Source organism: Bradyrhizobium sp. NBAIM14 (genome assembly GCF_020193895.1).
GTDB classification, from domain to species: domain Bacteria; phylum Pseudomonadota; class Alphaproteobacteria; order Rhizobiales; family Xanthobacteraceae; genus Bradyrhizobium; species Bradyrhizobium yuanmingense.
Genome location: NZ_JADYVQ010000005.1, coordinates 335,030 through 446,324, shown reverse-complemented (window position 1 = coordinate 446,324; position 111,295 = coordinate 335,030). Strand labels below are relative to the sequence as shown.

Genomic DNA, 111,295 nt, shown 5'->3' with positions numbered 1-111,295 from the left:
CTGAATCTTCGGATCGAGCGTGGTGCGAACCGACAGGCCACCCTCGTAGAGCTTCTTCTCGCCGTAGCGCTCGAAAATGTCGCGGCGGACTTCCTCGGCGAAATATTCGCCGGCAAAGGTGTGGGCGCCGTTGGAACGGCTGGTGACGGCGAGCGGCTCCTTGCGCGACTTGTCCGCGTCGGCCTGCTTGATCCAGCCGTTTTCCACGAGACGGTCGATCACGTAATTGCGGCGCTCGATGGCGCGGTCGCGGTTGCGGACCGGATGCAGCGTCGCCGGCATCTTCGGCAGCGCCGCCAGATAGGACGCTTCCGCCACCGTCAGCTCGTTCACCGACTTGTCGAAATAGACCAGCGAGGCCGCCGCGATGCCGTAGGCGCCGAGGCCGAGATAGATCTCGTTGAGATACAGTTCGAGGATTTTGTCCTTCGAATAGGTCTTCTCGATGCGCATCGCCAGCAAGGCTTCCTTGATCTTGCGTGAGAAGGAGACCTCGTTGGTGAGCAGGAAGTTCTTGGCGACCTGCTGCGTAATCGTGGACGCACCCTGCGGACGGCGGTTGGAGCCGTAGTTCTGCAGATAGAGCAGGCCTGCGCGAGCCATGCCGGTGTAGTCGATGCCGCCATGCTCGTAGAAATTCTTGTCCTCGGCCGCGAGGAAGGCGTTGATCACGAGCTTCGGCACCGCCTGGATCGGCAGATACAGCCGCCGCTCCTTGGCGTATTCGCCGACCAGCGAACCGTCGACCGCGTGCACACGCGTCATCACCGGCGGCTCGTAATCCTGAAGCTGAGAGTAGTCCGGCAAGTCCTTGGAGAAATGCCAGATCAGGCCTGCCACGGCCCCGACGCCAACAAGGAACACCACTGTTCCCGCGGCGAACAGGAAGCCCATGAACCGCACCAGCAAGCGCATTATCTGTTTATCCGTTCAAACTCTGGATCAGCCCAGTATCAGCCCTTTGGCACACAAAACGGTACCAACCTCACGCCGCGAATTCACCGGCTTACGCAATCACATCGAGGCCGGACTTAAGACGCTTGCCGAACAGGTTCTCGCCGATTCCGGAACCCTCTACCGGTTTCTATAAAGCGTCCGCTGTGGCCAAACTAGGGCCTTCGGGCCGGGAGGAACAAACCGGCTCAGTTCGACGTCCCCGCCGTGGCCATCCGCTTGGTCAAAAATCCGTCGATCGCCTGGGCCATCGAGCCCACGGCGCGGGAGCGCCAGCCCTCGGAGACCAGCTGCTCGAGATCGCCCTTGTTGGAGACGTAGCCGATCTCGACCAGCACCGATGGCACGTCGGGCGCCTTCAGAACCCGGAAGCCGGCGGATTTCAGGGGATGCTTGTGCATCCGCACCGTCTGCTTCATTTCGCTCATCAAATGGCGGGCGAAACGGTTTGAAAAGGTGCGGGTTTCCCGCTGCGTGAGGTCGATCAGGATGTCGGCGACGTCGGTCGGCTCCTCCGCGAGGTTGAAGCCGGCGATCGCATCGGCGCGGTTCTCCGCATCCGCCAGCCGCTGGGCCTCGGCGTCGGACGCCTTGTCGGAGAGCGTATAGATGGTCGCGCCCTGCGCATCCCCTTCCGCCCGCGGCAGCGCATCGGCGTGGATCGAGACGAACAAGGCCGCCTTGAGATTGCGGGCGATCTTGGTGCGGTCATTGAGCGGAACGAAGGAGTCGTCGTCCCGCGTCATGACCACGCGGTACTTGCCGGCTTTTTCCAGCTTGTCGCGGAGCGCCAGGCCAAAGGCCAGCACCAGGTTTTTCTCGCTCTCGCCGCTCGACTGCGTCCCGTTGTCGATGCCGCCGTGGCCGGGATCGATCACCACCACCGGTCGAGTATCGGCCTTCTGCTGCGCGCCATCCGGGGCCGCGGCACTGGGAACCGTGGCAGGCGGCGCTTCAGCGATCGCGGGCCGCAGCTCGGGACGGTTTTCGGGGGCACGTGACGACACGAAGGCGGTGCGCTCGACCTCCTCTAGCTCGAGCACGAGCCGGGCGGGTTGGCCGTTGGCCGCCTCCAGCACGTAGGATTTGGCGATCTTCGCCGGTCCGGTCAGGTCGAACACGATTCGCGAGCCGCCGGGCATGACGAGCCCGTAGCGGAAGGCCTTGACCAGCCCCCGCCCCCCGCTTCCGGTCCCGGCGGGCAGCTGAAAATTGACCTGCGGCACGTCCACCACCACGCGGTAGGGGTCGCCCAGCGTGACGGCGCGGAAGGTGACGGTCTGGTCGAGGTCGAGGATGAAGCGGGTCTGCTTGCCGTCGCCGGCCAGGCGGGCGGCCGAGGCGACCGGAAAATTCGCCGCAACGGCAGCAGGTTGCAGCCGGCTCTCGGCGGCGATCAGGCGCGCGGAATCGGCACAGGGCAATGCCGCAGTGCACAGCAACACGCCCCCCAGCAAAATCCGTCGATTTGTGCGGCTCGCCACCGATTCCGTGCCTCCGAGCAGCTCTCTTAGCGCAATAGAACCACAGGGTTAATCGATCCTTAATGACGGAAACGCGAAACTCGGCGACTGTGACCGCCGTGCGACGCTCCCTTGCACGGATGGCTCATTCCTCGTATGTACGGAATGCTGACGGCCGATATTTCCGGTTGTGTCGCATTCAGCCTCCCGGTGCAGCGCCGGAACTCTCAAGGTTTGAGAATTCCAGCGTTTTCCACTTCCCTCTATGACCAGCGCGGTGCGCGGCAGCGAGGTGGAGCGGGTCAAGCCCCGGCGGCGGACGGTCTCGGGCTACCACTCATGTTGCCGGGACGGTTCTGACAGCGGCGTAACCATTACCCGGTCCCTTGATCCCAAGGGGGCGGTTCGTGATCCCCAAGGCGAGCGCGCTCGCGCCGTGCCTGGCCAGCAGCAACTGATTGAAGGGCGGCCTCGCCGCCCAGTGTTTCATACGGGCCGACGCTTGATGCGCCAGACTGTGCCGACGAAATCTGAAGGAGCATTCGCGACGCTGCGGAGTGACAATCCCGTGCGTCGCAATGGTCCTGAAGCTTCCGGTTCGGCAAGGCGCGAGAGACGGCGTTTCGGCCTTCCCCTCACCCCCGAATCAGGTGGACCGTCGCGTCACCCGCCGGCGCGATACGCGCCCACGGCTTATCGCGTCCGCCGCCGCCAAGAGTTAAGACATGCCCAACAAGATGTTGATCGATGCCACCCACCCGGAGGAGACCCGGGTCGTCGTGGTCCGCGGCAATCGTGTCGAAGAGTTTGATTTCGAGACCGCGCAACGCAAGCAGCTGCGCGGGAATATCTACCTCGCCAAGGTCACAAGGGTCGAACCCTCGCTCCAGGCTGCTTTCGTCGAATATGGCGGCAATCGCCACGGCTTTCTCGCCTTCAGCGAAATCCATCCCGACTATTACCAGATCCCGGTCGCCGACCGGCAGGCGCTGATCGAGGCCGAGGAACAGGCCCATCGCGAGGCCGAGGAAGAAAGCGAGAACCGCTCGCACGGCCGTCGCCGCTCGCGGCACCGCAACGCCCGCCGCCGCGGTCATGGCGAGCGCGTGCGCAGCGACATCGTCGAAGGTCTCGAAGCCGGCGCCGATCCCGCCGCTCAGCCGGTCGAAGGCGCCGCGCTGCCCGAGCATGCCGAGGGCGAGCATCCGCACGCCGATACGGAGCATCATGGCGAGCACGAAGGCCACGATCCCGATCATGGTGACCATGATCATGACGAACATCGTCATGCCCGCGATGACGAGCACGATCACGCTCACGATGATGCCCACGGCCGCGAGGACGAACGCGATCATCACGATCATGATCACGCCGACGAGACGCCCGCGCCTGTCGCGGCGGTCGGCGCCGAGCCCGCGGTCGAAACCGCTGCCGAGCCGCAGCCGGCGTCAACCTTCGACGTTCCCGCTCCAGAAGCTCATGCCGCGGAAGCGCAGGCGGAGCCTCTGGCCGAAGCCGTGACATCGGCCGCCGAGCCGGCCGAGGCCATCTACACCGCCGGCGAAAGCACGGAAGCCCCGCATGCGGACGCCGGGGAAGCAGCCGAGGAGGACGACGAGGACGAGGACGGCGAGGATGCCGAAGAGGAAGTCGTCGAATCCGTCGGCGGCGACGACGTGCTCGAGGAAGTGCCGGAGCGCACCTTCCGCCCGCGCCGCCAGTACAAGATCCAGGAAGTCATCAAGCGCCGCCAGGTGATGCTGGTTCAGGTCGTCAAGGAAGAGCGCGGCAACAAGGGCGCGGCGCTGACGACCTACCTCTCGCTCGCCGGCCGCTACGCCGTCCTGATGCCGAACACCGCACGCGGCGGCGGCATTAGCCGCAAGATCACCAGCGCGCAGGACCGCTCGCGCCTGAAGGAAGTGGTGCAGGACCTCGACGTGCCCGAGGGCATGGGCATCATCCTGCGTACCGCGGGCGCCGCCCGGACCAAGCCCGAGATCAAGCGCGACTTCGAATATCTGATCCGGATGTGGGAGACGGTGCGCGACCTCACGCTGAAATCGCAGGCCCCGACCCTCGTCTACGAGGAAGGCTCGCTGATCAAGCGCTCGCTGCGCGACCTCTACAACAAGGAGATCGACGAGATCCTGGTCGCCGGCGAAGCCGGCCACCGCGAGGCCCGCGACTTCATGAAGATGCTGATGCCCGCCAATGTTGGCGCGGTGAAGCAATATCGCGACGGCCAGCCGCTGTTCTCGCGCATGGGCGTCGAGAGCCAGCTCGATGCGATGTTCTCGCCGACCGTGCAGCTGCGCTCCGGCGGCTACATCGTCATCAACCAGACCGAGGCGCTGGTCTCGATCGACGTCAACTCGGGACGATCGACGCGCGAGCACCATATCGAGGACACCGCGCTCAAGACCAACATGGAAGCGGCTGAAGAGGTCGCCCGCCAGCTCCGCCTACGCGACCTCGCCGGCCTGATCGTCATCGATTTCATCGACATGGACGAGAAGCGCAACAACCGCGCGGTCGAGCGCAAGCTGTCCGATTGCCTCAGGCAGGATCGCGCGCGCATCCAGGTCGGCCGCATCTCGCATTTCGGCCTGCTCGAGATGTCGCGCCAGCGCATCCGCGCCAGCGTGCTGGAATCCTCGACCGATCCGTGCCCGCATTGCGGCGGCACCGGCCACGTCCGCTCGGTGTCCTCGGTGGCGCTGCAGCTCCTGCGCGGCCTCGAAGAGATCCTGATGAAGGGCGCCACCCACAATCTCGTGGTCCGCACCCGCACCGACGTCGCGCTCTATGTGCTGAACCACAAGCGCGGCCATCTGCGCGATCTCGAGAACGGCTTCAAGGTCACGCTGTCGGTGATCGCCGATCCCGGCGTCAGCGGTCCGCAGGCCTATGTGATCGACCGCGGCGAGCAGGTGCATACGCTCGAAGCCGCCAAGGCGCTGCTCGTTGCGCAAGCCGCTGCGAGCCCGCCGCCACCGGCCGAAGAGGCCTATGACGACGAGGACGTCTTCGACCTGGAGACGGAATCCGAGGTCGAAACCGACGAGACCGAAGGCCTTGCCGACGAGCAGGCTGGCGGCGAGGCAGCCTCGGAGCAGGACGGCCAGCGCCGCAAGCGCCGGCGCCGCCGGCGCGGCCGCGGCGGCCAGCGCGAAGGAGAGTTGCGCGAGGATACGGCGCCGACCGTGCCTGAGCCCGCGATGATCGCCGGCGAAAGCGAGGAGGAGACCGAGTCCGAGCAGGACGGTGAGGAGGGCGAGGAACAGGCCGCCCGTGGCGAACAGCAGGGCAGCGGTGATCGCCGGCGTCGGCGTGGCCGCCGCGGCGGTCGCCGCCGTCGCGGTGGCGGCGAGGAAGGTCTTGCCGGCTCCATCAGCGACGAGCTCGGCACCAACCCGCCGCCGGAAGCTGCCGATGCAGTGGCCGATTTCGACGGCCTCGGCAGCCAGGCTTCGCCTTCGATCGCGCAGGCCGAGCCGACCGGCGAGCCGCAAGTTGCGGAGCCTGAGCCGCACGCCGAGATCCGAACCGAGGCGCCGGCCCAGCCGGAGCCCGCTCCCGCCGCGACGACCGCAACGCCGGACGAAGAGTCAGCCGGCGACAGGGCCGCGCGGCGCCGCTCCACCGTGCGCGAAAAGGTGAGCTTCCTGGCGAACAGCCAGGCGGAGCCCGCAACGCCGGCGGCGGAGGCGACCGAGCCGGTTGCTGCACCCGCGCCGGCACCTGAGCCCGCGCCGGAGGCGGCAAGCGAAACCCCGGCCGCCCCACGTCGTGCCGGCTGGTGGTCACGCCGTTTCGGCGGCGGCGAGTAAAGGGACAAATGGAATTGAAACCGCCCGGCCCAACCGGGCGGTTTTGATTTGATGAGGTCAGTTGCGATGCAAAGCGCGATCATTCTCGGCGGCGGCATGGTGGGCGTCGGCGCCGCGCTGCATCTGCAGCGGCGCGGCTGGTGGGTGACGCTGATCGATCGCAGGGAGCCGGGCCGCGAGACCAGCTACGGCAACGCGGGGATGATCCAGGCCGAAGCGGTACGCCCCTATCCGATGCCGCGCGACCTCGCTTCGCTTTTGAAGATCGCGACCGGCCGCACCAACGACGTGCGCTACAGCCTCTCCTCGCTGCATCTCCACATCGAGCCCCTGCTCCGCTATTGGTGGCATTCGGCGCCGAGGCGGCATCGCGAGGCGATCGAGGCCTGGGCACGGCTGATCGCCTACGCAACGGCCGAGCACGACATCCTGATCCGCGAGGCGCATGCCGACAATCTCATCCGCCGCGCCGGCTACCGAGCGCTGTTTCGCGATGCCGCTTCGTTGGATCTCTCGGTCAAGGCTGCCGAGGAAGATCAGCGCGAATTTGGCGTGAACTACCGCGTGCTGTCGGGCAGCGAGCTTGCCAGGGCCGAGCCGATCCTGCGCGACGATCTCCCGGGAGCGATCCACTGGCTCGACACCTGGACCGTGTCCGACCCCGGCGCGCTGGTCACGGCCTATGCCGACTTGTTCGCGCGCCTCGGCGGCAGGATCGTGCTCGGTGATGCGCAGTCGCTGCGACAGACCGCGACCGGCTGGTCGGTGGACACCGACCAGGGCCGCATCGACGCTGCCCACGCCGTCGTGACGCTCGGGCCGTGGTCGCCTGATTTATTGTACAAATTCGGCTATCGCATCCCGCTGGTGCGCAAGCGCGGCTACCACATGCATTACAGCGGCGGCGCTTCGCTCGACCTGCCGCTGGTCGACAAGGCCCGTGGCTACGCCATGGGGCCGATGGCCAAGGGCATCCGCATCACCACCGGCGCGGAATTGACGGGCGCGGACGCGCTCGCAACCCCGGTGCAGCTCGCCAGCGCCGAAGCCTCGGCGCGCGAGCTGATCGACCTCGGCAAACGGGTCGAGCCGGATCCGTGGTTCGGCACGAGGCCCTGCACGCCCGATATGCTCCCGGTGCTCGGCCCAGCCCCGCGCCACCCCGGCCTGTGGATGAATTTCGGCCACGGCCACCAGGGTTTTACGCTGGGACCTGCGACCGGGCGCCTGCTCGCGGAAATGATGAGCGGCGAAACGCCCGCGGTCGATCCCACGCCGTACCGGCCCGAGCGATTTTAGCGAGCGCGTCCTATCCGCGACGCTCGACAATCCGGCGCGCCCCCGGCATCAGGGTCGCGCCGAGCGCATTCTTGACCAGCGAGGCCGCGATGAACGGCACGATGCCGACCTGCCAGGCCTTGGTGGCGCCGAGACCAAGGCCGAATGCCAGCCAGCCGAATCCGGCCGCGAGAATGACGATGTGGCCAACAGCCATCGCCGCAAACAGCAGCACGACGCTGCGATCCCAGCCGCGCTCGGCGAGCCAACCGGTCGCGAACGCAGCCAGCACGAAACCGAACAGATAGCCCGCGGTCGGGCCGACCAGCGGCGCGATCCCGCCCACGGGGCCCGCGAACACCGGCAGCCCGATCGCGCCCTCGGCGAGGTAAGCGATCATGGTCGCGCTGCCGAGGCGCCAGCCATAGGCGGCGCCGATCATCAGCACCACCAACGTCTGCAACGTCATGGGCACGTAAGGCAGCGGCAGATTCACCTTGGCCGACAGCGCCATCAACGCCGTGCCGAGCGCGACCAGCACGACGGCACGCAGCGCGCCGACGGATTCGCCTGGCCGGGTCGGCCACATCAAAGCGGCGAGAGAGGAATGTGGCGCAGCGGCGGACGGGACGGAACGGTCTGACAAGCTGAACTCCGGAAGGCTGAAGAAAACTGGCGCAGTTATTTAAGCCACTCAGCAATCCGGTCAACTGCCTCACGCATCTCCCCTGGCGAGCGCGCATAGGAGAAACGAATGAACGAGCGGCCATGGATGGGATCGAAATCAAGGCCGGGCGTTGCCGCCACGCGCGCCTGCTCCAGCATCTGCTTTGCGAATTCGAAACTGTCGGCGGTGAAGTCCGAGACGTCTGCATAGAGATAGAAGGCGCCGTCGGCCGGCAGGAATTTCGTCAGTCCCGCCTTGGGCAAACCATCGATCAGGACGCGCCGGTTTTCCTGGTAGCCGTGCTTGATCTCCTCCATCTCGGCCGCGCCGTCGAAGGCGGCCTCCGCCGCGATCTGCGACAGCGCCGGCACCGAGATCGAGAGGTTCTGCTGCAGCCGCTCGATCGGCCGCACAAGGATCTCGGGCACCACCATCCAGCCGACGCGCCAACCGGTCATACAAAAATACTTCGAGAACGAATTGATCACGAGCGCGTGCTCGGACAGCGCGGCCGCAGTCACGGCCGGAAACGCGTAATCGAGCCCGTGATAGATCTCATCGGAGATGAAGCGGATGCCGGCGTCTTCCGCGGCCGCGATCAGGCCGGCGAGCGCTTCACGGGACATCATCGTGCCCGTCGGATTGGCGGGGCTGCCGACCAGAACACCCTTCAGCGGCGCCTTGCGATGCGCTGCGAGCAGGGCCTCGCCGGTGAGCGCGTGACGCGTTTCGTTCGTGGTCTCGATCAGCACCGGCTCGCAGCCGAGCGCGGTCAGGATGTGTCGATACGGCGGATAGCCCGGCACCGTCACGGCGACGCGATCGCCAGGTTCGAACATCGACAGGAACGCCAAGATGAAGCCGCCCGATGAGCCCGTCGTCACCACGATCCGCTCGGGGCTGACATCGCAGCCATAGGTGTCGCGATAATGGCGCGCGATGCGCGCGCGCAAGGAAGGGATGCCGAGCGCGGACGTATAGTCGATTCGTCCGGCCTCGAGCGCCGCATGGGCGGCCGCGATCGCGGTCCTGGGCGCGCCGGCCGCGGGCTGGCCGACCTCCATGTGGATCACATGACCGCCGGCGGCCTCGATTCGGGCCGCCGCGGCCATGACGTCCATCACCATGAACGGGGGAACATCGCTGCGGCGGGAGGGCTCGAGCCACTGCCCCAACCGGTTCCTCAATGTCGCGTCGTGCATCGATTTCTGCTATTGGCTGGCGAACCGGTCCGTCCGGTCCGTAAACGGGGCGCTTGTGCCCCAGACTGGCCGCATTGTACGGCTCATAAGGGCACCGCTCACAAGGGCATATCGCGTATCCGGTCCGCCGCCAATCGCCAAAACCAATCACTGAACTGCTTGACCAAGACCACTTGACCGAGCCCCTTTTGACCAAGACCGCTTGATGTCGCTCCAGATCGCATTGCGCAAGAAGGCCTCCGCCCTCACCGCCCTCGTCACGGCCACGGCGATCGCGCTGACGCCGTTCACGGCCGCGCGCGCGCAGGCCAAGGGGCCGCCGGTCCTGCGCGACACCGAGACCGAGCAGCTGCTGCGCGAATACACGCGTCCGATCCTGCGCGTTGCGGGTCTGGAGAAGCACAACATCCAGATGGTGATCATCAACGACGGCTCGTTCAACGCCTTCGTCGCGGATGGCCGCCGCATCTTCGTCAATTGGGGCGCGATCCTGCAATCGGAGACGCCGAACCAGATCATCGGCGTGCTCGCGCACGAGACCGGACACCTGGCGGGCGGCCATCTGTCCAAGCTGCGCGAGCAGCTCGCCGCCGCCCAGACCCAGATGATCATCGCGATGCTGCTCGGCGCCGGCGCGATTGCGGCCGGCAGCACGCAGCGCAGCAGCGTAGGCAACAACGGGCTCGCCAATGCTGGCGCGGCCGCCATCGCCGCTCCGCAGGAGGTGATCCGCCGCACGCTGCTGTCCTACCAGCGCCAGCAGGAGGAGAATGCCGACCGCGCCGGCGTGAAATTCCTGGCTGCGACCCAGCAATCGCCCAAGGGCATGTACGAGACGTTCAAGCGCTTCACCAGCGAGAGCCTGTTCGCCGCGCGCGGCGCCGATCCCTATCTGCAGTCGCATCCGATGCCGGCCGAGCGCGTCGCCGCACTACAGGAGTTCGCAAGCTCCAGCCCCTACTGGAACAAGAAGGACGATCCCGCGCTCCAGCTTCGGCATGACATGGTCCGCGCCAAAATCTCCGCCTTCATGGAGCGGCCGGAGACGGTGTACCGCCGCTATCCCCAGACCAACGACAGCCTGCCGGCGCGCTATGCCCGCGCCATCAGCACCTATCTGCACGGTGATCTGCGCAGCGCGCTCGCTCAGATCGACGCGCTGATCCAGGTGCAGCCGAACAACCCGTATTTCTACGAGGTGCGCGGCCAGGCGCTCCTGGAAAGCGGCAAGGCGGCCGAAGCGATCGCTCCCTTGCGTAAGGCCGTCGCCCTCTCGAACAACGCCCCCCTCATCGAGATGTTACTTGGGCAGGCTCTGGTCGGAACCGATAATAAGGCCTACACCGACGATGCCGTTCGGATTCTCCGCGCCGCGGTGGCCCGGGAGCCCGAGGCGGCGCTCGGTTATACCCAGCTCGCGATGGCCTATGGCCGGAAGGGAGATTATGCGGAGGCAGATCTCGCCTCGGCCCAGGCCGCATATTTGCGCGGCGACAACAAAACCGCCCGCGAGCTTGCCACGCGCGCGAAAACACGTTTCGCCGTCGGCACCCCCGGATGGGTCAAGGCCGACGACATCGTGGCGGCGAAGCCGCCGCGCAACTGACGCAAACTCGAACGACGCCCGACCACGACGTCACGACACCGGGCTTGAATCCGCCGGGACGTTTCTCGAAACCTGCTTTGGATAAGAGGATTTGACTATGCCTTCGCTGCGCCTGTTCGCTCCTGCCTTGTTCGCGCTCGCCATGTTCGGCGCAGCCGTGCCCGCCTCGGCCGACAGTTTCTCCGACAGCCAGCGCACCGAGATCGAGAAGATCATCAAGAACTATCTCGTCAGCCATCCCGAGGTGCTCGAGGAGGCCATGGCCGAGCTCAGCAAGCGCCAGGCCGCGGCCGAAACGCAGAAGCACCAAGCCAGCATCGCGCAGAACGCCGAGGCGATCTTCAACTCGCCACGCCAGGTCGTGCTCGGCAACAGGGACGGCGACGTCACCTTCGTCGAGTTCTTCGACTACAATTGCGGCTATTGCAAGCGCGCGATGGACGACATGCTGACCATCATGAAGGGCGATCCGAAGCTGAAGGTGGTGCTGAAGGAATTTCCGGTGCTGAGCCAGGGCTCGGTGGAAGCGGCGCAGGTCGGGGTCGCCGTGCGCATGCAGGATCCCTCCGGCAAGAAATATCTCGACTTCCATCAGAAACTGCTCAGCGGCCGCGGCGCCGCCGACAAGGCCCGCGCGATGCAAGCCGCCAAGGAAGCCGGTCTCGACACGGCTCGCATCGAGAAGGACATCGCCAGCCCCGAGGTGCGCGCCACCCTCGAGGAGAATTTCAAGCTTGCCGAAGCGATGGGCATGAACGGTACGCCGAGCTACGTGATCGGCAAGCAGATCGTGATCGGTGCCGTCGGTGTTGAAAGCCTGAAGGAGAAGATCGGCATTGCCCGTTGCGGCAAGGCGACCTGCTGATCACAGTTTTACGATAGCGAGAACACAAAAAGGCCGGCAGACATGCCGGCCTTTTTTCTTGCGCTGAACGTTGGCGCCTTCGTGCAAAGTCATTCATCTGGCGTTCAACAAACAAAAGCCGCGGAACAGTCGAAGTTCCGGAACAACTCAAATCCCCTTTCGTTGTCGGCGCGGGCAATGACGCGAATGAACACGTGAGGAGAATTTCGATGTTGAACCGCTTTATGATTTCGGTTGCCGCAGTCGCGCTCGTCGCGGGCACTGGCCTCGCGAACGCGCAAGGCAACATGGGCCGCGATAGCGGCGGCGGCGCCGGTGGCGCGCAGATGCAGCATTCGCAGCCTTCCGGCGGCGCGGCTGAGCGCGGTGGCTCGATGAGCCAGGACAAGGGGACCGTTGGCCAGGCCGGCGGCTCCGGGACGATGAAGTCCGAAGACAAGTCCGGCGCGATGAAGGACGAGCGCTCCTCGGGCGGCGCGATGAACAAGAACGCGGCCGAGGACAAGTCTGGTACCACCAAGGGCCAGCGCACCGATGATCGCGCGCAGGGCCAGATGGACAAGTCCCAGCAGGACAAGTCCAAGAGCATGAGCCAGGACACCAGCAAGTCCGGTGCTAAGGACCAGAAGGACATGAAGGCTGAGGGCAGCAAGAGCGGCACCTCGACCACCGAGACCCGACAGGGCACCGGCACGAGCACCAACCAGAATGCTCAGGGCCAGACCGGCACCAGCACCAACCAGAACGTGCAGGGTCAGACTGGCACCAGCTCGACCCAGAACGCGCAGGGCCAGAGCTCGACCACGGTCGGCCAGGCCGGCGCCGCTGCCAAGCTTTCGACTGAGCAGCGCACGCAGATCACGTCCGTGATCCGCGAGCAGCGCGTCGCCCCGGTGACCAACGTGAACTTCTCGATCTCGGTCGGCACCCGCATCCCGCGGGAGGGCATCACCCTTCACGCCCTGCCGTCGCGGGTCGTGTCGATCTATCCGGAATGGCGGAGCTACAAGTACGTCCTGGTCCGGGAAGAGATCGTCATCATCGATCCGGACACCTACGAGATCGTGGCCGTCCTGAACGTCTAAGGCGGACACGGGCAATCTCAGGGGCGGGCAGCGATGCCCGCCCCTTTGCATGCGCCCGGCAGCCATGCTTCGGACTGGTTAACAAGCAATTTCCGTGGTTTCCGCACAGGTTTTTGCGCACTGGATGAGGCGGTTGAACCCAACCTCAAGGCCCTTCAAGGCTTCCCCTCACGCGCTTTGTTACCTATAACCCCCGCCACGCCGAAACACCTCTTCCGGGATTGGAATGGCCGAACCTGCAACCGACACGATCCTCGTCCTGAACGGGCCGAACCTCAACATGCTGGGGACCCGCGAGCCCGACAAGTATGGCCATGCGACGCTGGCCGACGTTGAGGCGCTGTGCCGGGACACGGCCGCGACGTTCGCCCTGAAGGCGGACTGCCGGCAATCCAACCGCGAAGGCGAGTTGATCGATTTCATCCACGAGGCGCATGCGCGCAAGATGAAGGGCATCATCATCAATGCCGGCGGCTATTCCCACACCTCCATCGCACTGCACGATGCGCTGCTCGCGGTGCAGATTCCGACGGTCGAGGTGCACGTGACCAACATCCACGCCCGTGAGAGTTTTCGTCACCATTCCTACACCGCGCGCGCGGCTTTCGCCTCGCTCTGCGGTTTCGGCATCGAGGGCTACCGCCTCGCCATCCAGGGCCTTGCCGCCAAGCTCGGCATCAAGCCCAACGCCTGACGCTCCCTTCCAACAGAACATTCGGATCAAACAACATGGCGCGCCAGCCAGACGACAAAGCAGCCGCAAAGTTTTCCAGCGAGGATTCCGCGCTCGTCCGCGAGCTGGCACTTCTGCTCGATGAGACCAGCCTCACCGAGATCGAGATCGAGCGAGCGGGTCTGCGACTGCGCGTTGCCCGCAACATCAGCGTTGCCGCGACCATGCCGATGCAGGTGACGGCTCCTCCGGCCGCCCTGCCGGTGGCAGCAAGCCCCGCGGCCCCTGCCGCGGCCGATCTGTCGAAGCATCCCGGCGCCGTGACCTCGCCGATGGTCGGCACCGCCTATTGGGCGCCGGAGCCGGGCGCAAAGCCGTTCATCGACGTCGGCACCAAGGTCTCAGTCGGCCAGACCCTGCTGATCATCGAAGCCATGAAGACGATGAACCAGATCCCCTCGCCGCGCGCCGGCACGGTGACGCAGATCCTGGTCGAGGACGGCCAGCCGGTCGAGTACGGCGAGCCGCTGGTGATCATTGAGTGACGCGAATGGGGAATAGCGAATAGCGAATGGCGTCAGCCTTCCCTACTCGCCATTCGCCACTCGCCATTCGCTGCAGGACAACATGTTCGACAAGATCCTCATAGCCAACCGCGGCGAGATCGCCCTTCGCATCCTCAGGGCCTGCAAGGAGCTCGGGATCGCCACCGTCGCCGTGCACTCCACCGCCGACGCCGATGCCATGCATGTGCGGCTGTCGGACGAGAGCGTCTGCATCGGGCCGCCGGCGTCCAAGGACAGCTATCTCAACGTGCCCGCCCTGCTCGCGGCCTGCGAGATCACGGGCGCCGACGCGGTGCATCCCGGTTACGGCTTCCTCTCCGAGAACGCGCGCTTTGCGGAAATCCTCGCCGAGCACAATCTGCACTTCATCGGTCCGAAGGCCGAGCACATCCGCCTGATGGGCGACAAGATCGAGGCCAAGAAGACCGCCAAGCGCCTCGGCATCCCCGTGGTGCCCGGCTCGGACGGCGCCGTCGGTCCCGACGACGATGCGATGGCGATCGCCAGGAAGATCGGCTTCCCCGTGCTGGTGAAGGCGGCGGCGGGCGGCGGCGGCCGCGGCATGAAGGTCGCGCACAGCGAGGCCGACCTGCAACTGGCGCTGTCGACGGCGGCCAACGAGGCCAAATCCGCCTTTGGCGACGCCTCGGTCTATCTGGAAAAATACCTGCAGAAGCCGCGCCACATCGAGATCCAGATCCTCGGCGATGGCCGCGGCGGCGCGATCCATCTCGGCGAGCGCGACTGCTCGCTGCAGCGGCGCCACCAGAAGGTCTGGGAGGAAGGCCCCTCGCCCGTGCTCGCCGCCGCCGCGCGCGCCAAGATCGGCGAGACCTGCGCGAAAGCGATGCGCGAGATGAAATATCTCGGCGTCGGCACCATCGAATTCCTGTTCGAGGACGGCGAGTTCTACTTCATCGAGATGAATACCCGCATCCAGGTGGAGCATCCCGTCACCGAGAGCATCACCGACATCGACCTCGTGCTGGAACAGATCCGCATCGCCGCCGGCGGCGACCTGCCGGCCAGGCAGGACGAGGTCCAGGTCATCGGCCATGCGATCGAGTGCCGCATCAACGCCGAGAATCCGCAGACCTTCCGCCCCTCCCCCGGCCGGATCCTGCAATATCATCCGCCCGGCGGCCTCGGGGTGCGGATCGATTCCGCCGTCTACCAGGGCTACACGATCCCGCCCTATTACGACTCCCTCGTTGGCAAGTTGATCGTGCATGGCAAGACCCGCGCCGAATGCCTGATGCGGCTGCGCCGCGCCTTGGACGAGATGGTGGTCGAGGGCATCGAGACCACGCTGCCGTTGTTCCGCGCGCTGGTGCGCGAAGCCGACATCATCAACGGCGACTACCACATCCACTGGCTGGAGCAGTACCTGGCCGGCAAGGTGGAACCAGCGCCACGATAATCACGCCCTCTCATGGAACCCCTTGCCTCCAATCGCGTTCTGGAGGGTTGGGGCCAGTTCTAAGGGGGTGTTTTGGACTCCATTGCCTGTAAACAGGTGAACCGTCGTGACGGCTGACGGCCAGCGACGGCGCGCATTCTGGCAGATCCTGCTGTTCGCGGCGGGCCTTTTGGTGCTGACCGTGATCAGCGCCGGTTCCGTCTACCTCGTCAACAAGGCGCGGGAGGACAGCAAATGGGTGGTTCACACCATCGAGGTGGAGAACCAGATCAATGCCCTGCTGCTGGAGATCCGACGTGCAGAGAGCGGCGCTCGTGGCTACCTGTTGACCGGGGAAGACAACTTCAGGACTGACCATGAAAAGGCCGTGGCCGCCATCATCCCGGCCCTCGACAAGCTCACCCGCCAGAGCGTCGACAATCCGGGGCAACGCGAGAATGTCGAGAAGCTGAGCGCGGCGATCGAAACCCGGCTCAACCAGTTCGCGCAGGAAATGACCTTCATTCGGCAAGGCCAGCCGGACAAGGCCACGGCACTGGTGCGTGAGCTAGCAGCCCAGGACGCCACGGCGAGGATCGCCAGCGTCGCCAACACGATGATGCGGGAGGAGGAGCGGCTGTTCCGCCTCCGCACGGCCAACTCCGACCGCAGCCAGACCCTGGCCGCCTCGATGACCGGTATCGGATCCGGCCTGGTTGTGGTGCTGGCGCTGATCTCGATCTGGCTGGTGCGGCGTTCGACACGCGAACGCGATGCGGCCGAAGCGCGCCTGCGCGAGGCCTACGCCAACCTCGAGACCGTCGTCGACGAGCGCACGGCGGATCTGCGCGAAGCCAACGACGAGATCCAGCGCTTTGCCTATATTGTCAGCCACGATCTGCGCTCGCCGCTCGTTAACATCATGGGCTTCACGAGCGAGCTCGATGAGCTCGGCGGCGACATCTTCCGCCGCATCGGCAGCCTCTCGCACGCCCCCGCGGAAGGAGCGCCGCTCGCGCCCGCCGCGCCGGGCGAGATCGCGCTCGAGGGCGGCGACAAGCAGCTCCAGGAGGATTTCTCCGAAGCGCTCGGCTTCATCAAATCGTCGATCGCCAAGATGGACCGGCTGATCTCGGCCATCCTCAACCTCACCCGCGAGGGCCGGCGCGAATTCCAGCCGGTGAAGGTCGACACGCGCGAGCTGATCGAGGCCATCGTGACGACGCTGGCGCACCAGGCCGCCGAGGCGCAGGCCGAGATTCACGTCGAGCCCCTGCCGGACCTCGTGAGCGACCGTCTCGCCCTCGAGCAAATTTTCTCCAACCTGATCGACAATGCCATCAAATATCTCAAGCCCGGCGTGCCCGGCGAGATCAGAATCCGCGGGCGGACCAAGCTCGGCTACGCTATCTTCGAGGTCAGCGACAACGGCCGCGGCATCGATCCCAAGGACCACCAGCGGATATTCGACCTGTTCCGCCGCGCGGGAACCCAGGACAAGCCCGGCCAGGGCATTGGTCTTGCCCATGTGCGTGCACTTGTGCGTCGCCTCGGCGGCACCATGTCGGTATCATCGGAACTCAACACGGGCAGCACCTTCACGATCACGCTGCCGATCGCCTGGAACGTGAGCAACCGGAACAGAGATCGATGACCCAGCCTGTCACCATCATCATGGTCGAGGACGACGAGGGCCATGCCCGTCTGATCGAGCGCAATATCCGCCGCTCGGGCGTCAACAACGAGATCGTCTCCTTCACCACCGGGACCGACGCCATGCGGCACCTGTTCGGCGCCGACGGCTCCGGGCTGGTGCAGAAGGGCAACGCGCTCCTGATCCTGCTCGACCTCAACCTCCCCGACATGACCGGGATCGACATCCTGAAGCAGATCAAGGAGAACAAGTACCTGAAGGCCTCGCCCGTGGTGGTGCTGACCACCACCGACGATTCCCAGGAGATCAAGCGCTGCTACGAGCTCGGCTGCAACGTCTACATCACCAAGCCCGTCAACTACGAGAATTTCGCCAACGCCATCCGGCAGCTCGGTCTGTTCTTCTCGGTCATCCAGGTCCCGCCCGCCGCCACATGAACCAGCGCACGCCGACACTGCTCTACATCGACGACGACGGGGCGCTGGCGCGCCTGGTCGATCGCGGCCTGACGCGGCGCGGCTTCCGGGTCGTCCATGCCGCGAGCGGCGAGGAAGGTCTCGAGCACATCCGCCGCGCCGCCGCCCAGAACAGCACCGTAGGCGGCATCGACGTCGTCGCGCTCGACCAGTACATGCCAGGCCTCGACGGGCTCGAGACGCTCGAGCAGATCATGGCGATCCCGGACGCGCCGCCCGTCGTGTTCGTGACCGCCTCGCAGGATTCCAGCATCGCGGTGACGGCGCTCAAGGCGGGAGCGGCCGACTATCTGGTCAAGGACGTCCAGGGCGACTTCATCCCGCTCCTCCACGTCGCCGCCGAAGGCGCGCTACGCCAGGCCGAGCTGCAACGGGCTCGCGAGGAAGCCGAGGCCGAGATCCACGCCTCGCGCGACCGCTACGCGGCGCTCGCCGCCGAACGCGAGCTCCTGCTGCGCGAGGTCAATCACCGCGTCGGCAACTCGCTCCAGATCATCGCCTCGCTGCTGCATCTGCAGGCAAGCTCCGCCGCGCAGGACGAGGTCAAGGCGGCGCTGACCAACGCGATGGGCCGCGTCGCCGCGGTGGCGCAGGTGCACCGCCGCCTCTACACCTCGCAGGACCTCAAGAGCGTGGTCCTCAATCAGTATCTGGACTCGCTGCTCGAGGATCTCAGGCGGTCGGCCGAAGGCAACCGCATGTCGCGCCTGACGCTGAAGGCTGAGCCGATCGAGATCGATCCGGACCGTGCGGTCGCCGTCGGCATCATCGTCAACGAGCTGGTGATGAACGCGGTGAAATACGCCTATCCCGACGGCGCCGGCCCGATCCATGTCGAGCTGATCTCGCAAGGCGACGACCTCCTGCTCTCGATCACCGACGACGGCGTCGGCGACAACGCCAAGGCCGATCCGCGCTCCACTGGCATGGGCCAGCGCATCGTCGCGGCCATGGCCACCAAGCTCGACGCCACGGTCGAGCGCGATCCCGCGCATTCCGGAACCCGGGTCGTGCTGAAGTTCGGCCGCATGCCCGCAAGCGTCGGCAAGACCAGCACCGCTGCCGCGAGCTGAGCGGTCCGGCCGCACCCATCGCAACTGCATTGCGATCCTGCTATGATGGCAAGCCATGACTTCGCGCGACTCCGCCCCGTCTGAAATCACGCCGGCCGTGCTGCTGCGCGCTTATGCCTGCGGCATCTTTCCGATGGCCGAAAGCGCCGACGATCCGACCCTGTTCTGGGTCGAGCCGGAGCTGCGCGGCGTCATCCCGCTCGACGGCTTCCGCGTCGCCTCGCGCCTCGCGCGCACGGTGCGCTCGGATCAGTTTCGCGTCACCGTCAACACCGCATTCAAGGCGACCATCGCCGGCTGCGCGGCGCCGCAAGTGGGCCGCGAGGACACCTGGATCAACAAGCGTATCCGCGACCTCTATGGCGGGCTGTTCGAGCTCGGCCATTGCCACAGCGTCGAAGCCTGGCAGGGCGACGAGCTGGTCGGCGGTCTCTACGGCGTCAGCCTGGGGCGGGCCTTCTTCGGCGAGAGCATGTTCCACAATGTGCGCGATGCCTCGAAGGTCGCGCTGGTGCATCTGGTCGCGCGGCTCATTCACGGCGGCTTCGAGCTGCTCGACACCCAATATGTCACCGAGCACCTGAAGAGCTTCGGCGCCGTCGAGATCTCGCGGCGACGCTATACCGCGCTGCTCGACAAGGCGCTGGCGGGCGAGCCCGGCGATTTCCTGAAGCTCTCCGCCGGCGAAGCGATCCCGGGCGCACGAGCCCTCGAGATCATCGCTGCGCGGCAATAACGAACAGCTCGGTTAGCGGCCAAATCCGGGAATGCCGAACAGGCCTGGGCGCTGCTCCGGTGGTGGCGGCGGTGGCGGCGCCGGTTGCTGCTGCTGGATCGGCGGCAGCGGCTGCGGCGGGCGCTGCTGCACCTGCTTGGGCGCGGCCTTCTTCTGCGCGGGCGGCGGTGGCGGCGGCTTGGCCGCGGCCGGATCCGGTGCCGCCGTCGCCACAGTCTGCTGCGGCTCTTTGCAGTCGGTCAGCCAGATGTCGTAGATCGGATGCTCGACGCCGTGCAGGCCGGGGCTCGCCGCGTACATCCAGCCCGAGAAGATCCGCTTCACCTCGCCCTGCAAGGTGATCTCGTCGACCTCGACGAAGGCGTCGGTGTTGGCCGCTTCAGTCGCCGGACGCGTGTAGCAGGCGTTGGTCTTGACGCGGAGCGCACCGAACTGGACGGTCTCGCCGATCTCCTCGTCGAAATTGATGATGCGCCCGGTGATCTTGTCGAGGCCGGAGAACGTCGCCTTCTTGTTCACGATCTTCTGGGCCGGCGGCTCCGTCACGACCTCGTCGCCCGGCTGGAGGCTGGCCGGCGTCTGCGGCACGCCGCCCTTCTGCTGGGGCTGCCGCTGACCGGGCGCTCCGGGAGCGCCTTGCGGACCCGGCGGAGTGATCGCGGCCGAGGGCGGCTGGTTCGGCGGCGCGAGGGTCGAGCCCGGCGGCGGTGCTAGGGGCTGGGTCTCGACCGGCCCGGGCATCACGTTGCCCTGCCGGCCCGGAGGCGGCGGCATCGGGCGCGACGGCAGCACCCGGCCCTGCGGCGGCAGCTCCGGCACCTCTTCGTCGTCCTCGGGCATCTGCTGCGGCTGGGGCTGGCCGCGCGGAATGCTGCCGGGCGGCCGCAGCGGCGGCGGATCGGAGAAGATCGTGCCGATCTGCGCACTTGCCGGCGTCGCAGCCGTCAGTGCGGTGGCGGCCAAAAGCGCCGCAAGACCGGTCAGGGAAAAGGTTTTGAACATTTCGCGCGGCTTCAACAGCGAATCGGGCTCGTTGGACATTCTACAGGGGATACCGCCGCTCGCAGGCCTTCCGGTTAACACGCCGAATACGGCGGGGGAAGGGCGGCATCCCTGCCCTTCCCGGCCCGGTCTGGCCAGGCCGGCTCCCGGATGGGATAGTCCTGAGCCCCTCGCCGGGGCACCCCCATGGCCGAAGGCGAGCATGCCCTCCAAAGCGCTACGCAGCCGATAATACCGACAGAAATGCCCTCCCTCCTCCGAGCCGTCCTCGCCCTTCCCCTGCGTGCCCTCGGCTGGCTTGGTGGCCAGGGCACGCGCGCGGTGGCGGCGATTGCCTTCATCGCGGTCGCGGTGCCGCCGCTCGGCGCGCTGCTGCGCCCCTACGTCACCGAGGCGATCTTCCTTCTGCTCTGCATCTCCTTCATGCGCGTCGATCTCGGCGCGCTGTACGGACATCTGCGCCGGCCGGCGCTGGTCGCGGCCGCCACCGCCTGGACCACGATCGGCGTGCCGCTAATCTTCGCCCTCGCTGCCCACGCGACGGGGCTCTCCACGAGCTCTCCAGGCCTTGCTCTCGCGCTGATGCTCCAGGGCATGGCCTCGCCGATGATGGCGGCGCCAGCGCTTGCCGCGCTGATGGGCCTCGATGCCGCGCTGGTGCTGGTCACGCTGGTGACCTCGACCGCGCTCGTGCCATTCACCGCCTCGCTGTACGCGAGCCTGTTTCTCGGCGGCATGCTCAGCATCTCTCCGATGACGCTCGGCTTGAAGCTGCTCGGCATCCTCGCCGCATCACTGGTGACCGCCACGATCATCCGCCGTCTGGTGGGCAGTGATGCAATCCAGCGCCACAAGCGGCCGATCGACGGCCTCAACATCATCATACTCTTGGTGTTCGCCTCCGCAGTGATGGGCGACGTCGCAACCGAGTTTCTCGCCGATCCGCTGTTCACGATCGCCGTCGCGCTGCTCGCTTTTGCGGTCTACTTCACCCTCCTCGCCGCAACCACGCTGATCTTCCGACGTGCCGGCACCGAGCGCGCGTTCGCACTCGGCCTGATGGTGTCACAGCGCAATCTGGGCCTGATGCTGGCGGCCACCGCCGGCGCGCTGCCGGCGACGACCTGGCTCTATTTCGCGCTGACGCAGTTTCCGATTCACTTTGCGCCGTACATGCTGATGCCGATCGCAAGGCGCCTGACGGCACGCACGAATGGGTCCAGCGAGGCAAAAAAGGCCGAAGTTCACTCGTTTGTGTCACAGGAGCGCCGTGAAGGAACAACAATCTAAGGTGGCCGTTCAAGGTCTGTTACCCAAAGGAGGTCGCGATGAGGTTTGCCGTGATTTTGGTTCTCGGCTCGCTCGCGCTGGGCTCGGCCGCGAGAGCCGATCGACCCGGCCCCGACTGGATGCCGATGCAACAAGTGATAGCCAAGATCCTGGAGGCGGGCTATTCCGAGGTCACCAAGCTTGAAGCCGACGATGGCCGGTGGGAGGGCGAAGGCATCAAGAACGGCCAGAAGATGGAATTCCGTGCCGATCCCAAAACCGGCGCCATCGTGAGCGAGAAGCCGGACAAGTGAGCATCGCCGAAGTCCGCTTCTGAGCAACGCCCGACTTCGCCGTTCCGCAGGGCTCGCCAAGGTCAAGAGAAACGTCCTACCCCGCCCGCGCCGCGCGCCGCAGCGCCTGCGGCGGCTGGCCATAGGCGCGGATGAAGGCACGCCGCATGCGCTCGGGGTCGCGGAAGCCGGTCACCTCCGCCACGCGCTCGATCGCCTCGCGCGAGGACTGCACGCGCTCGCGCGCGACTTCGAGCCTGAGCCGCTCGATCGCCTTGGACGGTGTCGTGCCGGTCTCGGCGGCAAAGGCGCGGGCAAAATGCCGCGCGCTCATGCCGGCGCGATCGGCGAGATCCTCCACCGTCAGCGGCGCGTCGAGATTTTCGCGTGCCCAGGACAAGAGCGTGCCGAAGCGTCCGTTTGGCGCCTTCAATTCCAGCAGCGACGAGAACTGCGACTGGCCGCCGCTGCGGCGATGGTACAGAACGAGCTGCCGCGCAGTTGCCTGCGCGATCTCCTCGCCGTGGTCCTCGGTGACCATAGCCAGCGCGAGGTCGATCCCTGCGGTGATACCTGCGGAGGTCCACACATTACCGTCGCGGGTGAAAATCTGGTCCGGCTCGAACTTCACCTTGGGAAACCGCGCGATGAAATCGCGCGTCCGTCCCCAATGTGTGGTGGCGCGGCGGCCGTCGAGAAGCCCCGCCGCGGCGAGCACGAAGGCGCCCGAGCAGACGCTCGCGACCCGCACGCCGCGCCGTGCCAGCCGCTGCACGAAGGCCCGCGTGACCTCGCAGCGCGCGGCCTCCGCGACGCCCATGCCGCCGGCGACGACGAGCGTCGTGATCGCGTTCGCGGTCTTGAAGTCGCGCGCCATCATCTCGACGCCCGACGAGCTGCGCACCAGCCCCGGCTTGGCGGCCAGCACGCGGATGGCTGGCGCCTTGCCGAGGCAGCGCGCTGCGATCTCGAACGCCGAGATCGGACCTGCCGCATCGAGCAGCTGGAAGTCCGGGAAGATCAGGATGCCGATCATGGGCCAAGCCTGGTATGTAGAGTTGGTATGTCCGAAAGCGAGGGAATTATGCCATTTCAGACAGAAGGGCACCATGCCATTCTGCCGGCGTCAAGCGCATTATCGGAGGCTCCCATGTCGTCACCGCTCCAGATCGGAATCCTGGTATTTCCGCGCGTCACCCAGCTCGACTTCACCGGCCCCTTGCAGGTGTTCGCCATGGTCCCGGACGCAAAGCTGCACCTGATCTGGAAGCGGATCGAGCCGGTACCGAGCGATTCCGTGCTGACGCTGACGCCGACCACGACCTTTGCGGATTGCCCCCAGCTCGATGTCATCTGCGCGCCGGGCGGCCAGGGCACGAACGACCTTCTCAACGACGAGGACGTGCTCGCATTCCTGCGCAGGCAAGCGGCAGGCGCCAAGTACGTCACCTCGGTCTGCACGGGATCGCTGGCCCTCGGCGCCGCCGGCCTTCTGAAGGGCTACCGCGCCGCCACCCATTGGAGCGCAATGGAGATGCTCGCACAGTTCGGCGCGACGCCGACCAAGACACGCGTCTGCGTCGATCGCAACCGCATCACCGGCGGCGGCGTCACCGCCGGGATCGATTTCGCGCTGACGCTGGTCTCGATCATGGTCAATCGCACCACCGCCGAAGCGATCCAGCTCCAGATGGAATATAATCCAGCCCCGCCGTTCAATGCCGGATCGCCCGACACCGCGCCAGCCGAAGTGCTGGCGCTGCTGAGGGAGCGCGGCGCGCAGAACCATGCACGGCGGCTCGAGGCGGTGCAGCGCGCGGCCGAGCGGGTGGCGTAAAGGATCGGGTTTGCTCTTGTACCCCGGACGCAGCGCAGCGTTTCACGCTGCAGCGCGTCCGGGACACGCGAGGCGAACAACGACAGAAAAAGGCCGCTCGGTTTCCCAAGCGGCCTTTCCTGTCTCACGGTGGCTGCACATTCACATCGGGCGATGTCGGAGCTTCCAGACCGGGGGCCTATCTCCCGATCGAGTCCTTCCTCGGCGGCCGCTGCATCTCGGGACAGTCGCGAACTGTTGCCCGAACCGAACGCGATGGTCTCCCATCTCCGTAAGATGGGATCATTGAGCCGCATCGCCCGCCTCGCGGCAACACCTGCGCAGGCGGCATCCCCGCTGTTCCCGTTGTCCACAGCGGCGCGGCGCGGATGCATGTGCATCCGCTTTGGACGATGGTGATTCGTGGGTCGGCCGAAAGGGGCTTAGCCGGGCGTCCAGGGCTGATAGTCGCCGGTCGCCTTGGGACGCCTGCCGCTGGCGAGCGTCGAGCCGGAGGGCCGATAGGCCTTCGCTGTGCCGGTGAGGTTCGGCTGGTGCGGCTTCTCCCACTCGCGCGGCTGATAATCGATTTCGGTCGGCGGCTTGTCGACGACGTGGTGAATCCAGCCATGCCAGGACGGTGGAATCCGGCTCGCTTCCGCGTAGCCGTTATAGATCACCCAGCGCCGCTCGAAGCCGAGCGCCGGATCGATCGCCCCGCCCCGCGTGCGGTAGTAACGGTTGCCCTGCTCGTCCTCCCCGACCAGCTCGCCATACCGCTTGGTCCAGAGCTGGGTGCCAAAGGTCTGGCCATTCCACCAGGTGAAGAACTTGAGGAAGAATTGTTTCATGCGGCAAGGGCCCTGCTTCGTGGGGTCCTGATGCCATCCGGGGGCCGAAATGTCCAGTTCGGCAGGCGCGTCGGCGCCCCCGCAAATCCGCCTGCCGCGCACGCCCCTGCCGCAAAGCCGACGCGATTCATTCATGCCCGGTACAGCGGCGGGACCTGAGGCTCCATGCGCGCGCAAACCGGCGTGATCCCAGGAACCCCCGCGCTTTCTCAGGGTTGCTTTCCGGGAAAGGAGTTTACCATGAACAGTCTGAAATTGTTGAGTGCCGCTGCGACGGTGGCGTTGGTTCTTCCCTTGGCGAGCCCGAGCTTTGCGCAGCAGAGTCGTGCCGCCGCGGTCGGAGCGGGCGGTGGTGCGGCGATCGGTGGCGGAGGTGCCGCGGTCGGTGGCGGAGGCGGCGGCTTCGGTGGCGGCGCCCGCATGGGCGGCGGCGGCGCCGCGTTCCAGGGCGGTGGCGGCGGTTTCGGGGGCGGAGCCGCGATGCGCCCGAGCGGTGGCAATTTCGCAGGCGGTGGCGCGGTCCGTCCGGGCGGTGGCAGTTTCGTCGGGGGCGCGGCAGACCGTGCCGCTATCTCGCCGAGCTTCAGTGGGACCCGTAGCGCTGCAGTTGCGGGCAACTGGCAGGGCGGCAGCGGCAATTGGCAGGGCGGCAGCGGCAACTGGAGCGGTCGTCACTGGCACGGTCGCCACCACCATCATCATCGCCACGGCGGCTTCTGGCCGGGCTTTGCGGCTGGCGCCGCGATCGGCGGCCTCGGCTCCTACGCCTATTACGGCAGCGGCTACGGCTATTACGATGATCCCTACTACTACGGCTACTATGACGAGCCGTCGGTTGCCGTAGTGCAGGATGGCGGCGGCGACGCCGCTTATTGCGCGCGGCGCTTCAAATCTTACGACCCGGCCTCGGGCACCTATCTCGGCTACGACGGCCGGCGGCATCCTTGCCCGTAAGCAGATCGCGAAGACTAGAGGCGAAAGGCGCCGCAGCGATGCGGCGCCTTTTTTGCAATCGGCGCCTTCCTCGCTCCTTTCGGCTCCATCACCCTCGCGGATAAATACAAATCGATGCAAATGGACCTTTATGCACCAAACCGTGCATATCCTGCGCGATCCAATCGCAAATTGACCGGACCCACGATTCGCGGATATCACAAACCACAGTGGGGACTTCGATCTTCTGGGAAGTGTCATGCCGCGTATTCTCGTGGTTGATGACGATCCGATGGTCGGCGCGACCATCGAGGTCCTCCTCCAACGTCAGGGCTTCGACGTCACGCTGACCGACGGCGGCGAAACAGGACTGGCTGCGCTGGAATCGCAAGCCTTCGACGTCATGCTGGTCGACATCTTCATGCCGCATATGCGCGGCTTCGAATCCATCCGCATCTTTCACGAGCGCGCCCCTGCCACGCCGCTGATCGCGATGTCAGGCTATGCCTTCGCCTCGTCCGCCTCGCCCTCTCCCGATTTTCTCCGCATGGCGCTTGAGCTCGGCGCAACGCGCTGCCTGCGCAAGCCGTTCACGCCGGAAGCGCTGCTGACCACGATCCGGGAATGCCTTGCCGGCGCGGGCGAGAGCGCGCCGCCGAAGGACCAGAAAGAAGCCCCTTGATTCCAACGCAGCGCGTCATTCTCGGTGTTGGACTTGCCATCCTCCTGATCATCACCGCGGCCTCGATCGCCCTCGACGTCAAGTCGCGGTCCGACGCGGCGTCGGTGAACCACACCGTCCAGGTGCAAAAGAAGATCTCCGATCTGCGCGTGCTGCTGCGCCGGGCCGAGAGCGCCGCGCGCGGCTACGAGCTCTATCGCAGCCAGGGCTTCAGCGACGAGTTCCAGGCGGTGCACGCCAAGCTCGCGCCGGCCCTCGCCGAGCTCAAGCGCGACGTGCGCGACACCCCCGATCAGGTCGCCCTGCTTGAGGGCACCGAGCCGCTGGCGCTGCGCCGGATCGAGATCGCCGCCACCGCGATGCGCCTGCGGGCCGCCAACGACCAGGCCGGCATTGCCGCGCTCAACAGCAAGGCCGAGGGCCGCGGCCTCATGGACACGGTGATGCGCAATCTCGACCGCCTGAGCGCGGAGGAAGAACGCCTGCTCGCCGCCCGCTCCCAGGATTCGCGCCGCACCGGCATCGTGCTGCTCGGCATCGACGTCGCCGGCGCCGTGCTGATCCTGCTCCTGGTCGCATTGGTGATGCGCGAAAGCCGCCGCACGACGGGTGAGCTCCAGAGCTCGCTCGAGCAGACCCAAGCCGCCAAGGCGGCGCTCGAGGCGGCGGTGGCCGAACGCACCGAGCACCTCGTCGCCGCGCATGACGAATTGCGCCTGTCGGTCAACGTGCTCCAGAGCACGTTTCGCAGCATGGCGGAGGCGGTGCTGGTCATCGACGCCGAGGGCACCGTGCTGCTGTCCAATCCGGCCGCCGAGCGCATGCTGCTGCATCGCACCGGCATGAACGTCGGCAATCTGCGCGCGCTGTCCGACGTGTTTCACGGCGACGGCGTCACGCCGCTTCCGGCCGACGAGCTGCCATCGACGCGCGTGCTGCGCGGCGAGCAGTTCGAAGAGCTGGAGATGATCGTCCGCCCGCACAGCGGCAACCCGCCGCGCCATCTCATGGTCAGCGGCCGGCCGATGCGGGACGGGCAAGGCAACATTTCCGGCGCGGTGCTGGTCTATCACGATGCGACGACCTCGCGCGAGACCGAGCGGCAGTTGCACCAGTCGCAGAAGCTGGATGCGATCGGCAAGCTGACCGGCGGCGTCGCGCATGACTTCAACAACATGCTCACGGTCATCTCCGGCAACACCGAGACGCTGGTGGAGCGCCTGAAGGACCAGCCCGAGCTGCAGCGCACGGCCCGGCTGATCGACGATGCCGCCGAACGCTGCGCCGAGCTGATCCAGCACCTCTTGGCATTCGCGCGCCGGCAGCCGCTCGAGCCGCGCAACGTCGACATCAACGCCGCGATCTCGGACATCGCAAAGCTTCTGCGCCCCACCCTCGGCGAGCAGATCCAGATCGAGACCGTCCTGGAACAGGGGCCGATGACGACGCATATCGATCCGTCCAGGCTCACCAACGCCGTGCTCAACATGGCGATCAACGCCCGCGACGCCATGCCGGGCGGCGGCAAGCTGCTGCTGGAGACCCACCGCGTCGTGCTCGACGAAGCCTATGCGCAGGCCAATGCCGACGTGGCAGCGGGCCCCTACATCATGCTCGCGGTCAGCGACACCGGCACCGGCATGCCCCCTGACGTGCAGCAGAAGGCGTTCGAGCCCTTCTTCACCACCAAGGAGGTCGGCAAGGGATCCGGCCTCGGCCTCTCCATGGTCTACGGCTTCGTCAAGCAATCCGGCGGCCACATCAAGATCTACAGCGAGGAAGGCCACGGCACCACGATCAAGCTCTATCTGCCGCCGGGCGAAGGCGCCGCGGACATCGCAACCGGCGTCACGCCGACGGCCCAAGGCGGCGCCGAGACCATTTTCGTGGTCGAGGACGATCCGCTGGTCCGCAACTTCGTCACCGCGCAGCTGCAGAGCCTCGGCTACAAGACGGTCGCCTCCCCCGACGGCAAGGCGGCGCTGGACCTGATCGAGGCCGGCCAGAGCTTCGACCTGCTGTTCACCGACGTCGTCATCCCCGGCGGCATGAGCGGCCGCGAGCTCGCCGACGAGGTGGCGAGGCGCCGGCCGGGCGTGAAGGTGCTCTACACCTCCGGCTACACCGACAACGCCATCGTCCATCACGGCAAGCTCGACGACGGCGTGCTGCTGCTGACCAAGCCCTATCGGCGCAACCAGCTCGCCGAGATGATCCGCAAGGCGCTGAACGGCGGCGGGATGGCGCCGAGCTAGCGCAACGAACTTGATCGCGGCTCAGTCGGTGATGTGCAGTAGAGCATCGACATCAGGCGAACGGACGATAGTGCCGTCGCGTACAAATGCTTCGTGATTGGTCTCAATGCTGTTGTGGTCATAAAGATAGTTGACCATGATCCCGAAGGATTCTTGAATCGCACGCAGAGCGGTATTGCCGAGCCAATTGATGCGCTCGAGCCGTGCGCCGTTGCCGAGGTGAAAACGCGCCACGGGGTCGATGCGTATCGAGGGCTTCCGTGTCAGATAGCTAGCGCAGAGCCGCAGCAAGGGCACGCGCAGCTTCTCGCTCTGCGCCGGGTCATTCCACCAGCTATCGCTCTCCAGTTGCGATAACAGCGCCGCATCGGGATCACTTGCATTTGCAAGCCGATTAGCGAGCCATTGCCGAAATCCCGGTACCGGAGATAGGGTGGAAAAACGCTTCAGCTGCGGAAACTCCGACTGCAGCTCTTCAACGACCTGCTTGATCAGGAAATTGCCGAACGCCACGCCGCGCAGGCCGTCCTGACAATTGGAGATCGAGTAGAAGATCGCGGTGTCGGCGCGCGCGGCGCGTTGCTGCGCGATGGCTTCACCGTCGTCCTGCGACAACAACGGCTGCACGGCCGTGGCCAGTCCTTCCACCAAAGCAACCTCGACGAAAATCAGTGGCTCGCCTGGAAGTGCGGGATGAAAGAAGCCAAAGCAGCGCCGATCGGGTGCAAGGCGCCGGCGCAGGTCGTCCCAGCCCTTGATTTCGTGCACGGCTTCGTAGGCGATCAGCTTTTCCAGCACCGCGGCCGGTGTCTGCCAGTCGATGCGCCGCAACTCGATGAAGCCGCGGTTGAACCATGAGGCGAACAAATGCTTGAGATCCGCGTCGAGCAACTTCAGTTCGGGGTCAGTGCGCATGTATGAAGCAATTTCGCTGCGAATCGCGATCAGCGCGCTGATCCCGCCGGGTGCCATGTTGATTCGCCGCAGCAGTTCCTGGCGCGGCGGCTCGGCAGCACGCGCGAGTGCGGCCGCGGCTTCTGCGGTGCCTTCGGCGAGGTAGCGCTGCGCCGCCGCGCGCAAAGCCGGACCGTGAGGATGGAATTCCGTGGCGAGATAGCGCTGAAAGCAGCGGCGATCGTTGTCGTCGAGTGCACCAAGCATCTCGCGCAATTGCCGCGCGACCAGCGCTCCTGACGCCTGGCTGCGCTCGGAGAGCAGCGATGCTGCGAGCTGCTTCGCGCGATCGAGGAGCGGCATTGTCGTGCTGGATGGATCGTTGAAAGTTTGGCGGATTGCGGACATGACTATTCCTCCTCAAGCTTGGGCGGTGACGGCGCGGCGGAACTTGGCCGGTGGCGCGTAGAGTCCGCTCGAGGCGGCCACGAGGTCATCGATCGTCTTGGCGGCGAGCAGATCGCGCGTCGCCGTGCCGACGTCGATGCCAAGGTCTGCCGGAAACATCACGATGCCGCGACGGCGGAGGCTCTCGGTTGTGTCAGGCGATTGGCGCTTGCCAAATTCGGTGTCGCCGGCGATCGCGCGCAATGCCGCCTCGCGATCTTGCGGTGATCGGCAGCGCAACAGGTTCGCCACCGCCTTCTCGGTGATGACATGGCTCACGTCGTCGCCATAGATCATCACCGGCGGCAATGCGAAGCCGGCGGAGGCGGCCAGATCGAACGCGTCCAGACGCTCGACAAAACTGGGCGTGCCGTTTGGCTGATGGGTCTGCACCATCTGCACCACAAGCTTGCGCCCGCGTAAGGGATCGCCTGCTTCCTGACCGGCGCGAAGCCAGGTGGGGCTGTCGTGGCGACGACCGCGTGCATCCGCGCCCATGTTCGGCGCACCGCCGAAGCCTGCGATCCGGTCTTTTGTGGCCGTCGAACTGTTGCCTCGCGCGTCGATTTGCAGCGTGGCGCCAACAAACATGTCGCAGGCATATTGTCCGGCGACCTGCGCCAGTGCCCGGTTCGACCGCAGGCTGCCGTCGGCGCCGATCGGGAATATATCGGCGTGCTTTGCGACGTAGCGCTCCATACCGAGCTCGGAGCCGAAGCAATAGACGCCGTCGACGAAGCCGGCTTCGATCGCCGGGATCAGGGTCGGGTGCGGGTTGAGCACGAATTGGCTCGCGATCTTGCCCTTCAGGCCACGCCGGGCGGCAAATGTCGGGAGGATCAGCTCGATCGCCGCGGTGGCGTAACCGATGCCGTGGTTGAGCCGCCGGACCTCAAATGGCTCATAGACCGCAGCAATCGCCATCATCGCCATCAGCACGTTCTCGTCCCTTACCTTGGCGGGGTCGCGCGTGAACAGAGGCTCGATCGCGTAAGGCTTTGGGCTCGGTATGACGAAATCGACCCAGTCGCCGGGGACGTCTACTCGCGGCAACCGGTCAACGATCTCGTTGACTTGCGCCACGACAATGCCGCCGCGAAAGGCCGCGGATTCGGCGATGGTCGGCGTGTCTTCGGTGTTGGGACCGGTGTAGAGATTGCCGTTGCGGTCGGCCTTGTCGGCGACGATCAGCGCCACGTGCGGCGTCAGGTCCACCAACATCCGAGCATAGAGCTCGAGATAGGTATGGATTGCGCCGATCTTCACCGTGCCGCTGCCGACCAGTTCGGCGAGCTTGCGGCTCTGCGGACCTGCGAAGGCAAAATCGAGCCGATTGGCGACACCGCGCTCGAACACGGCGAGATGATCGGGCAGCGCCAGCACCGACTGCACCATGTGCAGATCGTGAATCTGCGCCGGATCCACGCTCGTCAGGGCGGCGGCAAGAAAATCGGCCTGCTTCTGATTGTCGCCCTCGATGGCAACGCGGTCGCCCGGCTCGATGATCGCTTCGAGCAACTCGGTCGCGCGCTCGGCAGGGCAGAGCTTTTCAGAGCAGATCGTGGCGGCCCGAGCTAGCCTCGCGGAGCGATCCGCGCCCCGTCGTGATGTGGCGTGCATGATGAACCTCCTTCGCTCGACGCTGTCTTCGATGCAGAAGTTAGGTGACCAGTATTGATTATAGAAACGATATTTTGTAATATGATTGATCATGAATTTGGATCAATCGGCATGCTGGAATTCGAGCTTTTGCGTTCCTTTGTTGCCGTCGCGGATTGCGGCGGCTTCCACCGCGCCGCCGAACGGCTCAATCTGACGCAGTCGACCATCAGCCAGCAGGTCAAGCGATTGGAGCTTGAAACCAAACGTCCGCTGTTCCGGCGCACGACCCGCAGCGTCGCGCTGACCGACGATGGAGAGATGCTGCTGGGTGACGCCCGTCGTCTGTTGCAACTCGAGGAGGCGGCCCGCCATCGCCTGTCAGCGCCGCGCCTGTCAGGAGCCGTGCGTCTTGGAGTGGTCGAGGAAGTCGCCGGCGGCTCGCTGCCATCGGCGCTGGGACGCTTCGCCATGTTGCACGCGAGCGTGAAGCTCGAGGTGCAGATCGGCGTTAGTGCGGAATTGATCGAGCAGTTGAACAAGGGACGACTCGACGTCGTATTCGCTAAGCGTCCGCTCGGTACGTCGCGTGGGCGCCTGGTCTGGCGCGAACCCATGGTCTGGGCCGCCGCCGACGCGTTTGATCTGGTTCCGGGCGCGGTGCTGCCGCTGGCGCTCTATCGCGAGCGGTCAGTATCGCGTGAGGCAGCGCTCGCCGCGCTAAATGACAGCGAACTGACGTGGGAGATCATCTATACCAGCCCCAGCCTGACAGGTGTGCGCGCGGCGGCGCTCGCTGGTCTCGCCATCACGCCGCTTCCCGCGAGCGCGGTCATTGCAGGTTTGCGCATTCTGGGATCGCAAGAGGGGCTGCCGCGCCTTCCTGACCTTGAGTTCGCAATCTATGAGAAAGCCCGGCCCGAAAAGGCCGCGGCGGCGCTGGCCGCAGCGCTTCTGGCACTTGGGCAATCGCCAGCGCGCCCGACGATTTAGCGCCATATGTTCCGTTGCGGGTCCAAACCCCAGGGTACAGATTGGTTCATCTCGCAATGATGAGGATCCGTCAGGCGGTATTGAGCGCATCGGTCTCATGACGGCTCTGGGTCACAAGCAGTGATGCTCTGGCAGATCAGAATATCTCCGCTCGTCCCTCAGGAGCGAACATTGCCTTTATGAGCCCCTAGCCCGTATGAGTACACGCGCTAGCCCGTGAGTTGCCGAAGGCGCTGAAGTCACCCAATCTATGAGGTCGTGGGCACTGGCTCAGGATGTGAGTTCCAACTGTCCTTTTGAGGCGCCATAGCTAGCCCGGATCCGCGCTGGAGGTGTTCAGACACCGCGCGATGCAACGCGCAAGGCCGTTTTGGTCTTAACCGGGCCGGTCTCAAGTAAAAATCAAGCGCATCTCAAGGACAAATCGTCTCGCCAGCCCAGTCTCTGAGCATGCTCACGAGGACAAATGTCGGAGCCGGTGGCGCGACAGTCCGCTTGCGGAGCGCAGCAGTCATCAGACGCACAGCTAGGATCTTGGTCTGCGGCCGGAACTGCAAGGCCCAGCTTCGATAGGTGCTCGCATGAAAAGACGAGAGTTCATCTTTTTGATTGGTGGGGGGTTGGCCTGGCCTGCGATCGCACGGGCGCAGGGCGGAGCCAAGCTGCATCGAATCTTCTGGGTCTCGACTGAGTCCGAACCGGATCCCTTCCTGGACGGCTTTCGCGATGGAATGCGCGCCCTGGGATATGTCGAAGGCAAGACCGTAACCTTCGAGACGCATTATGCCCCTGGAAATCCGCAGGCACTGCGCAAGATCGTCTCCGAGTTGCAGCGAGGGGATGTCGACCTTGTGGTCTCGAGCGGTCCGGCGACACGCGGCATGACTGCAATCACCGACATCCCAGTGCTGTTTGCATTGAGCGGCGACCCCGTCGCTTTGGGTGTGGTGAAGAGCCTTGCTCACCCCGGCACCAATTTCACCGGCAGCACATTCCTGTCGCTCGAGCTGGCAGGAAAGCGCGTTGAGCTGCTCAAGGACATTTATCCAAAGCTGCGAAAGCTGGCGGTCTTCTCGAATACGGATCATCCGGGAGAGCCGCTGGAATGGCGTGCGACGTTGGAGTCGTGCCGAAACCTTGGGATAGAGGCAGCCTACGTTCCGTTCTGCGGCGCGCGCGAAATCGAGAATGGGTTGATGGCTGCCGGCAAGGTGGACGCGGATGCTCTCCTCGTGTTTCCCGATGCTGTGACGCTGGTGCATCGTGCGAAGATTGCGGAGCTTGCAATCGCGCACCGGCTGCCTTCGATGTTTGGCTGGTCTGAATATTGTGACGCTGGAGGTCTCTTGAGTTACGGCGCAAACCAGCGCACGACCTATTTTCGGCTTGCCACTTATGCCGATCGCATCCTGCGCGGTGAATATCCGTCAGATCTTCCGGTGATGCGTCCCGAGAAGTTTGAACTGGCAATCAATATGAAGACAGCCAGGCTTCTGGGTATCAAGCTGGATGTGTCGTCGATCCTGTTTCGCGCCAGCAAGGTGATCTCCTGAGAGTAGCTATGAAGGACGGTGCTGCGCAGCCCTCTTCGTGTACGATGCCTCCGCGTCGCTCGCTGTTCTGCAAGTACTTCGCGACGTTGTTTGTCGCTGCGGTCGTGCCTCTGATACTCGGCGCGGCCGTCGAGGCTTCTTTCGGTTACCGAGACCAGCGTCGCCAGATCAGCGCGGTGCTGCAGGCCGATGCTCGCGCGGCGTCCGACAGGATCGAGGCGTTCACCGATGGCATGCGAGATCAGCTGGGTTGGATGGTGCAGCTTCCCTGGTCTGCCGGAGACGATGCGCAACATAAGATCGATGCCTTGCGTCTCCTCCAGCAGGTGCCTGCAATCGCTTCGGTTTCGCTTCTGGATGAGACCGGCACCGAACGGGTCTTTGTTTCCAGGCTGCTTCTGAACAGGACCGGGCGCGGCATCGATATGTCCGCGGATCCCGCTGTTCTGGGCGCACGCGGCAACAAAGTCTGGTACGGACCGGTTCAGTACCAGCAAGATTCAGAGCCCTATATGAGGATCGCGGTTGCCGGGAGCCTGCCGGCCGCAGGGGTTGCGATCGCCGAGGTCAATCTGAAGCTGATCTGGGATGTCATCGCAGCCATTAGAATCGGCGAGACCGGCTACGCCATTGTCGTCGATGATTCCGGTCATCTGATCGCACATCCCGATATCAGCCGGGTTCTGCGCGGCCGCGCCAGCTCCGGCAGTTTTGGCCGGATCAAGCATCTCGTTGGCGCGGCGAGCGGAGCGGCGGTGATAACCGGGGAGCGAGGCAACCCGGTGGTGGCGCTATCCGTTCAGGCCGCCGATGTGGGATGGACGGTGATCGCGATGCAGCCAACCGCGGAAGCCTTTGCATCAATTCGGGCGGCCTTGTGGCGCTCGTCAATTCTCATTGCCTTTGGTGTTCTTGTCGCACTGGCGCTCGCCTATTGGCGCGCGCACAGAATGTCCGGTCCGATCAAGCAACTGGAAGAGGGCGTGGAGCGGATTAGAACCGGACAATTCGAGCATCGCATCAAAATCTTCAGCGGTGACGAGTTGCAGCAGCTGGCGTTGCGTTTCAATGAAATGGCTTCTGAACTGGCGATCTCGCAGCAGAAATCTGCGCGGATCGAACGGCTGAAGCAGTTCCTGCCATCACAGGTCGCCGAATTGGTCGAACATTCTCACGAACTGCTCGAAGGGCAGCGCCGTGAAGTGGCTGTCATTTTTGGCGACTTGCGCGGCTTCACGGCGTTCTCCACTCGCAATGAACCCGATGTCATCATGGCCGTCATGCGAGAGTACTACGAGGCCGTCGGCGCCGTGACGACTCGTCACGAGGCAACGCTCATCGGCTTTGATGGCGACGGAGTCATGCTGCTGGTCAATGCCCCGATCGCATGCGAACAGCCGGCAACTCAAGCGGTCCGCCTCGCGATCGACCTGCAAATGACGGTTCAGTCCCTTGCCGGCAAATGGTGTGACGCCGGCCACGCGATCGGCTTTGGTGTGGGCGTTGCCATGGGACCGGCAACGGTAGGAACGGTCGGTTACAACGGCCGGCTGGATTACACGGCGATGGGAGCCGTGGTGAATTTGGCGTCGCGGCTCTGTAATCTCGCAAAGGACGCGCAGATCCTGGCTGATCCCACGATCGCTGAAAGGGTAAGGGATAGCGTCCCGATGGCATCGCTCGGACAGCGGACCATCAAAGGCTACGACCAGGCTCTCGAGGTCTTTGCCGTCGCACCTGCTGACCTGCCGTTGAAACCGCCGGGCCCGGCACAACGCCGGCGAGAGAAAGAACCTCAGGACCACTGATACCCCGACCTCCGGACGGCTACCCCCGTGTCGCCAGCACCACCGCGGCCAGCGTAAACACCAGCCCCGCGATCTGCCCTGCCCCGAGCGGCTCGCCAAGCGCGACCGCCGAGGCCACGACGCCGATCACCGGCACCGCCATGGTGCCGATCGCGGCGACCGAGGCCGGCAGGCGCGCCAGTGCTGCGAACCAGCTGACATAGGCGATGCAGAACTGCCCGACGACCGAATAGACCAGCAGCCACCAGCCGAGCGGCGTCACATGCGACAAATGCGTCGTCTCGATCAGGAGGCCGACGATCGAGATCGGCAGGCAGCCGATCCCGATCTGCCAGGCTGCCGCCGCGAGCGGCGGCAGGTGAATCGGGTACTTCTTCGAGAGCACGGTGCCGAGGGCAAAGCCGAACGCGCCGACCAGCACCATGATGATGCCCGGCAGCTTCGAAGCGCTGGCGGCGATTCCGTTGCCGCCCATGATCGAGGCAAGCCCCGCGAACGCCAGCACCAGGGCGAGCGTACGCAAGACCGTCGGCCGCTCCCCGAGGACCGGCCAGGCGATGATCGAGGCCCAGACCGGCATCGTATAGGCGATCAGCGCCGCCTCGCTCGCCGGCAGCCAGAGCAGCGCAAGGCCCATCAGCACCATCCAGCCGGTGACGTTGAGCGCGGCCGCGGTGAGCAGGCGCGGCCAGATCGCGCCCTCCACGTACAGGCTTTGCCGCCGGATCACCGCAAGCAGCGCCAGCAGCAGCGCGCCGAGCACGCCGGTGACCCCGCGCAGTGTCAGAGGCGGCAGCTCGGCAAGTAGGAATTTCGTCACCGGCCAGTTGAAGCCCCAGCCGATCGAGGTGATCGCAAGGAACATCAGGCCGGCCGGGGCGATGCGCGGCCGCACGCCCGGCGTCGTCGAATCAAGCATGTCGGCTAGTCCGGCAAATCTGGCGGCCAGCTTGGCCCGGATTCGCGCGTCCCACCACCGCTTTGGCGGGCATGCCTGCCCTCACCGTCCGTAGGGCTACGTGAGTCCTGCTGACGCAATCCCATTGCTCAAAAATATACCTGCCCTGTGAACAGCGGGATGAAGGCCCCGCGTCATCACGGCATGCAAATTTTTTCAGTTGGGAATCCCTGAGGACTCACTGATACTTGGGTCCACGACAGGCGCGGCGAAGACCCCTGTTATCCCCCGCAATCCACCATATTTAGTATTTGATTCAGGAACTCGCACTAGTTCTTGACGGGCGCAACGGAGAGTCCTAGCTTTCGGTCCGTTCGGCGCGAGTGAGTTTGCGTCCCGCCGGCACTCCCCCAAAGGGTCTCGCAAATTTTAGCTCCGCCAGCCGGCCAAAGGCTGCGGATGAGGGCTTGTCTGCCCTCGGAATGAGAGGCTCTTCGGGGCGCCAGAACGGGCCGGCAACAGGCTCGGATGGCATCGATGACGAAGTGACGTTGTGGGGCGTTGAACGCATGTCGCGCACATCCCCTTGGGGGCGGATGGGCGTGGACATGCCGGCGGGATGATCGATGCGACGCATCGAGCTCGCGCCGGGAAAAAACAGGGCCGGATCCACCGGCTGAACTGCGGTGCTCCAAGGCCGAACGGCCGAAGGCGCCGCGAATGCAATGACGACCCGGCACGCCCTCAACGAGGGGCGGGACCGGTCAAAGAAAAGGACGGGGCAAGACCATGCGGATTGAGCGGCGCCACACCACTTCGGGACAGTCACCTTATGCGGGTATCGAATTCCGCCTGACCACGTCGGAGATTCGCAATCCCGACGGCTCGGTCGTGTTCAAGCTCGACAATGTCGAGGTGCCGACCGAGTGGTCGCAGGTCGCCTCCGACGTGCTGGCCCAGAAATATTTCCGCAAAGCCGGCGTTGCCGCGCGCCTGAAGAAGGTCGAGGAGGAATCGGTCCCCTCCTTCCTGTGGCGCTCCGTGCCCGACACCGACGCCCTCAATGCGCTGCCCGAGAAGGAGCGCTATGTCAGCGAGCTCTCGGCCAAGCAGGTGTTCGACCGCCTCGCCGGCTGCTGGACCTATTGGGGCTGGAAGGGCGGCTATTTCACCAGCGACGACGACGCCCAGGCCTTCTATGACGAGCTCCGCTACATGCTCGCCATGCAGATGGTCGCGCCGAACTCGCCGCAATGGTTCAACACCGGCCTGCACTGGGCCTATGGCATCGACGGCCCCGGCCAGGGCCATTATTACGTCGACCCCTTCACGGGCAAGCTGACCAAGTCCAAGTCGGCGTACGAGCATCCGCAGCCGCATGCCTGCTTCATCCAGGGCGTGGGCGACGACCTCGTCAACGAGGGCGGCATCATGGACCTCTGGGTCCGCGAAGCCCGCCTGTTCAAGTACGGCTCCGGCACCGGCTCCAACTTCTCGCGCCTGCGCGGCGAAGGCGAAAAGCTCTCCGGCGGCGGCCGCTCCTCCGGCCTGATGAGCTTCCTCAAGATCGGCGACCGCGCCGCCGGCGCGATCAAGTCGGGCGGCACCACGCGCCGCGCCGCCAAGATGGTCGTCGTCGACGTCGATCACCCCGACATCGAGACCTATATCGACTGGAAGGTGAAGGAGGAGCAAAAGGTCGCCGCCCTCGTCACGGGCTCGAAGATCAACCAGAAGCACTTGAAGGCCGTGCTGAAGGCCTGCGTCAACTGCGAAGGCTCGGGCGACGATTGCTTCGACCCCGAGAAGAACCCGGCGCTCCGCCGCGAGATCAAGCTCGCGCGCCGCAGCCTCGTGCCCGACAATTACATCAAGCGCGTCATCCAGTTCGCCAAGCAAGGCTACAAGGACATCCAGTTCGACACCTACGACACCGACTGGGATAGCGAAGCCTATCTCACCGTTTCGGGCCAGAACTCCAACAACTCGGTCTCGCTGAAGGACGACTTCCTGCGCGCGGTCGAGACCGACGGCGACTGGAATCTGAACGCCCGCACCTCGAAGAAGGTGACGAAGACGCTGAAGGCGCGCGACCTCTGGGAGAAGATCGGCTACGCCGCCTGGGCCTCGGCCGATCCGGGCCTGCACTTCAACACCACGATGAACGACTGGCACACCTGCAAGGCGTCCGGCGACATCCGCGCGTCCAATCCGTGCTCGGAATACATGTTCCTGGACGACACGGCGTGCAACCTCGCCTCGGCGAACCTGCTGACGTTCTACAACACCGACACCAAGCGCTTCGACGTCGAGGGCTACGAGCATCTCTGCCGGCTCTGGACCATCGTGCTGGAAATCTCCGTCATGATGGCGCAGTTCCCGTCGAAGGCGATCGCCGAGCTCTCCTATGAGTTCCGCACGCTCGGCCTCGGCTACGCCAATATCGGCGGCCTGCTGATGACCATGGGCCTGCCCTATGACAGCAAGGAAGGCCGCGCGCTCTGCGGCGCCCTCACCGCGGTCATGACCGGCATCACCTACAAGACCTCCGCGGAAATCGCTGCTGAACTGGGCACCTTCCCCGGCTACAAGAAGAACGCCGCGCACATGCTGCGCGTGATCCGCAACCACCGCCGCGCGGCGCATGGCCAGTCCAACGGCTATGAGGCGCTCAGCGTCAACCCGGTGCCGCTCGACCTCGTCTCCTGCCCGCAAGCCGACCTCGTCGGCCATGCCCAGGCAGCCTGGGATGCGGCGCTCGAGCTCGGCGAGAAGCACGGCTATCGCAATGCCCAGACCACGGTGATCGCGCCGACCGGCACGATCGGCCTTGTCATGGATTGCGACACTACCGGCATCGAGCCCGACTTCGCGCTGGTCAAGTTCAAGAAGCTCGCCGGCGGCGGCTACTTCAAGATCATCAACCGCGCCGTGCCGGCCGCGCTGCGCGCGCTCGGCTATCGCGAGAGCGAGATCGCCGAGATCGAGGCCTACGCCGTCGGCCACGGCTCGCTGGCGAACGCCCCCGGCATCAACGTCAGCACGCTGAAGGCCAAGGGTTTTACGGATGAAGCCATCGCCAAGGTCGAGAAGGCCCTGCCGACCGCCTTCGACATCAAGTTCGCCTTCAACAAGTGGACCTTTGGCGAGGACTTCATCCGCGACCAGCTCGGCATCGGCGCCGAGGCGATCGCAGCTCCCGGCTTCGACCTGCTCCAGGCCGTCGGCTTCACCAAGCGCGAGATCGAGGCCGCCAACGTCCACATCTGCGGCGCGATGACCGTGGAAGGTGCCCCGCACCTCAAGGCCGAGCACTATCCGGTGTTCGACTGCGCCAACCCCTGCGGCAAGATCGGCAAGCGTTATCTGTCGGTCGAGAGCCACATCCGCATGATGGCGGCGGCGCAGCCCTTCATCTCGGGCGCGATCTCCAAGACCATCAACATGCCGAACGACGCCACGGTGGAGGACTGCAAGTCCGCCTACATGCTGTCGTGGAAGCTCGCCTTGAAGGCCAACGCGCTCTATCGCGACGGCTCCAAGCTCTCCCAGCCGCTCAACTCGCAGCTCATCAGCGACGACGAGGATGAGGACGATGCGGTCGAGTTGCTGCACGAGAAGCCGATGGCGGCGCGTGCCACCCATGTGGCCGAAAAGGTCGTCGAGAAGCTGGTCGAGCGCATCGTCGTGATGCGCGAGCGCGAGAAGATGCCCGATCGCCGCAAGGGGTACACCCAGAAGGCGGTCGTCGGCGGACATAAGGTCTATCTCCGTACCGGCGAGTACGATGACGGCCGTCTCGGCGAGATCTTCATCGACATGCACAAGGAAGGCGCGGCGCTGCGCTCCTTCATCAACAACTTCGCCATCGCGGTGTCGCTCGGCCTGCAATACGGCGTGCCGCTCGACGAATATGTCGACGCCTTCACCTTCACCCGCTTCGAGCCGGCGGGCCCCGTGCAGGGCAACGACAGCATCAAGTACGCGACCTCGATCCTCGACTACGTGTTCCGCGAGCTCGCGGTGAGCTACCTGTCCCGCTTCGACCTCGCCCACGTCGATCCCAACGAGACGGGCTTTGACGCCCTCGGCAAGGGCGTCGAGGAAGGCAAGGAGCCGGACGAGGACGGCGGCCAGCACGCGACCAAGCTGGTCTCGCGCGGCCTCACCCGCTCGCGCACGGACAACCTCGTGGTGATGCGCGGCGGCTCGGCCGCGGTCAGCCAAGGCAACGACAGCGCGCCGTCAGGCGGCAGCCGGGTCACGGCGCTGGCCGCCCACGGCGTTAGCGCCCGCGTCGGCGACGCCATCGAAGGCGCCGTCGCCCTGAAGCAGGAAGCCCAGCACGATCTGTCGCCGACGGAGAAGCTCGAGCAACTGCAATGGAGCAAGGCCGGCACCGCCGCGACCGCAGCGCCTACCAAGGCCGAGCGTCGCGCGGAGGCGAAGGCGAAGGGCTACGAAGGCGAGATGTGCTCGGAGTGCGGCAACTTCACGCTGGTACGGAATGGGACGTGCATGAAGTGCGATACGTGCGGAAGCACGACGGGGTGTTCGTGAGGGGGTAAGAGCTAAATTGCTAGGCGCGGGCTTGCCCGAGCATATGCGAAGGGCGGCCGAAAGGCCGCCCTTTTGCTTTTTTGCCTAATGGCTTTTACACGTTGAAACTGCAGAGATACTATTTCATAAATTACGGTTGTAAGGGAGCTCGGGAGACGCCATGGACTGGGATGCACCAAAGGAAATTGCCACAAGCCTCTCTGCATCGGTCACAACACCATGAAGCTGTTCATAAGCTGGTCTCAGGACATAAGTCGCCAGATTGCTCAGGAGTTTCGAGAGTGGCTGCCACTCGTCAATCAGACGATTGATCCTTTTATGTCTGAGGAAGACACTGACAAGGGAGCACATTGGTCAGCCACAATTCGAAGAGAACTCGAACAGAGCGCATTCGGGATCGTCATTCTCACCCCCGAGAACATCGAATCTACATGGCTTCATTTCGAGGCAGGCGCGATTGCCAAATCAGTTGAAGAAGGCCGATTAGTGCCAATACTTTTCGGCTTGAAGCACTCTGACGTACAACAACCACTTTCAATGTTTCAGGCAGCGCTATACGAAAAAGACGACATCTTTCGAGTTGTAAAATCGATGAACGGGGCCACCGGTTCGAACGCCAGGGAAGAAAAGCACCTTTCCACAGTCTTTGATTCAGTCTGGTTCAAACTAGACAGTGCCATTCAGCCGAAGCTCCAGAAGCTGCGCAGCACTCCACCTCGACACGAGCAAAAACAGCTTGAGCATGATCGCATCCTTGAGGAACTACTTCTCCTTGGGCGCCAACAGAGCCGTCTACTGTCGAACCCCGCGGGATTGGTTGGAGAAGAAATATTGGCTCTACTTCTTCGATTAACACACGAACCCGACGGCACCGCACTGAGGCTTGTGCATAGAGAACGGGACTTGGTGCTAGCGCTATGCGGACGATGGGGGAAACTAGAGTACGAACTACATGGCTATCTGCATGTTCTCGATCCAAAGGAACGGCGCCAGGCGCGTGAAATGATCGAGCGCTTTTCCACCTATGTCAAAGAACTACAAGCCGTTTTGACAGGAACCGCCACGCCACAATCTATCGTACAAGCCTTCGGCTCTGGCGCTTCCAACATCGACAGGCAACCTTAGTGCGCCAGCGATCTCAAAATGTTCATTGCATCGCTAGAAGGCTGGAGTCGGCAAACATAATGGCATCAAATCTTGGATTGGATCAGCTCTATTGGATGACTTCCCACATTTATAGTGATCGTAGCTCGATGCGATCCAGAGAGGCTACGTTTGCGCATTTCGTGGAAGTCTGCGGAATGTTGACGACTTACGATCGGAAAAAGAAGCAGGAAAATTTCGACTTCGTTGATGCACTCTGCAAATCATTGGGTTGGTATTTCCCTCTCCTCGCCAAACTGAGGATACGAAGCGTTGAGGCGCTTGTGTTTCGTAAATTTCCTGGTGTTTGTCCTTATTGTCGCAAAGCGCCTCATGAGGACTTGATCTGCAAGCAAGTCAAAGGGACGGCCGCCACTGTAAATCACGACGATGTAGTCGGGCACTTCGATCGAGCATGGCCCGATAGGCCTAAAGAACTCGACGGGTGGCAATTGATGTTCAACAAGATATATCCACGTCAGGTCGGAGATGGTGGTCGGAGCAGCCTCGGGCTTTTGGAGGAACTCGGAGAGTTAGCCGAAGCGATTCGAGTCTTCGATGTACATCCTCGTTATTTTTTGGGAGAAGCCGCCGATATTTTTTCTTACATCATGGGCCTTGCCAATGAGCACAGTATACGGGAGGCGCAAGAAGGACGATCTTTTTCCTTTGGGAATGAATTTGTAGCACGCTATCCAGGCTTATGTACCCAGTGCGGGTCTCGCGTTTGCACCTGCCCGGCAATTCCTCAGGCTACGGTGGGGCGACTGGCCAAAGAATTGACGATCCGCCAAGAGGAGACGCTCTTTATTACAAACACCGAGCAGTTCACCTCTGACGGAGAAGCTGCCGCACACCTGGCCCTTGAAAGTGTCGGGGGCTACTTAGGACTTAGCAACAAGCTGCCATTTGATCGTGGCGGTGCCAACCATGCTCTGGTCATGATCTGTTTGAAAATTGCGGCGGCGGTCGAACAGGCAAAGCCAGAGGTGGCTGGCAACTTGCGGGCCGAAGCGCTCAGAATTCAAAGTTCCGAAAAGCCTGCTGGAGTACGCGCTTCTCCGCTCGACGTTAAAGGGCTCCTCAACGAGATCCAGTTAATCTGGAAGGAGCTCGATGAGCAATTCCGCAATGACATTAAGTCTTCTTCGGGTATCGCAGGCGATCTGGTTGGCGCACTTAATGCCGATGCTCCCGTACGCGTTCTTTTTGTGAGTTGCGACCCGGAAGGTACTGGCGCTCGCCTTAATCTTGATGCGGAGCAGCGAGCTATCAAGGAAGCACTGAAGCTATCGCCACACGGAGGAAAGATCACACTAGAGTTGCTTCCAAGCGCTACGACTGACGATCTCCGCCGGAGTCTTCTCGAAAACAGCTACGACATTGTTCATTTCTCGGGGCATGCAAACAGGAAGGCGCTCGTTTTCGCAGATAGCGAGAACAAGGCGGTGGAGGTTCCTATTTCGGCCGTCGCAGACCTAATCAAACGACATCCTTCCGTACGATGTGTGATTCTAAACGGGTGTGAGACCGTGAAGGGTATGGTTGCTTCGATCGCTGATTGGACAATAGGGATGGATAAGAAGATTTCCGAACCGGCTGCACTTCAGTTTTCCAAGGGCTTTTACGATGCAGTCGGCGCTGGAAAGTCGATTCGAGATGCCTATGACGAAGGCGTATCAGCTATGACGTTGGCATCTCATCGGGCTGACTATGTACGTATCTTAACGTCGTAGCCTTGAGTCAGAACTTCGATGACAGAGCGCTGAGTTCATTCGCTATCGACGCCCCGCCATATCTCTCTGGCTGCGGCTCCCGTTTGGTAGACGGAGTCAATCTGGTGCACTGTCGGTCTAATCTTGCTGCCATAATCGCAGGTTGGTTCCCGGCTTCTATGCTCATCAACGCTCACCGGCGAATTGCCTTTGCGATCGTCCCCTTCCCTCCTAAACTCCCCCTCACCGGCATGGGTTCCGACGGGCCCGGTAGCAGCGGAGTTAAATTTATGCCCAAACCGGAAAGCTTCCCGATCGAGAAGATCTTCGTTTCCACCAAGCAGAGGAAAGCCGTCAAGCCCGAGACCGTCGCTGAGATCGCGGAGAGTATTCTGGAGATCGGACAACAGGCCCCGATTTCCGTTCAGCGCGACGGAGACCGCCTCGTTCTGGTCGAGGGACTGCATCGGTTAGAGGCCTGCAAGGCGCTCGGCGAGACGACCATTCTCGGAGTCCTTGTTACAGCCGAGCTTGCTCAACACAAGCCGCAGCTCGCCGAACGACCCGAAGTCGAGGCCGAGCGCATCAAGATGGCGCGATTGAAGCAGTTGCGCCTCGAGAAGGAAGCGGCGGAGGCATCGATGGCGGCGTTGAGAAGCGTCAGCGCCACGCACGCACCGCGCAGCAATTCGGCGAAAGGTGTCCGCGACAATCCGAAGGCATCACCGGGCCGGATTGTGAAATCGAAACCGAAATCATTGTCGGACTGGATCACGCAGCAAAAGGGCAGCGGCGGCCGCTATTGATTGCCGACACCGTCATTCCGGGGCGCGCCCGCTTGGGCGCGAGCCCGGAATCCATCGGGCGGCACGACGCGTGGCACAATGGATTCCGGGCTCGCGCTTCGCGCGCCCCGGAATGACGGTGAGTTCTGCTGCGTTCCACCTCTTCGTGGCTTCCACCGCATGACGGCCGCAATCCTTACGATCGCAGCCATCTCTCCTCACCGATCAACCTGTCCGTCTCACGCCGCTTTCGCCTGCTCCGGCGAGGCCGTCTCCATCGCGCGCATGTAGAGGTCGAGCAGGCTTTCGCGTTCGTCGCGTTCGTTCTTGTCTTCCTTGCGCAGCTTGATGATCTCCTTGAGGATCTTCACGTCAAAACCCTCGCCCTTGGCTTCCGCGAAGACTTCCTTCTTCTGTTCGCTCAACTCCTGCATCTCGCTGTCGAGGTTCTCGATCCGCTCGACGAAGGAACGGATCTTGCCGCCGGGAATGGTGATATCGGACATGGTGCCTCTTTGCTGACTGAGGTCGTGAAAATGCCCGCAAAGAAATGACCAATGTGTTAACCGAGTTGCCGCACCCGATGCCGTATGGCGGCCTTCTAAGGCGGCGACACAGGCGGCCACCCCGCGGCTATCTGGATCGGCGACGTCTTGCCGTATGCCTCGACGATGCAGCGGCAAAATCTCACCACATGGCCGCCACGCAAGCGACAGCCCACAATCGCGATTTCAGCGCAAACGCGACGGAGGCTCGCGGCTTCATCGATATTCAGGAGCCATTTGCAATGTTGAGTGCGGTGGACAACAAGCCAAGGGGAAAATCCGGCCGGCGCGGCGGCAAGAAGAAATCAGGACATCGGACCGGGGCCGGCGAGCAACGCGCAAGTGCAGCGCATCAATTGCCGGATGCCTCGGCGCAGAACAGGCAAGAGACCGAGCAAAAGATCGAGCAAGGGACCGAGCAAGAGCCGAGCCGACCGATCAGTGCGGAGATACCTTCGGCTGCGGCCTTGCCGGACGAGGCTTCCGGGATGGAGCTAGCTGCAAGCCCGCCCGTCGCACCGGTCGAACCCTTCCAGGCCAGCACGCAAGCGATTGCCGACGCCTATAGCGACTACATCAGGATCTCGCTTGAGCAAGCCTGGAACTTCCTTGGAAAGCTCGCGACGGCGCGCTCACCCGTCGAGGCCTTTGAGCTTCAGATGGCGTACGCGAAAGAGGCGTGCGACTCGTTTGTCGCCGAATCCCAGAAGATCGCCGAGCTGCAAGAACAATTGACCAGAGAAAGGGTCATGCATCTTGAGGGGTTCGTGGCCAGGCTCACCCAGACCACGCTCGAAATCCGCGCGATACGTCACTAACGACGGTGCACATTGCGGCGCCGCGGGACGCAAGGTGGGTTAGCTGGCGGTTGCGCGAAGCGCGGTCCGCCGGCGTAACCCACCACCTCTCCGCCGCCGAGATCAAAGAGGTGGGTTGTGCTACTCGACCTGCGCTTTGCGCCGTCGCGGAGCTAACTCACCCTACGCGCCTGAGGACCGCCTGGAGTTCAGTACCCTGACTTCGTGCCGGTGGTCGACCCGGTGCCCGCGCCTGTGGTTTGACCTGTGGTTTGCCCTGTAGTTCGTCCTGGAGCGTAGCTCGACGCGCCGGGGCTGGTTCTCTTCGAGGACTTCGCGTGCTGCTTCTTCTTGTGTCCCGGAGCGTAGCTGGAAGCGCCCGGCTCGCCCTTCTTGCCCATTTGCTGCATCTCATGACCTGGCGTCTTGCTCGATACACCCTGAGCAAATACGGCTGGTGCGGTAGCCATGACAACGGCAGCCGAAAGCGCGATGATCATTGCTTTCATGTTGTCCTCCTCGAACAAGCCCCCTCGAAGGAAACGGAATGGACTAGCGCCCGTTCCCCTCAGCGAACGTTCATGGCGCCGCGGGGCTGGACGCCCCTGGGATCGTCATTCGTTGATGAGCTTCGATCCGCTCGGTTACCCTACGAAATGCACTTTGCGCAGTCGCGGCGACAACCCATCCTACGCGCTCACGCCGCCCGCTCCCTCGCCCGTCATAATTTCTCCTTTGCACACGCGTTGTGTCTGATAGCAGCGAGACCTATCCTTGATCGGACTGCCTCCCATTGACGCCCGACCGGATGGAGAGCGCATCGATGCCTGACACGAACGACCCCAAACCCGATACCGACAAGCTTGATGCAGCCAAGCCTGAAACCGCCAAGCCGGACGAGGCGCGCGCCGACGGTGGGCTGGCGCGGGCCTACGACAGGATCAAGAGCGCAGAGGAAGACCTGGCGCGGCTAGACCGCCTTGTTTCCGGAATGGAACGGAGCAGCGAAGCCCCGCGGACCTCGCACGCAAGCGCCGCCGCGACGGCAGCCGCCACCTCCGCAAACAAGGCGCCGACGCCGGATGCCAGGGTTCTAAACACCAAGCCTCGCGATCAGGGCCTGAGGGGAGACAGGGCCATGATGCGCGCTCTGGCCATTCTCGTGATGGCGATCGGCCTTCTCGGTGCCGCCGTCGCATCGCAATACAGCGACGAGGCGACATCGATCGGCAAGTCCATCATGGCGCGATGGGCTCCACCCGCGAGCGCACCCCCGCAAGCGACCGCCGCGGAAAATCCGGAGCAGCCGGCGACGGTGCTGCTGGCGGCCGCGGATGAGCCGACCCCAGTGCCGGCGCCGCCGGGGCCCAAGGACACCGAAAGCGCTCCGAAGCCTGCCGCCACGGCGGCCGAGCCGTCATCGTCCGAGCTCGCGCAATCGCTCAAGGCCATCACGAGCGAGCTTGCGAACATCAACGGCAAGCTCGAGCAGTTGAAGAGCCGCAGCGAGCAGACCCTGCGCGACCAGGCCGCCACCATCGAACAGCTCAAGGCCGCGCAGGAGAAGGACGCGGCGGACAATGCGCGCCTCGCCGCGCAGGTCCAGGCGTTGCAAACGCAACTGAGCGCGTCATCGGCGCCATCCGCCTCTGCACCTGCGAAGCCCGTCGCGCGCAGCGTGGTCAACAACGACACGGCTGCGCGTGCCCGGGCGCACCTACCAGACGCCGCGCCACGGCGGCCGAGGCCGCCGCCGCGAGGCCCCTGGATGCCGCCGCGCTATATGGCCGACCCTTATTATTACGGCGATCCGGATTGGTGAGCCCGTTTCGCGAAGGCGCGCGATTTGAAGAGCCTTAGGGTGGGTTAGCCTGCAACGGCGCGAAGCGCTGTCCGCTGGCGTAACCCGCCACTTTGATTTCAGCGGAGGCAGACGTGGTGGGTTACGCTGCGCGAGCTGCGCCTTGCGCAGTCGCGCAGCTAACCCACCCTACGCTCCCCTCAGCGTATCTCGCTCATCGTCACCTTGGCCGCGATCCCCGTCAGCTCGGGCTCTTGCGGCGCAAGCTCCTCATCGGAAGGGCCGACCGAGACTTCAGCCATTCTGCGTTTGACCTGTTCGCAGGTCTTGCGAACGTCTTCGGTGAACAGCGCGCATTCTTCGATACGTTTGAAGATCTTCCGTCCCTCTTCTCGGTAGCCTGCCGCCGTTTCTCGCATGAAGGCGATCGCATCATGAACCTGGGCCGTCAGCGCCTCGCATTTTTGCGCAGCGTCGATCAACTCGGTGCCCATGGCCTCGATCTCTTTTGCAGCGGACTCATAGTCGCGAATGACCGCTTCTGCACTGAGCGCACCGACCCGGGACACCCCCGCGGTGTGCTCGACGTAATCAGGCAGATTAATTGAAGTAATGGAGTTTCCCGACCGGATCGAAGTGATGTCCGCTTCGAGTTGGACCAAGTTCACTCCGTCCCGTCTGTGCAATTGTTCGACACTTGCCATGACTGTCCTCCCAATACGCGCCCAGAACCCCAAGCAGCATTGGGTTTATTACGGGGATAAATGCCGTTCTACCTCTATGTATTCTTGACAGTCTCCACTTTGCCACTTTTACCCAATCGCCAACTCTGCACGCAGAGACGGCGAGCCATCAAACTTCAATTTTTCCGTGCACCTGTTCGAACGCGCGAACCTGACAACGAGTTCGACCGGCACTGTCGTCAACCTCAACGTCCGGCGAACCGCCTGCGCAGCGGAAATCCGCATCGCGCCCGCCATTGGCGGGCACGATTATGTTCCGGGGGCGCGAAGGTCGTCGCCCTCGAAGGCATTCCCGACGGCGGCTGGCGCAGGCTCGCCCGGCTCTGCATCCGCCGCACGTTGGCGGCCGGCACCGCCCGCCGCGAAAATATCATGCACCAGCCCGAGCTTCCCCAGCCCCAGGATGATCAACCCGTTGATGTCCACCTCGTACCAGGCGTGCGAGATGTAGGCGTCGCGCGGAAAGCGGTGATGGTTGTTGTGCAGCCCTTCGCCAAAGGTGAGCAGCGTGGTCACCAGCTCGTTAGTGGTGCCGTCATGGGTCTCGAAGCGACGGTAGCCCCAGCGGCCGTCGCTGTGGCAGACCGAGTTCACTAGCGAGGTCGCCATGGTCATGAGGTAGCTGCGGAACAGGCCGGCGAACAGGATGCAGCCGATCATCGTGCGCGCGCCGCCGAAGGCATAGCCGATGGCGCCCGGAATGATCAGCGCCGAGAGCGCATACCAGTACCAGCGCGTCCTGGTGAAGAACATCGCGATCGGGTCGGCCAGGATGTCCTTGGCGTAGTAGCTGGCATCGGTGGTCTCGCGGTCCCACACCCAGCCGCCTTGCGCATGCGTCATGCCCTTGGCGAAACTGGTATAGGGATGGCCGCCGCCGTCGTAATAGGGGCTGTGCACGTCGCCGGGCCGGTCGGAGTGCAGATGGTGCCGCCGATGGTTGCTCACCCATTTCAGGATCGAGCCCTGCACCGCCATGGTCGCGAGCGCGGCGAAGATCGTCCGCATCACCGGACCGCAGCGGAAGCTGCGGTGCACGAAGTAGCGATGCATGAAGCCGATGCCGATCGTGGACATGATGAACGTGCCGGCGAACACCGAAACCTCGACCCAGCCGATGCCTTGCCAGAAGGCCCAGACCAGCGCCGCGACCGAGCCGCCGACCATGATGGCGAACGAGATGTAGGAATCGCGAAACTTGGCCTCGACCACCGGACCTTCGGTCAGCACGCCCGGCGGCATCTTCGGCTCCGCAAGCTGCTCGGATGCCACGCTCTCAACCACGCTCATTTCAGCCGATCCATTTACACTACACTTTTCTGCAGTGCAGCGTACAACCACTGGTTATCAGAGGCAAGGACCGGAGCGGCCGTAGGAGCACGGGCGGCGCAGCCCCGCCCCTTTCGCTTCTCTGCCGATAGAGAGTGGTGATCATGACGAGCAGGTGCACGTCGTGCCTCTGCTCAGCTCACCCACCCTCATGCGCCGATCAGTTTGGCGTCCGTCGGCCTTCACCACCAATACGGCCAGCGCCATCCCTCATAGCGCACATAGGACGGCACCAAGGGCGGTCCGTAGGGATCGACCCGGTCGTGCTCGGGGCGGTAACGATAGCGTGGCACGATGTTGTAATCCCAAGGCGTCGGCCTCAGCACCGGCGCCGTGATGACGAGCCGCTCTTGCGGCGCGCGAACGACGACGGCTCTCCGCGTCCGGGCTTCGGCGTCCGAGATTGCAAGGCTACTCAGAACCAGGGCGGTTCCGAGCGCGCAGGCGGCAGTCATCTTGGTCATGCGTTAGTCTCCTTCGCTTAAAGAGTGCAAAAGGATGCCAGCCGAGGCAAGCAAATTTCGCGCGAGGTGCGGACATAAGCGCTGTGCGCTTTGGCGCTCCGACCTCTCCCCGTCATTGCGAGGAGCACTTGCGACGAAGCAATCCAGAGTCCTTCCGCGGAGGGAGCCTGGATTGCTTCGCTCCGCTCGCAATGACGGCGAGTATGACGCAAGAGTGGTCTGGATGAGCAGCAGAAGTCCCGGACGTCGGCACCTGCCGCTCACTCACGCGCGCGGCGCAGGGCCTGATCCAGCTTGTGCCTCTGCTTGTCCCAGCGCTCCTGCTCGGCCTCGGCACGCGCCTCGAGCGCGGCCCGCTCGGCTTCGATCGCCCCGGCCTTCGCTTCGTGCTCGCGTCTTGCCTTGTCGAGTGCGGCTTCCGCCGCGGCAACCGCCTTGTCGCGCCGCGCACGCTCCTTGGCGCGAGCGGCCTCCTCCTTGGCACGCGCTGCCTCGCGCCGCCGCTCCTCCTTCTCGAAAGCTGCAGCGGCCTTGCGCGCGGCCGCAGCATCGATCTCGCGGGATGCATTCCGGGCCGTCCTGGCGGGACGCGTCTTCGACGTCGGCTTGCTCTTGGCCTTGCTCTTGGACTTGCGCTTGGGCTTGGCCTCGTCCTCGCCGAGATCTGTCGGCAGCTCAGCGCTCTCGGTGTACGGGCCGTTCGAACCCACCGGACGCCTCAGCACCACGCCCGGCTTCGCCATGGTTGCAGCGACGACATCAGGGTCGTCGGTCTCCCTGGCGACTCCCTGATGGAACAGATTGGAGCTGGCGCCCCAGGCAGCAAGCGCCGCCTTCATCGAGGGCGCGGCGATCGCCTGATCGTAGAAGCCGAGCGAGGTCTGGTAGGTCTTCAGCTTCTTTGGCATGTCGCTCCGATGTCGGCGCAGCCTTCCGCAGGCGATCGTAGCCCGGATGGAGCAAAGCGCAATCCGGGTGGCTCAGCACGCTCGGCCCGGATTAGGCTACGCACCTTCCAGCAACGCGTCATACCCTTGCGCGCTGAACGCCAACAGACAAAAACCGTGCCCGAACGGATCGGCCAGCATCGCGATCCGCCCATAGGGCGCATCGCTCGCCGGCACTTCCAGGATCGCCCCGGCAGCGAGCGCACGCGCGACGGCGGCGTCGACATCGTCGACGACGACGTCGATATGCATCGGCGTCCAGTGCCGCTCATAGCGGCGGCGGTCGCCGCCGGCGCCGATGGTGCCGGCCTGCTTGGTCAACAGATACACCGGCGCGGGCCAGCCGTTGAGCTCGACGAAGTCGGCGCCGAAGCGGCGGCCGACCGAGAGGCCAAAGGCTTCGGTGTAGAACGTCGTGGCTTTCGCCACGTCGGGAACGTCGATGTTGAGGAGAAAGCTCATGAGGGAACTCGTCGCAAGTTGCGAAGCGAGCGTAGCCCGGATGGAGCGCAAGCGTAATCCGGGATGGTGCCGCACCTGACGCCCCCGACCGCGTCCCACGATGTCATCATGCCATTGTTTTGCCCGACGGGTCAACTCTTGTTCGATTTTGCCGAAGTCAGGAAAACCCCGAGCAATTCCATGGGGATGGCTACTGTGCATGGGGTTGTTTTCGCAACACTTGCTTGAGTCGGCCCTCAATTGCGCTTCAGGCTAAGGATATAGGCCGATAGCACCTCGGCCTGCTCCGGCGAGATCACGAGATTCGGCATGGTCTGGTGACTGGTCCGCCAGAACACCTTGAGCGAGAGCGCGGTGGTGCCGTTGCGGTCGGCGATGGATTGGAAGCTCGGTGCCTCCTCGAAGAAGCCGGCCATGTGCGGCTCGATCGCGTGACACGACTGGCACCACGCCTGCGCCAGGCGATGACCTGCGGCGACCGCGCGCGAGCCGGGCCTCGGCGCCCCGGCAGCAGTGTGGACGAGGCTGAACAGGAACAGCACCGACAGCGCGATCAGGACGGCGATGCCGATGGAGATTCGAACATTGTGCGACATCGCTCGACCTCACGGCATTGAATCGTGGAGCAGCTTAGATGTGCACCACGACGCCAGCTTGATCTGCGTCAAGCCAGCTCGCAGCTCGCGTCCTCAGCACGTGACGAGATCGGTGTGGCCGAATCCCTTGGAATAATCGAGCAGCGAGATCACCGTCGGTGTGAGACGGATCAGCCGCACCTCGGATGGCTTCGGCATGGGGAGGCCGATGGCCTTCTGCTCGGGATAGCGCGCCATCAAAAGCGCGATCGCCTTCTCGGCCTCGGCTGGATCGGTCACGGCCACCGCCCGCGCCGCCATGGACAGGCCGGTGATCTCCATCACTTGCGCCGGATCGTCGTCGATCGCCAGCGACACGCGCTCGTCCCGCGAGATGTTCTGCGCCTTCTGGCTGTCGGGGCCGCAGAGGAAGTAGATGGTGAAACCTTCGTTGGCATAGCCGACAGTCGTCACTTGCGGCCAGCCATCGGCGCGAAGCGTCGCGATCCGCATCGTGCGGTGCTGGTCCAGCAAGGTCTGGATTTTTCGTCTGAGTGTGTCGTCCATCGCTGCCTCCGGCGGTCATTCCTGAAGACACGATACGCCCCCCGCGCGCAGTGCCGTTGATGCAGCTCAAACGCGCGCCGGCGACGTTGAAGTCGCCGGCAGGCACCGGTCCGTTATATCGCACCCGTAGGTCACGCTCGGCCCGCGCCGTGCGCAGCTTTTGCTTGCTTTCCCGGTTCGCGCCTCTACGGTCGCGCCGCGAACGAACGCGCGAGACAAGACCCGTCATGACCGACACGATGAAATGCCCGACCTGCAATTCCGAACACGCCTATCAGGACCGCGATCTCTGGGTCTGCCCGGAATGCGGCCATGAATGGAGCGGCGCGGCGGACGCGGCCGCGGACACGGCGCAGGATACGGGCGTGCGCGATGCCAACGGCAATTTGCTCGCCGACGGCGACAGCGTCATCGTGATCAAGGATCTCAAGATCAAGGGCTCGTCCTCGGTCGTCAAGGGCGGCACCAAGGTGCGCAACATCCGCCTGCAGGACGCCAGCGACGGCCACAACATCGCCTGCAAGATCGACGGCATCGGCGCGATGAATCTGAAGTCGGAGTTCGTGAAGAAGGCGTGAGGTCCGCTAGCTTTGCCGCTGCGCCAGGTAGAACCCGCTCAGCACCGTCACGAGGCCTGCCATCTGCAGCATCGTGGGCGGCTCGCCAAGCAGCAACCAGCCCGTGAGCAGCGTCAGCGCGGGCACGCAGGCCGGAAACACCGCGGCGCGGGCGACGCCGAGACGCTGGACCGAGACGGCGTAGAGATAGAGCGCGGCGGGGCCGGCAAGCACGCCCTGCGCCAGCGCCTGGATCGCGTTCTCGGTCATGCCGATCGACGCAATGTGGGCGAGGCCCACCGTGGCGACGTAGACCGGCACCAGCAGCAGCGACAGCACGTTGATCACGAGCGCAGCCGACACGGCCGAGACGCGCCATCGACGCAGCATCGCGCCGAAGCCGGCGAACATGAATCCGGCGAGCACGAAGATGAGATCGCCCTGAATGCCGTCGGCACCGATGTGGCCGATTGATTCCGCACCGATCACGCCGAGGCCTCCGACGATGACGAGCGCGCCAGTCAGGCGCGAGGCGGAGATCCGCTCCTTCAGCACGACCGCCGCGAGCAGGAGGCCGCCGAGCGTGGCGCAAGAGGGCTGGATCACACTGCCATGGCCGAGCGGGACGAACAGGAAGCCGATGTACGAGATCAGCGACATCACGGGACCACCGAGCACCATCAGCACGAGCCCCCTGCCCCAGCCGATGCCGCAGAGATCGGAGAGTCCGGCGCGCAACACCAGGGGCAGGAATGCGATCCCCGACCAGACATAGCGATGCACCAGCAGATCGACCGGCGTGAAGCCGGCCTTGAGGCCGTGCCGCGTGGCGGCAAAGCCGAGCGCCCAGAACAGCGCTGCGGCAAGGCCGCAGACCACGCCGAGCAGTGCCGGCGCGGTATCCTTCTTCTGAGCGTCGGCGCCGCTCGTCCGCTGATCCATGAATCACTCGATATGTCGGCGCGCTGAGCCGCTCAACCCACGCGGCTGCAGGGCTGTCACGCGAGGGCGATGCCGACTACGCGTGTTACAGCCCCTCATCGAAGACCATCCGCCATCCCTTGCGCGTATCCATGTATTCCCGCACTTGCCTGATCCGGTCGCCCACCACCTCGAACACGAAGCAATACTCGTTCTCGTACGGCTTGCCGCCGGGCAGCGTGGCGCGCATCCGCTCCTCCACGATCACGACATCGCCTTCGACATAGACGCCGCGGAACGTGATATCGATGCTCGAAAACAGCCTGTGCATTTCCTTGGCGATGAAGCGGGCGATCTGGTGCGCTCCCACCATGTGATCGGTATGATCGAGCGCGACGGCGGTGGCATTTCCCTTCGGCGCGATCCATTCGGCGTCTTCGGTGAAGAGTGCCGCGATGCGCTCGGGATCGCGTGACGAAAAGGTCTTCCAGGCGTTCAGTACGACGTCTCTCGGGCTGGTCACGATGGGGTCTCCGGCCGTGTTGCGATGAGAACCGCCTTCTAGGCCGCGGTGCGAGCCGCGGCTCGCCGCAATCGGACTCGGTCATCCGGCAGCCCTTCCGCCGCCGACCTCATGCGCTACCATGCGATCATGCTGAGCTTTGATGTCTGCAACGCCGCGCGCCTGCGCCGCGATCCCCGCTATGACGGCCGCTTCTTCACGGCGGTGAAGACCACGGGCATCTATTGCCGGCCGGTCTGTCCGGCCAAGCAACCGCTGGCGCGCAATGTGGTCTATTATCCGACGGCTGCGGCTGCCGAGGCCGCCGGCTTCCGGCCCTGCCTGCGCTGCCGTCCCGAGACCGCTCCTTTCTGCCCGGCCTGGAACGGCACGCGCTCCACGGTGGCCCGGGCCATGAGGCTCATCGATGACGGCGCGCTGGATGAAGGCTCGGTGGTCGATCTCGCGACGCGGCTCGGCATCTCGTCGCGTCACCTGGCGCGCCTGTTCGAGCGCCATGTCGGCGCTACGCCGCAGCAGCTCGCCAAGACACTGCGCGTCCAGCGCGCCAAGCGCCTGCTCGATGCCGGCGATGACAGCATGACCGCTATCGCATTCCAAGCCGGGTTCGGCAGCCTGCGCAGGTTCAACGCCGCCTTCGCCGAACTCTACGGCCGCTCGCCGTCAAGCCTGCGCGCGCGGCGAGCTTAGCGGCCCGCGCCTGTGATCACGTCCGCGGTCTTCACCTTGCGCGGGCTGAGCACCTTCGCCTGGTGGACCGAGGCGATTGCGCTTGGCACTGCGACCTGCTGCTCGACATGTGCGGCACCGAGCACGCGCACCTGCAGCGGGGAAACCGGGAAACCGTTGGCCTCATAGGTCGGCAGCTCGGCGGCGAAAGCCGCGGTACCGCCCGCGATCGTCAGGAAGGCGGCGATCGACAAGGTCTTCTTGTTCATTGGTGATGCTCCGAGGTTTGAGAGTCGGAGCCTATTTAGGCACATTTTGCTGCAGCGCGACATACACCGCTGCATTGCAACATCGCATGCGGTGCATGACGATATGCCTAATGCGTCCAGGGATTTGGGCGAATCACGCCGGCTGCGACGCGGCGCCTCCAGAGGAGCCGCTCAGCCACCAAGCACGTTGCCCCAGCCGTCGAAGAGATAGGTCTTCCAGGCCACGGTTCCATCCGCGCCGGGCCGGCTGGCGCGGCGGTAGTCCTCGGCCTGGTCGGCGGTCCAGGTGATGATCGTGTCGGAGAGACGATCGTGCAGGATGGCGGGCTCGGTGGGGTCGAAGGCGTCCATGGGACGAAGCGAGGGATGCGTCATGGCGCCTCCAACGCACCAGCCGCAACAAAGTTGCGGCAACGTCAAATGGAACCGGGCGTTGCACCTCGGCCACAGTTGCCCCGAAAAGCCCGCACTCCCCGATTTGCGCCATTGCGCCGCCACACCGTGGCCCGAACAATCGACGTGCTGCGTGCCTTTCCGTGCGACTGTTTCGTCAGACTGTTTGCATCATCACTGTTCGGGCAAGATTGTTCGAGCAGACCGTTTGGAGGCAGGGATCATGAACGATCGGCGGTCTCTTCTGGTGGCGGTGTCGTGTCCCTCGGCCGTTCTCGCCGGCTGGCTGGCATTGTCTCTCTCCGCTTATGCGCCTGCGCTCATCGAAAACAGCGCCGCCATCTCGCGCGCCAAGGATCGTGCCAAGGATCATGCCAAGGATCTCGGCCGCATCGACCTCGCCGACGTGCCGCGCGCTGCGACCCTTGAGGACCGCTTCGCCTTGACCGCCGACATCGCCGCCACCGTCACTGCGCTGCCCGACCCTCCCGCGCCGGCAGAGGCAACGCCGGAAGAGCCCGCCTCCACCATCAAGCTTGCCTCGGCCGACCCGGCGCTGATCCTGCCGGTGGAAGCCGTGCCCGCGCCGCCTATCTTGCCTGAACCGGAGCCCGTCGTCAGCGAGGTTGCCCCCGCCCCTGTGGCGGAGCCCGTCAAGCTCGCATCCACCGATCCCACCGAGATCGTGACGACGGACACATTGTCGGCCGCGGCGATCGCGAGCGACCCCGTTGCGCCTGCGCGCAAGGCGTCACCGCCTGCCGACAACATCGCCGTGCTCGACGAATGCTTCGTCATGGAGGCCTGCATCGACCGCTACCTCTGGGCGCTCTATCAGCGCACCGCCAAGGAAGACACGATGAAGGTGCAGGAGCGGCGCGCAGTCACCATCAAGCGCAAGGGCAAGACCGTCACGGTGATGCGCAGCTTCACCAAGCTGGTCGATCAGGACTTCACCTGGAAGGATCCGCATGCGGCCGAGCGCGCCGGCATGTCGATGATGGACTACGTCATCGGCGGCATGGACAAGAGCTTCAAGCAGAAGCTGTTCCGCATGATGCTCGCGGCCGAAGCCGCCGGCCTGTCGCCGGGCATCACCAGCGCGTTCCGCGACGACTATCGCCAGTCGATCGCGAGCGGCCTGAAGGCCGCCTCCAACCGCTCCTATCACGGCGGCAGCACGCGCGGCGGCTACGGTCACGGCATGGCGGCAGACATCGTCAGCACGCAAGGCAGCAACAGGGCGCAGCGCTGGGTCTCGACCGAAATCCTGTGGAAGTGGGTCGATGCCAACGGCAAGGCGTACGGCATCGGCCGACCCTATCTCGGCCGCGATCCGCCCCATGTCGGCCCGATCGACGGCCAGGAATATATCTCGAAGCGCGGCACCTCCGATCGCAAGGACGTTGCCGGAGCCAAGCCGAAGAAGACACAAGGCCTTGCGAGCGCCAAGCCGCCGAAGGCCGACGTCGCGCGCGAGCAGAAGGGCCCGGCGACCAAGCCGCAGAAGTCGGCGCAATCGGCCGGCAAGCGCGCGACCTGACGGTTTACGGCTTGCGCTCTGCCGTCGGCAGCGGCACCAGCCGCATCTCGGCCGAGCCGGCGTCCTGCGTGCGCACCAGCACGGCAAAGACCGTGTCGACCGCGCGCCGTACCGCCAACTCCATTGCTTCGCCCTTGGCCAGATGCGCCGCGATCAGCCCGGTGAGGAGATCGCCGGTGCCGTAGGGACGGATCGGCAGGCGCGGCGTCGCAAAGCGCGACAATCGCCCATCAGTGCACAGGATCGTCTCCACCTGGCCCGCCGCCGTGTCAGCGAGGGTGCAGCCGGTGGCGACGACGTCGGTGCCTGCCCCAGCCAGCACCGCGCAGGCCGCGCTGAGGCTCTCGGCGTCGGCAATTGCGACCCCAGAGAGCAGCTCGAGCTCGAACTGGTTCGGCGTCGTCAGGTTCGCCGTCGGCAGCAGCCGGTGGCGGAGCACGTCCAGGATGCCGTCCGCGACATAGACGCGGCCGTCGTCACCGATCACGGGATCGCAGAGATAGACGAGCTTCCCATTGCGCGTGCGCGCCCGCTCGACAAAATCGGCGATGACGGCGGCATTGCCGGGCGAGCCGAGATAGCCGGTGACGACCACCGCGGCCTCGTCGACCAGGCCGCGCTCCTCGACTCCCCTCAGGAGATCGGCGACGAGCTCGGTCTCCAGCACCCGTCCGCGCAGGCTCGGATAGCGCGGATGGTTGGACAGCAGCGTCGTCGGCACCGCAGCGACGTTCGCGCCCTCCGCCTGCATGGCATAGGCGGCCGCGCTGTTGCCGACATGGCCGTGGACCACCTGGCTCTGGATGGAGATGACGAGCATGAAAGAGGTCCGTAGAGTCAAACTTCGGGCGACGCAAGCGCTGCGTCCTGTCGCGGACTCGTCATTCCCGCGTGATATTTGCGGTCGCACGTCAGCCATCCGTCGGCCCGGACACAGCCTCCGCATGACCTCCGTCTTCAACGCCTATACGGCTCTCGCCCTCGCCATCGTGTTCGAGGTCACCGCGTCGGCGTTCCTGCAGCAGTCCGCGCAGTTCACCCGTCCCTGGCCGACGCTGGCGATGGTGCTGTTCTACGTCGCCTCGTTCTACGCGCTCTCGGTGGCGATCCGGGTGATCCCGTTGAGCATCGCCTATGCGATCTGGGGCGGGGTCGGCATCATCCTGACCGCCACCGTCTCCTTCGTGCTGTTCCGTCAGATCCTGGACGCCGCAGCCTTCGTCGGCATCGCGCTGATCGTATCAGGGGTGGTGATCATCAACCTGTTCTCGGAGACCACCGTGCGTTGATGCGCGCGGTGCCGACTCTGAGCAAGAGGTCGCGCCCCACCATCACGCTGCGGACAGCTGATCGAGCTCGGACGGCGCGTAGGCCTTGCCATCCTGGTCGGTGACGACCACCCGCCACCCCTCGCTTGCCCACACTTTCGCCTTCGCTACGATGAGCAACCGGCTCTCGCGGGCGAAACTGTACTTCTCGTTGTCGCGTTCTGCGACCATCTTGTTGGCCAATTCGCATCCCCTTGCGTCGCCCTGCACCCGGCCTTGTCGTGGCAGCGGGCTTTGGCGGCAATTCGCCGGGAGCGTGGCAATTTGGTGCCATCCACGAGGCCTGTGGCCGGCCCCGTGCCGTCGCAACAGAGCCGATCTCGTTGCCTCGGATCGGCGCTAGTGCACGCGGATAATATGCGGGCGGCCGAGATTGATCAGGCCCTGCACCGCCGAAAGGCGGTCATTGAGGGCTGCGATGGTGAGCAGCAGATTGTTGCGACGCTCATCGAGTAGTCCCATTTCTGCGCCCGACAGCTTGGTGCCCGCCCGCTCCTTGTGGATCTCCTCGAGGGATTCGCGCAGTCCGGCAATCAGGCCGGCCAGCTGCTTGGCCTCCTTGGTCATCGACCGCTTCGCGACATTTTGCTGACGGCGCGTCTCCGCTTGGTTCTGTCTCATCGTCATCCTCCGGTGCCCCGCTGCCCCGAGTGGATGCTTACAGCTTTGGATAGACATATTACGATCGATGAAATCTGCCCGCGAAGAACTTTCTTAAATTGTACGCGCACGGAACCGGAGGGCGCGCGCAAGCGGTAAGCCCGGCACGAGGGCCGGGCTTTCGTTGCAGCCAGTGCTAGCTCGGCTGCGCCGCATGCGGCATCGCCGGCAGCACGGCGCGCGCGGCGCTTTCGGCGTCACCTCGCCGGCAGCATGAATGCGTCGAAGAACGAGGCGAGCCCGGCAAAATCGTCGATCGGCAGCACGGTCGCGACATACTGGTCGGGCCGCACCACGACCATGCAGCCGGCCGCCCGATCGATGCCGCGCATCGTGAAAACGTCGTGGCCGCTCTTGAGATCCGGGCAGAACATCTTCTCGTAGTCGTACAAGCCGTAACGGCCTTTGCTCGGGAGCAACATCGGCGGCATTGCCTCGATGGCGAGCTCACGATGGTCCTGCTGAAACACCGCGCGCAGATCGATCACGCTGTCGATGTCAGCTCCAACAGGCGTATATCGACGGATAGGTGACTTCCGGGATTCCGCGAGGAAATTGCACAAGGCACGAATGGCCGAGCCCGACGCTGCCGGGTTCTCATCGGGCGAGAACGCGTAGATGCGGAAGCGGCCATCGGCCCGTGCGGCATGGCCGAGATGCACCGGCTTGGCGTCCGCCAGCCGGATCACCGGCGCGGAATGGAAGCGCGTGCCGATAATGAGGCCCTGCGCGAGGTGCTGATGCGTGGCCGCGCCGGTGAGCATCGACGGCTTGTAATGCGTTGCCGTGCCCGCGGTAAAACGTCCGTGCCGGACGAAATAGTCCTGCGTTTTGGCGGCATCGGCGCCGCCGGCCTTGGCGGCGGAGGCGAGGATATCAGCCCATTCGCGATCGAAATCGATCAGCTCCTTCGCGACTGCCCGGCGCTCGGCCGAATAGGAATGCAACAGGCTTGGCGCGCACTGCCTCCGCAGCACGGCGGCGAGCTTCCAGCCGAGATTGAAGGCATCCTGCATCGACACGTTCATGCCCTGCCCGGCCTTCGGACTGTGGGTGTGGCAGGCATCGCCGGCGATGAAGATGCGCGGCTGGCGCGTCTCGATCTCGCCCTCCAGCACGTCGTCGAACTTGTCGGTGAGGCGCTGGCCGATCTCGTAGACCGACCACCAGGCGATCTCCTTCACCTCGAGCCGATGCGGCTTCAGGACCCGCTGCGCTTTCGCAATCACATCATCGGCGGTGATGTTGCGATTGGCAACGCGTTCGCCGACATCGAGCTTGGCGAGCTCGACATAGATGCGGACCATGTAGCCGCCTTCGCGCGGAATGATCAGCAGGCTGCCGTCCTTGGCCGACTGGATCAGCGACTTGAAGCGGATGTCCGGAAAATCGGTCACGGCCAGCACGTCCATCACGCCCCAGGCGTGGTTGGCGGAATCACCGTGCAGCTCGCGCCCGATCGACTTGCGCACCGTGCTGCGGGCGCCGTCGCAGCCGACGGCGTAGCGGGCCTTGATCGCCTCGACCTTGCCCTCGTTCGCGGCATCGACGCGTTCGAGGCGCACGGTCACGGCATGATCGTCGGCACCGGCGGCCGGATCGACATTCACATCAAGCACGCGCCGGCTGTAATACGGCGCGAGCTTCGCCGGCGACTTGCGCATGACGTCGAGAAAGCAATCATGGACGCGCGCCTGGTTCAGGATGAGGTGCGGGAATTCCGACAGCCCGTCCTCGACGTCCTGCACCCGGCCGCTGCGGACGATCTTCTCCGGCGCCGCTTCATCCGGCTTCCAGAACGTGGTCTCGTTGACCCAACAGGCCTCCTTCAGCACACGCTCGCTGAAGCCATAGGCGTGGAACATCTCCATGGTGCGGCAGGCGATGCCGTCGGCCTGGCCGACGAGGAGGCGGTCCGGCTTCTGCTCGACGATGCACGTCCTGATGTCGGCGAATTGCGCGAGCTGGGCGGCGAGCGTCAGGCCGGCCGGCCCGCAGCCGACGATGAGGACATCGACCTCGCCAGGCACGGCGCCCGCCGCTCCCGATGCCTGAACGCGCGCGGCAGGATCGGCGATTTCAGGGTCGCCCGGCTGAAATCCATTGAGATGGAACTGCATGAGCACCTCTCCCGCCAAATTCTGTTTCTTATTGATCAGTATGCTGACTATCAGTATACTTGTCAATGATCCGCTCTGCTCCGGAGGAGATCTCGGTGAAAGACAACAACGACATGCCCGGACATCTGGCACGCCGCTTCCAGCAGATCTCGGTCGCGGTGTTCCTGGCCGAGGTCGAGGACGCCGGCTTCGATCTCACTCCGGTGCAATACGCCGCGCTTGCAACCATCAAGGCCAATCCGGGGCTCGATCAGGTGACGCTCGCCGGATTGATCGCCTACGATCGCACCACCATCACCGGCGTGATCGATCGCCTCGTCCAGAAGGGCCTCGCGGAGCGGCGCCCCTCCAGCCGCGACCGCCGCGCGCGTGAGCTCGAGATCACCGACGAGGGCCGCCGCACGCTGCGCAAGATCACCCCGGCCGTCGAATCCGCGCAGCGCATCATGCTGCGCGGCCTCAGCGCGAAAGAGGGTGAGGAGCTGATGCGGCTGCTGCGCAAGGCGATCGCCGCCGGCAACGAGCTCAGCCGCGCGCCGCTGCGCGATGCGCAGCTCTGATCTCGGACCATGTCCGTAATTGTCGCAGCGCACGAAACCAGGAACTAACCTTCGGCTGCTAACCTCGGCCGCATTTGGGGCGCTTAACGCGCGATTAACTTTGCGGGGCGGAGTTTCAAATGTTCAGGTTCCTCGTTGTGGCCGCGGCCGTCGCGCTCTCGACCGTTCAGGCGGTCGCAGGGGGCCATGGCGGCGGCGATCCTCCTCCGCCGAAGGTCGAGGCGCCAACGGCTCCCGCGAAGGTGATCCTGACCAAGCAGGGGCCCAAGCTCGTCGATCTCAACGGCATGACGCTCTACTATTATGAGCGCGACACCACGGGAAAGACGTCGAACTGCAACGGCAAGTGCATCGAGAGCTGGGTGCCGCTCGCCGCAACGGCCGACGCCAGGGCCGTCGGCGACTTCACCGTGATCAACCGCAACGACGGCAGCAAGATGTGGGCCTACCGTTATCGCCCGCTCTACACGTCGCCCGCCGACAAGGCGCCGGGCGACGCCAACGGCAACGCCACGACGCTGCAATGGCGGGTCGCCCGGCCTGAGAACTAGAGCGTGACAACGCACCTAAACTCGAACTGACCGGCTCAGACCTCAGCCGCGCCAGCGCCCGCCCGCCGCGGCCTGCGCGCTCTGCCCCGGCGGCAGCACCACGACCATCGAATTGAGCTTCACCCGGTCGTAGAGATCGATGACGTCCTCGTTGCGCATCCGGATGCAGCCGGACGAGATCGCCTGCCCGATATATTCGGGCTGGTTGGTGCCGTGGATGCGATAGAGCGTGTCCTTGTTGCCGACATAGAGATAGATGCCCCGCGCGCCCAGCGGATTGGCGGGACCGCCGGGAACGCGGGCGGGATAGGGACCGAGTCGCGCCTGGATATCCGCGGTCGGGACCCAGTCCGGCCATTCCGCCAAGCGACCGACCCGCGCGACGCCGGAGAACGCCATGGCTTCCTCGCCGACGGCAACGCCGTAGCGGATCGCCTTGCCCTCGGGCAGCACGTAATAGAGGTAGCGCGCGTCGGTATCGACCAGGATCGTGCCCGGCTGCTCCTTGCGGTGGTAATCGACGATGTGACGCAGATATTGCTGGGGCACATTCGCCTTGGCGTAAGGCGCGTGCGCGAGCAACTGACGGTCGCGCGGCGTCATGCTCGCATCCGTCGATGGCGAAAGTGTCGTCTGCATGCAGCCGCCCAGCGGCAGCAGGGCTGCGACGAACAAAACGAGTAGAGATCTTGGCACCGCCGGCCCCCCGATAGCGGAATAACGACGCCCCCGCCGTCACCAGATATTGCCAAAATCGTGCTGAAAACAAGGCGGTGCAGGAACACATGCGCGTGTTCGGCAAATTGGGTTCCATCACCACAAAGGGCGGAAGAGTGTCGCATCATCTCCATCCCCTCGCCTTGCTTTGGTCAAACCCGGCTGGACTCGTGCGACTTGGGGACTGGGTATGGCCTCACCTCGGATCAGCCCCGCGCCAATGCGGATGCCTTAACCTCGAACACTGGGCTTCAAAGGAGCTGCGATGCTCGCGACGCTGAACGCCAAGCAAATCGTCGATGAGATCGTGAAAGACACGGTCAAGGACAACGATCCTCACGACGCGGTCCAGATCTCGCCCGAGATCGTGCGGGCCTCGCGCCCCGCCAGCGTGTCGCCTGCAGAGATCGCGCCGCGTCCGGAGCCCAGGTTTGCCCCGGAACCCAAGTTTGCCCCGCAGCCCAAGGTCACGCCGAAGTTCACTCTGGAGCCGGCGCGCGCGCCCGAGCCAAGCATCAACGTCGTCTACGGAAAATCCACTGCGGCACCGTCGATCGACACCGCTGTCCGCGTCACGTCCAGCGATGGTCCCGTGATGAAGAAGCGGTCCTCGGTCGGCAAGTGGCTGCGCGGGGCGTTCGTCACGTTCCTGCTTGCCGGCGCCAGCGTGGCCGCCAGCATCGCCTGGGAGAAGCACGGCGACACAGCAAAGCAGTTACTGGCCGAATGGACGCCGGTGCTGACCTCGCTGCTCCCGACGACCTCGTTGTTGTCTGCGACACCGCAGCAAAGCGCGCCGGTCGCCGCCGCCCAGGCTGCGCCGCCCGCAGCGGAAGCCACGCCCAACCAAACCGCAGATCAAGCTGCGACGCCGCCCGCGGCTCAGCTAGCTGCGACTGCGCCCGCGGCACCACAGTCGGTCGACGCGGCGCAATCGGTGCAATCGATGACACGCGATCTCGCCGCCATGGCGCAGCAGATCGAGCAGCTCAAGGCCAACATCGCCGAGTTGAAAGCCGGACAGGAGCAGATGGCGCGTGAGATGGCGAGGCCTCCCGCACCGAAGCCGGTCACCGAGGCGAGGCCGCCGGTCGATCCGCGCGCGCGCGCAGCCGCGCTCCCGCCGCAGCCTGCGGCGGCGCCGGTTCGCAAGCCCAAGCCGCCTGTAACGCGGACCTACATGCCGGCCTCTTCGCCCGCACCGCTCGCGCCTCCGCCGCCGCTATCGCAGGCCGCCGCCGCCACGCCGCCGGCTGCGCCGACCACGACGACGCAAGCCGTTGCTGATGACGACGGACCTATCGTGCGTCCGCCGATGCCGCTGCGCTAGAGCATGATCCGAACCCGAAGGGCCGCGTAAGCGCAAAGTGCGCAGCGGTTTTCCGAAACGATCATGCTCAAACAACAACAACCTGAAGCGCGATGACGATTCATCCTGATCGCATCGCGCTTTAGAGCAGCGACGCAGCCTTGCTGTCACGCGCTCACGCACGCTGTCCGAGTCGATGTGAAGCGTTAACTCCGGGCGATTACGGTGAGCGACGTCTCGCTCAAGAGAAAAGGCCGTCGGGATCTATGCCGGCGGCCTTCTCTTGCAGCTGCCGGTTCCCGGAGCCCGGTTCTGCTGCAATTCGATGCCTAATGATCGCGCGGGTATATTTAATAAACTCTTAACGAGCCCGCACGTTGCACATCATTTCTGCGCCATAAGCCCAGAGATTGCGCGCTCTGTTCATTCGATAGATGTCGACTCAGTGGTACCATCCGACATGTGTTGAGACTTGCACTGAAGCTCAGATCGTCACACCGGGGAATTCGGATGCCCTACTATTCTTTCGATCTCGTGGTTGGTGGTGAGTTCAAGAACCAGGGTGGAATCATCCTCGAAGACATCGAGGTTGCCTCCGATCGCGCCGACCAATTGGCTTGCGAGCTGTCGCAGGTAAAGCCCGAACTACAGCAGAAAGGTTGCGCGGTGCGCGTCACCGATCGCGATCACAACGAGGTCTATCGCACGCCGCTCGATCCGGTGCCGGCCTGGCAGCGCTAGGCTAATCCAGCACCGGCGCCTCGAACCAGTTCGTCAGCGACAATCCGCCGTCGACGACGAAGGCTGCGCCGGTGACGTAAGCGGACAGCTTGTTCGACAGCACCGTGAGCGCCATCGGTGCGAGATCCCCGGCCTCACCGAGGCGTCCGAGCGGAATGTGCCGCGCCAGCGCGGGATCGGCGACGAACCCGCCGGCTGCGATCGCGCCGGGGACCAGCGCGTTGACGCGGATGTCGTAGCGTCCGAGCGTCTTGGCCAGCTCCTTCACCAGCATCGCCATGGCGGCCTTTGCCGTCGAGTAATGCGCCAGGTTGCGCGGCGTGCCCGCATGTAGCGAGGTCAGAAACAGGAACGAGCCCGGCCGCTTCGCCGCGATCAGCCGCTTGGCGAGCCCGCGCGCCAGGTGAAAGCCGGCATCGAGATTGACGGCATGCATCTCCTGCCAGGTGTTGCGATCGACTGCGAGCAAGTGATCCGCCTCGCGCCGCGGCGGCGAGGCGCTGTGGACCAAATGCGTGACCTCGCCCAGCGCGGAATGCGCTGATGTCAGCAGCTCATCGCAGGCCTCGAAGCTGGCAAGATTGCCGACCCAGGGCACGGCGAGACCTGGCCTCTCGCTCGCGCCGATCGCGGCACGCACCCGCTCCGCGCTGACATCCGCGAACACGGTGCGGACGCCCTCGCCGACCAGGCCGAGCGCGATCGCGCGGCCGATGCCGTTGCCTGCGCCGGTGACAAGCGCGGTGTCGCGTGTGGGATCGAACGGCGTGCTGAACAGGCTCATATCGCGCTCCGATGCTGGGGAGCGCAGGTTAGCCTACTGGGCCGATCGGCGACAATTGTGTCCCGGTCCCATTGCCGAGCGGCGCGCCGGACGCTAGCCTCTCGATGAAATGGAGGAGGTCCCAGGGATGCGCACCGGTTTTCTGATGACGGGCCTGTTGCTGTTGGCCGCGCCGGCCCTCGCGGGCGATGCGCCGCCGCGATCGACCTATGTGACGATGGTCTTGCAGGCGTTCGCCGCCAAGGTCGAGTGCCCCAACACCGATCTCGCCTATCAGGACCTCGTGCAGAGGGCGCAGCAGATGCACCTGCCCGACGGCACCACCGAGAAGGTGCGCAAGGCGATCGCCTGGCTGCATACCGGCGGCAAGATGGGCGAGAAGCAGGACGATGACCTGATGGCGGAGGTCGCGATCGCGACCCAGGCGACCGACATGGACCAGCGCCGCCTCGGCATGTCCGGCTGGTGCGAAGCCCAGAAGACCAATCTCGCCGGCCTGATCCGCAGCAAGGGTGGCTAGCGCGCCGCCCCGTTAAGCACGCCGCGACGGAACCTCTGCCGCGGCCCAAAATCGTCATAATTTTTCACAGCATGCGGCCTCTTTCCGAATTCGAACAGGAGGTCCTCATGCGGAGTATCCATTTCGTTTTCGCCGGCGCGATTGCAGCCGCCGCGGTGCTGACTGCGCCCGCACTGGCGAGAAATTCCGACGCCCAGAAGGGCGGGGAAAAGTCCACCTCGCCGTCCTGCAGTGCCTATCAGCAGGCGCCGGACGGCTCGTGGGAACCGCTGCCCTGCAAGGAATCGGGCGAGCGCGCGCAGCCGCAGACACAGAACCGCAATTCGTCCCAAGGCGGCGATCGCGGCGAGCGTTGAAGGGGCTCGCGCCTTCGGATGTCAGCTCTGATGCGGGCCGCGCATGATCTTCATGGCGTCCACGATGTGACGCCATTCCCTGGCCTCATCGGCCTCGCCGCGGCCCTCGCAGGCCTGAGCCTGCTCAGCGGCCTTCGCGATCGCAGCAAAGCCGTGCTGTTCGAGCATCTGCCGGGCAAGTGTATGGACCTGGACCTCGGACATCATGGGCGCTCTCCCGTCTGACCAGCCGCGGTGCAACGCTGCCGCGGGTGGTTCACAACGGTCGAGGCGCGGGGCGCGTTCCGTCCAATCGATGTGAGCGGCAAGACAAGGGCGGCCCGCCATGCCCGGCGGACCGCCTTCTCACCCACCCCAAAACGGGAGTCTGCGGGCCGCGTCCCCTACGCGACCGCCACCTTCTTGCCCTCGAAATCGTTGGGCACCTCGATGTCGACCTCGAGGGTCGAGACCTCGTCGCCGCGTTCGAGCCGGACGATGACCTTGGTCGGGTCCAGCGTCACATGTTTGGACACGACAGCGAGAATTTCCTCACGCAGCACACCGAGCAGATCGGGCTGGCCGCGCATTCCACGCTCATGGGCAAGCAGGATCTGCAGCCGTTCGCGCGCGACGGGTGCTGTGGCCTTCTTGCCGCGGAGGAGTCGAAGCAGACCCATGCTCATGCAGCCCTCCGTCGCAGCAGCCGGTCCATAAATCCTCTGCGCTCGGCAGGAACGTGCATTGTCACGTTCTCGCCGCAGAGGCGCTTAGCGGCGTCCATATAGGCTCGTGCCGGCGCTCCATCGGCATTCGACAGAGTCACAGGCGTGCCGACGTTGGAGGCCTTCAACACGTCCTGGCTCTCGGGGATGATGCCGAGCAAGGGCGTGGCAAGGATCTCCAGGATGTCGTCGATGGTCAACATCTCGCCGCGCGCGGCGCGTGAGGGATCGTAGCGAGTGATGAGAATATGCTTCTCGACGCGCTCGCCCTTCTCGGCCCGCACCGTCTTGGAATCGAGCATGCCGATGATGCGGTCGGAATCGCGCACCGAGGAGACTTCCGGATTGGTGACGATCACGGCCTCGTCGGCAAAGCGCATCGCCATGGAAGCGCCGCGCTCGATGCCGGCCGGGCTGTCGCAGATCACCCAGTCGAACCGGCTGCGCAACTCGGCAATGACCTTGCCGACGCCCTCCTCCGTCAGCGCGTCCTTGTCGCGGGTTTGGGACGCCGGCAGCAGCCACAAATTCTCCAGCCGCTTGTCCTTGATCAGCGCCTGCGGGAGTTTGGCGACGCCCTGCACCACGTTGATGAGATCGAACACGACGCGGCGTTCGGCGCCCATCACGAGGTCGAGGTTGCGCAGGCCGACGTCGAAATCGACGACGACCACCTTGTCGCCGCGCTGCGCCAAGGCAGCTCCCAGCGCGGCGGTGGTCGTGGTCTTACCGACCCCGCCCTTGCCTGATGTCACGACCAGTACCTTACTCATCTGAAATGTCTCCTTTGCTGGTCAGTTCAGTGCTGTAATTCGCATGGTATTCCCCTGCAGCCAGGCCTGCGCCGGCTTGCCGCGCAGGGCCTCGTCGATGTCCTCGGCGGTCTGGTAAAATCCGTCGATTGCAAGCAGTTCGGCTTCGATCTTCTGGCAATAGATGCGCGCGCTGGTGTGTCCATTGACGCCCGCCATGGCGCGGCCGCGCAGCGCGCCGTAGACGTGGATGGAGCCGCCGGCGACGACCTCGGCGCCCGAGCCGACCGAGCCGAGAATGGTGACGTCGCCTTCCGGGAAGATCACGGTCTGGCCCGAGCGCACCGGGGTTTCGAGCAGCAGCGACGTCGGCTTGGTCTCGACCTTCACCTCGGCCTTCTTCGACGCGCTCGGCTCGACCACGCAGCTGCGTCCGCCCGACAGCAGCGGCGGCATCGTCGGCGTCAGCCTTCCCTCCTCCACACCCTCGATGCCGAGCACGCGGATGTTGCGGTCCTGCAGGCTGGTGAGCAGATGGCAGATGCCGGCCTGGCTGAGATCGACCGAAGACAGGTCGATCACCACCGGCCGGCCGGCGAAAAAGCCGGGCGAGCGCGCAATCGTGGCGTCGATCTCGTGCAGCCAGTCCTGGACCGGAACCGTCGGCGTGAACACGAAAGCCACATAGGAGCGCCCGCGCAGGCGCACCATCTGACGTTGGACCTTTGCTGCAGCCTCCATGGCGGCCGACTCGTTCCCTGTTATTGAATGGTTAACGATGCGGCCGATATGGTTAATGGCTGGTTAATGTCTCCGCGCAGTTACGTGAGTGGATGCGCGGTCCCGTAGCCTGGATAGAGCCAACGGTCGGCGCGAAAGCGCCGCCCGTTTGTGCAATCCGGGTCTCGCGCATCACCCGGCACTCTCCCGGATTGCGCTGCGCTCCATCCGGGCTACGAAGCTGGGCGCGGCGTAAACACCGCGCCCTCGCCTCTTCCGCTCAGGTCTTGCTGCGCGTCTTGCTGAGCAGATAGTTGTCGTAGAAATTCTCCGCGATCTGCGTATAGAACAGCACCTCCTTCATATACGCGTCGTGGCCCTCCTTGGTCCGCTTGAACAGGTCGCTCTTGGCGGCGAGCTCGTTCAGATGGTCCTGAGTCGCATTGTAGCAGGCCTCCAGCACCGGTTGCGGGAACGCCTTCAGCTCGGTGCCGTTCGCAATCAGCCGCTTTAGCGCACCGGGGTTCACGCTGTCGTATTTCTCGAGCATCCACGCACCGGCCGCCGCGCCCGCCTGGTTGACGATCGCCTGATATTGCTTAGGCAGCGAATTCCATTTCTCGTCGTTGACGATCATGTGCAACATGGCACCGCCTTCCCACCAGCCGGGGAAGTAGTAGTATTTGGCGACCTTGTAGAAGCCGAGCTTCTCGTCGTCATAAGGACCGACGAATTCGACCGCGTCGATCGTGCCCTTCTCCAGCGCCGGATAGATATCGCCTCCCGCGATCTGCTGCGGGACGACCCCGAGCTTTGCCAGCACATGGCCACCCATGCCGGCGATGCGGAATTTCAGGCCCTTGAGGTCGTCGACGGACTTGATCTCCTTGCGGAACCAGCCGCCCATCTGGGTGCCGGAATTGCCGCAGAGGATGGCGTGCGCCTTGAAGGGTTTGAGCGCTTCGTTGGTGAGGTCGGCGCCGCCCCCGAAGTGCCACCATGATTCCTGATGCCGATGGTTCATGCCGAAGGGCGCGCCGGTGGCATAGGCCAGCGCCGGCTCCTTGCCGATGTAAAAATAGAGCGGCGTCTGCGCCATCTCCACTGATGCGGTGCTGACCGCATCGAGCGCCTGCAGGCCGGGCACGAGCTCGCCCGCCGAGAAGGTCTGGATCTGGAATTTGTTGTCGGTGGCCTCGGCGACATATTTCGCGAAGGTCTGCGCCGTGCCGTAGATGGTGTCGAGCGATCTCGGGAAGCTCGACGTCAGGCGCCATTTGATCTCGGGCATGCTCTGCGCGATCGCAGGGGCCGCAACCAGCGTGGTCGCGCCGGCGACCGCACCACCTTGGAGGAATGTACGGCGTTTCATGATGGGTCTCCCTTGAACTCAGCGTCGAATGGATGGCCTGGGCCACGGTTTCTTGGCGAACCGTTTGCCCGTTCCGGGAGCGGAGTTCAAGCGACGGAAAAGAAAGGTCGGGCTTGCACCGGATACCGTGGACCAGCTGGACCCAGCATGTCGCGGCGGACCCGCCCGCTCGGCCCGGCCTCGCCTCAGGCGGCCGCTGCTTCCTCGTACAGGCCGGCGATGAAATCGCTGAACGTCGGTGCTAGCGGCAGGACATAGCCCCATTGATCGGACATCGCCTGCGCCAGTGTCCAGGGCTTTTCGTATTCGGCCATCTCGTGGTCCATGAACCAGATCTCGCCGAAATGGGCCTTGTCGATCGTCATGCAGATCGGATTGCCGCCGTGGTCGCTCATGATCCACAACAGCTCATCGACGGTCGGCCATTGCGGCGTCTGGCGCGTCTGCACCAGCGAGCACTCGTCGGACCGCAATCCCAGGACCTCCTGCACCGAACCCGCCCAGTCCCCATGCGGCCAATTGAAGCCGGCGCCCCCCTGATGATAGCCGCCGGCGCAGGCCAGCAGGAAGCGGCGATAGTCGTCCGGCAAGCGACAGCCGATGGACGTCTCGAAGGCGGTGAGCGCGGCTTCGGTTGGTTGCTCCGCGCCAACTTCGATGCCTGCAATGAATTCTGCCAATTTCATATTCCCTCTCCCTGGCGCGGACGCGCAAGCCTTCGTCGCACCCGCCTTGCAGTGGGTTCGAGGGCGACGGATCAGGCCAGAGGGAGAGATTCTCTCAGAGCAGCTTGGCGCTGACGAACAGCGCGCGCACGGCGTTGGTTGCCTGCACCGCCAGCATGGCGTTACCGGCGGCGCCTTCCAGGGCCGCGACGGCGTCCTCGTGCAGCGAGCGAAATTCCATCCACTCGACCGATTTGAAGTTGGTCAGGAATTGATAGGCCTGACCGACGGTCGCGATCGCCAGCGTGTCGCCGTTCAGCTTGATCTTGAACGTCGTGCGCAGCGGGGTCTCGGAATTGGATGGATCGCTCATGGGCTGCTTCTGGACGAGGACGGCTTAACGAAGGGGAAACGGCAGCCCCGCCGTCGCAGGCGAATATCAGGAATCGGTGCTCGCGCGCTGCGAGGCGGTCGCCGCGCCGCGCAGACTCGGCACCACGACCAGGCGGTTGAACTCGCCATTGTCGTAGGCCTTGATGAACCGATCATAGTCCTTGATCGAGACGCAGCCGTTGGAATCGCCGCGCGGCCCGAGCAGGTAATTGTGCGTGAGCAGCCCGACGCGGCCGAGCGCGCTGGTGCCTTCGACCGGGGTCATGCGCAGCGCACGGACGCCGTGGAACGGCTTTTCGCGCGGCTTCAGATCGTAGATCGCCGGCGGCGTCGCGCCGACCATCCGCCGGTCGACATGGTCAGGATTGTCCATCAGGGCGCCCAGGCCGGAATGAGCTTCCAGCGCCACGCCGCTCGGCAGATAGACCGCCTTGGCCGAGATGTCATAGACCGCGGTGCGCGAATCGTAGCCGAGCGCGGCGAGGTCCGGCCCCCTGCCGAGCAGGCCGTCGCCGGGCGTCAGCGAGGCCAGCTTGATCTTGTCGGTGAATTTTTCGAAGAAATTGCGGTTGTCGACCCTGAGATTGGTGTCCGCATAGGCCTGGCTGGAGGCGATCTGAGCGGAGAAGTCCGCCTGGACTGGACGCGCGCGCGGCATGGGGATGGCGTCGGCGCGCTGCGAGCGCCTCGCCTCCTCGGTCATGTACCGGTCGTCCTCGGTCAGGATCGAGCGCCAGTCGTCGCCCTGGAGCTTCTGGGCCAGCATCGCCTTGGCATCCCGCAGCTTGAGCTGGGCCGCATTCACCGCGGAGCGCTCCAGCACCCGCAGACCAAGCTCGCGCGGCGACGGGCCGGCTGAGGCCGAGGCGAAACGGTCCTCGAATGAGGGGGCATTGGCCGGCGGCAACGCCGCGGAGACCAGCGGGGTCGAATCGCTGATATCGGCGACCCACGCGGCGGCGCCGAGCGCCAGCGCCATCGCGGCCACAGACAGCAGAATCGTTTCAGCCCGCCCGACACGGCGGCGCGACAACAGCCTCTCGGCGTGTGCTGCGTCGGAAACCATCAGATCCCCAAATCGACCCCCGGGGGCTTACCCACCCCCACCCGGAGAGACTCTATACCAGCTACCACATTGGGAGCCAAAAGTTAGGCATAATCGGGGCCGCCAAGGCCCTCCAAAGGTATCCCCTAAGGTATCCAATGACCGATCCGTTCGATCTCGATCGCTTTGTCCAGGCCCAAGACCCGGTCTATGGCGACATCTTGGGCGAGCTGACTAGGGGCCGGAAGCAGACTCACTGGATGTGGTTCATCTTCCCCCAGGTCGCAGGTCTCGGCGCCAGCGCCATGTCGCAGCGATATGCCATCGGCTCCCGCGCGGAGGCCGAGGCCTATCTCGTCCACCCTATCCTGGGCGGGCGGCTGATCGAATGCACCAAGCTGGTGCTCGCAGTCGAGGGCCGGACCATCAACGCGATCCTCGGCGCGCCGGATGACGCCAAATTCCGCTCGTCGATGACGCTGTTCGGCGCGATCTCCGCCGAGCCCGTCTTCGATCAGGCGCTCGCCCGCTATTTCGCGGGCGAACGCGACGGCGCCACGCTGGAGATCCTCGAAAGGCTCGATCAGGCTCGGCATTAGCAGGCGCCGATCAGCGTCCTTGGAAGACGGCCGCGCGACGCTCAATGAAGGATTGGATGCCCTCCTTGGCGTCGGCACTGCCGAGCACGCGATCGCGAATTTTCGGGATGTAGGCAATCGCAGCCGCTTCGCCAGCTTCGACATAGTTCGCCGCCGCTTCCTTGGTCACCTGGATGCCGAGCGGCGCATTGCGCGCGATCATGGCGGCGAGCGTCATCGCCCGCCCGATCTGCTCGCCTGCAGGCACGACCTCCTGGACGAGACCGATCGCATGCGCGCGCTGCGCCGAAAACTCGTCGCAGAGGAACAGATGATACATCGCATCGCCCCAACCGGCCCGCGACAGGAAGCGGAAATGCGCGCCGCCCAGCGGTGCGATGCCGCGCCTCGCCTCCATCTGGCAGAAGCGTGAATCATCGGCCGCAACCACGATGTCACCGGCGAGCATCAGCTCGATGCCGATGGTGTAGACGATACCCTGCACGGCCGTCACGATGGGCTTGCGGCAGCGCTTATTGAGCCCGAACGGGTCGACATTACCGTCCTTGATGTTGCGCTTCTCCGCGGTGGGACCGAAGAATTTGGGCATATCGAGACCTGCAGTGAAATCCCCGCCCTCGGCGCAGACCACGCCGACGCGATAGGCCTCGTTGTGGTGCAATTCGGTGAGTGCATCGGACAATTGCTCCATCATCGCAGGCGTGAACGCGTTTTTCTTCGCGGCGTTGGCGATGATGATCTTGAGGACGTGGCCGTGCACCTCGGTGCCGATCTGACCTTCGCTCATGTGCTCGTCTCCCGATTGTTGGTGTTGGCAGCAAGTCAGGCCGGCTGCTGAAGCGCCGCGCGGATCGCCTCGATCCGGGCCGGCGTGAACACGCCGGAATCCAGCAGCTGAAGGATCGAGAGCACCCCGCCGCGCGATCCCCAGCTTCCCTCATCGATGATCTCGAAATTGACCCACCAGGTCGGCGACGGCGCCGGCATGCCGCAGGCCTCCGCAAGCCGCGCCAGCACGTTGCGGATCACCTCGGCGCGCACCTCCGCCGGCCAGGCCGCGCTCATGACGGCGATGTTGACGGTGATGATGTCGCGCGGCTTGTCCTGGTCGCACAGCAACCGGCCGCCGATCGCCATGCTGTCGGGCGGCAGGTCGTGGAAGTGCACCTGGAACCCCATTCGGGCCGCCGGCGCCTTCTGGCCGACCTCGGGCTCGAGCACAGCGTCGGTCAGGCTTTCCGCAAGCTGCCGGCGCTGCGGCAGGCCGAGCCGTCCGGCCGGCGCGGTGACGGTAATGATGGTCAAATCGGCACCTCTCCACGAATATGACACTCGTCATATCTCAGCACGGCTTGCCTATGTCAAGTGTCATAGTCTAGATGGAGATGGCCAATTGCAGGATTCCCGATGACTGCCACCACACGCGACAGGATGATCGCCGGCGCCGCCGACCTGATGAGCCGCCGCGGCGTCAACGCCACCAGCATGCGCGACGTGGTCCGCCACACAGCGACGCCGCGCGGCTCGATCAGCCACCACTTCCCCGACGGCAAGCCGCAATTGATCGCCGAAGCCGTGACCTTCGCCGGCCGGCAGGTATCCATTCCTCTGGAGAAAGCCATGAACGAACGCGGCGTGATCGGCGGCCTCAAGGCTTTTGTCGCATCATGGCGCCGCCAGTTGGAGGCAACCGGCTTCGAGGCCGGCTGCCCCGTGCTCGCCGTGGCGGTCGATCGCTATGTCGGTGAGCCCAGTGACAAGGACGACGCGGCCGCGCAGCAGCACCTGCTCGATCTCGCCGAAGGCGTGTTCGCCGATTGGCGGCGGATCATGCTGGCAGCCTTGTTGCGCGAAGGACTGGCTGCCGAGCGCGCCGAGCGGCTTGCAACGCTCGTCGTCGCCTCGATCGAAGGCACGGTCGCGATGTGTCGCGCCAGCCGCAGCGCCGACGCGCTCGATCAGGTTCAGGAGGAACTGGAGATCGTCCTCGCAACCGCCCTCGCCTGCACAAAAAAATAGATTGGAGACGCGCAATGGACTTATCCCGGCAACGCGAACTCGCCCGTCAGCTCGCCGATTTGCGTCGCGAGGGCCGGCAACAGAGCGGCCTCGACGAACGGCTGGTCCCACCGGATGCGGACACGGCGTACCAAGTCGCGCAGATGGTGGAAGAAGAACTCGGCTGGGATGTCGTCGGCTGGAAGATCGCGGGCATGAAGTCGGGGCTCCAGCGTCAGCTTCGCATCTCCGCGCCGATCTATGGGCGGGTGTTCGCGCCCCTGATCAAGAGTTCGCCCGCCAGCGTCGAGCATGCCAGACAATGCAGCCCGATCCCTGAAGTCGAGTTCCAGGCGCGTCTCGGCGCCGATCTGCCGCCGCGCGCGAAGCCCTATACGGTGGACGAGGTCGGCGACGCCGTGGTCTCGTTGCATCCCGGCATCGAGCTCGCCGAGTGCCGCTTCATTCACGATGCGGCGTTTCCGCCGATGCCGGCGATCATGGCCGACGGCTCCGGATCAGGAACGATCGTGCTCGGAGAGCCCATCGCCGACTGGCGTAGCCGCGACGTCGCCACTCAAGATGTCGTCCTGAATTGCAACGGCATCGAGAGACGCCGCGGCTCCGCTGCAGAGGCGATTGACCATCCGCTGGTGCCGCTGGCCTGGCTTGCCAACGAGCTGTCGCGGACCGGCATCGGTCTCAAGGCCGGCCAGACGATCAGCACGGGCACGCTGACCGGTATGCTCCGGCCCAAGGCTGGCGAGACCTACGTTGCCGATTTTGGTCCGCTGGGATCGGTCAGCGCGACCTACAGCTGAGCCGGCCAGGGAGCGTAAACCGCAGATTAACATGGCCGCCCTATCGTCCGGGCAAAATACTTCTCCGTTATTTGCCGGACAGATCATGAAAATCGGTACGCTCCTGACCAGCGCCATCGTCTCGCTCTCGACCGTCGGCGGCGGTCTCGCCGTCTACGTCGCCGCGACGAAGTACCAGACCATGGAACGGATCACTGAAGCGCAGGGGCGGCTCGCAATCGTCCGTGCGGTCAGCGACATCCCGCGCTATCTCAATCCGGAGCGCGGCTTTTCCACCAACATCCTCTACGGACCTGCGGCCATCGACCCTGCGCTGCTGGCCGAGCAGGACAAGCTGCGCAAGCAGACCGACCGCGCCCGCGACAAGATGAACGCGCTGCGCAAGGAGCTGCCCGGCCCGTTCGACGACGGCACCACGATCGGCAGCAACATCGACGGCATCAACGCGAAGTTCACCGCGTTGCGCGAGGCCATCGACAAGGCGCTGGCGGGTCCCGCCGAGGCGCGCAAAGACGCGGCCAAGAAGATCGTCGCCGACAATGCCGTGCTCAACGGCGGCGTGACTGCGCTGCTCAACGAGCAGGTCCGCCGCATGGCGATCTTGAACGGTGACGCTTACCGGCAGGCCAGCTACGCTAATGTCGCGATGACGCTGCGCGACGTCGGCGGCTTCAATTCCAGCCTGCACAAGAACCTCCTCGGCGGAAAGAAGCCGGCGACCGACGCCGAGAAGGCCGACATTGCCCGCTCGCAGGGCCGCAACGATCAGATCGTGATGTCGCTGCAGGAATTGCGCGGCAATCCAACAACGCCGGCGAATGTCGCGGAGGCCCTGGAGAAGTTCAACGCGATCTATGTCGAGGAGTTCGGCCGCGAGCTCAAGCTGGTGAAGGACGGCGCGATCACCGGCAAGTACGAGCACGACATGGACACCTATTACGCCGCCACGCAGCGCGGCCTCGGCACCATCATCGGCGTCCGCGACGCCTTCTACGACAACGCCGAGCAGATTCTCGCCGGCGCTTCGTCGGCCGCGCACACCAGCTTCACGATCGCGCTCGTCGGCCTTGTCGCCGTGCTGATCGCCAGCGCCGGCCTCATCGTGACGGTTCGCCGCCGCGTCTGCGCGCCGATCGTCGGCCTGACGACGCGCATGTCGCGGCTCGCCGACGGCGAGGTTGAGGAGAGCATTCCGGGCGCCGAGCGCTCCGACGAGATCGGCGCGATGGCCGCGGCCGTTCAGGTGTTCAAGGACAACATGATCCGCGCCGATCGGCTCGCGGCCGAGAAGCAGGCCGAGAACGACGGCAAGATGCGCCGCGCCCAGGCGCTCGACGATCTCACCCGCGCCTTCGAGGCCAAGGTGACCGAGCTGGTCGGCGGCCTGTCGCGGGCCTCTGCTGCAATGGAAAGCACCGCGCAGTCGATGACCTCGACGGCGGCGCAGACCAACAGCCAGGCCGCCGTGGTCGCCGCCGCCTCCGAACAGACCTCGACCAACGTGCAGACGGTCGCGAGCGCCACCGAAGAGCTGACCTCCTCGATCGCGGAGATCGGGCGTCAGGTCGCCCAAAGCACCGAGATCGCGGCCCGTGCCGTCGACAATGCCCGCCGCACCGGCGACACCGCGCGGACGCTCGCCGAAGGCGCCCAGAAGATCGGCGACGTCGTGACGCTGATCCAGAGCATCGCCGAGCAGACCAACCTGCTTGCGCTAAATGCAACCATCGAAGCCGCCCGTGCCGGCGAGGCCGGCCGCGGCTTTGCCGTGGTCGCCTCCGAAGTGAAGTCGCTGGCCGGGCAGACCGCCAAGGCCACGACCGAGATCTCCGAGCAGATCACCGCGATCCAGACCGCGAGCGACGAGACGGTGGCGGCAATCCGCAACGTCGCCGACGTCATCGCCGAGATCGACCAGATCGGCACCGCCATCGCCGCGGCGATCGAGGAACAGGGCTCGGCGACCAAGGAGATCGCCCGCAGCGTTCAGGAGGCTGCCCGCGGCACCCAGGAGGTCAACAGCAACATCTCCGGCGTGCAGGGCGCCGCCGACGACACCGGCGCCGCGGCAAGAGAGGTGCTGGGCGCGGCCGAGCAGCTCTCGACCCAGTCGCGCGATCTCGCCGGCCAGTTCGAGCGCTTCCTCGGTGAGGTCCGGGCGGCGTAGCACGCGAAGTCGTAGCCCGGATGGAGCGCAGCGCAATCCGGGACAGTGCCGTTGACGCGCGAGACCCTGGATTACGCTGTCGCTCCATCCAGGCTACGCGACCTCAATACGGCGGCGCCTTGCGCGCGCGCTGTGCTTTCGCCGCCTCGATCCACCAGGTCAGATCGTCGGCGAAGCGCGGAAACGAGCGCTCCAGAGCCTTGCCGCCGTCGCCGATCGGCTCGCCGGCGTCCGACAGCGTCTGCGCGATCGGGCCGACACCGATGGTGCTCGATATCACCACCATGCCCATCTCCGAGAGCGTGCCGTGCCAGGCGGTCGCTGCGCGCGCGCCGGACAGCCGGCCGGCCGAATAGCTCACGATCGCGGCCGGGCGCCAGAACCATTCCTCCAGGAAATGGTCGGTGAGGTTCTTCAGCCCGGGCTGCATGCCCCAATTGTACTCGCCGGTGACGAAGACGAATCCGTCGGCGCCGCGGATCTGCCCGGCCAGCTTCTCCAGCGCCTCCGGCGCCGAGCCCTTGGGATGTTCCTTGTACATCCGGTCCAGCATCGGCAGCCCGATCGCCTTGGCGTCGATGAATTCGACGTCCTCGCCGCGATCGCGCAGCCGGTTGATGACGAAATTCGCAAGGCGGATGCCCATGCGGTCGGAACGGTAAGAACCGTAGAGAACGAGAATGCGATTGCTCATGGCCGGACGGTAGCACGAAACCGGCGTCCAGCCCTACCCGATTTGTCGCACTACCTTCCGCGACCACGGCCCAGTGTTTGCGACGGCGTCTCGCCGAACTGGTCGCGGTAGCTTCTTGAGAAATCGCTGAGATGCCAGAAGCCATACGCCAGCGCGACCGCCTTGACGCTATCGGCCCCGGCGAGAAGGCGCCGACGCACCAGCCACAGCCGATGCAGACGCAAATAGCGGTGCAGGCTCATGCCGCGATAGCGGCGCACGACGTCGTGCATGGTGCGAACGGACAGTCCGAGCCTGCGCGCGATCTCGTCGCTATAAATCGGCTCCGACAGGTCGTCAGACAACAGCGCGCGGATGTCCTGGAATAGCCTGAAATTCCGTCCGTCGTTGGGTGCAAAGGTCCAGCGGGCCGGAACGATCGTTGCAAACGCCTCGTCGACGGCCCCGAGCAAGGACTCCTTCATCGCCGCGCCCTTCAACAAGAGTTCCGGTGCCGAAATCGGCCCGGCCGCCTCGGCCAGCACCTCCCTAACCACGCCGCGCAACCGCTGCAAGCCGGCCGTGGAGATTTCAAAAATCTTGAAGCTCGAGAGCGTGGGCGGCCAGCCACGATCCCTCACCTCGGGCCGGAAAACCACCGAGGCGATTTGCCGCTGCACCTCCTCGATGGTGGTGTAGGCCGCCCCGCCGCTGCCAATGACCACGGCGGGTCGCGCCCGTTGCGAGCCGTTAAAGCGAATTGGCACGTTGAGATCATCCATCGTGAAGCCGATCGCCGTGCAATTCTCCACGAGTTGTGCGTCAACCACCCGCGGAAACGCGCGCGTCAAATTCACGTCGCAGCCCGGTAAGGCCAAGATCGTCTGCTCAGCCGAAATCTTCCGCACAAAAGGGGTGAATTCGAAATTCAGCCCGCGTATAGCGCTTCGAAATTCGTCGACGTCTGAAAAACGAAATGTTTTGAGTGCCGACCTCGGCACATCGTCAATGCTGTTCATGGAAATACGAAAAATGCCGCGCCGCTCTGAATGTGCGTCCGGCCGCGGGGTGCCGTTCGCTGCCTCCTTCGGTTATTTCGTTAGAATCGATCCTAACGTGCCCTGATCAATTGGAGACGGGCCGGTTGAAAGAACAATCCGGGACAACCCTGTCTCGCCGAATTTCGATAGCGTTTCCTGCGATTGAGGCGGTGCGCCAATACCGAAGCCGTTGCCATTTAAGATTCAAATTAACGCCTTTGCGGCGGAATAACCGTCGTTTGATTGTGCAATTTATTTCATTTCAGGCTCCTGCCATGACGGCAAATTCGCCTGCCGACAATCTGGCCGAATTGGAGAACGCGGTTGCAACGTGTCCGCTGGACCGGTGCGCCCGCATCCTCTTGGGCCTTTTGCAACTGCTCACAAGCAGCCGTGGTCGATCCCAGGAATTGCTCGCCGATGTGGTCGACGGCGTCCTGCTGCGACTGATCGAGCGGGTTGAGGCCAGCACGCTGATCGATGCCAGCACGGCGCTCGCAGAGCTCAAGGCGGCTCCGCCGGACACCGTGCGACGTCTCGCCTCGCACCGCGATCCGGAAGTCGCCTGCCCCGTTTTGCTCCGCTCGCAGTCATTGTCCACGGCCGATCTCACACTGATCGCAGCCGCAAGCGGCGTACGGCAGCAATGTGCCATCGCCGGCCGCGCGCCGATCGATCCACGGGTGATGGAGACGCTGATCAAGGGTGGCACTTCCAGCGTTTGTCTTGCGCTGATCGGCAACAGCGAGGCAAGATTCTCCGAAGCCGCTTACGTTGCGCTGGTTGAGAAGTGCCTTGTGGATGACGAACTCACCAAGGCACTGGCGCTCAGGCCCGACACGCCCGACACAGTCATGCGGAAGTTGCTGTCGGCCTCGCCGGCGCCGAAATCCGGCATCGGGCCGAACGCTACCGTCTCGCTTCAAGCCGCAACGGCCGCACCCATCGTCACCAAGCTACCCTCCGCGGCCGCCTATGCAAGCGCACGGCCAGAGATCGTTGCACTCAGCCGCATCGGCAAGCTGAACGATTCCACGGTGAACCGCTTCGCCATCCGCGGCGAGACCGCCAACCTCATCACCGCGCTGTCGGTGCTTTCGGGCGCTCCCATCGAGATCGTCGAACATGTCATGACCGACGAGGATTGCGAGGCTCTCGTCATGGCCTGCCGCGCCTCGCGGCTGAACTGGCAGACCACGCTCGCCATCCTGAGCAACCGCTGCGGCACACGGCTTTCTTTCGCCGAGCGCGAACGCGCGCAGCACATTTTCGAGACGCTGCTGCTGTCGACCAGCCAGTGGACGGTGCGGTGGGGCGAAATTGCCGCAAACGCCAAGGAGTGCGGTCGGGGACAGCGCGACGCAAAAAAGATGGGGGTTAGCCGATGAAGTTCGACGGTCGCAAAGCCTTTCGCGTGAAAATGGACCACAGGCAGCCGGTCAATCTCATGGGATCCGACGGCACCTGGCGGCGCAGCTGCGTCCTGCTCGACGTCTCGCAGACGGGCGCGAAGGTCGAGGTCGAGGGCACGCTGGATGTGCTTCAGGCCAAGGAATTCTTCATGCTGCTGTCGTCGACGGGCCTGGCCTACCGGCGCTGCGAGCTGGTCTGGATCGACGGCACCACCGCTGGCATCCACTTCGTCACCGCACAAAGCAAGAAGAAGCAGGCGATTACGCCGGCTGCCGCAGCGCAGAGCTCCGATCAGGCCAAATAGACCGAGAATTCGACCCATCGATTGGAGCCCGCGCTATTCCGGGGCATATCCGTGCAGAACGCGCAAACCACACTCAAACCCACCAGCCTTGGCGGCGTCGCGGTCGCTGCAGCGCCACGCCCATTCGTTCATGTGCTGGCCGACACGTCCGACAAGCTGGCCGGTGTGTGCTCGCTCCTCGAGCAACGCTTCGCCGTCGCGGGCGAGCGGCTGGACGCCGAGGCCAAGCTGTCAGAGGTGCCGTCCGCCATCGTCATTCGCGCCGAGCTTCGCGATGTCGACAATATCGCGGCGATCAAGAAACGGGCGGGCAAGCTCGCAAAGGCGAAGAAGCGGATTTTCCTGCTGGAGCACACCTCGCATGTCGCCGTTTCGCAGGCCTATGCGCTTGGAGCGACGCTGGTCCTGCCGGGCACCATCAACCGGGCGAGGCTGCTGGCGGCGCTGTCCGATCCGCCTGATCCGCTCTCGGCCGCGTCGCGCGAGAGCGCGCAGGCCGACACTGCCGTCGAGACCGCCGCGACCGCGATCGCATCCATGTTTACCTCCGTCACCCTGGGCCAGCCGCTTGACGTCAACGCCACCAAGGAAGCGGGGCGCCAGATCGCCGATCGCATCACCCGGCATGGCCTGACGGAGTGGCTCATGACGGTGCGGCGGCACCACGAAGGAACCTATCAGCATTGCCTGCTCGTCACCGGTGTCGCCATCGACTTCGGTCTGAGCCTTGGCGTCGGCAGAGCCGACCTGGAACGTCTCTACTCGGCGGCCATGTTCCATGACATCGGCAAGGCGCAGATTCCGCTCGCCATCCTCGACAAGCCGGGCCGCCTCGATGCCGCCGAGCGCGCGCTGATCGAAACGCATCCCGCCGCCGGCCATACGTTTCTCAAGGACCATGACGGGATCTCGCCGGAGATTCTCGATGCCGTCCGCCATCATCACGAGTACCTCGACGGGAGCGGCTATCCCGATGCGCTCTGCGCCGAGAGCATTGGCGATATCGTCAGGATTCTAACGATCTCGGACATCTTCGCAGCCCTGATCGAGCACCGGCACTACAAGCCGACCATGCCGCGCGCGGAGGCCTACGACGTTCTGTGCGAGATGACAGGCAAGCTGGAGAAGGCGCTAGTCCGCGCGTTCAAGCAGGTCGCGCTCACGCGGTGAGCGCTGTGACCCGTCTCGAGCGCAGCCTAATGCGTCGCACGATGGCTGGCGCGGCGCGGGATGGAGCGGCAGGCCAGCCCGTCGGCCAGCAGCTTCATGTCCTCGTGCCGGCCGCTGCGAATCAGCCGGCCGAACTCTTCGGGTGTGAAAGGAAGACTCGGATCATCATCGATCTTGGGCCGCAGTCGCGGACCGAAGAACCGCCGAACCAGGCTAGCCAGCCGCCGCATATCAATTCCCTCGCGCCAGCAACAAACCTCTCAGTCCGCATATTGTTCCTCCCGCGACTTCGAGATTGCAAGAGGCCACTCGCGACACCGCACCAAAAATTTTCCGCCAGAGAATAATCTCCTCTTGCTCGTGCTAATCGGCAAAACCCACGTAACGCACGAACTGGTGGTTGTGCTCGCGGTCCGAGCGCACGGCGTTCGCGGCAAAGCCGTCGTCGGGATAGCCCATCGCGACACAGGTCATGATGACCTCGTCCTCCGGAATCTCGGCGACCTCGCGCACGATGTCGGAGCGCATGATGCCCTGCCCGTTGATGACCGAGCCGAGCCCGCGGTCCCACGCCGCGAGCACGATGCCGTAGCAGAGCGCGCCGAGATCGAAGTGGCAGACCGCGCCGGGATCGAGCACGCGGTCATAGGTCAGCACCAGCGAGACCGGCGCGTCGAACTGGCGGAAGCCGCGCAGCACCCAGTCCTGCCGCATCGGCTTGTCGTCGCGCGCGATTCCCATCGCGCCGAAAAGCTTTTTGGCGATGTCGACCTGCCGGGTACGATGCACGCCCTGGTATTCGCCATGGCTGACGATGTCGCGCTTGACCTTGGCGCCGCCGGCCATCTCCGACATGTTGCGGCGACGCACCTCCTCCAGCGGATGACCCGTGAGCACATGGACATGCCAGGGCTGGGTGTTCATCGACGAGGGCGCGCGCTTGGCGCTCTCGATGATCGCCTCGATCACCGCGCGCGGCACCGGCTCGTTCTTGAAGCCACGCACGCTGCGGCGCGACTGGACCAGCGTCTCGAATTCCACCTCGTGAACCTCCCTGCCCGTTCGTCCGGCCTTGCGACGCACGCCGGTTGCCGATGCGGCCCGCAAAACCTATGCTAATGACCAAGCAAGACCAAGAACCCTGTGAGGAAAGCCCATGGCCGCACCGCTCGATCCCGTCATCGCCCAGATCATTCCGCTCATGCCGATGCGCGATCCCACGGTCATGACGCCACAGAGCGCCCGCGATTCCTTGCGCGCACTGGCTGCCTCGCGTGCCGCCATTCCGCCGCCGCCCGTCGATAGCGTCGAGGATATCAACGTGAAAGGCGGCGCCGGTCTGCTTCCCGCACGGGTCTATCGGGTCGGCGCCACGCCGGCGCCGACGGTGGTGTTCTTCCACGGCGGCGGCTGGGTTGCGGGCGATCTCGAAACCCACGACCGGCAGGCGCGCAACCTTGCGATCGAGACCGGCGCGGTCGTCGTCTCCGTCGACTATCGCCGCCCGCCCGAGACGCGCTTTCCCGGCGCCTTCGAGGATGCTTTCGCCGCGGTCAGCGACGTGTTTGGCCGCGTGGCGGAATTTGGCGGTGACGCAACGCGCTTCGGCGTTGCCGGCGACAGCGCCGGCGGCAATCTCGCAGCGACGAGCGCGATCGCCTGCCGGGAGGCCGGCATCAAGCTCGCCGCGCAACTGCTGGTCTATCCGGTCACCGACGTCGTCGGCGCTTATGCCGATGCGCGCGCGAACGCGCGCTATCCCTCGCGCAGCGAGAACGCCGAGGGCTACTTCCTCACGCGGGCGACGATGGAATGGTTCTGCGGCCATTATCTCGCCGATCCCGCACACGCCGGCGACTGGCGCGTCTCGCCGCTGCGGGCCGCCTCCTTGGCCGGCGTCGCGCCCGCGGTCGTGACCACCGCCTGGTTCGATCCCCTACGCGACGAAGGCGCCGCCTATGCGCGGGCGCTGGAGGCGGCCGGCGTGAAGGTCAAGCACCATGAGGGCCCCGGCCTGATCCATGGCTATTTCGGCATGGGCGACGCCTCCGACGTCGCGCGCACTGAGGCGCAGCGCGCGCGGGCCGACTTCAAGGCGCTGCTGATGCGCGGCGCGTGAAGGCGATCAGGCGCTCTGCGCCCGCTGCGCCGCGGTGTGCCCCCAGGTCTCATCCCAGTCCTGGCCAGCGGCATCGACCACGCGGCCGTCGGCCTCGAAAAACTTGTTCGGCACCTGGAAGATCGCCAGGATCAACGCGCCGTCGGGGCACCAGGCGGCATGCCGGCTCCCCGCCTCGCGCCAGATGAATTCGCCGGCCTTGCAGGCAATGCCCTTGGCCGGACCCTCCTTGTCGACGAGCGCGCCTTCGATCACCCAGCTCTGCTCGATGCCGACATGTTCGTGATCGGGCAGCACCGATCCTGGCGCAAAACGCATCAAGGCGGTCATCAGCCCCGTACGGCGATCGAACAGTAGCGTCTTGGCCTCGCAGCCCGGAAAGCGCGTCTTCTGCCAATCCATGTCTTGGGGTCGAACCAGGTGGGAATGCCGATCGGCTGCCTGGTCGTGCGGGATCGCGGCGTCCATCACGATGCTTCCTCTCCATCTCAAGGGACCGACGCTAGCAGGATCGCCCGATGCGGTCAGCGAGCACTGCAACAGAGGCGACATCTTCCGAGCTGGCGCGCAAAAATCAGCGGGCGACCGGGCGGCCCAGTGCTCATCCTGCTTGATTGCGCCACGATTCCCGGCTCCACTCTCCCGGCCATTTCTGGTTCAGGAGACCCCCATGATGAAACGGATTTTCCTCGCTGCGATCGTTGCCACCTTCGCAGCGGGCTCGGCCCTTGCGCAAGAAACCTGCGAGAGCAAGGCCGTCGGCAAGGACGGCAAGCCGCTGGCCGGCGCCGCCAAGACTTCGTTCCTGAAGAAGTGCAAGGAAGACGCCTGCGCGCCCAAGGCCGTCAGCGCAGACGGCAAGCCGCTCGCCGGCGCCGCCAAGAACAGCTTCATGAAGAAGTGCGAGACCAGCGCGTAACGCGCAGTCCGTTCCCGGCTTTTTCAGCAAAGCCACAAGCGAAATGCCGTCATGGCCGGGCAGAAGCGCGTCTTCGCGCGAGAATGTCCCGGCCATTTGCTTTTTGGTGCCTCCCCACCGCCAGTTTCCGACACGCGCCGAGCGCGTAAAGCAAACGCGCCGCGACCCTAGACAGAACGCAGCGGCTGACAGATGATGCGACGCTGAGCGAACCGGGGCGCATCAACGAGGCTTCCAGCAAAGGATGGACGAGATGTTGCAGTTCCGCGTGCGTGATCACATGATGGCGATAATGAGCGTGCTCTTTGCGCTGCTCATGATCGTTGACGTTGCCAACGCGAGAGGCCCCGGCCTGCCCAACGTCATGGTTCTCGCAACCGGCGGCACGATCGCCGGCAGCGGGGCGAGCAGCACCACCGTCATCGGGTATACCGCGGCCACGGTGGGCATCGAGACCCTCTTGAACGCCGTCCCCGAGTTGAAAACCGTGGCCAACGTCAAGGGCGAGCAGGTCTTCCAGATCGCCAGCGAGAATATGAACAATGATTATTGGCTGAAGCTCGCCAAGCGCGTCAATACGCTCCTCGCGCAGGACGACGTGGACGGGATCGTGATCACGCACGGGACCGACACGATCGAGGAAACCAGCTATTTCCTCAATCTGGTCGTCAAGAGCAAGAAGCCTGTGGTCGTCGTCGGTGCGATGCGGCCATCGACCGCGATCAGCGCGGACGGCCCGATCAACCTCTTCAATGCGGTGATCCTCGCAGGCAGTGAAGAAGCCGTCGGCAAAGGCGTGCTCGTCGCCCTCAACGATCAGATCAACGCCGCGCGCGACGTCACCAAGAACAACACGTCCACGGCAGACACCTTTCGCACGCCTGAACTCGGCTTTCTCGGCTACATGCAAGGCAACAAGCCGTATTTCTATCGCCAAACGACCCGCCGGCACACGGCGGATTCCGAATTCGACGTATCCAAGCTCGATGTCCTGCCGCAGGTCGACATCGTCTACGGCTACGCCAACATGAACCGGGTCGCGATCGACGCCTTTGTCGCCGCCGGCGCCAAGGGGATCGTGCATGCCGGCGTAGGCGACGGCAGCCTCGCCCGCCCGGCGGTCGAGCCGGCGCTCGACGATGCCCGCAAGAAGGGCGTGGTGATCCTTCGCAGCAGCCGCGTCGGCAACGGCATCGTCGCGCGCAATGGCGAGGCCAAGGACGATGAGCACGACTTCGTCGTCTCCGATACGCTCAATCCCCAGAAGGCGCGCATTCTGCTGATGCTGGCGTTGACCAAGACGAGCGACACCAAGGACATTCAGCGGATGTTCTACACCTATTAGAGCCTAGTCGCGCTTGAAACGATAATCGAACGCCGCGCCGAACGGCTTGATCAGGCCAACCGTGGGCGTCGGAAAATGGATCGGCAGGATCAGCGTGTCGGTGTCGGCAACAGAGGCGAAGAACTTTCGTCGCGACACCGTCGACAGCTTCGCATCCCAATCCGGCTTCGCCGACCAATCCGGCTCACGACACTGAATCTGGTGGTGCATGAGGTCGCCCGCGACCACGGCGCGCTGGCCCTTCGAAAGAATGTTCACGCAACAATGGCACGGCGAATGCCCCGGCGTCGGCGTGAGCGTAACGGTGTCGTCGAGCGCGTAGTCGTCGTCGACGAGCAGCGCCTGCCCGGCCTCGGCGACCGGCCGGCAATTGTCGCGAAAGACGGTGCCAGGCGGATTGTTGCCCTTGGCATGCTCGGCTTCCCAGGCCGCATACTCGCCCTTGTGGAAAATATATTTCGCATTCGGGAACGTCGGCACCCAACGGCCGTCGCGCAGGGTCGTGTTCCATCCGGTATGGTCGATGTGCAGATGCGTGCAGAACACGTAGTCGATCTGCTCAAAGCCGATGCCGAGCGCAAACAGCTCATTGCGCCAGCGCGCCTTGCCGGGGAAATCGAACGGCGGCGGATGGCCTTTGTCCTCACCGGTGCAGGTGTCGACAAGGATGGTGTAACGCGGCGTGCGGACCACGAAGGTCTGGTAGGTGATCACCATCATGCCGCGCGCGGCATCGAACACCTCCGGCTCCATCGTCGGCAGATGGCGCTTGAAGACGTCTTCGTCATAGGTCGGGAAAAAGTCCTGGGGCCGCCGCCACGGCCCCTCCCGCTCGATCACCGCATCGATGGTGATGTCGCCGATCCGCAGCTGCTTCATGGTTGTTCGTTCCCATTTTGCGAAGCGTAACGAACGAACGGGAGGCATTCAAGACGCCGACCGTGCCGGGACGTCTTGCGCGGGGTGCCGCAAATCGACCTCAAACACTGAGGATGATGATCATGGAATGAGGAATGTCTGGTGGGCAGGAAACTGAAAGTGACCGCGGCGATCATGATCGCCGTCGCAGCTGCAATTTACGTCAACAATACAAGCCTTCTGGCGCCACATCGGGACGGCAAGCCGGTGCTGCTCGCCCATCGCGGCATGGCGCAGCGGTTCGATGAACGCGACCTGAAGAACGATACCTGCACCGCCGCGCGGATGCTGCCGCCGGTGCACGACTATCTCGAAAACACGCTGCGCTCGATGCGCGCGAGCTTCGCGGCCGGTGCCGACATCGTCGAGCTCGACGTGCACCCGACCAATGACGGCGAGTTCGCCGTCTTCCATGACTGGACGCTCGACTGCCGGACCGACGGCCTCGGCGTCACCCGCGCGCAGAGCATGGCAAAGCTGAAGACGCTCGATATCGGCTACGGCTACACCGCCGACGGCGGCAAGACCTTCCCGTTCCGCGGCAAGGGCGTCGGCATGATGCCGACATTGTCGGAGGTGTTCGCTGCCTTCTCCGACAAGCAGTTGCTCATCAACGTGAAGAGCCGGGACCCGGACGAAGGCGAGAAACTTGCCGGCGTGCTGACCGCGTTGCCGGCCGGGAGGCGCAGCACCATCATGGTCTATGGCGGCGACGAGCCCATCGACGTGATCCGTCGCCTCGTCCCGGATGTCCGCACGATCTCGCGCGCAGCCATCCGAAGCTGCCTGGTCCGCTATATCGGCTACGGCTGGACAGGCCTCGTCCCGCAGGCTTGCCGCAACGCGATGGTGCTGGTGCCAATCAACGTCGCCCCCTGGCTATGGGGCTGGCCCGATCGCTTCCTCGCACGCATGAATGGCGTCAACAGCGCCGCGTTCGTGCTCGGCCCCTACAGCGGCGGCGGGTTTTCTACGGGCGTCGACACGGCGGAATTGCTCGCCCGCCTTCCGCAAAGCTATTCCGGCGGCATTTGGACCAACGAAATCGAGACCGTCGCCAGACTGACGGGCAAAAGCCATGACTAGCTCCGCAACCCCGGCGCCTCCTGCCCGGTGCGCGCGACATATTCGGTGTAGCCGCCGCCATATTGGTGGATGCCCTCCGGCGTCAGCTCCAGCACGCGGTTCGACAGCGTCGCCAAGAAATGCCGGTCGTGCGAGACGAACAGCATGGTGCCCTCGAAATCCGACAGCGCGTTGATCAGCATTTCCTTGGTGGCGAGGTCGAGATGGTTGGTGGGCTCGTCCAGCACCAGGAAGTTCGGCGGGTCGAACAGCATCTTGGCCATGACGAGGCGCGCCTTCTCGCCGCCCGAGAGCACGCGGCAGCGCTTCTCGACGTCGTCGCCGGAGAAGCCGAAGCAGCCGGCGAGCGCGCGCAAGGAGCCCTGCCCCGCCGTCGGAAACGCGTCCTCCAGCGACTGGAACACGGTGCGCTCGCCGTCGAGCAGATCCATCGCGTGCTGGGCGAAATAGCCCATCTTGACGCTGCCGCCCAGCGCCACGGTGCCCTCGTCCGGCTCGCTCGCACCGGCAACCAGCTTGAGCAGCGTCGACTTGCCGGCGCCGTTGACGCCCATCACGCACCAGCGCTCCTTACGGCGGATCATGAAGTCCAGCCCGTCATAGATGCGCTTTGAGCCATAGCCCTTGTGCACGTTCTTGAGTGCGACGACGTCCTCGCCCGAGCGCGGCGCCGGCAGGAAGTCGAACGCGACGCTCTGGCGGCGGCGCGGCGGCTCGACCCGCTCGATCTTGTCGAGCTTCTTGACCCGGCTCTGCACCTGGGCCGCATGCGAGGCGCGCGCCTTGAAGCGCTCGATGAACTTGATCTCCTTGGCGAGCATGGCCTGCTGGCGCTCGAACTGCGCCTGCTGCTGCTTCTCGTTCTGCGCCCGCTGCTGCTCGTAGAATTCGTAATCGCCGGTGTAGGTGGTGAGCGAGCCGGAATCGATCTCGATCACCTTGGAGATCACGCGGTTGATGAACTCGCGGTCGTGCGAGGTCATCAGAAGCGTGCCTTCGTAATCGTGCAGGAATTTTTCCAGCCAGATCAGGCTTTCCAAATCGAGATGGTTGCTCGGCTCGTCGAGCAGCATGACGTCGGGGCGCATCAGGAGAATGCGCGCCAGCGCCACACGCATCTTCCAGCCGCCGGACAGCTTGCCGACATCCCCGTCCATCATCTCCTGGCTGAAGCCGAGGCCGGAGAGCGCCTCGCGCGCGCGGCCGTCGAGCGCATAGCCGTCGAGCTCCTCGAACCGGTGCTGCACCTCGCCATAGCGGGCGATGATCTCGTCCATTTGGTCGGCCTTGTCGGGGTCGGCCATGGCGGCCTCGAGCTCGCGCAATTCAGCCGCGACCTCGCTGACGGGGCCGGCGCCGTCCATCACCTCGGCCACCGCGCTGCGGCCACTCATCTCGCCGACGTCCTGGTTGAAATAGCCGATGGTGATGCCACGATCGATGGAGACCTGACCCTCGTCGGGCAGTTCCTCGCCGGCGATCATCCGGAACAGCGTGCTCTTGCCGGCGCCGTTCGGGCCGACGAGACCGATCTTCTCCCCCTTGTTGAGGGCCGCGGAGGCTTCGATGAACAGGATCTGGTGGCCGGCTTGCTTGCTGACGTTGTCGAGGCGGATCATGAGTGACTTTTGGGGGATTTTTGCGTTGCAGCGTCATAGGCCATACGGGGCGTGAGGGGAAGCCCGGGACAGGCCGGGATTCAGCCCATTCGCTCGTGACCGCTCGGTTCGGGGCCTACGGGCAAATGGGTCGGGCAAACTGCGTCCGGCACGGGCATCTATGCTTCGCTTGCCGGATATGTCGGCTTTTCCATCGGCTGGGTCGAAGGCCCGGAGATCAACGCTCGGCCTGTAAGAACTTTCGCCGAATCTCGAAGAGACCTGAGACCGGCGCCGCCTCTCTATCTTACTGAGAACGGCGCCTGATACGGCCGCCCGAACGGCACGCCGTTGATGACGGTCTGGATCGGCTTGAGGTGGGCTTTCCCTTCCCTCCTGTTGTTGCGCGTGTCGACGAAGCTGACCGGTCCCTCCACCAGCTCCATGATCGCGACGTCGGCGGGCGCACCGACCTGCAGCGTGCCGATCTTCGGCGCGCGGCTGATGATCTTCGCCGGCGCGGTCGTTGCCATTGCGACCACCTGCTCCAGCGTGAAACCGAGCGTCATGAACTTGCTCATGACGTTGGGCAGGAAGGGAATCCCCGGCGAATTGCCGGAGAAGACGTGGATGTCCGAAGAGATGGTATCAGGAGCGCATCCGCCGGGGATCGCCACTTCCGCCACGGTGAAATCGAAGCTGCCGCCGCCATGCCCGACGTCGAACATGACGCCGCGCTGCTTGGCCGCGAGAGCCGCAGGCAGCAGCTTGCCGTCCTGAACGATATTCGTGAACACGCTCGACATGTTCGGGGCGCCCGAATAGGCATGCGTCAGCACGTCGCCCGGGCGCATCAGGTCGAGGATTTGCGACATCAGCTCCTTGGATTCGACGCCGCCGATATGTACCATCATCTTCGCCGGCCAGCCGCACATCTCGCACGCCTGGATGCCGCGCTTGAGCGGCTCGAGCCCATGCTTGAAGATGACGTTTTCCGACATGCGCACCTTGACCCCGAGCAGGAAGTCCGAATTCTCGGCCAGTGCCATGGCGCAGGCTTCGGTCTGCGCTGTATCAATGTTGTGGAGCTCGGCGACCGGGAACGCCGACAGGCCGTTATTGGCGATGTGGACGAAGGCGTACATCCGCGCCCGCGTCTGGGCCACGATGAAGCGGCGCAACGCCGCCAGATTGTTGACGCCGGCATCGCCCGCCGACACGACGGTCGTCGTGCCCTGGAACTGGACCAGCTCGTCGGCGGGAATGCCGATGGCCGAGCCGTAGGGATAGACGTGACAATGCAGATCGATCAGGCCGGGCATCACCAGCTTGCCCGAGGCGTCGATGCTCTTCAGCGCGCGCTCGGCCGGGATCGTCTCCTGGACCGCCTCGATCGTGCCCCAGCGGATACCGATATCGCGCCTGGCGCGCAGCGACTGGCTGGGGTCGAGCACCTCGCCGCCGCGGATCACCAGATCGTACTTGTCGTTCGGCCCCATCGCCCCGCGCGCGGGCGCGGCGAGGCCGACGGCGGCGGCCGCCGTCGAGAGTGCCAGGAAATCGCGGCGTGACAACGCAAGCATGATGATCCCCCCTCTGTGCTTTTGTTCGCGGCAACGGCCGGGCTGGATGTCCAGATCTGCTTCCGCCGCCAAGGTCGAGTTCACAACGAACGGGCTTGGAAATGAAGCCCGGATGATCCGATCCTATGACGGCACGCGAGCCCTGAGGAGCCGCGAAATTTTCCAGAATCGCATCGGGCGGGCACCACTGGCAGAAGTCCGGCTGCATCTTTGCTGCGCCGCGACATGCGCGTGAATATCCGGCTGCTTGGAGTCGAACGTCTAAGACCAATAATGCGACACCGGGGCTTGTCGGATGCCGGCAATGCGTCCAAACTGTGATCAAAGTCGCTGGAATGCGGCATACCTCCAGCGGTTCACAACGACAAGCGCGTCGAAACGCGTTCGAACAATCAGGCCGCCAGGGAGGACGTCCATGACTGCAAAGTCCGAAAAGACCAGAACAACTCGTCGCAAATTCCTGCTGACCGCCGGCGCGGCCGGCGCTGCCACCATCGCCATGCCGCAAGTCAGCCGGGCGCAGACAGCGACCCTGAAGATGCAGGGCTCGTGGGGCAAGGCCGATGTCTTCAACGAGATGGCCGAAGATTATGTGAAGCGCGTCAACGATATGGCCGGAGGCCGGCTGCGCATTGACTATCTGGTCGGCGGCTCGGTCGTGCATCCGTTCCAGGTCTTCGACGGCGTTCATGGCGGCCAGATCGACGCGGCACACACGGTGACGGTGTACTGGTACGGCAAGCACAAGGCCGCCTCGCTGTTCGGCACCGGCCCGGTGTTCGGCTTCAACGCCAACGAAGGCCTTGGCTGGATCCACAACGGCGGCGGCAAGGAGCTGTTCGAGGAACTCCAGACCAAGATCATGAACGTCAACATCAAGAGCTTCTTCGCCATGCCGATGCCGACCCAGCCGCTCGGCTGGTTCAAGAAGCCGATCACCAGCGACGCCGATCTCAAGGGCTTGAAATATCGCACGGTCGGTCTGGCCGCCGATCTCTTCCAGGCGATGGGTGCATCGGTCGCGCAGCTGCCCGGCGGCGAGATCGTGCCCGCGATGGAGCGCGGCGTGATCGACGGATTTGAGTTCAACAATCCGACCTCGGACCGGCGCTTCGGCGCGCAGGATGTCGCCAAGAACTACATGATGGGCAGCCATCATCAGGCGACGGAATATTTCGAGATCATGTTCAACCGGACGAAATTCAACGCGCTGCCGAAGGAACAGCAGGCGATCCTGCAATACGCCGCCGAGGCCGTGTCCTCCGCCAACGAATGGAAGGCCATGGATTATTATTCGAAGGACCTGCAGGAGCTGATCAACAAGGACAAGGTCAACGTCCAGCGCACACCGAAGTCGGTGTTCGACGCGCAGATCAAGGCGTGGGACGGTCTGATCGCCCAGCTCGGCTCGGATCCGTTCATGAAGAAGGTCATGGACTCGCAGAAGGAATGGGTGCGCCGCGTGGTTTACTACAACATGAACAACGCGACGGACTACCGCGGCGCCTTCGAGCATCACTTCCCGGGCGTGCTCAAGGTCTGACGGCTGTCGCGGGGGATCGCGTCAGGTCTTATCGCGAGGGCGGCGCAATTGAAGCGCCGCCCACGAGTTGGAGGGGGACATCCGGATGGACTGCTCGCAGCGAGTTCAGCTCGCATGACGAAATTCCTGTTCTTCATCGATGAGCTCAGCACGTGGGTGGGCAAGGCGTTCGCCTGGCTGATCCTCGTCCTCACCCTGGGAGTCAGCTACGAGGTGTTCGTGCGCTACGTGCTGCGTGCGCCGACCACCTGGGCTTTCGACATCAGCTACATCACCTACGGCGCGATGTTCCTGATGGCCGGCGCGTACACGCTCTCGCGAAACGGCCATGTCCGCGCCGACGTGGTCTACCGCCTCTGGTCGCCGCGCACCCAGGCGACGATGGACCTCGTCCTGTATATCCTGTTCTTCCTGCCGGCGATCGCGGCGCTGATGTATTCGGGCTGGAACTACGCCCAGATGTCGGTGCGCTTCCGCGAAGTCAGCATCTTCAGTCCGGCCGGCGTTCCCGTGTTTCCACTGAAGGCGCTGATTCCGCTCACCGGCTTCCTTCTGTTCCTGCAAGGGGTCGCCGAGATCATCCGCTGCGTGCTGTGCATCCGCACCGGTCGATGGCCGCAGCGCCTGCACGACGTGGAGGAGACCGAGAGCCTCGTCATCCGCGAACATCAGCAGCACGCGGCTGAGCCGCAGAGTGAGAAGGGACCAGGCGCATGACCGATCCTCAACTCGGCATGCTGATGCTGGGCCTCTTCATCTTCATCATCATGCTCGGCTTCCCGATCGCCTTCACGCTGATGGCGATGGGCGTCTCGTTCGGCTACTATGCCTACTACACCCCCGGTCAGGACTTCTTTCAGAACCGTATCTTCACGCTTCTGGTGCAGAAGACGTTCGAGGTCACATCCAGCGACGTGCTGGTGGCGGTTCCGCTATTCCTGTTCATGGGTTATTTGATCGAGCGCGCAAACATCCTCGACCGCCTGTTCTACTCGCTGCAGCTGTCGATGAAGAACGTGCCGGGCGCACTTGCCGTGGCCACGCTGATCACCTGCGCCATGTTCGCGACCGCCACCGGCATCGTCGGTGCCGTCGTCACGCTGATGGGGCTGCTGGCATTGCCGGCGATGCTGCGAGCGGGCTACGACGCCAAGCTGTCGGCGGGCGTCGTCTGCGCCGGTGGCTGCCTCGGCATCCTGATTCCGCCGAGCATTCTCCTGATCGTCTATGCGGCGACTGCCGGCGTCTCGGCGGTCAAGCTTTACGCGGCGGCGTTCTTTCCGGGGTTCATGCTGGCCGGCTTGTATGTCCTCTATGCGATGACGCGCGCGATCATCAATCCCGCGCTCGCGCCGAAGCTGCCGCGCGAGCAGACCGACGTGCCGACCTCGAAGGTCATCTGGGCGCTTGCCACGTCGTTCCTGCCGCTCGCGTTGCTGATCGTTTCGGTGCTCGGCGCGATCCTGTTTGGGCTCGCGACGCCCTCGGAAGCGGCCGCGGTGGGAGCCCTCATGAGCATCGTGCTGGCGGCTGCCTATCGTTCGCTCAACTACGAGATGATACGCGAATCCGTGTACCTGACCGTGCGCGCCACGGCGATGGTCTGCTACCTCTTCATTGGATCCTGGACGTTTTCGGCGGTGTTTGCCGTCCTTGGCGGACAATCGGTGGTCGAGCAGTTCTTCACTTCGATGAACCTTTCGCCGATCCAGTTCCTGCTGCTGACCCAGATCATCATCTTTCTGCTCGGCTGGCCGCTGGAATGGACCGAGATCATCATCATCTTCGTGCCGATCTTCCTGCCGCTGCTTCCGCAGTACGGCATCGATCCGATCTTCTTCGGCATCCTGGTCGCACTGAACACGCAGACGGCCTTCAACACGCCGCCGGTCGCGATGGCCGCCTTCTATCTGAAGGGCGTGGCGCCGCCCGAGGTCAAGCTGACCGACATCTTCTCCGGCGCGCTTCCGTTCGTCGGCCTGGTCTTCCTCACCATGGCACTAGTCTACATCTTCCCGGGGATCGCATTGTGGCTGCCGAGCTATCTCTATGGGGCGCGATGAGCGGACCCGGCAAACCGACGAGAGGCTGCGCATGAGTCTCAACGCGCTCGGCCTCGCGGACGCCGCGGCCGGCATCCGCGACGGCCGGCTCAGCTCGGTGGAGCTCGTCGGCGACTGCCTCAGGCGCATCGATGAGGTCGATCGCGATATCCAGGCGTGGGCGTTTCTCGATCGCGACCACGCGATGCGGCAGGCCGAGGCGGCCGACGATCATCGCAAGCACGGCAAGGCCACAGGCCCGCTGCATGGCGTGCCCGTGGGCATCAAGGATATCTTCGACACCGGCGACATGCCGACCGAATTCGGATCGGAGCTGTGGGCCGGACGCACGCCGCGGCGCGATGCGGCGGCCGTGGCGCGTCTGCGGGCGGCTGGAGCGGTGATCCTCGGCAAGACGGTGACCACCGAGTACGCGTACTACAATCCGGGCAAGACCCGAAATCCGCACAACCCAAATCACACCCCCGGCGGATCGTCCTCGGGCTCCGCCGCGGCCGTCGCGGCGCTGATGGTGCCGGGTGCCATCGGCTCGCAGACCAACGGCTCGGTGATCCGCCCTGCCGCCTTCTGCGGCGTGGTCGGCTTCAAGCCCACGCATGGTCTCATTCCACGCAGCGGCGCGCTCCAATTGTCGCGCACGCTCGATCATGTCGGCGTGTTCGGGCGCAACGTCGAGGACGCGGCCCTGCTGGCGGAGGTCATGGTCGACTTCGACCCGGAGGATCCGGACACCCGGCCTGTTGCACGCCCGCCGTTTTCTGCGGTCGCGGCGAGCGAGCCGCCGTTGCCGCCGCGATTTGCCTTCGTGCGCTCTCCGGTCTGGGATCAGGCCGAGCCGGAGACGCGTGAAGCCTTTGCCGAGCTCGTCGACGCTTTGGGCGAAGCGTGCAGCGAGGTCGAGCTTGGGCCGAGCTTCGACGGGGCCGTCGACATGCACCGCATCATCATGGAAGTCGATATGGCGCACAATCTGCGGCGCGATGACGAACGCGGCGGCGACAGACTGAGCACGCGGCTACGCCAGGCGATCGCGCGCGGCCGCGCGCATCTTGCGGCGGATTATTGCAACGCTCTGGCCGGGATTGCGCCGCTCAACCAGGCCCTGGACCACGTTTTCGATGAATACGACGCCATCCTGACGCCCGCGGCACCGGGCGCGGCGCCCGCAATCGAAACGACGGGTAATCCGGTCTTCTGCTCGCTCTGGACCTATCTCGGCGTGCCCGCCATCAGCCTGCCCTTGATGCGTTCAGAAACGGGCCTTCCGCTGGGCGCCCAGCTCGTCGGCCGCCGCGGCAACGACGCCCGCCTCTTGCGCACGGCGCACTGGCTGATCAAGACCATTGGGCGCATGCGTGGCAGCGGTCGGCGCAACGCCCCGAGCGCCGGATCGAACTCGGCTCCCGGCGCGGAGAAAAGGAAAGTGCGATGACCAATCTGATCACCGGACTCATCGGCCTCGCGCTCATGATCGCATTTCTTGGAATCCTGCTGGTCTGGATCAAGGCCATTCCGCTCATCATCATCGTTGTCTGCGTCGTGGTGCTGGCCGTGATCGATTTCGTGCGATCCCTGCGGACGAACGGCGCGCCTCGCTGAATGCCCCATGGCAAGAAGACGCTTCACTTCTCGGCATTGGCCGGAGCAGCCGGAATTACGACAAGAAGAGAGCTTTAGCGGCCAACCCGTTCGAGCTGCCACCTGGGATCGCCTGCGCAGCGCGCGTCGAGACCTTTGCTCAAGTCTGCGAGGCTCACCGCGCCCAACCGTTCGACCAGCAATGCTTCGGCATCGCGAAGGACATCGTCCACCGCTGCGTTGACGAGTTGCTCGATCGCACAGTCTGGATTGGAATGCTCGTTCCCGATCGCAAATAGCCGGGGACCACCAACCGCACGATAGACATCGAGAAGTGACACGCGCTCGAGGTCGCACGCGATGACCCAGCCGCCGCCATGCCCTTTGTCCGACCGGACATAGCCCGCATCGCGCAGCCCCGCCAATGTGCGGCGAACGACGACCGGATTGGTCCCCAGCATCGTGCCGATCGCCTCCGAGGTCATGGGGCCGTCATGTCGCGCCATGTGGAGCAGCACATGCAGCATTCGAGAAAGGCGGCTGTCGTTTCGCATCGGCTGATCTTTCGCACGCATCCCATCATTGGCAAGGGCACGCAGTCATGATACATATAAAGTTACATGACTCGTGAGGTATCCGACGTGCAACAGTTTGAGGATCCAGACCACTGGGACAGCGCAGCCAGGCATTATCGAGAGACCGCGCACCCCTTCACCGCCCTGTTTGCGGAGGAGGCGCTGGCGCGCGTAACCCTGACGCCTCAGAGTCATGTTCTCGACGTGGCAGCCGGCACCGGCGCGCTCGCCCTCGCAGCCGCTCGCACCGGCGCACGAGTCCTGGCGACCGACTTCTCGCCCGGCATGGTCGGATGCATCGCAGCTGCTGGTCTGCCCAATGTGAAGGCGCGGGTCATGGACGGACAGGCGCTGGACCTGCCCGACGCACATTTCGATGCCGTCTTTTCGATCTTCGGTGTCATCATGTTCCCCGATTGGCGCAAGGGTTTGGCCGAGATGCGACGGGTGACGCGCCCCGGCGGGCATGGCGTGGTTGCGACCTGGCAGGATCGGGGCGCGGCGACCTTCCTCCTGTTGGGCGAAGTGCGGCAAAAGCTGTTCCCTGATCGGCCGGGCATGGCAATGCCTCAAGCCGTTCAGGCCCTGAGCGATCCGGACGATTTCGCCCGCGCCCTCGTCGCTGCCGGCTATCGCAATCCCCGGATCGACACGGTGACTCATGATTATCTGCTCGACGTCGCGGCGCTCGACGCGCCTGACACGCTCTTTGGCATGTCGCCCGACTGGACCAGCCTGGACGACATCGAAAAGGCGGCGGTGATTGCCGAGGTGCGGGCCAGAGCCGATGGTCGTTCGGTGCTGCCGATAAGCTCGACCGCGCTCATTGGCGTCGCTGAACGATGAGGCTCAAACATAAAGCCTGGCGGGCCGTCACACTATCGGCCGATCTCTCGATCTCCCGAAACCGGAGCGTCTGACCAGTGAGCAGAAACTCGCGCCCGATTGCGACACATGGGTGGGGTGTGGTCAGTGAACTGGGGAGGGACAAACAACTATCGAGCCGCCAGCAAGTTTGATCCTTCCGGGAGATCAAAGCTTCATCAGAAGCGGCTTGTCTGAGCAGCGGTTGTCGTCCCAATCCATTTCTCAATGGTCAGAAGCATGCGAGTCGCAATCCATACACTAGGCACCCGCGGCGACGTGCAACCCTATCTCGCCTTGGCGCTCGGTCTGAAGCAGGCCGGGCACGAAGTGCTGATCGCCGCGCCCTCGCAGTTCGAATCGTTCGTCGTGAGCCGCGGCATCGCTTTCGCGCATCTTCCGAGTGAATATCTCGCCCTCCTGGAAACCCCGGAAGCCAAGGCGGCAATGGCGGGCGGTGCGGGGTTTATGGCTGGCTTCAGGATGCTGAAGCAGTTCAGGCCGATCGGCCGCCAACAGCTCAGCGCCGAATGGCAAGCCGCCCGACGATTTCGTCCAGAACTGATCATCTATCACCCGAAGGCCATCGCCGCGGCGCATATCGCAGAAAAGTTATCCTGCCCTGCCGTTCTGGCTTCTCCCCTGCCTGGCTTCACACCGACAGCAGCGTTCGCGAGCCCGCTCGTGCCGTTCCGCTCGCTTGGCCCCCTCAACAGACTCACGCACAGCGCGATGGCTCACAGCGCCTACGCCCTCTTTCGCGGGATGATCGGGGAATGGCGGGCCACCGAGCTCCACCTCGCAAACACGCCGGAGAAGAAGCTGCGGCCTCGCGCGACGCTCTACGCCTATAGTCCGCATGTCGTGCCCGTTCCGCCGGACTGGCCGAATACTGTCGCGGTGACTGGGTACTGGTTCCTGGGAGGCGACGACGTTTGGCAGCCTGACCCGCAACTCCAGCGCTTCGTAGAGGGCGATGAGCGGCCTGTTTATGTGGGCTTTGGCAGCATGCCAGGTGTCGACCCGACGTCCCTGACGAAACTCGTACTGGAGGCATTGGCCAAGGCTGGGAAACGCGGCGTTCTAGCGGTCGGCGGCGGTGCTCTTCGAGGCGATCTCGGAGCCAGTCACGTCCATTTCATCCAAGGCGCACCGCATGCGCAGTTGTTCCCGCTGATGTCGGCCTGCGTCCATCACGGCGGGGCCGGCACTACGGGGGCTGCGCTTCGAGCTGGCAAGCCGAATATCATTTGTCCCTTCTTTGGCGACCAGCCGTTCTGGGGAAGGCGCATCGATGATCTGGGCGTCGGACCAAGATCAAGAGGAGTGAGGAACCTTTCAGCCGATTGGCTGGCCGCCGCGATCGCAGAGGCCACCGGAAATCCGTTGATTCAGCAGCGAGCGAACCGCCTTGGCGAAGCGATCCGCGTCGAAGACGGCGTCGCAAGCGCGATTGGCTTCCTGCGAAGCCAACACCTTCTCAATTAGGCCCGAAATTGCACAGGCCGATTCAAAAGGCTCGAGTTGCAATGCAGGTGAGCAGCCCTTGCGGTCGCTCAACGATCTGGACCTGCAGGTGCCTGCTCCTGGTCCACTGCAGGGCGAACGTCAAAGCGCCGCCGCCACAGCGAGTGGGCACGCCGCCTTGATCACCGCTACTTCTTAAGGATGCCCGTGTTGGTGTTTCCAAGCTGCTGGACGGCGGCGTTTGCGGCTGGCGTGTTGTAAGACGGTCGAGATCCGCCGCCCTCCTGACCGGACGGGGTCACGCCGAGTCTCTGGCCCGTCGTTCCCTGCCCTTTTGCATTGAGCGTGTTGGGCCCGGGCGAACCGCCGGTTCCGCTCAGCGTCGTCCCGTTCGAGAGCGTCGAGCCACCAGCGCCGCCCGAACCGGTTGCGCCCGCCCCTCCAGCGGAGGAAGCACCTCCCGAACCGCCTCCTGAGCTTTGCGCCATGGAAAACGAGATGGTGCCCAGAAGGACAGTCGCGGCCAAAACCAGAAGTCTCATCGTCCACCCTTTCCTATGCCAGCGCCTGAAACCGCTTGCTTCTTGTCACAGTTCCTAGCGGCGGCGAGCGATCCATGCTCCGGCCAGGAAAGCGACGAGCAAGGACCGTAACGGCGCCCTCACCGTCACCTCGCGCAACTGGTCGGCCCATCGCTTCGCCGGCTCTGGCGACGGCGTGCGGGCCTGCGGAGCAAAAGCTCCTCCTTGCTCTCCGGAACCCGGCCGCGGGCCTGAAGTCCGCTCCATGCCGCCCTGATCGTCCGTCAGCCCGGAGGCTTCCGTCATTGCCGCGGCTTCCTTCATGTCCATGCGTGTGCTCCATCCGTTGCGGAACAACTCGATCGATCTCGTGCCCGCCCGACCGAGGTGACAGGCTCGTTCGGCGACCGGGGGCAGCGGCTATGGCGTCGACATCGATGCGAACTATATGCTTGTCGAAGATCCCCGCCGTTACCGCTCCCTTGAAAAAGCCGTTGCTCATCTTTCTGTTCCTCCTCTTCGCACCGCTTGCCGCATCGGCGGCGAGATATTTTTGGCTGGATGATGGCCGCCAGAACTGGCAAACGGCCGACCGCTCCAGCGCGGGTCTATTGACCTCCGCGACCGACCACCGTGAGGCCGTCATCCGGGTGTTCGGAGCAAGAACGGTGAGATGGCGCGGCATCTTCGCGATTCACACCTGGATCGTCGTCAAAGAGAAAGATGCGCCGACCTACACAAGGTACGACTACACGGCCTGGGGCGAGCCGATCCGCACCAACGGCTTCGCTCCGGACGGGCGATGGTTCGGCGCTGTGCCTGAAATCGTCGTGGCCGTCGATGGCGAGCGTGCGGAGGCGCTGATCCCGAAGATCAGGCATGTGGTCGAAAACTACAGGTTTCGATCCTATGGAGATTACAGCGTCTGGCCTGGGCCCAATTCGAACACCTTCGTGCAGGCCGCACTCGATTCCGTCCCTGAGCTCCGGGCCGTCCTGCCACCGACCGCGATCGGCAAGGACTTCCCGTACACCGGCAAATGGTTCGGCGTAACGGCGTCCGGCACGGGCATCTACGCCTCGCTTGCCGGATACATCGGCTTCTCGCTCGGCTGGGTCGAAGGTCTGGAGATCAATTTCTTCGGCGCCGTTCTCGGCATCGACATCCGACGCCCGGCGCTCAAGCTACCTGGCCTCGGTCGGCTTGGGGTAACCCCCGGCCTGTCGTGATGGAGAGCGAACTGCTGGGTTGGCCGCACCGTTTGTGGACTGCTCAGTGCTTTCGTAAGAGCTTGGATCGATAGAAGAGCTGGCTGCTTACTGACGTGATGTTTGTTCCTGCCGAGCATCTGTTGCGCTCAAGCGGGACCAATCAGGACGACGGAGCCTGTCGCGCTCATCGCCCTTCCTCACGGTTGCGGAATGTTCTTCTGACTGAGCCATGCGCGCATCTCGCCGATCTCTCGCCTTTGGGTGTCGACGATCTCGCGAGCAAAGTGCTGGTTTCGAGAATCCTTGCCGAACTTGAGGACGATCTCGGCCATGTCGACTGCGCCTTGATGGTGTGGGATCATGCCGAGCACGAAGGCCGCATCGGGATCAGCATTGGTGATGCCTCGCATCATCGGACCGTGCATGCGGTCCATGGCGGCGCGGTAGGCATCCGGAGCCGTCAACCCTATCGCCGCAGCGCCGTGCATGCCATGCGGATGTTCGGGGTTCGGCGTATGGGTCAGCCGCTCTCCAGCCAGCGTTCCGATGTCTCCTTCGATGCCATAAATCGCAATGTGCAGTCCCAGTAACCCGATGTGAAAATGACTAGCGCCGCCGCAAGTCCGGCCGGGACGCCGGCAAGCCTTCGCTTGAGTGCGGGCAGGAAATGAACCTCACGACTATGATCGGCAGCAATGGCAACGACGACCGCCATGATGAGCGCGTGTCCGATCAGGTCGGTTCGCCCGAACGGATAGACGGCTGCGTTGAAGATGATGAAAAGAGCGATGGCCGACAGCCGGCCGACAAGCGGCGTCCAGATCAATCCGAATCCCATCGTGAATTCGGCGACGCCCGCCATCGGGATAAATACGTCGCGCGGCATGCCGAAGGTCAAGAAGGGCTTTTCCTGCACGAGCGGGTAGAACCAGTCCGGATAGGCAAACTTTTCGAGGCTCGACCACATCAGCGCGATGGCGACGCCCCAGCGCAGCGCCTCGAAGCGATGGTTGCGCCATTCCGGATTGGATGAAGCCTCCAACACCAGATAGGCGGCGACACCGACTCCAAGCGCCAGGTAGTCCAGCAAATGGAAGACATCATAGTCGCGCAGCGCGAGTAGCCACAAGGCGATGATCCCGAGAGCCGCAAGTGGCTGCGTCTTGCGAGAGAAGATCAACCCGGCGATCAGGAGCTGGGTCCAGGACACCCATTCGGCCGGCGTTTTGAGATCTGGCGTCAGGTAGACGCCGCCGACGGCGAAGATCGCCACGAAGAAGGCGGCGATGACGACGCGCACGAAGTCGTCGAGGCGCATCCAGAGAGGGTCGGTGATGCGATCCATGGCCAGCAGGACCGACTCGCCGGCGCTCGACTTCTCGATGGCTCGTGACGCGAGGAAGAATGCCAGCACGAGCGCAATGCCGGTCCAGAACCATACATTGGTCAACGTGGCCCCGATCGACTGTGGTGGCGCTCCGACAATATAGGGCGCAAACCATTTGACATGTGCGTGAGCCGGCACCGGGGCCGCCACCGATGCGAGGATGATCAGGGCCAGCAGGCAACCAGAGGAGCGAGGCGGCGCGAGATGGTTCAATTTCTGCTCCTCAGGTGGTGAGGTGACTAAAGCGTGATTGAGGCGGGCGGTAGGAGACGAGAACGCCAGAGCATGATGTCAGGGCGATGGCTCTTGTGATAGTTTAGACGTTGCCAAGCGTGCTCCCTACTCTTTTTTCAATCGAGCTGCATCACGGCGGACGCGCGCTGTATGCCGTGCAATGCTTAGCGCGCGTACCGCCGTGGCAGCGGGCTATTGCGGCAGGTAGCCGCCGTTGATCACAAGTTCGGCGCCGGTGATGTAAGCGCGTAAGCACGCGTCGAAGGAGGCTGTGAGCTGGTTCACATGCTGTCTTAGTTAAACGGAGTACGGTTGGAAGAAGCCGGATAAGAGAAGGGCATCGCGTCGGCGCAGCGTCCGCTGCCGGAATTGGGCTTTTTCGGTCCAAACGTTTTCAGAAAAGTCATTTGCCATGTGTATTTTCACAAGCCGAGCCCGGCGCGCGGCAGGTCATAACCAAGCAAGCCGACCTTTCCTCTACCTTTTGGCTTCCATACTCTCGGCGGCCTGCGTCATTTCCTTTGCGAGCGCCGCGTCCGCTCAATGCGCGGCGCGCGACGTGTTGCAAAACAAGCTGAAGCTCAAGACGCGCTCGGCTCCGGCGTCGCAACAGCCTATTAAGTCCGCGCGCGACGTTGCGACATGGAAAACGATCACAACAGGTACCTTCGCCGACTCTCTTGCCTTGCGCAACGAACTCGATAGCAAGGGCTGCAATGTCGGTGGTCAAGCCGCTGAAATCCTTGCTAGGCCGACGTTCACCGTTAGCTCTCGGAAGACATATGTGGAGCTTCTCGATCTATCGCCTGCGCAGCTTGGATTCACGTCCGATACCGTGACTTTGGCTAACGTTTACGCACGCGCCCAGCAGTTCGGCCTCGAACTCGCTGCGGCCGAAGTCGGCCCGCAATTGCGTCTTCAATATTTCGACCAGCCTATCGGCGAATTTCTCATCATCGGAATGGACCCGATCAAGACATGGAGCGGCGAGCCGATCATTCTGAATGTGGCAAATGGCGGCGCCGGATTGATACTCATCGGCCAGGATGGTCGCTCCGAAGCGGATATACCCGTAGCATCTCGTTTCATTTTCGTTCGATCCCATCGACCGGCAGCTGGCCGCGACGTCGTCGGGCCAATAGCAGGAGCCTTTCCGCCGCCGTGAGCGACCGAAGCGCTTTTGCATCGAATGTCAGGTCATTGGCCCTCAGCCGAACTGCCCATGAACTGCCGCGAAGCCTGCTCTCGGAGAGAAACCGGACCGGACGAGCAGAGCGGTCGGACCGCAGCTTGTGACCCGTTGCGGTCATGCGACAACCCGCTCATTCAATCCGTTCCCTGCTGACGAACAGTCGTCGCGGATCGATGACTGCAGTATGACGGAACTGCTTATCGATGTGATAGGCGAATTCACCCGAAGCGGAGTTGCTGTGGTCGCAGAGACGACCATTGCTCCTCTCGCTTCCGATTGCGGCCCCCGCACTGCCGCGCGGATCATCTCGCGAGTCGTGATACTCGAGGCCGAGCGGACCGAGCGCCGAGACCTGCGTGACGTACTCACCTGATTTCGCCCAGTGGAAATGCCAGGTCTCGCCCGGGAGGACAATGACGCTCCCAGGTGGATAGGCCTTGAGCTTGTCGTCATCGAAGGCTTCTCCAAGGCCGATATAGAAGACCCCGGATATGACCGTGTAGATCCGGTCCTCCGGATGCTTGTGCGGCATAAGCTTCGTTCCGCGCGGTACTTTAACCCAAATTAGGTACGGCCCCGGTTCGGCGGGGTGACCAACCATAACAGCTAGACGTGCGCCCGCTGGAAACGCCGGGAACGGCTCCCACGTAATTTCTTCCGGCAGAATCGCTCGGAATGTATCCTCATCCAATTGATGCTCGAGGATCATAACCTCTCCTCTGCTAGCGAAGACCTGAGAGGGGGCCGCCTCGGGGCAGCCCCTTGTCGCGGATTCTCCGGATGGTTAGTTGTTCAGCCGGCCGACGTGATATCCGAGCCGGTTCTCAACATCGCCCGGCCGATGGAAGCCACGATCGAGCAGGATCTTGATTCGGCTCTGGCTGGCCGGACGCTGGACCGACGCGAGGAAAGCGTCCCATTCGGGCGCGATGTCCGCATCCGACGGCAGGCTCGCGACGTTGACCAGCCGCTTTGTCTCGGCGATCGCTTGCTTGTCGAAGGAGGCGATTCGTCTGGCCAGGGCGTCAACGAAGCCGTCGAGTTCTGCGTCCGTCAGCGATCGATTGACGTAACCGTAGCGTTCCGCAAGATCCCCGCTGATGTCATCGGCGCCTAGCAGCACCTCAAGGGCACGACCCCGGCCGATCAAGCGCGGGAGCCGCGCCATTGGGCCGCCGCCCGGCACGAGGCCAGCGCCGACTTCCCATTGCGACAGGATCGCATTTTCGCGGCTCGCAAAGCGCATGTCGCTTGCCAGCGCCAGTTCGCTGCCAACGCCGGTGGCGCGGCCACGGACCATGGCGATTGACGCGACCGGCGCGCGACTCAGACGGACCAGCAGGTCAGGTAGCGCCTGCAGTCCGGTGGCCCCCGGCGGAATCTTCGTCGACTCCTCCAGCGGGGCGAAGAAATTGTAGTGCGTCAGGAAGAAGCCCTCGACTGCGCTGTCGAACACGACCACCTTGACCTGCGGGTCGGTCTCGATCGCCGTGATGATTTCGTTGAGCTGCGGAATGTTCTCGGGCCCAAAGATATTCAGCGGCGGAAGGTCGAAGGTGACGCGCCAGTAAGATGGCGTGCGGCGTTGCAGCCTGATGCCGCGGGTGGCTGCAGGCTTCAGGAGCTTGAGCAGCGCCTCGGCGCCGGCCTTTGACGAGGCTGGATTCTGGCCGGTGACGAGCCTTCCGTCGGTGATGACAAAGCTCTGCCAGTCCGGCGCCTTTTCAAATAGCCCGCCCAGCCGCCTCAATTCGTCTTCGACAAGGAACGGCACGACCTTCGTCAACCCAACCGCTTCTTCCTCACTGTTGGTGAATCCGGCCACGCGCTTGCCCTTCACGATCGGCTCGCCGTTGTATGTGACGTGCCGGAGCACGCCCGGCGCATGGCAGACGGCCGCCACCGGCTTGCCGGCGTTGTAGAAGGCTTCGATCAGCGCGACGGAATCCGGATCCTCGGCGAGGTCCCACATAGGGCCGTGACCACCCGGATAGAATACCGCATCAAAGTCTGCGGGCTTCATCTGCGACAGCTTGCGCGTATTGGCAAGAACCGCCTGCGCTGCGGGATCCTGCTTGAATCGCCTGGTCAGGTCGGTCTGACCTTCCGGCGTATCGCTGACGGGATCGAGCGGCGGCTGACCGCCCCGGGGCGAAGCTACGGTGATGTCCGCGCCGGCATCAAGGAAGGTGAAGTAGGGCGCCGCAAATTCCTCGAGCCAGAAACCGGTCTTGCGGCCGGTGTTACCGAGTTGATCGTGCGAAGTCATGACCATCAGGATTCTCATTGGAAACTCCCATTGTCGGCGCCATCAGGTGAACACGCCGTGTTTGGTTTGAGTGGCAAGGGGCGTCAGGTGCTGATGGGGGCGCGCAATATCCTCGCGCGCCTCCATTTTTCAGGACGATTGACGCAAAGAGCGGAACGAGGCGCGCATCTCCGCGCTGAACAGCTCGGGCTGCTCCCAGGCGGCGAAGTGTCCGCCGCGATCAAGCCGGTTGAAATGGATCAGCTTGGGATAGGCACGTTCCGTCCAACTCCGTGGGGCGGCGTAGATCTCGTCCGGGAACACGCTCACTGCGACCGGAATAGTGACATTCTTCGGCTGGAAGAACTGAAGCTTGTTCTCCCAATAAAGTCGCGCCGATGACATTGCCGTGTTCGTCACCCAGTACAGCGTTATGTTGTCGAGGATGTCGTCCTGCGTGAGCCCGGCGGTCTCGCCGCCGAAGACTCGGGCAATAAGCTGATGGCTGCGTGTATCGTGGTCGAGGATCCATGCTGCGAGGCCGACCGGCGAATCCGTGATGCCGTACAGCGTCTGCGGCCGGTTGGCCATTTCGATAGCGTAGCCGAGGCCGTGTTTGTAGAAGAAGTCGAGCTGGTTCCACGCGTTCTGCTCTTCGCCGGAGAGACCTGACGGCTGCTTCCCACCGGCCTGGAGCGAAGCCGCAACGTCGTCAGGAACAGTTGCAGGCATGTTGGTGTGGATGCCAACAAGTTCGGGTGCGCCGAGAAGCGCCATCTGTTCGGTGATGGCGTTGCCCCAGTCGCCGCCTTGCGCGACGAACCGCATGTAGCCGAGCCGCTTCATCAACACGATCCAGGCGCGCGCGATGCGCTGCGGATCCCAGCCGGTGGTCTCGGGCTTGCCGGAAAACCCGTAGCCGGGGATCGACGGGATCACCACGTCAAAAGCATCCGACGCTGCCGCCCCGTGGGCAAGGGGATTAACCAGGCGATCAACGATCTTCAGCTGTTCGATGATCGAGCCGGGCCAGCCATGCGTTACGATCAGCGGCAGCGCATTGTCGTGCCGGGACCGAACGTGAATGAAGTGGATGTCAATCCCGTCAATCTCGGTGATGAATTGCGGCAGTGCATTGAGCCGTGCTTCCACCTTGCGCCAGTCGTAGTCCGTCTGCCAGTACTGGACCAGCTTCTTGACGGTCGCGAGCTGCACGCCCTGACTGTCGTCAGTCACGGTCTCCTTCTCCGGCCACCGCGTCGCGCCGAGGCGGTGACGAAGGTCGATCAAAGTGGCCTCGGGAACATGGACGTGGAAGGGGCGGATTTCGCCAGCGGTCTTGCCCGAGGCGGGCTGCAACGGCAGAAGGCTGACGGCTCCCGCGGCGACGATGCCCATGGCGGCGGTACCCAGCAGTTGGCGGCGATCCTGGTCGATCGTTTCGGAAGTGGACTGCGCGATCATTTTAATCTCCTTGGTTTGCGGGCCGTCGATATGGCCGGCCAGGCGGTTCGTGACGCCGCCACACTTGCGCAGAACCTGGGAGATTGCTCGTTAGGTGATGTAAAAGCGCGTTATGCTCCGCTGGGCCGCTTGCTTGCCTCGCGATAACGCGAAGCGTCGCCCACCGAGAATGATCAGGACTGGAGCAGGCCGCGAGCCGACTGCAAATCGGCTGTCTCAAGCCCCTCACTGAAGCGAGCCAACGTCTGGGCTAAAGCCGTCAGCGCGGATTTCTTGCCCTGTTTGCCGGAAAGCACGACCAGCGTAATCTCGGAGCGCAGCCGCCAGGACAACGCGCCTTGCGTCTCGGCGAGTTCAATGGATGATTTGAGGCTCTGCCTCGCGCCGTCTTCGTCGCCGCCCTGGGCCTTCAGCTTGCCGCGAAGCCGGAGCAACTCCGGCATATCAAAAATCTCACCGCCGGCGGATGTACGGGACATCGAGTTGTCGAGCGCTTCAAGCGCTTCCTCAACCCGCCCTAGCCGGCCTAGCCCTTGCGCTAGGTCGGCGCTGAACCCGGATGCGTAGAGTTCGTAGCGGTCGGCGTGCAGGCGGGGCAGCACGTCGTGGAGAAGATCGACGCCGTCCTTCACGTCGCCGCGGGCTACCATCACCTGACCACGGAATCCGTCGGCCACGGCCTGATACGGAACGAAGCCGTGCATCAAGGCGTGTTCGCTCAGGCGCGCGGTCAATTTTTCCACGCTCGCCCAATCGCCGACCCAGCCAAATACTGATGCAGCCCAGCACAGCGCGATGCTGTACATCACAACGTCTTTTGGCGCGGCATCATTGGTGACCGCACGGGCGAGTTCCACCGCTTGATCAGGAAATCCCCGCAACCACAATGTTCGCGCCAGCGGAATGCGTGGCGTGCGCGCAAAGGCGAAGTGGCTGGGACCGGCAACGCGCAGCGCGATGTCGTTTTGCATGGCCTTTTCGAGGTGATGCTGCGCAAGGATCTGATTGCCGGCCAAATGATGGGAAACGCCGAGCAGGACGCTTGCTCCGGCAAGTCCTGCGGGATCGCCGATCTCGCGTGCCACTTCCTCGGCCGCCTCCGCGGACGGTACCAGGCGGTCGCATTCGCCGGTTCGCCGGTAGAACATGTTGAGGCGCGACAGCAGCCGGAATTGGTTGGGTCGATCCGACAATTTCCTTGCGACGGAGAGCCCTCGTAGCAGCGCGGCCTCGGCCTGCTCGCTGTTGCGCTCTGTGAACATGGCTGCGTGACCGAGCGCCGATTGCAGTTCGATTTCCCAGATTCCGCCGCGGTTGGTGTCGTCGAGCGCTCCGAGGGCGCGTTGCGCCACCCGGCTGCACTCGTTGAGCAGGTTCAGTTCGACGAGCAGCGGAGCACTAGCGCCGCTCAAGGGAACGCGCAATTCTGCCGCACCTTCATCCGAATAGGCCCATGACAGCGCGGCACGCACGTCGCCGAGCAGTTCGGAGCGCGCCGGCAGGCCTAGGGCATTTCCGTTCGACCCGCTACGGACCAGCGCGCTCATCACGTATTCCGCGTGCCGTCGCGCGATGGTATTGGCCTCGCCGCTTTCGCTGAGCCTTTTCAGCGCGTAGGTCCGGGTGGTGTCAAGCAACCGATACCGCATCGACGATTTGATTGGCCTGGCTGACAGCAGGGACTTGGCGACGAGTTGCCCGATCATGTCGATGACCTGCTCGTCTTCGGGCTCAGCTCCGGCAACCGCTATTGCAGCTTCCAGGGTG

The 111,295-nt window shown here is 64.3% G+C and carries 112 protein-coding genes (2 of these 112 cut by a window edge); 57 read left to right on the top strand and 55 right to left on the bottom strand.

The genetic code is table 11. The annotated features are described in order from the left end of the window. Both I6F28_RS16535 and I6F28_RS16530 read right to left on the bottom strand, forming a co-directional pair. A protein-coding gene (locus I6F28_RS16535; RefSeq protein WP_036022896.1) for a penicillin-binding protein 1A crosses the window boundary here: on the bottom strand, nt 1-915 show its 5' end (the start). The gene continues 1,587 nt to the left of window position 1, outside the view; the window shows 915 of its 2,502 coding nt (coding positions 1-915); the start codon lies at nt 913-915; its stop codon lies beyond the left edge, outside the window. 227 nt (nt 916-1,142) lie between these two features. Beyond that, nucleotides 1,143-2,438 carry an N-acetylmuramoyl-L-alanine amidase gene (locus tag I6F28_RS16530; RefSeq protein WP_036022894.1) on the bottom strand — a complete coding sequence of 432 codons (1,296 nt, stop codon included), beginning with the start codon at nt 2,436-2,438 and terminating at the stop codon, nt 1,143-1,145. Nucleotides 2,439-3,142: 704 nt separating this feature from the next. On the opposite strand from I6F28_RS16530, the gene I6F28_RS16525 reads away from it, so the two are divergent. Beyond that, nucleotides 3,143-6,250 carry an Rne/Rng family ribonuclease gene (locus I6F28_RS16525; RefSeq protein WP_036000036.1) on the top strand — a complete coding sequence of 1,036 codons (3,108 nt, stop codon included), beginning with the start codon at nt 3,143-3,145 and terminating at the stop codon, nt 6,248-6,250. Nucleotides 6,251-6,316: 66 nt separating this feature from the next. Continuing rightward, nucleotides 6,317-7,549: an NAD(P)/FAD-dependent oxidoreductase gene (locus tag I6F28_RS16520; RefSeq protein WP_225140342.1), complete on the top strand. Its 1,233-nt coding sequence runs from the start codon at nt 6,317-6,319 to the stop codon at nt 7,547-7,549. Nucleotides 7,550-7,559: 10 nt separating this feature from the next. Here the strand turns inward: I6F28_RS16520 and I6F28_RS16515 are convergent, their stop codons facing one another. Both I6F28_RS16515 and I6F28_RS16510 read right to left on the bottom strand, forming a co-directional pair. Further along, the gene (locus I6F28_RS16515) at nt 7,560-8,117 is read right to left on the bottom strand and encodes a biotin transporter BioY (RefSeq protein ID WP_225140365.1); all 558 of its coding nucleotides are present in this window, start codon (nt 8,115-8,117) and stop codon (nt 7,560-7,562) included. A gap of 92 nt (nt 8,118-8,209) precedes the next feature. Then, on the bottom strand, nt 8,210-9,397 hold the full coding sequence (locus tag I6F28_RS16510; protein ID WP_225140341.1) for a pyridoxal phosphate-dependent aminotransferase: 1,188 nt from the start codon (nt 9,395-9,397) through the stop codon (nt 8,210-8,212). A 205-nt stretch (nt 9,398-9,602) separates the two neighbouring features. On the opposite strand from I6F28_RS16510, the gene I6F28_RS16505 reads away from it, so the two are divergent. The 10 genes from I6F28_RS16505 (at nt 9,603) to aat (ending at nt 19,530) form a co-directional block, all read left to right on the top strand. Then, complete coding sequence (locus tag I6F28_RS16505) at nt 9,603-11,003, top strand: M48 family metalloprotease (RefSeq protein ID WP_225140340.1); 1,401 nt, start codon at nt 9,603-9,605, stop codon at nt 11,001-11,003. A gap of 97 nt (nt 11,004-11,100) precedes the next feature. After that, nucleotides 11,101-11,868, top strand: coding sequence for a DsbA family protein (locus I6F28_RS16500; RefSeq protein WP_036000050.1), 768 nt, complete (start codon nt 11,101-11,103; stop codon nt 11,866-11,868). Nucleotides 11,869-12,077: 209 nt separating this feature from the next. Beyond that, the gene (locus I6F28_RS16495) at nt 12,078-12,953 is read left to right on the top strand and encodes a DUF1236 domain-containing protein (protein WP_109143915.1); all 876 of its coding nucleotides are present in this window, start codon (nt 12,078-12,080) and stop codon (nt 12,951-12,953) included. Between the two features lie 226 nt (nt 12,954-13,179). Continuing rightward, nucleotides 13,180-13,647, top strand: a complete 468-nt coding sequence (gene aroQ, locus I6F28_RS16490) for a type II 3-dehydroquinate dehydratase (protein ID WP_036033642.1) — start codon at nt 13,180-13,182, stop codon at nt 13,645-13,647. Between the two features lie 35 nt (nt 13,648-13,682). Beyond that, complete coding sequence (accB, locus tag I6F28_RS16485) at nt 13,683-14,171, top strand: acetyl-CoA carboxylase biotin carboxyl carrier protein (protein WP_036022883.1); 489 nt, start codon at nt 13,683-13,685, stop codon at nt 14,169-14,171. Nucleotides 14,172-14,253: 82 nt separating this feature from the next. Then, nucleotides 14,254-15,612, top strand: coding sequence for an acetyl-CoA carboxylase biotin carboxylase subunit (accC, locus tag I6F28_RS16480; RefSeq protein ID WP_057029059.1), 1,359 nt, complete (start codon nt 14,254-14,256; stop codon nt 15,610-15,612). Nucleotides 15,613-15,718: 106 nt separating this feature from the next. Next, complete coding sequence (locus I6F28_RS16475; RefSeq protein ID WP_225140339.1) at nt 15,719-17,245, top strand: sensor histidine kinase; 1,527 nt, start codon at nt 15,719-15,721, stop codon at nt 17,243-17,245. Next, nucleotides 17,242-17,682 (top strand): response regulator, encoded by a 441-nt coding sequence (locus I6F28_RS16470; RefSeq protein WP_036000093.1) that lies wholly within the window; start codon nt 17,242-17,244, stop codon nt 17,680-17,682. Before I6F28_RS16475 ends, I6F28_RS16470 begins: the two co-directional genes overlap by 4 nt. Further along, on the top strand, nt 17,679-18,794 hold the full coding sequence (locus tag I6F28_RS16465) for a sensor histidine kinase (RefSeq protein WP_225140338.1): 1,116 nt from the start codon (nt 17,679-17,681) through the stop codon (nt 18,792-18,794). The genes I6F28_RS16470 and I6F28_RS16465 overlap by 4 nt, the downstream gene beginning before the upstream one ends. 55 nt (nt 18,795-18,849) lie before the next feature. Next, nucleotides 18,850-19,530: a leucyl/phenylalanyl-tRNA--protein transferase gene (gene aat, locus I6F28_RS16460; RefSeq protein WP_225125575.1), complete on the top strand. Its 681-nt coding sequence runs from the start codon at nt 18,850-18,852 to the stop codon at nt 19,528-19,530. 12 nt (nt 19,531-19,542) lie between these two features. Here the strand turns inward: aat and I6F28_RS16455 are convergent, their stop codons facing one another. Further along, nucleotides 19,543-20,571, bottom strand: coding sequence for a DUF2155 domain-containing protein (locus tag I6F28_RS16455; RefSeq protein WP_192893224.1), 1,029 nt, complete (start codon nt 20,569-20,571; stop codon nt 19,543-19,545). Nucleotides 20,572-20,775: 204 nt separating this feature from the next. Between I6F28_RS16455 and I6F28_RS16450 the strand changes: the two genes are divergently transcribed. Next, entirely contained in the window at nt 20,776-21,822 is a 1,047-nt protein-coding gene (locus tag I6F28_RS16450; RefSeq protein ID WP_225113970.1) for a bile acid:sodium symporter family protein, read from the top strand. Between the two features lie 38 nt (nt 21,823-21,860). Next, nucleotides 21,861-22,115 carry a PepSY domain-containing protein gene (locus tag I6F28_RS16445; protein WP_036000102.1) on the top strand — a complete coding sequence of 85 codons (255 nt, stop codon included), beginning with the start codon at nt 21,861-21,863 and terminating at the stop codon, nt 22,113-22,115. A gap of 76 nt (nt 22,116-22,191) precedes the next feature. Here the strand turns inward: I6F28_RS16445 and I6F28_RS16440 are convergent, their stop codons facing one another. Beyond that, on the bottom strand, nt 22,192-23,130 hold the full coding sequence (locus tag I6F28_RS16440; RefSeq protein WP_225140337.1) for a GlxA family transcriptional regulator: 939 nt from the start codon (nt 23,128-23,130) through the stop codon (nt 22,192-22,194). A 114-nt stretch (nt 23,131-23,244) separates the two neighbouring features. Between I6F28_RS16440 and I6F28_RS16435 the strand changes: the two genes are divergently transcribed. Beyond that, nucleotides 23,245-23,931 (top strand): DJ-1/PfpI family protein, encoded by a 687-nt coding sequence (locus I6F28_RS16435; protein ID WP_225140336.1) that lies wholly within the window; start codon nt 23,245-23,247, stop codon nt 23,929-23,931. Nucleotides 23,932-24,353: 422 nt separating this feature from the next. Here the strand turns inward: I6F28_RS16435 and I6F28_RS16430 are convergent, their stop codons facing one another. Then, on the bottom strand, nt 24,354-24,761 hold the full coding sequence (locus I6F28_RS16430; RefSeq protein ID WP_036022873.1) for an NADH:ubiquinone oxidoreductase subunit NDUFA12: 408 nt from the start codon (nt 24,759-24,761) through the stop codon (nt 24,354-24,356). Nucleotides 24,762-25,001: 240 nt separating this feature from the next. Between I6F28_RS16430 and I6F28_RS16425 the strand changes: the two genes are divergently transcribed. From I6F28_RS16425 to I6F28_RS16415, 3 genes are all read left to right on the top strand, one after another. After that, entirely contained in the window at nt 25,002-25,715 is a 714-nt protein-coding gene (locus tag I6F28_RS16425) for a BA14K family protein (RefSeq protein WP_225113967.1), read from the top strand. Between the two features lie 238 nt (nt 25,716-25,953). Next, nucleotides 25,954-26,376, top strand: a complete 423-nt coding sequence (locus tag I6F28_RS16420; RefSeq protein ID WP_036022871.1) for a response regulator — start codon at nt 25,954-25,956, stop codon at nt 26,374-26,376. Then, the gene (locus tag I6F28_RS16415) at nt 26,373-28,631 is read left to right on the top strand and encodes a CHASE3 domain-containing protein (protein WP_225125582.1); all 2,259 of its coding nucleotides are present in this window, start codon (nt 26,373-26,375) and stop codon (nt 28,629-28,631) included. The genes I6F28_RS16420 and I6F28_RS16415 overlap by 4 nt, the downstream gene beginning before the upstream one ends. 21 nt (nt 28,632-28,652) lie before the next feature. Here I6F28_RS16415 and I6F28_RS16410 read toward each other — a convergent pair whose 3' ends face one another. Both I6F28_RS16410 and mdcA read right to left on the bottom strand, forming a co-directional pair. Further along, nucleotides 28,653-29,933, bottom strand: coding sequence for a malonyl-CoA decarboxylase domain-containing protein (locus I6F28_RS16410; protein WP_225140335.1), 1,281 nt, complete (start codon nt 29,931-29,933; stop codon nt 28,653-28,655). Nucleotides 29,934-29,945: 12 nt separating this feature from the next. Then, a complete protein-coding gene (mdcA, locus tag I6F28_RS16405; protein WP_225125586.1) occupies nt 29,946-31,592 on the bottom strand; it encodes a malonate decarboxylase subunit alpha in 1,647 nt (548 codons plus the stop codon). A gap of 111 nt (nt 31,593-31,703) precedes the next feature. Here mdcA and I6F28_RS16400 point away from each other — a divergent pair, with 111 nt between their 5' ends. From I6F28_RS16400 to I6F28_RS16390, 3 genes are all read left to right on the top strand, one after another. Further along, a complete protein-coding gene (locus I6F28_RS16400) occupies nt 31,704-32,564 on the top strand; it encodes a LysR substrate-binding domain-containing protein (protein ID WP_036000125.1) in 861 nt (286 codons plus the stop codon). A gap of 581 nt (nt 32,565-33,145) precedes the next feature. Then, nucleotides 33,146-34,117 (top strand): ABC transporter substrate-binding protein, encoded by a 972-nt coding sequence (locus I6F28_RS16395; RefSeq protein WP_036022868.1) that lies wholly within the window; start codon nt 33,146-33,148, stop codon nt 34,115-34,117. A gap of 8 nt (nt 34,118-34,125) precedes the next feature. Then, the gene (locus I6F28_RS16390) at nt 34,126-35,925 is read left to right on the top strand and encodes a cache domain-containing protein (protein ID WP_225140334.1); all 1,800 of its coding nucleotides are present in this window, start codon (nt 34,126-34,128) and stop codon (nt 35,923-35,925) included. Between the two features lie 19 nt (nt 35,926-35,944). Here I6F28_RS16390 and I6F28_RS16385 read toward each other — a convergent pair whose 3' ends face one another. Then, entirely contained in the window at nt 35,945-36,844 is a 900-nt protein-coding gene (locus I6F28_RS16385; protein ID WP_109143925.1) for a DMT family transporter, read from the bottom strand. Nucleotides 36,845-37,612: 768 nt separating this feature from the next. On the opposite strand from I6F28_RS16385, the gene I6F28_RS16380 reads away from it, so the two are divergent. From I6F28_RS16380 to I6F28_RS16365, 4 genes are all read left to right on the top strand, one after another. Beyond that, entirely contained in the window at nt 37,613-41,383 is a 3,771-nt protein-coding gene (locus I6F28_RS16380; RefSeq protein ID WP_225140333.1) for a vitamin B12-dependent ribonucleotide reductase, read from the top strand. 219 nt (nt 41,384-41,602) lie between these two features. Next, entirely contained in the window at nt 41,603-42,508 is a 906-nt protein-coding gene (locus I6F28_RS16375) for a toll/interleukin-1 receptor domain-containing protein (protein ID WP_225140332.1), read from the top strand. A gap of 176 nt (nt 42,509-42,684) precedes the next feature. Beyond that, the gene (locus I6F28_RS16370; protein WP_225140331.1) at nt 42,685-44,262 is read left to right on the top strand and encodes a CHAT domain-containing protein; all 1,578 of its coding nucleotides are present in this window, start codon (nt 42,685-42,687) and stop codon (nt 44,260-44,262) included. Between the two features lie 269 nt (nt 44,263-44,531). Further along, nucleotides 44,532-45,047: a ParB N-terminal domain-containing protein gene (locus I6F28_RS16365; protein WP_225140364.1), complete on the top strand. Its 516-nt coding sequence runs from the start codon at nt 44,532-44,534 to the stop codon at nt 45,045-45,047. 218 nt (nt 45,048-45,265) lie between these two features. Here I6F28_RS16365 and I6F28_RS16360 read toward each other — a convergent pair whose 3' ends face one another. After that, a complete protein-coding gene (locus I6F28_RS16360; protein WP_025575662.1) occupies nt 45,266-45,532 on the bottom strand; it encodes a DUF2312 domain-containing protein in 267 nt (88 codons plus the stop codon). Between the two features lie 188 nt (nt 45,533-45,720). Between I6F28_RS16360 and I6F28_RS16355 the strand changes: the two genes are divergently transcribed. Beyond that, nucleotides 45,721-46,389, top strand: a complete 669-nt coding sequence (locus tag I6F28_RS16355; protein WP_225140330.1) for a phasin family protein — start codon at nt 45,721-45,723, stop codon at nt 46,387-46,389. Nucleotides 46,390-46,577: 188 nt separating this feature from the next. Here the strand turns inward: I6F28_RS16355 and I6F28_RS16350 are convergent, their stop codons facing one another. Next, complete coding sequence (locus I6F28_RS16350; protein ID WP_128261897.1) at nt 46,578-46,877, bottom strand: hypothetical protein; 300 nt, start codon at nt 46,875-46,877, stop codon at nt 46,578-46,580. 314 nt (nt 46,878-47,191) lie between these two features. On the opposite strand from I6F28_RS16350, the gene I6F28_RS16345 reads away from it, so the two are divergent. Continuing rightward, on the top strand, nt 47,192-48,190 hold the full coding sequence (locus tag I6F28_RS16345; protein WP_225140329.1) for a hypothetical protein: 999 nt from the start codon (nt 47,192-47,194) through the stop codon (nt 48,188-48,190). 179 nt (nt 48,191-48,369) lie between these two features. On the opposite strand, the gene I6F28_RS16340 is transcribed toward I6F28_RS16345, so the two are convergent. The 7 genes from I6F28_RS16340 to I6F28_RS16310 form a co-directional block, all read right to left on the bottom strand. After that, nucleotides 48,370-48,873 (bottom strand): hypothetical protein, encoded by a 504-nt coding sequence (locus I6F28_RS16340; RefSeq protein ID WP_036000202.1) that lies wholly within the window; start codon nt 48,871-48,873, stop codon nt 48,370-48,372. 288 nt (nt 48,874-49,161) lie between these two features. Then, nucleotides 49,162-50,202, bottom strand: a complete 1,041-nt coding sequence (locus I6F28_RS16335; protein WP_225140328.1) for an acyl-CoA desaturase — start codon at nt 50,200-50,202, stop codon at nt 49,162-49,164. A gap of 221 nt (nt 50,203-50,423) precedes the next feature. After that, nucleotides 50,424-50,705: a hypothetical protein gene (locus tag I6F28_RS16330; protein ID WP_225140327.1), complete on the bottom strand. Its 282-nt coding sequence runs from the start codon at nt 50,703-50,705 to the stop codon at nt 50,424-50,426. 260 nt (nt 50,706-50,965) lie between these two features. Continuing rightward, on the bottom strand, nt 50,966-51,613 hold the full coding sequence (locus I6F28_RS16325) for a cell envelope biogenesis protein TolA (RefSeq protein ID WP_225140326.1): 648 nt from the start codon (nt 51,611-51,613) through the stop codon (nt 50,966-50,968). A 96-nt stretch (nt 51,614-51,709) separates the two neighbouring features. Next, entirely contained in the window at nt 51,710-52,114 is a 405-nt protein-coding gene (locus I6F28_RS16320) for a VOC family protein (RefSeq protein ID WP_057029035.1), read from the bottom strand. A 236-nt stretch (nt 52,115-52,350) separates the two neighbouring features. Next, the gene (locus I6F28_RS16315) at nt 52,351-52,710 is read right to left on the bottom strand and encodes a c-type cytochrome (protein WP_225140325.1); all 360 of its coding nucleotides are present in this window, start codon (nt 52,708-52,710) and stop codon (nt 52,351-52,353) included. A gap of 93 nt (nt 52,711-52,803) precedes the next feature. Continuing rightward, entirely contained in the window at nt 52,804-53,256 is a 453-nt protein-coding gene (locus I6F28_RS16310) for a pyridoxamine 5'-phosphate oxidase family protein (RefSeq protein ID WP_225140324.1), read from the bottom strand. Between the two features lie 227 nt (nt 53,257-53,483). Between I6F28_RS16310 and I6F28_RS16305 the strand changes: the two genes are divergently transcribed. Next, nucleotides 53,484-53,834 (top strand): zinc ribbon domain-containing protein YjdM, encoded by a 351-nt coding sequence (locus tag I6F28_RS16305; RefSeq protein WP_225140323.1) that lies wholly within the window; start codon nt 53,484-53,486, stop codon nt 53,832-53,834. A gap of 6 nt (nt 53,835-53,840) precedes the next feature. Here I6F28_RS16305 and I6F28_RS16300 read toward each other — a convergent pair whose 3' ends face one another. Together I6F28_RS16300 and I6F28_RS16295 are read right to left on the bottom strand one after the other, a co-directional pair. Next, on the bottom strand, nt 53,841-54,755 hold the full coding sequence (locus tag I6F28_RS16300) for a DMT family transporter (protein WP_225140322.1): 915 nt from the start codon (nt 54,753-54,755) through the stop codon (nt 53,841-53,843). An 85-nt stretch (nt 54,756-54,840) separates the two neighbouring features. Further along, nucleotides 54,841-55,257 carry a nuclear transport factor 2 family protein gene (locus I6F28_RS16295; RefSeq protein WP_225140321.1) on the bottom strand — a complete coding sequence of 139 codons (417 nt, stop codon included), beginning with the start codon at nt 55,255-55,257 and terminating at the stop codon, nt 54,841-54,843. Between the two features lie 129 nt (nt 55,258-55,386). Here I6F28_RS16295 and I6F28_RS16290 point away from each other — a divergent pair, with 129 nt between their 5' ends. Beyond that, on the top strand, nt 55,387-55,947 hold the full coding sequence (locus tag I6F28_RS16290) for a bifunctional transcriptional activator/DNA repair enzyme AdaA (RefSeq protein WP_074447944.1): 561 nt from the start codon (nt 55,387-55,389) through the stop codon (nt 55,945-55,947). Here I6F28_RS16290 and I6F28_RS16285 read toward each other — a convergent pair. Further along, nucleotides 55,944-56,195 (bottom strand): hypothetical protein, encoded by a 252-nt coding sequence (locus tag I6F28_RS16285; protein WP_225140320.1) that lies wholly within the window; start codon nt 56,193-56,195, stop codon nt 55,944-55,946. The two genes, I6F28_RS16290 and I6F28_RS16285, sit on opposite strands and share 4 nt — an antisense overlap. Before the next feature lie 171 nt (nt 56,196-56,366). After that, nucleotides 56,367-56,570, bottom strand: a complete 204-nt coding sequence (locus I6F28_RS16280; RefSeq protein ID WP_025035973.1) for a hypothetical protein — start codon at nt 56,568-56,570, stop codon at nt 56,367-56,369. Between the two features lie 241 nt (nt 56,571-56,811). On the opposite strand from I6F28_RS16280, the gene I6F28_RS16275 reads away from it, so the two are divergent. Next, nucleotides 56,812-58,131 (top strand): M15 family metallopeptidase domain-containing protein, encoded by a 1,320-nt coding sequence (locus I6F28_RS16275; RefSeq protein ID WP_225140319.1) that lies wholly within the window; start codon nt 56,812-56,814, stop codon nt 58,129-58,131. A 4-nt stretch (nt 58,132-58,135) separates the two neighbouring features. On the opposite strand, the gene pdxY is transcribed toward I6F28_RS16275, so the two are convergent. Beyond that, nucleotides 58,136-58,951 carry a pyridoxal kinase gene (gene pdxY, locus I6F28_RS16270; protein ID WP_225140318.1) on the bottom strand — a complete coding sequence of 272 codons (816 nt, stop codon included), beginning with the start codon at nt 58,949-58,951 and terminating at the stop codon, nt 58,136-58,138. A gap of 124 nt (nt 58,952-59,075) precedes the next feature. Here pdxY and I6F28_RS16265 point away from each other — a divergent pair, with 124 nt between their 5' ends. Next, a complete protein-coding gene (locus I6F28_RS16265; protein WP_036000232.1) occupies nt 59,076-59,420 on the top strand; it encodes a DMT family transporter in 345 nt (114 codons plus the stop codon). A 42-nt stretch (nt 59,421-59,462) separates the two neighbouring features. Here the strand turns inward: I6F28_RS16265 and I6F28_RS16260 are convergent, their stop codons facing one another. The 3 genes from I6F28_RS16260 to I6F28_RS16250 form a co-directional block, all read right to left on the bottom strand. After that, nucleotides 59,463-59,642 (bottom strand): hypothetical protein, encoded by a 180-nt coding sequence (locus I6F28_RS16260; protein ID WP_225140317.1) that lies wholly within the window; start codon nt 59,640-59,642, stop codon nt 59,463-59,465. Nucleotides 59,643-59,798: 156 nt separating this feature from the next. Further along, nucleotides 59,799-60,080: a hypothetical protein gene (locus I6F28_RS16255; RefSeq protein ID WP_036000293.1), complete on the bottom strand. Its 282-nt coding sequence runs from the start codon at nt 60,078-60,080 to the stop codon at nt 59,799-59,801. A 236-nt stretch (nt 60,081-60,316) separates the two neighbouring features. Next, nucleotides 60,317-62,239 carry an FAD-binding monooxygenase gene (locus I6F28_RS16250; RefSeq protein WP_225140316.1) on the bottom strand — a complete coding sequence of 641 codons (1,923 nt, stop codon included), beginning with the start codon at nt 62,237-62,239 and terminating at the stop codon, nt 60,317-60,319. Between the two features lie 95 nt (nt 62,240-62,334). On the opposite strand from I6F28_RS16250, the gene I6F28_RS16245 reads away from it, so the two are divergent. Beyond that, nucleotides 62,335-62,799, top strand: coding sequence for a MarR family winged helix-turn-helix transcriptional regulator (locus tag I6F28_RS16245; protein WP_036000241.1), 465 nt, complete (start codon nt 62,335-62,337; stop codon nt 62,797-62,799). A 119-nt stretch (nt 62,800-62,918) separates the two neighbouring features. Further along, a complete protein-coding gene (locus tag I6F28_RS16240) occupies nt 62,919-63,350 on the top strand; it encodes a COG4315 family predicted lipoprotein (RefSeq protein ID WP_036000243.1) in 432 nt (143 codons plus the stop codon). A gap of 42 nt (nt 63,351-63,392) precedes the next feature. Here I6F28_RS16240 and I6F28_RS16235 read toward each other — a convergent pair whose 3' ends face one another. Continuing rightward, nucleotides 63,393-63,989 (bottom strand): L,D-transpeptidase, encoded by a 597-nt coding sequence (locus tag I6F28_RS16235; RefSeq protein ID WP_167361659.1) that lies wholly within the window; start codon nt 63,987-63,989, stop codon nt 63,393-63,395. 343 nt (nt 63,990-64,332) lie between these two features. On the opposite strand from I6F28_RS16235, the gene I6F28_RS16230 reads away from it, so the two are divergent. Continuing rightward, entirely contained in the window at nt 64,333-65,397 is a 1,065-nt protein-coding gene (locus tag I6F28_RS16230; RefSeq protein ID WP_225140315.1) for a hypothetical protein, read from the top strand. Nucleotides 65,398-65,886: 489 nt separating this feature from the next. Continuing rightward, entirely contained in the window at nt 65,887-66,117 is a 231-nt protein-coding gene (locus I6F28_RS16225; RefSeq protein WP_057029028.1) for a DUF6894 family protein, read from the top strand. A gap of 1 nt (nt 66,118) precedes the next feature. On the opposite strand, the gene I6F28_RS16220 is transcribed toward I6F28_RS16225, so the two are convergent. After that, a complete protein-coding gene (locus I6F28_RS16220) occupies nt 66,119-66,901 on the bottom strand; it encodes an SDR family NAD(P)-dependent oxidoreductase (protein ID WP_225140314.1) in 783 nt (260 codons plus the stop codon). Between the two features lie 127 nt (nt 66,902-67,028). Here I6F28_RS16220 and I6F28_RS16215 point away from each other — a divergent pair, with 127 nt between their 5' ends. Both I6F28_RS16215 and I6F28_RS16210 read left to right on the top strand, forming a co-directional pair. Next, nucleotides 67,029-67,421 (top strand): hypothetical protein, encoded by a 393-nt coding sequence (locus I6F28_RS16215; protein ID WP_036000295.1) that lies wholly within the window; start codon nt 67,029-67,031, stop codon nt 67,419-67,421. Between the two features lie 107 nt (nt 67,422-67,528). After that, nucleotides 67,529-67,777: a hypothetical protein gene (locus I6F28_RS16210; protein ID WP_057029327.1), complete on the top strand. Its 249-nt coding sequence runs from the start codon at nt 67,529-67,531 to the stop codon at nt 67,775-67,777. 21 nt (nt 67,778-67,798) lie between these two features. Here the strand turns inward: I6F28_RS16210 and I6F28_RS16205 are convergent, their stop codons facing one another. The 8 genes from I6F28_RS16205 to I6F28_RS16170 form a co-directional block, all read right to left on the bottom strand. Continuing rightward, complete coding sequence (locus tag I6F28_RS16205; RefSeq protein WP_036000257.1) at nt 67,799-67,984, bottom strand: hypothetical protein; 186 nt, start codon at nt 67,982-67,984, stop codon at nt 67,799-67,801. 176 nt (nt 67,985-68,160) lie between these two features. After that, nucleotides 68,161-68,442, bottom strand: coding sequence for a cell division topological specificity factor MinE (minE, locus tag I6F28_RS16200; protein ID WP_036033781.1), 282 nt, complete (start codon nt 68,440-68,442; stop codon nt 68,161-68,163). Then, complete coding sequence (gene minD, locus I6F28_RS16195; RefSeq protein WP_036022837.1) at nt 68,439-69,254, bottom strand: septum site-determining protein MinD; 816 nt, start codon at nt 69,252-69,254, stop codon at nt 68,439-68,441. The genes minE and minD overlap by 4 nt, the downstream gene beginning before the upstream one ends. Before the next feature lie 21 nt (nt 69,255-69,275). Continuing rightward, the gene (gene minC / locus I6F28_RS16190) at nt 69,276-69,974 is read right to left on the bottom strand and encodes a septum site-determining protein MinC (RefSeq protein ID WP_225140313.1); all 699 of its coding nucleotides are present in this window, start codon (nt 69,972-69,974) and stop codon (nt 69,276-69,278) included. 259 nt (nt 69,975-70,233) lie between these two features. Then, the gene (locus I6F28_RS16185; RefSeq protein WP_225140312.1) at nt 70,234-71,325 is read right to left on the bottom strand and encodes a TRAP transporter substrate-binding protein; all 1,092 of its coding nucleotides are present in this window, start codon (nt 71,323-71,325) and stop codon (nt 70,234-70,236) included. A gap of 185 nt (nt 71,326-71,510) precedes the next feature. Continuing rightward, entirely contained in the window at nt 71,511-72,011 is a 501-nt protein-coding gene (locus tag I6F28_RS16180; protein ID WP_225113942.1) for an SMI1/KNR4 family protein, read from the bottom strand. A 94-nt stretch (nt 72,012-72,105) separates the two neighbouring features. Continuing rightward, on the bottom strand, nt 72,106-72,363 hold the full coding sequence (locus I6F28_RS16175) for a hypothetical protein (protein ID WP_036000273.1): 258 nt from the start codon (nt 72,361-72,363) through the stop codon (nt 72,106-72,108). A gap of 66 nt (nt 72,364-72,429) precedes the next feature. Continuing rightward, complete coding sequence (locus tag I6F28_RS16170; protein ID WP_036000297.1) at nt 72,430-73,380, bottom strand: DUF2778 domain-containing protein; 951 nt, start codon at nt 73,378-73,380, stop codon at nt 72,430-72,432. Between the two features lie 206 nt (nt 73,381-73,586). On the opposite strand from I6F28_RS16170, the gene I6F28_RS16165 reads away from it, so the two are divergent. Then, a complete protein-coding gene (locus I6F28_RS16165) occupies nt 73,587-74,027 on the top strand; it encodes a DUF1810 domain-containing protein (protein WP_225140311.1) in 441 nt (146 codons plus the stop codon). 10 nt (nt 74,028-74,037) lie between these two features. Here the strand turns inward: I6F28_RS16165 and I6F28_RS16160 are convergent, their stop codons facing one another. Beyond that, nucleotides 74,038-74,814 (bottom strand): crotonase/enoyl-CoA hydratase family protein, encoded by a 777-nt coding sequence (locus I6F28_RS16160; RefSeq protein WP_225140310.1) that lies wholly within the window; start codon nt 74,812-74,814, stop codon nt 74,038-74,040. A gap of 35 nt (nt 74,815-74,849) precedes the next feature. Next, nucleotides 74,850-75,332 carry a tautomerase family protein gene (locus I6F28_RS16155; RefSeq protein WP_225140309.1) on the bottom strand — a complete coding sequence of 161 codons (483 nt, stop codon included), beginning with the start codon at nt 75,330-75,332 and terminating at the stop codon, nt 74,850-74,852. A 126-nt stretch (nt 75,333-75,458) separates the two neighbouring features. Between I6F28_RS16155 and I6F28_RS16150 the strand changes: the two genes are divergently transcribed. The 3 genes from I6F28_RS16150 (at nt 75,459) to I6F28_RS16140 (ending at nt 79,013) form a co-directional block, all read left to right on the top strand. Further along, a complete protein-coding gene (locus I6F28_RS16150; RefSeq protein WP_225140308.1) occupies nt 75,459-76,046 on the top strand; it encodes a TetR/AcrR family transcriptional regulator in 588 nt (195 codons plus the stop codon). A 14-nt stretch (nt 76,047-76,060) separates the two neighbouring features. Beyond that, on the top strand, nt 76,061-76,846 hold the full coding sequence (locus I6F28_RS16145) for a 2-keto-4-pentenoate hydratase (protein WP_225128566.1): 786 nt from the start codon (nt 76,061-76,063) through the stop codon (nt 76,844-76,846). An 85-nt stretch (nt 76,847-76,931) separates the two neighbouring features. Next, complete coding sequence (locus tag I6F28_RS16140; RefSeq protein WP_225140307.1) at nt 76,932-79,013, top strand: methyl-accepting chemotaxis protein; 2,082 nt, start codon at nt 76,932-76,934, stop codon at nt 79,011-79,013. Nucleotides 79,014-79,116: 103 nt separating this feature from the next. On the opposite strand, the gene I6F28_RS16135 is transcribed toward I6F28_RS16140, so the two are convergent. Both I6F28_RS16135 and I6F28_RS16130 read right to left on the bottom strand, forming a co-directional pair. Next, nucleotides 79,117-79,707: an NADPH-dependent FMN reductase gene (locus I6F28_RS16135; protein ID WP_036022824.1), complete on the bottom strand. Its 591-nt coding sequence runs from the start codon at nt 79,705-79,707 to the stop codon at nt 79,117-79,119. A gap of 50 nt (nt 79,708-79,757) precedes the next feature. After that, a complete protein-coding gene (locus tag I6F28_RS16130) occupies nt 79,758-80,705 on the bottom strand; it encodes an AraC family transcriptional regulator (protein ID WP_225125625.1) in 948 nt (315 codons plus the stop codon). Between the two features lie 296 nt (nt 80,706-81,001). Here I6F28_RS16130 and I6F28_RS16125 point away from each other — a divergent pair, with 296 nt between their 5' ends. From I6F28_RS16125 to I6F28_RS16115, 3 genes are read left to right on the top strand one after another with little or no spacing between them, the layout of a single operon-like run. Beyond that, nucleotides 81,002-82,114, top strand: a complete 1,113-nt coding sequence (locus I6F28_RS16125; RefSeq protein WP_225140363.1) for a DUF2336 domain-containing protein — start codon at nt 81,002-81,004, stop codon at nt 82,112-82,114. Next, nucleotides 82,111-82,443 (top strand): PilZ domain-containing protein, encoded by a 333-nt coding sequence (locus I6F28_RS16120; RefSeq protein ID WP_036033812.1) that lies wholly within the window; start codon nt 82,111-82,113, stop codon nt 82,441-82,443. Before I6F28_RS16125 ends, I6F28_RS16120 begins: the two co-directional genes overlap by 4 nt. Nucleotides 82,444-82,494: 51 nt before the next feature. Further along, on the top strand, nt 82,495-83,613 hold the full coding sequence (locus tag I6F28_RS16115; RefSeq protein WP_225140306.1) for an HD-GYP domain-containing protein: 1,119 nt from the start codon (nt 82,495-82,497) through the stop codon (nt 83,611-83,613). A gap of 26 nt (nt 83,614-83,639) precedes the next feature. Here I6F28_RS16115 and I6F28_RS16110 read toward each other — a convergent pair whose 3' ends face one another. Next, nucleotides 83,640-83,843, bottom strand: a complete 204-nt coding sequence (locus I6F28_RS16110; RefSeq protein ID WP_036000317.1) for a hypothetical protein — start codon at nt 83,841-83,843, stop codon at nt 83,640-83,642. Between the two features lie 133 nt (nt 83,844-83,976). Next, the gene (locus I6F28_RS16105) at nt 83,977-84,654 is read right to left on the bottom strand and encodes a nitroreductase (RefSeq protein ID WP_225114113.1); all 678 of its coding nucleotides are present in this window, start codon (nt 84,652-84,654) and stop codon (nt 83,977-83,979) included. 115 nt (nt 84,655-84,769) lie between these two features. Between I6F28_RS16105 and I6F28_RS16100 the strand changes: the two genes are divergently transcribed. After that, a complete protein-coding gene (locus I6F28_RS16100; protein ID WP_225140305.1) occupies nt 84,770-85,732 on the top strand; it encodes an alpha/beta hydrolase in 963 nt (320 codons plus the stop codon). Nucleotides 85,733-85,738: 6 nt separating this feature from the next. Here I6F28_RS16100 and I6F28_RS16095 read toward each other — a convergent pair whose 3' ends face one another. Further along, nucleotides 85,739-86,200 (bottom strand): cupin domain-containing protein, encoded by a 462-nt coding sequence (locus tag I6F28_RS16095; protein ID WP_036000328.1) that lies wholly within the window; start codon nt 86,198-86,200, stop codon nt 85,739-85,741. 202 nt (nt 86,201-86,402) lie between these two features. Between I6F28_RS16095 and I6F28_RS16090 the strand changes: the two genes are divergently transcribed. Together I6F28_RS16090 and I6F28_RS16085 are read left to right on the top strand one after the other, a co-directional pair. Then, a complete protein-coding gene (locus tag I6F28_RS16090; protein WP_036000331.1) occupies nt 86,403-86,651 on the top strand; it encodes a hypothetical protein in 249 nt (82 codons plus the stop codon). Nucleotides 86,652-86,943: 292 nt separating this feature from the next. Beyond that, complete coding sequence (locus I6F28_RS16085; protein WP_225140304.1) at nt 86,944-87,996, top strand: type II asparaginase; 1,053 nt, start codon at nt 86,944-86,946, stop codon at nt 87,994-87,996. 3 nt (nt 87,997-87,999) lie between these two features. Here I6F28_RS16085 and I6F28_RS16080 read toward each other — a convergent pair whose 3' ends face one another. Then, nucleotides 88,000-88,875, bottom strand: coding sequence for an MBL fold metallo-hydrolase (locus tag I6F28_RS16080; RefSeq protein ID WP_225140303.1), 876 nt, complete (start codon nt 88,873-88,875; stop codon nt 88,000-88,002). Between the two features lie 141 nt (nt 88,876-89,016). Between I6F28_RS16080 and I6F28_RS16075 the strand changes: the two genes are divergently transcribed. Continuing rightward, nucleotides 89,017-90,000, top strand: coding sequence for a glycerophosphodiester phosphodiesterase family protein (locus tag I6F28_RS16075; RefSeq protein WP_370141197.1), 984 nt, complete (start codon nt 89,017-89,019; stop codon nt 89,998-90,000). Here the strand turns inward: I6F28_RS16075 and I6F28_RS16070 are convergent. Then, nucleotides 89,997-91,619: an ABC-F family ATP-binding cassette domain-containing protein gene (locus I6F28_RS16070; protein WP_109143956.1), complete on the bottom strand. Its 1,623-nt coding sequence runs from the start codon at nt 91,617-91,619 to the stop codon at nt 89,997-89,999. The genes I6F28_RS16075 and I6F28_RS16070 overlap by 4 nt on opposite strands. A gap of 281 nt (nt 91,620-91,900) precedes the next feature. Further along, on the bottom strand, nt 91,901-93,181 hold the full coding sequence (locus I6F28_RS16060; RefSeq protein WP_225114117.1) for an amidohydrolase family protein: 1,281 nt from the start codon (nt 93,179-93,181) through the stop codon (nt 91,901-91,903). A gap of 415 nt (nt 93,182-93,596) precedes the next feature. On the opposite strand from I6F28_RS16060, the gene I6F28_RS16055 reads away from it, so the two are divergent. The 5 genes from I6F28_RS16055 (at nt 93,597) to I6F28_RS16035 (ending at nt 98,386) form a co-directional block, all read left to right on the top strand. Then, the gene (locus tag I6F28_RS16055) at nt 93,597-94,724 is read left to right on the top strand and encodes a TRAP transporter substrate-binding protein (RefSeq protein WP_036000349.1); all 1,128 of its coding nucleotides are present in this window, start codon (nt 93,597-93,599) and stop codon (nt 94,722-94,724) included. A 114-nt stretch (nt 94,725-94,838) separates the two neighbouring features. Further along, nucleotides 94,839-95,441 (top strand): TRAP transporter small permease subunit, encoded by a 603-nt coding sequence (locus I6F28_RS16050; RefSeq protein ID WP_025035930.1) that lies wholly within the window; start codon nt 94,839-94,841, stop codon nt 95,439-95,441. Further along, entirely contained in the window at nt 95,438-96,787 is a 1,350-nt protein-coding gene (locus I6F28_RS16045) for a TRAP transporter large permease (protein ID WP_036000352.1), read from the top strand. The genes I6F28_RS16050 and I6F28_RS16045 overlap by 4 nt, the downstream gene beginning before the upstream one ends. Before the next feature lie 31 nt (nt 96,788-96,818). Continuing rightward, entirely contained in the window at nt 96,819-98,219 is a 1,401-nt protein-coding gene (locus I6F28_RS16040) for an amidase (protein WP_225114118.1), read from the top strand. Further along, the gene (locus I6F28_RS16035; protein WP_157284651.1) at nt 98,216-98,386 is read left to right on the top strand and encodes a hypothetical protein; all 171 of its coding nucleotides are present in this window, start codon (nt 98,216-98,218) and stop codon (nt 98,384-98,386) included. Before I6F28_RS16040 ends, I6F28_RS16035 begins: the two co-directional genes overlap by 4 nt. Before the next feature lie 74 nt (nt 98,387-98,460). On the opposite strand, the gene I6F28_RS16030 is transcribed toward I6F28_RS16035, so the two are convergent. Continuing rightward, the gene (locus tag I6F28_RS16030) at nt 98,461-98,919 is read right to left on the bottom strand and encodes an Rrf2 family transcriptional regulator (protein ID WP_036000430.1); all 459 of its coding nucleotides are present in this window, start codon (nt 98,917-98,919) and stop codon (nt 98,461-98,463) included. A gap of 66 nt (nt 98,920-98,985) precedes the next feature. On the opposite strand from I6F28_RS16030, the gene I6F28_RS16025 reads away from it, so the two are divergent. Both I6F28_RS16025 and I6F28_RS16020 read left to right on the top strand, forming a co-directional pair. Further along, complete coding sequence (locus I6F28_RS16025) at nt 98,986-99,786, top strand: class I SAM-dependent methyltransferase (RefSeq protein WP_225140302.1); 801 nt, start codon at nt 98,986-98,988, stop codon at nt 99,784-99,786. 246 nt (nt 99,787-100,032) lie between these two features. Further along, nucleotides 100,033-101,292 (top strand): glycosyltransferase, encoded by a 1,260-nt coding sequence (locus I6F28_RS16020; protein ID WP_478209834.1) that lies wholly within the window; start codon nt 100,033-100,035, stop codon nt 101,290-101,292. A gap of 575 nt (nt 101,293-101,867) precedes the next feature. Here I6F28_RS16020 and I6F28_RS16015 read toward each other — a convergent pair. Continuing rightward, complete coding sequence (locus tag I6F28_RS16015; RefSeq protein ID WP_036022803.1) at nt 101,868-102,122, bottom strand: hypothetical protein; 255 nt, start codon at nt 102,120-102,122, stop codon at nt 101,868-101,870. Nucleotides 102,123-102,286: 164 nt separating this feature from the next. Here I6F28_RS16015 and I6F28_RS16010 point away from each other — a divergent pair, with 164 nt between their 5' ends. After that, a complete protein-coding gene (locus I6F28_RS16010; RefSeq protein ID WP_225126006.1) occupies nt 102,287-103,021 on the top strand; it encodes a DUF3750 domain-containing protein in 735 nt (244 codons plus the stop codon). 179 nt (nt 103,022-103,200) lie between these two features. On the opposite strand, the gene copM is transcribed toward I6F28_RS16010, so the two are convergent. Continuing rightward, complete coding sequence (copM, locus tag I6F28_RS16005; protein WP_225140301.1) at nt 103,201-103,491, bottom strand: CopM family metallochaperone; 291 nt, start codon at nt 103,489-103,491, stop codon at nt 103,201-103,203. 32 nt (nt 103,492-103,523) lie between these two features. Then, nucleotides 103,524-104,603 carry a hypothetical protein gene (locus I6F28_RS16000; RefSeq protein ID WP_225140300.1) on the bottom strand — a complete coding sequence of 360 codons (1,080 nt, stop codon included), beginning with the start codon at nt 104,601-104,603 and terminating at the stop codon, nt 103,524-103,526. A gap of 433 nt (nt 104,604-105,036) precedes the next feature. Here I6F28_RS16000 and I6F28_RS15995 point away from each other — a divergent pair, with 433 nt between their 5' ends. Continuing rightward, a complete protein-coding gene (locus tag I6F28_RS15995) occupies nt 105,037-105,789 on the top strand; it encodes a hypothetical protein (RefSeq protein WP_225140299.1) in 753 nt (250 codons plus the stop codon). A 157-nt stretch (nt 105,790-105,946) separates the two neighbouring features. Here the strand turns inward: I6F28_RS15995 and I6F28_RS15990 are convergent, their stop codons facing one another. From I6F28_RS15990 to I6F28_RS15975, 4 genes are all read right to left on the bottom strand, one after another. Continuing rightward, the gene (locus I6F28_RS15990) at nt 105,947-106,525 is read right to left on the bottom strand and encodes a cupin domain-containing protein (protein ID WP_225140298.1); all 579 of its coding nucleotides are present in this window, start codon (nt 106,523-106,525) and stop codon (nt 105,947-105,949) included. Nucleotides 106,526-106,600: 75 nt separating this feature from the next. Continuing rightward, nucleotides 106,601-108,085, bottom strand: a complete 1,485-nt coding sequence (locus I6F28_RS37765; protein ID WP_225126007.1) for an enoyl-CoA hydratase-related protein — start codon at nt 108,083-108,085, stop codon at nt 106,601-106,603. A gap of 129 nt (nt 108,086-108,214) precedes the next feature. Further along, nucleotides 108,215-109,528, bottom strand: coding sequence for an epoxide hydrolase family protein (locus I6F28_RS15980; protein ID WP_225140297.1), 1,314 nt, complete (start codon nt 109,526-109,528; stop codon nt 108,215-108,217). 173 nt (nt 109,529-109,701) lie between these two features. After that, nucleotides 109,702-111,295, bottom strand: partial view of an ATP-binding protein gene (locus I6F28_RS15975; protein ID WP_225140296.1) — the 3' portion only. The gene runs 1,151 nt beyond the window's last position; only the last 1,594 of its 2,745 coding nucleotides appear in the window; its start codon lies beyond the right edge, outside the window; it ends in the stop codon at nt 109,702-109,704.

What these genes read in the sequence shown, in the direction of transcription:
- I6F28_RS16525 (WP_036000036.1), top strand. Translation starts at nt 3,143, where the DNA reads ATGCCCAACAAGATGTTGATCGATGCCACCCACCCGGAGGAGACCCGG.
- I6F28_RS16520 (WP_225140342.1), top strand. Translation starts at nt 6,317, where the DNA reads ATGCAAAGCGCGATCATTCTCGGCGGCGGCATGGTGGGCGTCGGCGCC.
- I6F28_RS16515 (WP_225140365.1), bottom strand. Translation starts at nt 8,117, where the DNA reads ATGTGGCCGACCCGGCCAGGCGAATCCGTCGGCGCGCTGCGTGCCGTC.
- I6F28_RS16510 (WP_225140341.1), bottom strand. Translation starts at nt 9,397, where the DNA reads ATGCACGACGCGACATTGAGGAACCGGTTGGGGCAGTGGCTCGAGCCC.
- I6F28_RS16505 (WP_225140340.1), top strand. Translation starts at nt 9,603, where the DNA reads ATGTCGCTCCAGATCGCATTGCGCAAGAAGGCCTCCGCCCTCACCGCC.
- I6F28_RS16500 (WP_036000050.1), top strand. Translation starts at nt 11,101, where the DNA reads ATGCCTTCGCTGCGCCTGTTCGCTCCTGCCTTGTTCGCGCTCGCCATG.
- I6F28_RS16495 (WP_109143915.1), top strand. Translation starts at nt 12,078, where the DNA reads ATGTTGAACCGCTTTATGATTTCGGTTGCCGCAGTCGCGCTCGTCGCG.
- aroQ (WP_036033642.1), top strand. Translation starts at nt 13,180, where the DNA reads ATGGCCGAACCTGCAACCGACACGATCCTCGTCCTGAACGGGCCGAAC.
- accB (WP_036022883.1), top strand. Translation starts at nt 13,683, where the DNA reads ATGGCGCGCCAGCCAGACGACAAAGCAGCCGCAAAGTTTTCCAGCGAG.
- accC (WP_057029059.1), top strand. Translation starts at nt 14,254, where the DNA reads ATGTTCGACAAGATCCTCATAGCCAACCGCGGCGAGATCGCCCTTCGC.
- I6F28_RS16470 (WP_036000093.1), top strand. Translation starts at nt 17,242, where the DNA reads ATGACCCAGCCTGTCACCATCATCATGGTCGAGGACGACGAGGGCCAT.
- I6F28_RS16465 (WP_225140338.1), top strand. Translation starts at nt 17,679, where the DNA reads ATGAACCAGCGCACGCCGACACTGCTCTACATCGACGACGACGGGGCG.
- aat (WP_225125575.1), top strand. Translation starts at nt 18,850, where the DNA reads ATGACTTCGCGCGACTCCGCCCCGTCTGAAATCACGCCGGCCGTGCTG.
- I6F28_RS16455 (WP_192893224.1), bottom strand. Translation starts at nt 20,571, where the DNA reads ATGTCCAACGAGCCCGATTCGCTGTTGAAGCCGCGCGAAATGTTCAAA.
- I6F28_RS16450 (WP_225113970.1), top strand. Translation starts at nt 20,776, where the DNA reads ATGCCCTCCCTCCTCCGAGCCGTCCTCGCCCTTCCCCTGCGTGCCCTC.
- I6F28_RS16445 (WP_036000102.1), top strand. Translation starts at nt 21,861, where the DNA reads ATGAGGTTTGCCGTGATTTTGGTTCTCGGCTCGCTCGCGCTGGGCTCG.
- I6F28_RS16440 (WP_225140337.1), bottom strand. Translation starts at nt 23,130, where the DNA reads ATGATCGGCATCCTGATCTTCCCGGACTTCCAGCTGCTCGATGCGGCA.
- I6F28_RS16435 (WP_225140336.1), top strand. Translation starts at nt 23,245, where the DNA reads ATGTCGTCACCGCTCCAGATCGGAATCCTGGTATTTCCGCGCGTCACC.
- I6F28_RS16430 (WP_036022873.1), bottom strand. Translation starts at nt 24,761, where the DNA reads ATGAAACAATTCTTCCTCAAGTTCTTCACCTGGTGGAATGGCCAGACC.
- I6F28_RS16425 (WP_225113967.1), top strand. Translation starts at nt 25,002, where the DNA reads ATGAACAGTCTGAAATTGTTGAGTGCCGCTGCGACGGTGGCGTTGGTT.
- I6F28_RS16420 (WP_036022871.1), top strand. Translation starts at nt 25,954, where the DNA reads ATGCCGCGTATTCTCGTGGTTGATGACGATCCGATGGTCGGCGCGACC.
- I6F28_RS16410 (WP_225140335.1), bottom strand. Translation starts at nt 29,933, where the DNA reads ATGTCCGCAATCCGCCAAACTTTCAACGATCCATCCAGCACGACAATG.
- mdcA (WP_225125586.1), bottom strand. Translation starts at nt 31,592, where the DNA reads ATGCACGCCACATCACGACGGGGCGCGGATCGCTCCGCGAGGCTAGCT.
- I6F28_RS16400 (WP_036000125.1), top strand. Translation starts at nt 31,704, where the DNA reads ATGCTGGAATTCGAGCTTTTGCGTTCCTTTGTTGCCGTCGCGGATTGC.
- I6F28_RS16395 (WP_036022868.1), top strand. Translation starts at nt 33,146, where the DNA reads ATGAAAAGACGAGAGTTCATCTTTTTGATTGGTGGGGGGTTGGCCTGG.
- I6F28_RS16390 (WP_225140334.1), top strand. Translation starts at nt 34,126, where the DNA reads ATGAAGGACGGTGCTGCGCAGCCCTCTTCGTGTACGATGCCTCCGCGT.
- I6F28_RS16385 (WP_109143925.1), bottom strand. Translation starts at nt 36,844, where the DNA reads ATGCTTGATTCGACGACGCCGGGCGTGCGGCCGCGCATCGCCCCGGCC.
- I6F28_RS16380 (WP_225140333.1), top strand. Translation starts at nt 37,613, where the DNA reads ATGCGGATTGAGCGGCGCCACACCACTTCGGGACAGTCACCTTATGCG.
- I6F28_RS16375 (WP_225140332.1), top strand. Translation starts at nt 41,603, where the DNA reads ATGAAGCTGTTCATAAGCTGGTCTCAGGACATAAGTCGCCAGATTGCT.
- I6F28_RS16370 (WP_225140331.1), top strand. Translation starts at nt 42,685, where the DNA reads ATGTTGACGACTTACGATCGGAAAAAGAAGCAGGAAAATTTCGACTTC.
- I6F28_RS16365 (WP_225140364.1), top strand. Translation starts at nt 44,532, where the DNA reads ATGCCCAAACCGGAAAGCTTCCCGATCGAGAAGATCTTCGTTTCCACC.
- I6F28_RS16360 (WP_025575662.1), bottom strand. Translation starts at nt 45,532, where the DNA reads ATGTCCGATATCACCATTCCCGGCGGCAAGATCCGTTCCTTCGTCGAG.
- I6F28_RS16355 (WP_225140330.1), top strand. Translation starts at nt 45,721, where the DNA reads ATGGCCGCCACGCAAGCGACAGCCCACAATCGCGATTTCAGCGCAAAC.
- I6F28_RS16350 (WP_128261897.1), bottom strand. Translation starts at nt 46,877, where the DNA reads ATGAAAGCAATGATCATCGCGCTTTCGGCTGCCGTTGTCATGGCTACC.
- I6F28_RS16345 (WP_225140329.1), top strand. Translation starts at nt 47,192, where the DNA reads ATGCCTGACACGAACGACCCCAAACCCGATACCGACAAGCTTGATGCA.
- I6F28_RS16340 (WP_036000202.1), bottom strand. Translation starts at nt 48,873, where the DNA reads ATGGCAAGTGTCGAACAATTGCACAGACGGGACGGAGTGAACTTGGTC.
- I6F28_RS16335 (WP_225140328.1), bottom strand. Translation starts at nt 50,202, where the DNA reads ATGAGCGTGGTTGAGAGCGTGGCATCCGAGCAGCTTGCGGAGCCGAAG.
- I6F28_RS16330 (WP_225140327.1), bottom strand. Translation starts at nt 50,705, where the DNA reads ATGACCAAGATGACTGCCGCCTGCGCGCTCGGAACCGCCCTGGTTCTG.
- I6F28_RS16325 (WP_225140326.1), bottom strand. Translation starts at nt 51,613, where the DNA reads ATGCCAAAGAAGCTGAAGACCTACCAGACCTCGCTCGGCTTCTACGAT.
- I6F28_RS16320 (WP_057029035.1), bottom strand. Translation starts at nt 52,114, where the DNA reads ATGAGCTTTCTCCTCAACATCGACGTTCCCGACGTGGCGAAAGCCACG.
- I6F28_RS16315 (WP_225140325.1), bottom strand. Translation starts at nt 52,710, where the DNA reads ATGTCGCACAATGTTCGAATCTCCATCGGCATCGCCGTCCTGATCGCG.
- I6F28_RS16310 (WP_225140324.1), bottom strand. Translation starts at nt 53,256, where the DNA reads ATGGACGACACACTCAGACGAAAAATCCAGACCTTGCTGGACCAGCAC.
- I6F28_RS16305 (WP_225140323.1), top strand. Translation starts at nt 53,484, where the DNA reads ATGACCGACACGATGAAATGCCCGACCTGCAATTCCGAACACGCCTAT.
- I6F28_RS16300 (WP_225140322.1), bottom strand. Translation starts at nt 54,755, where the DNA reads ATGGATCAGCGGACGAGCGGCGCCGACGCTCAGAAGAAGGATACCGCG.
- I6F28_RS16290 (WP_074447944.1), top strand. Translation starts at nt 55,387, where the DNA reads ATGCTGAGCTTTGATGTCTGCAACGCCGCGCGCCTGCGCCGCGATCCC.
- I6F28_RS16285 (WP_225140320.1), bottom strand. Translation starts at nt 56,195, where the DNA reads ATGAACAAGAAGACCTTGTCGATCGCCGCCTTCCTGACGATCGCGGGC.
- I6F28_RS16280 (WP_025035973.1), bottom strand. Translation starts at nt 56,570, where the DNA reads ATGACGCATCCCTCGCTTCGTCCCATGGACGCCTTCGACCCCACCGAG.
- I6F28_RS16275 (WP_225140319.1), top strand. Translation starts at nt 56,812, where the DNA reads ATGAACGATCGGCGGTCTCTTCTGGTGGCGGTGTCGTGTCCCTCGGCC.
- pdxY (WP_225140318.1), bottom strand. Translation starts at nt 58,951, where the DNA reads ATGCTCGTCATCTCCATCCAGAGCCAGGTGGTCCACGGCCATGTCGGC.
- I6F28_RS16265 (WP_036000232.1), top strand. Translation starts at nt 59,076, where the DNA reads ATGACCTCCGTCTTCAACGCCTATACGGCTCTCGCCCTCGCCATCGTG.
- I6F28_RS16255 (WP_036000293.1), bottom strand. Translation starts at nt 60,080, where the DNA reads ATGAGACAGAACCAAGCGGAGACGCGCCGTCAGCAAAATGTCGCGAAG.
- I6F28_RS16250 (WP_225140316.1), bottom strand. Translation starts at nt 62,239, where the DNA reads ATGCAGTTCCATCTCAATGGATTTCAGCCGGGCGACCCTGAAATCGCC.
- I6F28_RS16240 (WP_036000243.1), top strand. Translation starts at nt 62,919, where the DNA reads ATGTTCAGGTTCCTCGTTGTGGCCGCGGCCGTCGCGCTCTCGACCGTT.
- I6F28_RS16235 (WP_167361659.1), bottom strand. Translation starts at nt 63,989, where the DNA reads ATGCAGACGACACTTTCGCCATCGACGGATGCGAGCATGACGCCGCGC.
- I6F28_RS16230 (WP_225140315.1), top strand. Translation starts at nt 64,333, where the DNA reads ATGCTCGCGACGCTGAACGCCAAGCAAATCGTCGATGAGATCGTGAAA.
- I6F28_RS16225 (WP_057029028.1), top strand. Translation starts at nt 65,887, where the DNA reads ATGCCCTACTATTCTTTCGATCTCGTGGTTGGTGGTGAGTTCAAGAAC.
- I6F28_RS16220 (WP_225140314.1), bottom strand. Translation starts at nt 66,901, where the DNA reads ATGAGCCTGTTCAGCACGCCGTTCGATCCCACACGCGACACCGCGCTT.
- I6F28_RS16215 (WP_036000295.1), top strand. Translation starts at nt 67,029, where the DNA reads ATGCGCACCGGTTTTCTGATGACGGGCCTGTTGCTGTTGGCCGCGCCG.
- I6F28_RS16210 (WP_057029327.1), top strand. Translation starts at nt 67,529, where the DNA reads ATGCGGAGTATCCATTTCGTTTTCGCCGGCGCGATTGCAGCCGCCGCG.
- I6F28_RS16205 (WP_036000257.1), bottom strand. Translation starts at nt 67,984, where the DNA reads ATGATGTCCGAGGTCCAGGTCCATACACTTGCCCGGCAGATGCTCGAA.
- minE (WP_036033781.1), bottom strand. Translation starts at nt 68,442, where the DNA reads ATGAGCATGGGTCTGCTTCGACTCCTCCGCGGCAAGAAGGCCACAGCA.
- minD (WP_036022837.1), bottom strand. Translation starts at nt 69,254, where the DNA reads ATGAGTAAGGTACTGGTCGTGACATCAGGCAAGGGCGGGGTCGGTAAG.
- minC (WP_225140313.1), bottom strand. Translation starts at nt 69,974, where the DNA reads ATGGAGGCTGCAGCAAAGGTCCAACGTCAGATGGTGCGCCTGCGCGGG.
- I6F28_RS16185 (WP_225140312.1), bottom strand. Translation starts at nt 71,325, where the DNA reads ATGAAACGCCGTACATTCCTCCAAGGTGGTGCGGTCGCCGGCGCGACC.
- I6F28_RS16180 (WP_225113942.1), bottom strand. Translation starts at nt 72,011, where the DNA reads ATGAAATTGGCAGAATTCATTGCAGGCATCGAAGTTGGCGCGGAGCAA.
- I6F28_RS16175 (WP_036000273.1), bottom strand. Translation starts at nt 72,363, where the DNA reads ATGAGCGATCCATCCAATTCCGAGACCCCGCTGCGCACGACGTTCAAG.
- I6F28_RS16165 (WP_225140311.1), top strand. Translation starts at nt 73,587, where the DNA reads ATGACCGATCCGTTCGATCTCGATCGCTTTGTCCAGGCCCAAGACCCG.
- I6F28_RS16160 (WP_225140310.1), bottom strand. Translation starts at nt 74,814, where the DNA reads ATGAGCGAAGGTCAGATCGGCACCGAGGTGCACGGCCACGTCCTCAAG.
- I6F28_RS16150 (WP_225140308.1), top strand. Translation starts at nt 75,459, where the DNA reads ATGATCGCCGGCGCCGCCGACCTGATGAGCCGCCGCGGCGTCAACGCC.
- I6F28_RS16145 (WP_225128566.1), top strand. Translation starts at nt 76,061, where the DNA reads ATGGACTTATCCCGGCAACGCGAACTCGCCCGTCAGCTCGCCGATTTG.
- I6F28_RS16140 (WP_225140307.1), top strand. Translation starts at nt 76,932, where the DNA reads ATGAAAATCGGTACGCTCCTGACCAGCGCCATCGTCTCGCTCTCGACC.
- I6F28_RS16135 (WP_036022824.1), bottom strand. Translation starts at nt 79,707, where the DNA reads ATGAGCAATCGCATTCTCGTTCTCTACGGTTCTTACCGTTCCGACCGC.
- I6F28_RS16130 (WP_225125625.1), bottom strand. Translation starts at nt 80,705, where the DNA reads ATGAACAGCATTGACGATGTGCCGAGGTCGGCACTCAAAACATTTCGT.
- I6F28_RS16125 (WP_225140363.1), top strand. Translation starts at nt 81,002, where the DNA reads ATGACGGCAAATTCGCCTGCCGACAATCTGGCCGAATTGGAGAACGCG.
- I6F28_RS16120 (WP_036033812.1), top strand. Translation starts at nt 82,111, where the DNA reads ATGAAGTTCGACGGTCGCAAAGCCTTTCGCGTGAAAATGGACCACAGG.
- I6F28_RS16110 (WP_036000317.1), bottom strand. Translation starts at nt 83,843, where the DNA reads ATGCGGCGGCTGGCTAGCCTGGTTCGGCGGTTCTTCGGTCCGCGACTG.
- I6F28_RS16100 (WP_225140305.1), top strand. Translation starts at nt 84,770, where the DNA reads ATGGCCGCACCGCTCGATCCCGTCATCGCCCAGATCATTCCGCTCATG.
- I6F28_RS16095 (WP_036000328.1), bottom strand. Translation starts at nt 86,200, where the DNA reads ATGGACGCCGCGATCCCGCACGACCAGGCAGCCGATCGGCATTCCCAC.
- I6F28_RS16090 (WP_036000331.1), top strand. Translation starts at nt 86,403, where the DNA reads ATGATGAAACGGATTTTCCTCGCTGCGATCGTTGCCACCTTCGCAGCG.
- I6F28_RS16085 (WP_225140304.1), top strand. Translation starts at nt 86,944, where the DNA reads ATGAGCGTGCTCTTTGCGCTGCTCATGATCGTTGACGTTGCCAACGCG.
- I6F28_RS16080 (WP_225140303.1), bottom strand. Translation starts at nt 88,875, where the DNA reads ATGAAGCAGCTGCGGATCGGCGACATCACCATCGATGCGGTGATCGAG.
- I6F28_RS16070 (WP_109143956.1), bottom strand. Translation starts at nt 91,619, where the DNA reads ATGATCCGCCTCGACAACGTCAGCAAGCAAGCCGGCCACCAGATCCTG.
- I6F28_RS16060 (WP_225114117.1), bottom strand. Translation starts at nt 93,181, where the DNA reads ATGCTTGCGTTGTCACGCCGCGATTTCCTGGCACTCTCGACGGCGGCC.
- I6F28_RS16055 (WP_036000349.1), top strand. Translation starts at nt 93,597, where the DNA reads ATGACTGCAAAGTCCGAAAAGACCAGAACAACTCGTCGCAAATTCCTG.
- I6F28_RS16050 (WP_025035930.1), top strand. Translation starts at nt 94,839, where the DNA reads ATGACGAAATTCCTGTTCTTCATCGATGAGCTCAGCACGTGGGTGGGC.
- I6F28_RS16045 (WP_036000352.1), top strand. Translation starts at nt 95,438, where the DNA reads ATGACCGATCCTCAACTCGGCATGCTGATGCTGGGCCTCTTCATCTTC.
- I6F28_RS16040 (WP_225114118.1), top strand. Translation starts at nt 96,819, where the DNA reads ATGAGTCTCAACGCGCTCGGCCTCGCGGACGCCGCGGCCGGCATCCGC.
- I6F28_RS16035 (WP_157284651.1), top strand. Translation starts at nt 98,216, where the DNA reads ATGACCAATCTGATCACCGGACTCATCGGCCTCGCGCTCATGATCGCA.
- I6F28_RS16030 (WP_036000430.1), bottom strand. Translation starts at nt 98,919, where the DNA reads ATGCGAAACGACAGCCGCCTTTCTCGAATGCTGCATGTGCTGCTCCAC.
- I6F28_RS16025 (WP_225140302.1), top strand. Translation starts at nt 98,986, where the DNA reads ATGACTCGTGAGGTATCCGACGTGCAACAGTTTGAGGATCCAGACCAC.
- I6F28_RS16020 (WP_478209834.1), top strand. Translation starts at nt 100,033, where the DNA reads ATGGTCAGAAGCATGCGAGTCGCAATCCATACACTAGGCACCCGCGGC.
- I6F28_RS16015 (WP_036022803.1), bottom strand. Translation starts at nt 102,122, where the DNA reads ATGGACATGAAGGAAGCCGCGGCAATGACGGAAGCCTCCGGGCTGACG.
- copM (WP_225140301.1), bottom strand. Translation starts at nt 103,491, where the DNA reads ATGCACGGCGCTGCGGCGATAGGGTTGACGGCTCCGGATGCCTACCGC.
- I6F28_RS15995 (WP_225140299.1), top strand. Translation starts at nt 105,037, where the DNA reads ATGTGTATTTTCACAAGCCGAGCCCGGCGCGCGGCAGGTCATAACCAA.
- I6F28_RS15990 (WP_225140298.1), bottom strand. Translation starts at nt 106,525, where the DNA reads ATGATCCTCGAGCATCAATTGGATGAGGATACATTCCGAGCGATTCTG.
- I6F28_RS37765 (WP_225126007.1), bottom strand. Translation starts at nt 108,085, where the DNA reads ATGACTTCGCACGATCAACTCGGTAACACCGGCCGCAAGACCGGTTTC.
- I6F28_RS15980 (WP_225140297.1), bottom strand. Translation starts at nt 109,528, where the DNA reads ATGATCGCGCAGTCCACTTCCGAAACGATCGACCAGGATCGCCGCCAA.